This window comes from Kitasatospora sp. NPDC096077 (assembly GCF_040303245.1).
Taxonomy (GTDB): Bacteria; Actinomycetota; Actinomycetes; order Streptomycetales; family Streptomycetaceae; genus Kitasatospora.
Window position 1 is genome coordinate 1 of sequence record NZ_JBEOSV010000019.1, and the last position, 115343, is coordinate 115343.

At 73.7% G+C, this 115343-nt stretch carries 89 protein-coding genes (1 of these 89 running past the window's edge); 49 read left to right on the forward strand and 40 right to left on the reverse strand.

Annotation, left to right across the window (positions count from 1 at the left end; all coding sequences use genetic code 11):
* Positions 1 to 251: 251 nt before the first annotated feature.
* From ABTZ03_RS18325 to ABTZ03_RS18345, 5 genes are all read right to left on the reverse strand, one after another.
* The gene (locus ABTZ03_RS18325; protein WP_350514016.1) at positions 252 to 3293 is read right to left on the reverse strand and encodes an alpha-mannosidase; all 3042 of its coding nucleotides are present in this window, start codon (positions 3291 to 3293) and stop codon (positions 252 to 254) included.
* Positions 3294 to 3325: 32 nt separating this feature from the next.
* Complete coding sequence (locus ABTZ03_RS18330) at positions 3326 to 4603, reverse strand: glycoside hydrolase 5 family protein (protein ID WP_502894505.1); 1278 nt, start codon at positions 4601 to 4603, stop codon at positions 3326 to 3328.
* Positions 4604 to 4661: 58 nt separating this feature from the next.
* Entirely contained in the window at positions 4662 to 5567 is a 906-nt protein-coding gene (locus ABTZ03_RS18335) for a carbohydrate ABC transporter permease (RefSeq protein ID WP_350514017.1), read from the reverse strand.
* 4 nt (positions 5568 to 5571) lie between these two features.
* Positions 5572 to 6444 (reverse strand): carbohydrate ABC transporter permease, encoded by an 873-nt coding sequence (locus ABTZ03_RS18340; RefSeq protein ID WP_350514018.1) that lies wholly within the window; start codon positions 6442 to 6444, stop codon positions 5572 to 5574.
* A gap of 162 nt (positions 6445 to 6606) precedes the next feature.
* Positions 6607 to 7896, reverse strand: a complete 1290-nt coding sequence (locus tag ABTZ03_RS18345) for an ABC transporter substrate-binding protein (protein ID WP_350514019.1) — start codon at positions 7894 to 7896, stop codon at positions 6607 to 6609.
* Positions 7897 to 8061: 165 nt separating this feature from the next.
* Between ABTZ03_RS18345 and ABTZ03_RS18350 the strand changes: the two genes are divergently transcribed.
* From ABTZ03_RS18350 to ABTZ03_RS18370, 5 genes are all read left to right on the forward strand, one after another.
* On the forward strand, positions 8062 to 9153 hold the full coding sequence (locus tag ABTZ03_RS18350) for a LacI family DNA-binding transcriptional regulator (protein WP_350514020.1): 1092 nt from the start codon (positions 8062 to 8064) through the stop codon (positions 9151 to 9153).
* Positions 9154 to 9355: 202 nt separating this feature from the next.
* Positions 9356 to 11827 (forward strand): endo-beta-N-acetylglucosaminidase, encoded by a 2472-nt coding sequence (locus ABTZ03_RS18355; RefSeq protein ID WP_350514021.1) that lies wholly within the window; start codon positions 9356 to 9358, stop codon positions 11825 to 11827.
* 26 nt (positions 11828 to 11853) lie between these two features.
* Positions 11854 to 16101 (forward strand): glycoside hydrolase family 38 N-terminal domain-containing protein, encoded by a 4248-nt coding sequence (locus ABTZ03_RS18360; RefSeq protein ID WP_350514022.1) that lies wholly within the window; start codon positions 11854 to 11856, stop codon positions 16099 to 16101.
* Positions 16098 to 16793 (forward strand): DUF7158 domain-containing protein, encoded by a 696-nt coding sequence (locus tag ABTZ03_RS18365; protein WP_350514023.1) that lies wholly within the window; start codon positions 16098 to 16100, stop codon positions 16791 to 16793. The genes ABTZ03_RS18360 and ABTZ03_RS18365 overlap by 4 nt, the downstream gene beginning before the upstream one ends.
* Before the next feature lie 70 nt (positions 16794 to 16863).
* On the forward strand, positions 16864 to 17523 hold the full coding sequence (locus tag ABTZ03_RS18370; RefSeq protein ID WP_350514024.1) for an HAD family hydrolase: 660 nt from the start codon (positions 16864 to 16866) through the stop codon (positions 17521 to 17523).
* Here ABTZ03_RS18370 and ABTZ03_RS18375 read toward each other — a convergent pair.
* Positions 17504 to 18772 (reverse strand): NsdA family TPR-like regulatory protein, encoded by a 1269-nt coding sequence (locus tag ABTZ03_RS18375; protein ID WP_350514025.1) that lies wholly within the window; start codon positions 18770 to 18772, stop codon positions 17504 to 17506. The two genes, ABTZ03_RS18370 and ABTZ03_RS18375, sit on opposite strands and share 20 nt — an antisense overlap.
* 212 nt (positions 18773 to 18984) lie before the next feature.
* Here ABTZ03_RS18375 and ABTZ03_RS18380 point away from each other — a divergent pair, with 212 nt between their 5' ends.
* Positions 18985 to 19479: an ATP-binding protein gene (locus ABTZ03_RS18380; protein ID WP_350514122.1), complete on the forward strand. Its 495-nt coding sequence runs from the start codon at positions 18985 to 18987 to the stop codon at positions 19477 to 19479.
* 272 nt (positions 19480 to 19751) lie between these two features.
* Here ABTZ03_RS18380 and ABTZ03_RS18385 read toward each other — a convergent pair whose 3' ends face one another.
* Together ABTZ03_RS18385 and ABTZ03_RS18390 are read right to left on the reverse strand one after the other, a co-directional pair.
* On the reverse strand, positions 19752 to 20792 hold the full coding sequence (locus tag ABTZ03_RS18385) for a HEAT repeat domain-containing protein (RefSeq protein ID WP_350514026.1): 1041 nt from the start codon (positions 20790 to 20792) through the stop codon (positions 19752 to 19754).
* Positions 20786 to 21532, reverse strand: coding sequence for a HEAT repeat domain-containing protein (locus ABTZ03_RS18390; RefSeq protein WP_350514027.1), 747 nt, complete (start codon positions 21530 to 21532; stop codon positions 20786 to 20788). The genes ABTZ03_RS18385 and ABTZ03_RS18390 overlap by 7 nt, the downstream gene beginning before the upstream one ends.
* Positions 21533 to 21871: 339 nt before the next feature.
* On the opposite strand from ABTZ03_RS18390, the gene ABTZ03_RS18395 reads away from it, so the two are divergent.
* From ABTZ03_RS18395 to ABTZ03_RS18405, 3 genes are all read left to right on the forward strand, one after another.
* Positions 21872 to 22291: a hypothetical protein gene (locus tag ABTZ03_RS18395; RefSeq protein WP_350514028.1), complete on the forward strand. Its 420-nt coding sequence runs from the start codon at positions 21872 to 21874 to the stop codon at positions 22289 to 22291.
* 265 nt (positions 22292 to 22556) lie between these two features.
* Positions 22557 to 22910 carry a hypothetical protein gene (locus ABTZ03_RS18400; protein WP_350514029.1) on the forward strand — a complete coding sequence of 118 codons (354 nt, stop codon included), beginning with the start codon at positions 22557 to 22559 and terminating at the stop codon, positions 22908 to 22910.
* 154 nt (positions 22911 to 23064) lie between these two features.
* Positions 23065 to 23217 carry a hypothetical protein gene (locus tag ABTZ03_RS18405; protein WP_350514030.1) on the forward strand — a complete coding sequence of 51 codons (153 nt, stop codon included), beginning with the start codon at positions 23065 to 23067 and terminating at the stop codon, positions 23215 to 23217.
* A 108-nt stretch (positions 23218 to 23325) separates the two neighbouring features.
* Here the strand turns inward: ABTZ03_RS18405 and ABTZ03_RS18410 are convergent, their stop codons facing one another.
* The 3 genes from ABTZ03_RS18410 to ABTZ03_RS18420 all read right to left on the reverse strand — a co-directional run bounded on the left by ABTZ03_RS18410 (position 23326) and on the right by ABTZ03_RS18420 (position 29683).
* On the reverse strand, positions 23326 to 24801 hold the full coding sequence (locus tag ABTZ03_RS18410; RefSeq protein WP_350514031.1) for an alpha/beta hydrolase: 1476 nt from the start codon (positions 24799 to 24801) through the stop codon (positions 23326 to 23328).
* A gap of 128 nt (positions 24802 to 24929) precedes the next feature.
* Positions 24930 to 26198 (reverse strand): cytochrome P450, encoded by a 1269-nt coding sequence (locus ABTZ03_RS18415; RefSeq protein WP_502894511.1) that lies wholly within the window; start codon positions 26196 to 26198, stop codon positions 24930 to 24932.
* A 278-nt stretch (positions 26199 to 26476) separates the two neighbouring features.
* Entirely contained in the window at positions 26477 to 29683 is a 3207-nt protein-coding gene (locus ABTZ03_RS18420; protein ID WP_350514033.1) for a M28 family peptidase, read from the reverse strand.
* Positions 29684 to 30013: 330 nt separating this feature from the next.
* Here ABTZ03_RS18420 and ABTZ03_RS18425 point away from each other — a divergent pair, with 330 nt between their 5' ends.
* On the forward strand, positions 30014 to 31444 hold the full coding sequence (locus tag ABTZ03_RS18425; protein ID WP_350514034.1) for a helix-turn-helix domain-containing protein: 1431 nt from the start codon (positions 30014 to 30016) through the stop codon (positions 31442 to 31444).
* Between the two features lie 111 nt (positions 31445 to 31555).
* Here the strand turns inward: ABTZ03_RS18425 and ABTZ03_RS18430 are convergent, their stop codons facing one another.
* Together ABTZ03_RS18430 and ABTZ03_RS18435 are read right to left on the reverse strand one after the other, a co-directional pair.
* Positions 31556 to 32941, reverse strand: coding sequence for a hypothetical protein (locus tag ABTZ03_RS18430; protein WP_502894506.1), 1386 nt, complete (start codon positions 32939 to 32941; stop codon positions 31556 to 31558).
* Between the two features lie 170 nt (positions 32942 to 33111).
* On the reverse strand, positions 33112 to 34335 hold the full coding sequence (locus ABTZ03_RS18435) for a threonine synthase (RefSeq protein ID WP_350514035.1): 1224 nt from the start codon (positions 34333 to 34335) through the stop codon (positions 33112 to 33114).
* A gap of 115 nt (positions 34336 to 34450) precedes the next feature.
* On the opposite strand from ABTZ03_RS18435, the gene ABTZ03_RS18440 reads away from it, so the two are divergent.
* The gene (locus tag ABTZ03_RS18440) at positions 34451 to 34765 is read left to right on the forward strand and encodes a hypothetical protein (protein WP_350514036.1); all 315 of its coding nucleotides are present in this window, start codon (positions 34451 to 34453) and stop codon (positions 34763 to 34765) included.
* A 127-nt stretch (positions 34766 to 34892) separates the two neighbouring features.
* Here the strand turns inward: ABTZ03_RS18440 and ABTZ03_RS18445 are convergent, their stop codons facing one another.
* Positions 34893 to 37724: a penicillin acylase family protein gene (locus ABTZ03_RS18445; RefSeq protein WP_502894508.1), complete on the reverse strand. Its 2832-nt coding sequence runs from the start codon at positions 37722 to 37724 to the stop codon at positions 34893 to 34895.
* A gap of 220 nt (positions 37725 to 37944) precedes the next feature.
* Between ABTZ03_RS18445 and ABTZ03_RS18450 the strand changes: the two genes are divergently transcribed.
* Positions 37945 to 39114 (forward strand): SUKH-4 family immunity protein, encoded by a 1170-nt coding sequence (locus ABTZ03_RS18450; RefSeq protein ID WP_350514037.1) that lies wholly within the window; start codon positions 37945 to 37947, stop codon positions 39112 to 39114.
* Positions 39115 to 39116: 2 nt separating this feature from the next.
* A complete protein-coding gene (locus ABTZ03_RS18455) occupies positions 39117 to 39863 on the forward strand; it encodes a hypothetical protein (RefSeq protein WP_350514038.1) in 747 nt (248 codons plus the stop codon).
* Between the two features lie 106 nt (positions 39864 to 39969).
* Here the strand turns inward: ABTZ03_RS18455 and ABTZ03_RS18460 are convergent, their stop codons facing one another.
* On the reverse strand, positions 39970 to 40983 hold the full coding sequence (locus ABTZ03_RS18460; protein ID WP_350514039.1) for a zinc-binding dehydrogenase: 1014 nt from the start codon (positions 40981 to 40983) through the stop codon (positions 39970 to 39972).
* A gap of 100 nt (positions 40984 to 41083) precedes the next feature.
* Here ABTZ03_RS18460 and ABTZ03_RS18465 point away from each other — a divergent pair, with 100 nt between their 5' ends.
* Positions 41084 to 41824 carry a TetR/AcrR family transcriptional regulator gene (locus ABTZ03_RS18465; RefSeq protein WP_350514040.1) on the forward strand — a complete coding sequence of 247 codons (741 nt, stop codon included), beginning with the start codon at positions 41084 to 41086 and terminating at the stop codon, positions 41822 to 41824.
* A gap of 179 nt (positions 41825 to 42003) precedes the next feature.
* On the opposite strand, the gene ABTZ03_RS18470 is transcribed toward ABTZ03_RS18465, so the two are convergent.
* Positions 42004 to 42684: a macro domain-containing protein gene (locus ABTZ03_RS18470; protein ID WP_350514041.1), complete on the reverse strand. Its 681-nt coding sequence runs from the start codon at positions 42682 to 42684 to the stop codon at positions 42004 to 42006.
* 231 nt (positions 42685 to 42915) lie between these two features.
* Between ABTZ03_RS18470 and ABTZ03_RS18475 the strand changes: the two genes are divergently transcribed.
* From ABTZ03_RS18475 to ABTZ03_RS18490, 4 genes are all read left to right on the forward strand, one after another.
* Positions 42916 to 44541, forward strand: a complete 1626-nt coding sequence (locus ABTZ03_RS18475; RefSeq protein ID WP_350514042.1) for an ADP-ribosyltransferase domain-containing protein — start codon at positions 42916 to 42918, stop codon at positions 44539 to 44541.
* 150 nt (positions 44542 to 44691) lie between these two features.
* Positions 44692 to 45540, forward strand: coding sequence for a dimethylargininase (gene ddaH, locus ABTZ03_RS18480; RefSeq protein WP_502894509.1), 849 nt, complete (start codon positions 44692 to 44694; stop codon positions 45538 to 45540).
* A 322-nt stretch (positions 45541 to 45862) separates the two neighbouring features.
* Positions 45863 to 48280: an RICIN domain-containing protein gene (locus ABTZ03_RS18485; protein WP_350514043.1), complete on the forward strand. Its 2418-nt coding sequence runs from the start codon at positions 45863 to 45865 to the stop codon at positions 48278 to 48280.
* Positions 48281 to 48358: 78 nt separating this feature from the next.
* Positions 48359 to 50452 (forward strand): glycoside hydrolase family 27 protein, encoded by a 2094-nt coding sequence (locus tag ABTZ03_RS18490; protein WP_350514044.1) that lies wholly within the window; start codon positions 48359 to 48361, stop codon positions 50450 to 50452.
* Between the two features lie 105 nt (positions 50453 to 50557).
* Here ABTZ03_RS18490 and ABTZ03_RS18495 read toward each other — a convergent pair whose 3' ends face one another.
* Together ABTZ03_RS18495 and ABTZ03_RS18500 are read right to left on the reverse strand one after the other, a co-directional pair.
* Entirely contained in the window at positions 50558 to 51622 is a 1065-nt protein-coding gene (locus tag ABTZ03_RS18495; RefSeq protein WP_350514045.1) for an SDR family NAD(P)-dependent oxidoreductase, read from the reverse strand.
* Between the two features lie 32 nt (positions 51623 to 51654).
* Positions 51655 to 52836, reverse strand: a complete 1182-nt coding sequence (locus ABTZ03_RS18500; RefSeq protein ID WP_350514046.1) for a UDP-N-acetylglucosamine--N-acetylmuramyl-(pentapeptide) pyrophosphoryl-undecaprenol N-acetylglucosamine transferase — start codon at positions 52834 to 52836, stop codon at positions 51655 to 51657.
* Positions 52837 to 52899: 63 nt separating this feature from the next.
* On the opposite strand from ABTZ03_RS18500, the gene ABTZ03_RS18505 reads away from it, so the two are divergent.
* Together ABTZ03_RS18505 and ABTZ03_RS18510 are read left to right on the forward strand one after the other, a co-directional pair.
* Complete coding sequence (locus ABTZ03_RS18505; RefSeq protein WP_350514047.1) at positions 52900 to 53589, forward strand: response regulator transcription factor; 690 nt, start codon at positions 52900 to 52902, stop codon at positions 53587 to 53589.
* Entirely contained in the window at positions 53586 to 54971 is a 1386-nt protein-coding gene (locus ABTZ03_RS18510) for a sensor histidine kinase (RefSeq protein WP_350514048.1), read from the forward strand. Before ABTZ03_RS18505 ends, ABTZ03_RS18510 begins: the two co-directional genes overlap by 4 nt.
* Positions 54972 to 55034: 63 nt before the next feature.
* Here the strand turns inward: ABTZ03_RS18510 and ABTZ03_RS18515 are convergent, their stop codons facing one another.
* From ABTZ03_RS18515 to ABTZ03_RS18535, 5 genes are read right to left on the reverse strand one after another with little or no spacing between them, the layout of a single operon-like run.
* Complete coding sequence (locus ABTZ03_RS18515) at positions 55035 to 55730, reverse strand: formyltransferase family protein (RefSeq protein ID WP_350514049.1); 696 nt, start codon at positions 55728 to 55730, stop codon at positions 55035 to 55037.
* Between the two features lie 46 nt (positions 55731 to 55776).
* A complete protein-coding gene (locus tag ABTZ03_RS18520; RefSeq protein WP_350514126.1) occupies positions 55777 to 57021 on the reverse strand; it encodes a cytochrome P450 in 1245 nt (414 codons plus the stop codon).
* 2 nt (positions 57022 to 57023) lie between these two features.
* Positions 57024 to 58805 (reverse strand): beta-ketoacyl synthase N-terminal-like domain-containing protein, encoded by a 1782-nt coding sequence (locus ABTZ03_RS18525; protein ID WP_350514050.1) that lies wholly within the window; start codon positions 58803 to 58805, stop codon positions 57024 to 57026.
* Between the two features lie 33 nt (positions 58806 to 58838).
* The gene (locus ABTZ03_RS18530) at positions 58839 to 60656 is read right to left on the reverse strand and encodes a non-ribosomal peptide synthetase (protein ID WP_350514051.1); all 1818 of its coding nucleotides are present in this window, start codon (positions 60654 to 60656) and stop codon (positions 58839 to 58841) included.
* Positions 60653 to 66655, reverse strand: a complete 6003-nt coding sequence (locus tag ABTZ03_RS18535) for an acyltransferase domain-containing protein (protein WP_350514052.1) — start codon at positions 66653 to 66655, stop codon at positions 60653 to 60655. The genes ABTZ03_RS18530 and ABTZ03_RS18535 overlap by 4 nt, the downstream gene beginning before the upstream one ends.
* A gap of 857 nt (positions 66656 to 67512) precedes the next feature.
* Between ABTZ03_RS18535 and ABTZ03_RS18540 the strand changes: the two genes are divergently transcribed.
* Positions 67513 to 68859 (forward strand): MFS transporter, encoded by a 1347-nt coding sequence (locus tag ABTZ03_RS18540; RefSeq protein WP_350514053.1) that lies wholly within the window; start codon positions 67513 to 67515, stop codon positions 68857 to 68859.
* A gap of 25 nt (positions 68860 to 68884) precedes the next feature.
* Here ABTZ03_RS18540 and ABTZ03_RS18545 read toward each other — a convergent pair whose 3' ends face one another.
* Positions 68885 to 69307, reverse strand: coding sequence for a tautomerase family protein (locus tag ABTZ03_RS18545; protein ID WP_350514054.1), 423 nt, complete (start codon positions 69305 to 69307; stop codon positions 68885 to 68887).
* 42 nt (positions 69308 to 69349) lie between these two features.
* Positions 69350 to 70051, reverse strand: coding sequence for an SDR family oxidoreductase (locus tag ABTZ03_RS18550; protein WP_350514055.1), 702 nt, complete (start codon positions 70049 to 70051; stop codon positions 69350 to 69352).
* A 105-nt stretch (positions 70052 to 70156) separates the two neighbouring features.
* Here ABTZ03_RS18550 and ABTZ03_RS18555 point away from each other — a divergent pair, with 105 nt between their 5' ends.
* Positions 70157 to 70816, forward strand: a complete 660-nt coding sequence (locus tag ABTZ03_RS18555; RefSeq protein WP_350514056.1) for a TetR/AcrR family transcriptional regulator — start codon at positions 70157 to 70159, stop codon at positions 70814 to 70816.
* Positions 70817 to 70846: 30 nt separating this feature from the next.
* On the opposite strand, the gene ABTZ03_RS18560 is transcribed toward ABTZ03_RS18555, so the two are convergent.
* Together ABTZ03_RS18560 and ABTZ03_RS18565 are read right to left on the reverse strand one after the other, a co-directional pair.
* Complete coding sequence (locus ABTZ03_RS18560) at positions 70847 to 71521, reverse strand: NAD(P)H-binding protein (RefSeq protein WP_350514057.1); 675 nt, start codon at positions 71519 to 71521, stop codon at positions 70847 to 70849.
* A gap of 79 nt (positions 71522 to 71600) precedes the next feature.
* Positions 71601 to 72644: a zinc-dependent alcohol dehydrogenase family protein gene (locus ABTZ03_RS18565; RefSeq protein WP_350514058.1), complete on the reverse strand. Its 1044-nt coding sequence runs from the start codon at positions 72642 to 72644 to the stop codon at positions 71601 to 71603.
* 109 nt (positions 72645 to 72753) lie between these two features.
* On the opposite strand from ABTZ03_RS18565, the gene ABTZ03_RS18570 reads away from it, so the two are divergent.
* Positions 72754 to 73677, forward strand: coding sequence for a LysR family transcriptional regulator (locus tag ABTZ03_RS18570; RefSeq protein WP_350514059.1), 924 nt, complete (start codon positions 72754 to 72756; stop codon positions 73675 to 73677).
* 73 nt (positions 73678 to 73750) lie between these two features.
* On the opposite strand, the gene ABTZ03_RS18575 is transcribed toward ABTZ03_RS18570, so the two are convergent.
* Positions 73751 to 74887 carry a helix-turn-helix transcriptional regulator gene (locus ABTZ03_RS18575; protein WP_350514060.1) on the reverse strand — a complete coding sequence of 379 codons (1137 nt, stop codon included), beginning with the start codon at positions 74885 to 74887 and terminating at the stop codon, positions 73751 to 73753.
* Positions 74888 to 75424: 537 nt separating this feature from the next.
* Between ABTZ03_RS18575 and ABTZ03_RS18580 the strand changes: the two genes are divergently transcribed.
* From ABTZ03_RS18580 to ABTZ03_RS18645, 14 genes are all read left to right on the forward strand, one after another.
* Complete coding sequence (locus ABTZ03_RS18580; protein WP_350514061.1) at positions 75425 to 76414, forward strand: aspartyl/asparaginyl beta-hydroxylase domain-containing protein; 990 nt, start codon at positions 75425 to 75427, stop codon at positions 76412 to 76414.
* A gap of 56 nt (positions 76415 to 76470) precedes the next feature.
* Complete coding sequence (locus tag ABTZ03_RS18585) at positions 76471 to 77661, forward strand: GNAT family N-acetyltransferase (RefSeq protein ID WP_350514062.1); 1191 nt, start codon at positions 76471 to 76473, stop codon at positions 77659 to 77661.
* A gap of 117 nt (positions 77662 to 77778) precedes the next feature.
* A complete protein-coding gene (locus ABTZ03_RS18590) occupies positions 77779 to 79122 on the forward strand; it encodes an MFS transporter (protein WP_350514063.1) in 1344 nt (447 codons plus the stop codon).
* 242 nt (positions 79123 to 79364) lie between these two features.
* The gene (locus ABTZ03_RS18595) at positions 79365 to 80684 is read left to right on the forward strand and encodes an ATP-grasp domain-containing protein (RefSeq protein WP_350514064.1); all 1320 of its coding nucleotides are present in this window, start codon (positions 79365 to 79367) and stop codon (positions 80682 to 80684) included.
* Between the two features lie 67 nt (positions 80685 to 80751).
* Complete coding sequence (locus ABTZ03_RS18600; protein WP_350514065.1) at positions 80752 to 80943, forward strand: lysine biosynthesis protein LysW; 192 nt, start codon at positions 80752 to 80754, stop codon at positions 80941 to 80943.
* The gene (locus ABTZ03_RS18605; protein ID WP_350514066.1) at positions 80940 to 81803 is read left to right on the forward strand and encodes a RimK family alpha-L-glutamate ligase; all 864 of its coding nucleotides are present in this window, start codon (positions 80940 to 80942) and stop codon (positions 81801 to 81803) included. Before ABTZ03_RS18600 ends, ABTZ03_RS18605 begins: the two co-directional genes overlap by 4 nt.
* 69 nt (positions 81804 to 81872) lie before the next feature.
* Positions 81873 to 82514 carry a PLP-dependent aminotransferase family protein gene (locus tag ABTZ03_RS18610; RefSeq protein ID WP_350514067.1) on the forward strand — a complete coding sequence of 214 codons (642 nt, stop codon included), beginning with the start codon at positions 81873 to 81875 and terminating at the stop codon, positions 82512 to 82514.
* Positions 82511 to 83830 (forward strand): aminotransferase class I/II-fold pyridoxal phosphate-dependent enzyme, encoded by a 1320-nt coding sequence (locus tag ABTZ03_RS18615; RefSeq protein ID WP_350514068.1) that lies wholly within the window; start codon positions 82511 to 82513, stop codon positions 83828 to 83830. Before ABTZ03_RS18610 ends, ABTZ03_RS18615 begins: the two co-directional genes overlap by 4 nt.
* Entirely contained in the window at positions 83823 to 84890 is a 1068-nt protein-coding gene (argC, locus tag ABTZ03_RS18620; RefSeq protein WP_350514069.1) for an N-acetyl-gamma-glutamyl-phosphate reductase, read from the forward strand. The genes ABTZ03_RS18615 and argC overlap by 8 nt, the downstream gene beginning before the upstream one ends.
* Entirely contained in the window at positions 84887 to 86761 is a 1875-nt protein-coding gene (locus tag ABTZ03_RS18625; RefSeq protein WP_350514070.1) for a M20/M25/M40 family metallo-hydrolase, read from the forward strand. Before argC ends, ABTZ03_RS18625 begins: the two co-directional genes overlap by 4 nt.
* Positions 86758 to 87585, forward strand: coding sequence for a thiamine pyrophosphate-binding protein (locus ABTZ03_RS18630; RefSeq protein WP_350514071.1), 828 nt, complete (start codon positions 86758 to 86760; stop codon positions 87583 to 87585). The genes ABTZ03_RS18625 and ABTZ03_RS18630 overlap by 4 nt, the downstream gene beginning before the upstream one ends.
* Complete coding sequence (locus ABTZ03_RS18635) at positions 87582 to 88565, forward strand: transketolase family protein (RefSeq protein WP_350514072.1); 984 nt, start codon at positions 87582 to 87584, stop codon at positions 88563 to 88565. Before ABTZ03_RS18630 ends, ABTZ03_RS18635 begins: the two co-directional genes overlap by 4 nt.
* A 217-nt stretch (positions 88566 to 88782) precedes the next feature.
* Complete coding sequence (locus tag ABTZ03_RS18640) at positions 88783 to 90483, forward strand: ABC transporter substrate-binding protein (protein ID WP_350514073.1); 1701 nt, start codon at positions 88783 to 88785, stop codon at positions 90481 to 90483.
* A 110-nt stretch (positions 90484 to 90593) separates the two neighbouring features.
* Entirely contained in the window at positions 90594 to 91880 is a 1287-nt protein-coding gene (locus ABTZ03_RS18645; protein ID WP_350514074.1) for an MDR family MFS transporter, read from the forward strand.
* Between the two features lie 92 nt (positions 91881 to 91972).
* Here the strand turns inward: ABTZ03_RS18645 and ABTZ03_RS18650 are convergent, their stop codons facing one another.
* Positions 91973 to 92779: an exodeoxyribonuclease III gene (locus ABTZ03_RS18650; RefSeq protein ID WP_350514075.1), complete on the reverse strand. Its 807-nt coding sequence runs from the start codon at positions 92777 to 92779 to the stop codon at positions 91973 to 91975.
* Between the two features lie 309 nt (positions 92780 to 93088).
* Between ABTZ03_RS18650 and ABTZ03_RS18655 the strand changes: the two genes are divergently transcribed.
* Entirely contained in the window at positions 93089 to 93862 is a 774-nt protein-coding gene (locus tag ABTZ03_RS18655) for a GntR family transcriptional regulator (protein ID WP_350514076.1), read from the forward strand.
* Positions 93863 to 93984: 122 nt separating this feature from the next.
* Positions 93985 to 94413, forward strand: coding sequence for a hypothetical protein (locus ABTZ03_RS18660; RefSeq protein ID WP_350514077.1), 429 nt, complete (start codon positions 93985 to 93987; stop codon positions 94411 to 94413).
* A gap of 3 nt (positions 94414 to 94416) precedes the next feature.
* On the opposite strand, the gene ABTZ03_RS18665 is transcribed toward ABTZ03_RS18660, so the two are convergent.
* The 3 genes from ABTZ03_RS18665 to ABTZ03_RS18675 form a co-directional block, all read right to left on the reverse strand.
* A complete protein-coding gene (locus tag ABTZ03_RS18665) occupies positions 94417 to 95580 on the reverse strand; it encodes an ROK family transcriptional regulator (RefSeq protein ID WP_350514078.1) in 1164 nt (387 codons plus the stop codon).
* Between the two features lie 247 nt (positions 95581 to 95827).
* Entirely contained in the window at positions 95828 to 96109 is a 282-nt protein-coding gene (locus ABTZ03_RS18670; protein WP_350514079.1) for a hypothetical protein, read from the reverse strand.
* 102 nt (positions 96110 to 96211) lie between these two features.
* A complete protein-coding gene (locus ABTZ03_RS18675; RefSeq protein ID WP_350514080.1) occupies positions 96212 to 97756 on the reverse strand; it encodes a hypothetical protein in 1545 nt (514 codons plus the stop codon).
* A 277-nt stretch (positions 97757 to 98033) separates the two neighbouring features.
* Between ABTZ03_RS18675 and paaK the strand changes: the two genes are divergently transcribed.
* Positions 98034 to 99371, forward strand: a complete 1338-nt coding sequence (gene paaK / locus ABTZ03_RS18680; protein ID WP_350514081.1) for a phenylacetate--CoA ligase PaaK — start codon at positions 98034 to 98036, stop codon at positions 99369 to 99371.
* 109 nt (positions 99372 to 99480) lie between these two features.
* On the opposite strand, the gene ABTZ03_RS18685 is transcribed toward paaK, so the two are convergent.
* Together ABTZ03_RS18685 and ABTZ03_RS18690 are read right to left on the reverse strand one after the other, a co-directional pair.
* Positions 99481 to 100308: a COG4705 family protein gene (locus tag ABTZ03_RS18685; protein WP_350514082.1), complete on the reverse strand. Its 828-nt coding sequence runs from the start codon at positions 100306 to 100308 to the stop codon at positions 99481 to 99483.
* Position 100309: 1 nt separating this feature from the next.
* Entirely contained in the window at positions 100310 to 100912 is a 603-nt protein-coding gene (locus ABTZ03_RS18690; protein ID WP_350514083.1) for a hypothetical protein, read from the reverse strand.
* Between the two features lie 144 nt (positions 100913 to 101056).
* Here ABTZ03_RS18690 and ABTZ03_RS18695 point away from each other — a divergent pair, with 144 nt between their 5' ends.
* From ABTZ03_RS18695 to ABTZ03_RS18710, 4 genes are all read left to right on the forward strand, one after another.
* Positions 101057 to 101734: a response regulator transcription factor gene (locus ABTZ03_RS18695; protein ID WP_350514084.1), complete on the forward strand. Its 678-nt coding sequence runs from the start codon at positions 101057 to 101059 to the stop codon at positions 101732 to 101734.
* Between the two features lies 1 nt (position 101735).
* A complete protein-coding gene (locus ABTZ03_RS18700) occupies positions 101736 to 103139 on the forward strand; it encodes a sensor histidine kinase (RefSeq protein ID WP_350514085.1) in 1404 nt (467 codons plus the stop codon).
* A gap of 92 nt (positions 103140 to 103231) precedes the next feature.
* Complete coding sequence (locus ABTZ03_RS18705) at positions 103232 to 103906, forward strand: class I SAM-dependent methyltransferase (RefSeq protein ID WP_350514086.1); 675 nt, start codon at positions 103232 to 103234, stop codon at positions 103904 to 103906.
* A 128-nt stretch (positions 103907 to 104034) separates the two neighbouring features.
* On the forward strand, positions 104035 to 104487 hold the full coding sequence (locus ABTZ03_RS18710) for a GNAT family N-acetyltransferase (RefSeq protein WP_350514087.1): 453 nt from the start codon (positions 104035 to 104037) through the stop codon (positions 104485 to 104487).
* 92 nt (positions 104488 to 104579) lie between these two features.
* On the opposite strand, the gene ABTZ03_RS18715 is transcribed toward ABTZ03_RS18710, so the two are convergent.
* The gene (locus ABTZ03_RS18715) at positions 104580 to 106025 is read right to left on the reverse strand and encodes an aminopeptidase P family protein (protein ID WP_350514088.1); all 1446 of its coding nucleotides are present in this window, start codon (positions 106023 to 106025) and stop codon (positions 104580 to 104582) included.
* 121 nt (positions 106026 to 106146) lie between these two features.
* Here ABTZ03_RS18715 and ABTZ03_RS18720 point away from each other — a divergent pair, with 121 nt between their 5' ends.
* From ABTZ03_RS18720 to ABTZ03_RS18730, 3 genes are all read left to right on the forward strand, one after another.
* On the forward strand, positions 106147 to 106800 hold the full coding sequence (locus ABTZ03_RS18720) for a helix-turn-helix domain-containing protein (protein ID WP_350514089.1): 654 nt from the start codon (positions 106147 to 106149) through the stop codon (positions 106798 to 106800).
* A 225-nt stretch (positions 106801 to 107025) separates the two neighbouring features.
* Positions 107026 to 108057 (forward strand): ArsR/SmtB family transcription factor, encoded by a 1032-nt coding sequence (locus tag ABTZ03_RS18725; RefSeq protein WP_350514090.1) that lies wholly within the window; start codon positions 107026 to 107028, stop codon positions 108055 to 108057.
* 51 nt (positions 108058 to 108108) lie between these two features.
* On the forward strand, positions 108109 to 108762 hold the full coding sequence (locus tag ABTZ03_RS18730) for a hypothetical protein (protein WP_350514091.1): 654 nt from the start codon (positions 108109 to 108111) through the stop codon (positions 108760 to 108762).
* Positions 108763 to 109331: 569 nt separating this feature from the next.
* Here ABTZ03_RS18730 and ABTZ03_RS18735 read toward each other — a convergent pair.
* Genes ABTZ03_RS18735 through ABTZ03_RS18745 form a run of 3 tightly spaced genes read right to left on the reverse strand, consistent with a single transcriptional unit; the run spans position 109332 to position 113249 of the window.
* Complete coding sequence (locus ABTZ03_RS18735) at positions 109332 to 112133, reverse strand: AfsR/SARP family transcriptional regulator (RefSeq protein WP_350514092.1); 2802 nt, start codon at positions 112131 to 112133, stop codon at positions 109332 to 109334.
* A 58-nt stretch (positions 112134 to 112191) separates the two neighbouring features.
* Entirely contained in the window at positions 112192 to 112425 is a 234-nt protein-coding gene (locus ABTZ03_RS18740; RefSeq protein WP_350514093.1) for a DUF397 domain-containing protein, read from the reverse strand.
* Positions 112422 to 113249, reverse strand: a complete 828-nt coding sequence (locus tag ABTZ03_RS18745) for a helix-turn-helix domain-containing protein (RefSeq protein WP_350514094.1) — start codon at positions 113247 to 113249, stop codon at positions 112422 to 112424. The genes ABTZ03_RS18740 and ABTZ03_RS18745 overlap by 4 nt, the downstream gene beginning before the upstream one ends.
* Positions 113250 to 113512: 263 nt before the next feature.
* Between ABTZ03_RS18745 and ABTZ03_RS18750 the strand changes: the two genes are divergently transcribed.
* Both ABTZ03_RS18750 and ABTZ03_RS18755 read left to right on the forward strand, forming a co-directional pair.
* On the forward strand, positions 113513 to 113701 hold the full coding sequence (locus tag ABTZ03_RS18750) for a hypothetical protein (RefSeq protein ID WP_350514095.1): 189 nt from the start codon (positions 113513 to 113515) through the stop codon (positions 113699 to 113701).
* A gap of 8 nt (positions 113702 to 113709) precedes the next feature.
* The gene (locus ABTZ03_RS18755; protein ID WP_350514096.1) at positions 113710 to 113937 is read left to right on the forward strand and encodes a hypothetical protein; all 228 of its coding nucleotides are present in this window, start codon (positions 113710 to 113712) and stop codon (positions 113935 to 113937) included.
* A gap of 251 nt (positions 113938 to 114188) precedes the next feature.
* Here ABTZ03_RS18755 and ABTZ03_RS18760 read toward each other — a convergent pair whose 3' ends face one another.
* Together ABTZ03_RS18760 and ABTZ03_RS18765 are read right to left on the reverse strand one after the other, a co-directional pair.
* A complete protein-coding gene (locus ABTZ03_RS18760; RefSeq protein WP_350514097.1) occupies positions 114189 to 114428 on the reverse strand; it encodes a DUF6087 family protein in 240 nt (79 codons plus the stop codon).
* 31 nt (positions 114429 to 114459) lie between these two features.
* A protein-coding gene (locus ABTZ03_RS18765; RefSeq protein ID WP_350514098.1) for a methyltransferase domain-containing protein crosses the window boundary here: on the reverse strand, positions 114460 to 115343 show its 3' portion. The gene runs 301 nt beyond the window's last position; only the last 884 of its 1185 coding nucleotides appear in the window; its start codon lies off the right edge, out of view — the gene reads right to left on this strand; it ends in the stop codon at positions 114460 to 114462.

A 115343-nucleotide genomic window follows, 5' to 3' on the forward strand; every position in this document is an offset into this window, starting at 1 on the left:
CCCGCCGACGGGCCGCCCCCACCCCCCCCGCGGCTCTTGGGGGCCCCCGGGGGCGGGGGGGGGGGTGTGGGGGGGGGGGGGGGGGGGGGGGGGGCGCGGGGGGGGGGGGGGGGTGGCGCCCCGACCGGGAGGGTCGGGGCGCCCTTACCGTACGCGGCGGTCGGCGGGAGCGTACGGGCCGGCTGCGGGACCGTACGGTCTGTCAGCGGGCCGGCTGCGGGCCGGTCAGCGAGCCGGTCGGCGCGAAACGGTCAGCGGGTCGGGCTGAGCCGCAGGGTGACCAGTTCGAACGGCCGCAGGGCCAGTCGGACCGCGCCATCCTCGACCGTCACCTCGCCGCGGGTGCCGTCCCAGGGCCGTTCCAGCAGGTCGCAGGGGACGGCACCGGCCAGCGGGAAGGAGGTGGTGAGCCGGCCCCGGACGCGGCCGCCGCCCGCCTCGTAGACCCGGACGACCAGGTCCCCGCTGCCGTCGTCGGCGAGCTTCACCGCGCTGACCACCAGGGCCTCGTGGTCCACCTCGACCAGCGGAGCGACGTGCTCGGCGCTGCCGGTGACCCGCCGCTCGGGCAGGCCGATCCGGTAGCCCTCGCGGACGGCGTCGCCGATCGCCGCGCCCGGGACCAGCGCGTGCCGGAACCGGTGCAGGCCCTGGTCGGTCTTCGGGTCGGGGAAGCGCGGGGCGCGCAGCAGGGAGAAGCGGACCGTGGTGGTGGTGCCGCCGTCGGCCGGGCGCACCGTACGGGTGACGTCGTGGCCGTAGGTGGAGGCGGTCACCAGGGCCACGCCCCAGCCCGGCTCCTCCAGGTGGACGAAGCGGTGGTTGCAGGCCTCGAACTTGGCCGCGTCCCAGCTGGTGTTGGTGTGGGTGGGGCGGTAGAGGTGGCCGAACTGGGTCTCGGCGGCGTAGCGCTCGGTGTGGACGTCCAGCGGGAACGCGGCCTTGAGGAACTTCTCGGTCTCGTGCCAGTCGACCTCGGTGTCGATGTCGAGGCGCTGTTCGCCCGCGCGCAGGGTGAGGGTCTGGACCACGGTGGAGGAGCCGAAGGAGCGGGCGATCCGCACCGAGGCCGTGCCGTCCCCGGCCGAGGCGGTGAGCGAGTCCACGCCGGTCAGGTCGGTGACGGTGTTGCGGTAGAACTGGTCCACGTCCCAGGCGTCCCACATGTTGGGGAAGTCGGGGTGCAGCTGGAGCAGGTTGGCGCGGCCGCCGGGGGCGACGGTCTCCCGGCCGCTGGACAGGTCGACGGCCGAGCCGATCAGCCCGTCGGCGTCGACCAGCACCCTCAACAGGCCGTTGTCCAGGGTGAACCCGCCGCCCTCCAGCGGGGTGGCCGTGCAGGCCGGACCGGCCGTGACGGCCGGCGCCGCGCCGCCCGCCGGGACGGCCGAACGGGTGTGCGGCGCCGCGTTGAACGTCAACTCCCGTCCGCCGTCCGGTGATCCGGCCAGTGCCTGCTGGGCGGCGGCGATCAGCCCGTCCAGCTCCCCGGCCAGCGCGGCGTAGGTGGCCTCGGCCTCGCGGTGCACCCAGGCGATCGAGGAGCCGGGCAGGATGTCGTGGAACTGGTGCAGCAGCACGGTCTTCCAGATCCGGTCCAGCTGCTCGTACGGGTACTCGGCGTCGGTGCGCAAGGAGGCGGTGGCGCACCAGAGTTCGGCCTCGCGCAGCAGGTTCTCGCTGCGCCGGTTGCCCTGCTTGGTCTTCGCCTGGCTGGTCAGGGTGGCCCGGTGCAGCTCCAGGTAGAGTTCGCCGACCCAGACCGGCGGGTTCGGGTACTCGGCCTCGGCCTTGGTGAAGAACTCGGCCGGGTCCTCCCAGCGGACGGTGGCCGCGCCCTCCAGGTTCCGCAGCCGGGCGGCCTTGCCGACCATCTCCCGGGTCGTGCCGCCGCCGCCGTCGCCCCAGCCGGTCGGGGCGAGCGAGTGCCGGGCCACCCCCTTGTCCTTGAAGTTCCGTGCGGCGTGGGCGATCTCGCTGCCCTTCATGGAGCAGTTGTAGGTGTCCACGGGCGGGAAGTGGGTGAAGATGCGGGTCCCGTCGATGCCCTCCCAGAGGAAGGTGTGGTGCGGGAACTTGTTGATCTGGCTCCAGGAGATCTTCTGGGTCAGCAGCCACTTGGAGCCGGCGTTGCGGATGATCTGCGGCAGGCCGCCGGTGAAGCCGAAGGTGTCGGGCAGCCAGGCCTCGTGGTTCTCGACCCCGAACTCCTCCAGGAAGAACCGCTTGCCGTGCACGAACTGCCGGGCCATCGCCTCCGAGCTCGGCATGTTGGTGTCGGACTCCACCCACATGCCGCCGGCCGGGATGAACCGGCCCGCGGCCACCGCCTTGCGCACCCGGGCGTACACCTCCGGGCGGTGCTCCTTGATCCAGGCGTACTGCTGCGCCTGGGACATGGTGTAGCGGAACTCCGGTTCGTCCTCCAGCAGGGCGGTCATGTTGGCCGTGGTGCGGGCGACCTTGCGGACCGTCTCGCGCAGCGGCCACAGCCAGGCGGAGTCGATGTGGGCGTGGCCGATGGCGCTGATCCGGTGCGCGGACGGTGCGGCGGGCGCGGACAGCACCGCGGTGAGTTCCGAACGGGCGGCCGCCGCCGTGCCGTTGACGTCCTGGAGGTCGATCGCGTCCAGGCAGCGTTCGACCGCGCGCAGGATCTCCCAGCGGCGGGCGCCGTCCACCGGCAGCTCGGCCATCAGCTCGCCGAGCACCTCCAGGTCCAGCGACAGCTGCCAGACGGTGTCGTCGAAGACCGCGAGGTCCATCCGGGCCAGCTTGTACTGCGGCTGGTCGCCGGCCGTCTCCTTGTCGCCCAACTCGGTGGGCAGGAAGGGGTGGTAGTCCAGGATGACCGGGTTGGCGGCGGCCTCGACGTGCAGCAGCACCTGCTCGCCGCCGGCCGCCGGGGCGGCGATCCGCACCCACTGGTTGCGCGGGTTGAGGCCCTTCACCGGGCTGCCGTCCGGGCGGTAGACCAGGCCCTCGCACTGGAAGCCGGGCATGTTGGCGTCGAAGCCGAGGTCGATCAGCGCCTCGACCGTCCGACCGGCCCAGGCCTCGGGCACGGTGCCGGAGACGGTCAGCCAACTGGTGCCCCAGGGCGCGCCCCAGGCGTCGCCGACCGCGATCGGGGTGCGCGGCGCGGCCAGGCCCTCGGCGACCGGGACGGGCTCGCCGGGGGCGGTCCAGATGCCGACCTCCAGCGGGACGGACTCGGGGTGGACGGCGGGGAGGATGCGCTCCTCCAGGACGCGCTTGAGACGGGACTCGACGAGGGTGCGGTCATCGTGCATGTCGGCAGGCTCCGTTGCGTGCTTCGGGACGGTTACAGAGAACGTACGTCGGAGGGGTGGACCAGCTCGGTGATGCCGCGCGCGGCCAGGTGCGCCTGGTCGTCGGCGCGTTCGGCGAGCACGGCGGTCGGCCGGGCGCCGGCCTCGGCGAGGCGCATGAAGGCCTCGTACACCGGGCCGCCGGGCCCGCAGACCGCGCGCCGCGGGGAGGTGACCTCGTCGCCGGTGGCGACCACCACCGCGGTGCGGCGCGGCTCGGGCGGGCGCCAGTCGCGCCGGACCGCGGCGGCGGCCTCGGCCAGCCGGGCGCCGGCCGGTTTCACCCTCCGGTCGGTGGTCAACAGGCCGAGGCTGTACTCCAGTTCGGGGAAGTCGGCGAGCGAGCGGTCCACGTCGTGGGAGCACCACCAGGTGACCCCCCACAGCTCCGGGCAGTCCAGCACGGCCTCGACGGTGGCGCCGGTGAACCGGGCGGCGTCCTCGGCGGTGATGTGCGGGGCGGGCGCGCCGACCTCCTGCAGCCAGACCGGGCGGGCCGGGTCGTCCGCCCAGGCCTTGGACAGCTCGACCAGGTAGGCGGCGTGCTGGGCGGTGGCGGTGGAGTGGGCGCCGTAGCGTTGGGCGGTGCCGTTGAACACCCATGAGTGCACGGCGGTGGCGCCGCCCAGACGGGCCGAGTGCCAGGGGGTGAAGGGGTGTTCGTCCAGGTACCAGGCCGCGTCGTAGGAGGCGTGCAGGTGCAGCCGGCCGGGTGCGCCCTGCTCGCAGGCGGCGAGCATCCGGCGCAGCCAGGCCTCCGCCTCGGCGGGGGTGGCCCGGTCCGGGTCGGGGTGCGGGGCTCCGGAGAACTGGTTGATCTCGTTGCCGAGGGTCATCCCGAGGAAGTTCGGCCGCTCGGTCAGCGCCCCGGCCAGGGTGCGCAGGTAGGCGGCCTGGCCGTCGAGGACCTCGGGGTCGGTGAACAGGTTGCGCCGGTGCCAGGTTTGGGTCCAGGACGGCAGGAAGTCGAAGCTGGACAGATGGCCCTGGAGGCCGTCCACCGCGACGTCCAGGCCGCGTTCGCCGGCCACGTCCACCAGGGCCGTCAGCTGGTCGACGGCGCGCGGGCGGATCAGGGTGCGGTTGGGCTGGAACAGCGGCCAGAGCGGGAAGACCCGGACGTGGTCCAGACCGAGGGCGGCGATGGAGTCGAAGTCGGCGCGCACGGCGTCGAGGTCGAAGTCGAGCCAGTGGTGGAACCAGCCTGCGCTGGGGGTGTAGTTGACGCCGAAGCGCGGCGCCTGCGGGGTGGTGGGCACGGGGGCGGTCACAGATGGCGTCCTCAACTGTGGTGGGGCGTACGGGATGTGGGGTCTGGACGGACAGGCCCTAGCCCTTGACGGCTCCCTCCTCGACGCCCTTGAAGAAGAAGCGCTGGCAGACGGCGAACACCACGACGATCGGCAGGAACGCGATCATGGTGCCGGCCGCGATCAGCCGGGGGTTGGCGGAGAAGGTGCCGTTGAGGTACTGGAGCCCGACGGTCAGGGTGTACTTCTGCGGGTCGTTGAGCACGATCAGCGGCCAGAGGAAGTCGTCCCAGGCGCCGATGAAGGTGAAGATGACGATCACGCTGAGCATGCCGCGCACGTTCGGCAGGCCGATGTGCCACAGCCGCTGCCAGACGTTGGCGCCGTCCACCAGTGCGGCCTGGTCGAGTTCGACCGGGACGGCGGCGAAGGCGGTGCGCATCAGCAGCACGTTGAGCATCGCGATCGCCCCGGGCAGGGCGACGCCGAGCAGGTTGTCGGCCAGGCCGAGGCCGCGCACCAGCACGTACTGGGAGACGATGGTGACCTCGCCGGGCAGCACCAGCGTCGCCAGGAAGAGGCCGAGCACCAGCCGGGCGCCGCGGAAGCGCAGCCGGGCGAGGGCGTAGCCGGCCAGGGTGCAGCCGACCACGTTGCCGGCGATGCAGACGGCGGCGACGATCACCGAGTTGAGGGCGTACGTCCACACCGGGATGGTCTCGGCGACCTTGCCGAAGTTGCCGAGGGTGGGCTGCGTGGGCAGGAAGGCCGGGGTACGGGTGTAGACGTCCTCGGCGGGGCCCTTGAGGGAGGTGGAGAGCTGCCACAGGAACGGGCCGATCACCAGGAGCAGGACGAGCAGCAGGATCAGGTAGCGGGCGGTGGTCTGCGCCCGGGACGGGGTGTTGAAGCCGCGGGAGGGGGAGTTGAGGCTGCGGGTGGTGGTGTCGGAGCCGCGGGCGGGCTTGCTGCGGAGGGTGGTCACGGGGTCAGGCCGCCTTCCGGTTCAGCCGCATCAGGAACAGCATCGGGCCGAGGGTGATGACGAACAGCAGCAGGCTGAGCGCCGAGGCGTAGCCCAGGTGGCCGTTGAAGCCGCGGCTGTACATCTGGATCAGCATCACCACCGACATGTCGCGGCCGCCGGGGCCGCCCTGCCCGTTGGAGAGCACGTACAGCTCGGAGAAGACGCGCAGCGAACTCACCGAGATGAGCGCGGAGATCAGCACCATGGTGGGGCGTACCCCGGGCAGGGTGACGTGCCAGAAGCGGCGCAGCGGGCTGGCGCCGTCCACGGCCGCCGCCTCGTGCAGCTCGTGCGGGACGTTGGCGAGGGCGGACAGGTAGATCACCATGTAGTAGCCGAGGCCCTTCCAGACGGTCAGGGCGATCGCGCTGAACAGCAGCAGCCAGCGGTCGGTGAGGAAGGGGACCGGGGAGTCGGCCAGTCCGGTCTGCCGGAGCAGGCCGTTGGCCAGGCCGCGGTCGTCCAGCACCCAGCCCCAGATCAGCGCCACCACGACGGCGGAGGCGATCACCGGGGTGTAGAAGGCGGTGCGGAAGAAGGTGATGCCGGGGATGCGGCGCTGGACCAGCAGGGCGAGCAGCAGCGGCAGGAAGGTCAGCAGCGGGAGGCAGACCAGCATGAAGACGATGCTGTTGAGCAGGGCGTCGGCGAGCTGGGCGTCGTCGAGCAGGCGGCCGTAGTTCTCCAGGCCGGTGAAGTGGCCGCCGCCGATGGGCTTGGCGTTGGTGAAGGAGAGGATCACCGTGTTGACGGCCGGCCAGAGGTTGAAGACGGCCAGCCAGAGTATCGCGGGGCCGGCGAGCAGCCAGGGGGTGAACCAGCGCCGGTGGGTCATGCGGGTGCCTTCCTGGGGCTGGGCCCTCCGGGGGCCTGGGGGTGTGCGCCGTACTCCGGTGGGCGGCGGGTGGGGGCCCGCCGCCCTACCGGTACGGGGTGGTGAGGGTTCTCGTGAGGACAGGTGCGGGTGTAGGTGTACGTGTAGGTGCGGGTGCGTGGGTCAGCCCTTGAGTAGCTTGTCGCACTGCTCGACGGCGGTGTCCAGGGCCTGCTTGGAGCTGGTCTGGCCGCTGATGGCGAGGGCGAACTGCTGCTTGACGACGGTGCCCATCGCGTCGTCCACCTCGACCGGCTGGATCAGCTTGGCCTTGGCGAGCGAGGTGAACGCGGTCACCTTGGCGTCGCCCGCGTTGGTGCCGTCGCTCTTGCTGAAGAACGGGTCGTTCGCGGAGGCCTTGGTGGAGGGGAAGACGCTGGTCAGATGGGCGAAGGCGGCCTGGTTCTCGGGGCTGGTGACCCAGCGGGCGAGGGCGACGGCGGCGGCCGGGTTCTTGGTGTTCTTGGGGATGGACAGGCCCTGGACGTACAGCGGCGGAGTGTCCATGGCGGGGGAGGAGACGACCTTCGGCGCCAGGGTGGGGTTGTCGGTGGCGAGACTGGTGATGAAGTTGCCGCCGCCGGTGGTCCAGGCCGCGGTGCCGGCGCTGAACAGCTTGGAGTTGCCGGCGTAGGTGTCGGTGAGCACCCCGTTCGGCATCAGCCCCTCCTTGAAGGCGTCGCGGTACTTGTCGAGCAGCGCGGCGGCCTCGGGGGTGTTGAAGGTGAAGGACTTGCCGTCGTCGGCCATGATCTTCACGCCGATGTTGTAGAGGTCGCCGAGGCCGGGCTTGCGGCTCATCAGATAGGTCTGGCCGCCGGACTTCTCCTTCATCACCCGGGCCTGGGCGATCAGCTCGTCCAGGCTGGCCGGGGGCTTGGCCGGGTTCAGGCCGTTCTTCGTGAGGAGGTCGGAACTCCAGTAGTTCACATCGGTGTTGAGGTACCACGGGTAGCCGAAGGTGCCCTGGTAGCCGTGGTAGCGGTAGGCCTCGACGCCGCCGGCCACGTACTCGTCGGCGAGCTTGGGGTCGGCCTTGGCCACGTCCAGCAGGACGTCCTTCTTGGCGAGCGGGAAGGCGAAGTCCGGCGGGAGGTTGACCACGTCGGGCAGGGTGCCGGCGGCGGCCTGGCTGAGCACCTTGTCGGAGTAGCCCTCGCCGGGCTGGTCCAGCCAGTCCACCTCGACGCCGGGGTACTTCTTCTTGAAGCCGTCGATCACGCCCTGCATGTAGTCGGTGAACTTCGGCTTCAGTGACCAGGTCTGGATCGAGACCTTGCCCTTGACCTCACCGGTGGCGGCCGCACTCGCCACGCTGTCGCTGTTCTTGGTGTCGCCGGAGCCGAGTCCGCAGCCGGTGAGGGCCGCCGCGGTGAGGGCCGTGGTGGTCACTGCCGCCCAGATTCTTCGCATGAGGGTCTCCCGGTCCTGGGGGTGGGTGGGGGATCGCGCGCACGTCGGGGTGGTGTCGGGTTTCGGGGCGGGATCCGCGGTCAAAACTCGATCTACTAAACCGGTCTAGCTCTGGCAGGGACTATGCTCCCGCCTAAACTGGGATGTCAAGAGAGGAGCGCGTTCGTGGGTAGACCGACGATCGCCGACATCGCGCGCCAAGCCGGTGTGTCCAAGGGCGCGGTGTCCTTCGCGCTCAACGGCCGCCCGGGCGTCAGCGAGGCGACCCGGGACCGGATCCTGCGGGTCGCCGAGGAGATGAACTGGCGCCCGCACAGCGCCGCGCGCGCCCTCGGCGGCGCCCGGGCCGACGCCGTCGGCCTGGTGATCGCCCGCCCGGCCCGCACCATCGGCGTCGAGCCCTTCTTCAGCCAACTGCTCTCCGGCCTCCAGGCCGTGCTCTCCGCCAGCTCGGTCGCCCTGCACCTGATGGTGGTCGAGGACACCGCCGCCGAGACCGAGGTCTACCGGCGCTGGGCCTCCGAGCACCGGGTGGACGGCTTCATCGTGGTCGACCTCCAGGTCAAGGACCCGCGACTGCCCGTGCTGGACGGGCTCGGGCTGCCCGCCGTCGTGCTCGGCGGCCCCGGCAAGGGCGGCAACCAGCTGCGGATCTGGGCCGACGACCGGGAGGCGATGCTCTCCATCGTCGACTACCTGGCCGCCATCGGGCACCGCCGGATCGCCCACCTCGCCGGGCTGCCGCACTTCCAGCACACCCAGCGCCGGATCCGCGCGCTGCGCGACGCCGCGCGCCGGCTCGGGCTGGAGGAGGCCGTGTCGGTGCCCACCGACTTCAGCGACGCCGAGGGCGCGGCCGCCACCCGGACGCTGCTCTCCCGGCGCGGCCGGCCCACCGCGATCGTCTACGACAGCGACGTGATGGCGGTGGCCGGGCTCGGTGTGGCGGGGGAGATGGGCGTGGCGGTGCCCGGCGAGCTGTCCATCGTCTCCTTCGACGACTCGGTGCTCGCCCGGATCGTCCACCCGCCGCTCACCGCGCTCAGCCGGGACACCTTCGCGCTCGGCGAGCAGGTCGCCCGCAGCCTGCTGGCCGAGCTGGACGACGCCGGGCCCGGGCGGGACCTGCAGATGCCGACGCCGCGGCTGACCGTGCGGGAGTCCACCTCGCCGCCGGGGGGCGGGCCGGCCGGGGCAGGGTCCCCCGCCGGGGTGGTTGCTGCGCGGATCGTTGACAGCGGTTCTGAACCGGTTTAGCCTCGCTGCGCCGAGTGGGGCCCGGGCCGGGCGCGCACTGCGGCCCCGGCCGCCCGCTCGTTGCGTCCCCCGTCGATCCGTCCCTCGTCGATCCGTCGATCCGTCGATCCGTCCATTCGTACCGGCACGCCCGCATGCAGCCGGGCCCCCGTCCGTGACGGCGGGCCCGCCCCCACCCACTCCGCTCGATCGGAGCCACCGCATGTCACGACGCCTCCCCCTGCTGCTCAGCGCCGCGCTCGCGACGGCCGCGCTGGGCGTCCTGCCCCCGCCCGGCGCCGCCGCCACCCCCTCGACCACCCCTGCGGGCACGGCCGTTCCGGCCGCCTCGGGCACCGGAAGCCAGCCGTACGCCTCGTACTGGTACCCCAGCACGATCCTCAACTGGGACCCGGCCACCGATCCGGACGCCCGGTTCAACCGCTCCCGCGTCCCGCTCCAGCCCCGCACCAGCGATCCGGCCCTGGCCGCCAACCCCAACGCCCGGGCGGGCGAAGGGAAGATCGCCTCGCTGGTCTCCTTCGGCCCCACCTCCAACAACCCCTCCCAGGGCTCCGCCGATCCCAACTACTACGCCTTCGGCTACTGGCAGTACGTCGACAAGCTGGTGTTCTGGGGCGGCTCGGCGGGCGAGGGGCTGATCCTGGCACCGAACCCCACCGTGATCGACGCCGCCCACCGCAACGGCGTCAAGGTCTACGGGACGGTCTTCTTCCCGCCCGCCGCGTACGGCGGCCAACTCCAGTGGGTGCGGGACTTCACCCAGAAGTCCGGCGACCGCTACCCCGTCGCGGACAAGCTGGCCCAGGCCGCGCAGTACTACGGCTTCGACGGCTGGTTCATCAACCAGGAGACCGGGGGCGGCGATTCGGCCCTGGCCACCGACCTGCGCAAGCTGATGCAGTACACCAAGGCGCAGAGCGGCACCGAGTTCATGTGGTACGACGCGATGACCACCTCGGGCGCGGTGGACTGGCAGAACGCCCTGACCTCGGCCAACTCGCCCTTCCTCCAGGACGGTTCGAAGCGCACCGCCGACTCGATGTTCCTGAACTTCGGCTGGACGCCCGACGGCCTCAACTCCTCCCGCACCCTGGCCCGCCAACTCGGCCGCAGTGAGTACGAGTTGTACTCCGGCATCGACACCGAGGCGAACGGCTACAACACCTCGGTCGACTGGAACACCCTCTTCCCGCCCGGGCAGCCGCACACCACCTCGCTCGGCCTCTACCGCCCGGAGTGGACCTGGAAGTCCGCCACCGACCGGGCCGACTTCTACGCCAAGGACGCCCGGTACTGGGTCGGCGCCAACAACGACCCCTCCAACCTCGACCTCTCCGCCGGCTGGCCCGGACTGGCCGGGTACGTCGCCGAGTCCTCGCCGATCACCGCCAAGCCCTTCGTCAGCAACTTCGACACCGGCCAGGGCGACTTCTACAACGCGGCCGGCACCCGGGTCGCCACCGGCGGCTGGAACAACCTCTCGCTGCAGGACGTCCCGCCGACCTACCGCTGGGTGGTCGACTCCGCGGGCAGCAGGCTCACCCCGTCCGTCGACTTCACCGACGCCTACCAGGGCGGCTCCTCGCTGCGGCTCACCGGCACCCTGGACGCGACCAACACCGTGCGGCTCTACCAGACCAGCCTGCCGGTCGCCGCGAACACCAAGCTGGACCTGGTGGTCAAGACCCCGGCCGCCGGCCCGACCAGACTCAAAGCCGCCGTTTCCTTCACCGACTCCCCGGGCAGCTTCAGCACCGTGGACGTCGGGGACAACGACGGAACGGGCTGGGAGCGGCACACCCTCGACCTCTCCGGGTTCGCGGGGCGGACGATCTCCCAGCTCGCGCTGCAGGTCGACGGCTCCTCCGGAACGGTGCCCTCCTACGACCTGCGGGTCGGCCAAGTCGCGCTCTACGACGGCTCGGTGGAGACCCCGGCCGCGCCGAGCGGGCTGACCGTCCTGGGCGCCGGCGACCTCACGCCGGGCAGCAGCCAGTCGCTGCGGCTCTCCTGGACGGCCGCCCCCGGTGGCAACGTCCACCACTACGAGGTGTACCGGCGCAACCCGGACGGCAGCCGGACCTTCCTGGGGGCCACGCCCAACGACGCCTACTTCGTCGGGCGGCTCGACCGGGTCGGCACCGAAACCGCCACCACCCTGGACGTCGAGGCGGTGTCCACCACCTACGGGCGCTCCGATGTCGCCTCCACGGCGGTGAGTTGGAACGGCACCCCGCCGTCGGCCTCGACCGACCTGGCGCTCAACCGCCCGGCCACCGCCTCCGGCCAGTGCAACGCGAACGAAGGGCCCGCCAAGGCCGTCAACGGCAGTGTCAGCGGCGGGAACAGCGACAAGTGGTGCACCCTGACCGCCGCCAAGTGGCTTGAGGTGGACCTGGGTTCGGCGAAGAAGCTGGACCGCTTCGTGGTCAAGCACGCCCAGGCGGGCGGCGAGAGCGCCGCCCTCAACACCCGGGACTTCTCGATCCAGGTCCGCTCGAAGAGCACCGACCCGTGGACGACGGTCGCGAACGTGACCGGCAACACGGCGGGGGTGACCAGCCACCCGGTGGACACCACCGCCCGCTACGTCCGGCTGGTCGTCACCAAGCCCACCCAGAACACCGATCCGGCCGCCCGCATCTACGAGTTCGAGGCCTGGGGCCGGTAGGCCCCCGTACCGAGAGGACCAACCCCGTGCCGGTCAGCACCATCAGCGCCGTGGAGAGCACCGACCTGTTCATCGGACCCGAGGACGCCCCGCGCCAGCTGCTGCGGGTGACGGTCGAGGGCCCGGCGGCCCGGATCACCGTCCGTGGTCCCGGAGTCCGTGGCGAGGCGACCGGCACGGGACTGGTCGAAGTCCCCCTGGAGATCACCGGAGCGGCCGTCGGCGACCGGCTGCCGGTCACCGTACGGGTGGAGGGGAGCGAGGCCGAGGGGGTGGTGGAGGTCGCGGAGCCCGGCTGGACCATGTTCCTGGTCTCCCACTTCCACTACGACCCGGTCTGGTGGAACACCCAGGCCGCCTACACCTCCCCGTGGGAACTGCTCTCCGCCGACGCGACCACCCGCCCGCTCTGGGAACGCAACGGCTTCGCCCTGGTCGACGCCCACCTCGACCTCGCCCTGCGCGACCCGGTGTACAAGTTCGTGCTCGCCGAAGTCGACTACCTGAAGCCGTACTTCGACCAGCACCCGGAGCGGCGCGCGGTGCTCCGGACCCTGCTGGAGCGCGGGCAGGTCGAACTCGTCGGCGGCACCTACAACGAGCCCAACACCAACCTGACCGGCGCCGAGACGACCATCCGCAACATCGTCTACGGCATCGGCTACCAGCGCGACATCCTCGGCGGCGACCCGCAGACCGCCTGGCAGCTCGACGTGTTCGGGCACGACCCGCAGTTCCCCGGCCACCTCGCCGCGGCCGGCCTCACCGGCAGCGCCTGGGCCCGCGGGCCGTTCCACCAGTGGGGCCCGATCCAGAAGAACTTCCGCCAGGGCAAGGACGACGCCCGGGTGATGCAGTTCCCCAGCGAGTTCGAGTGGATCGCGCCCGGCGGCGACGGGGTGCTCACCCACTACATGCCGCACCACTACTCGGCGGGCTGGTGGATGGACTCCTCGCCCGACCTGGCCGCCGCCGAGCGGGCCGTGTACGAGCTGTACCGGAAGCTCAAGCCGGTCGGCGCGACGAAGAACCTGCTGCTGCCGGTGGGGACGGACTACACCCCGCCGAACAAGTGGGTCACCGAGATCCACCGCTCCTGGGGCGCCAAGTACCTCTGGCCGCGGTTCGTCTGCGCCACCCCGCGCGAGTTCCTGGACGCCGTCCGGGCCGAACTCGCCGTCACCGGGGGTCGGTTGAGTCCGCAGACCCGCGACATGAACCCGGTGTACACCGGCAAGGACGTCTCGTACATCGACACCAAGCAGGCCCAACGGGCGGGCGAGGTCGCTGCCGTGGACGCCGAGAAGCTCGCCGTGCTGGCGACGGTGAACGGACTCGGGAGCTACCCGACGGCCGCGCTCGACAAGGTGTGGCGCCAACTCGCCTACGGGGCGCACCACGACGCGATCACCGGCTCGGAGTCGGACCAGGTGTACCTGGACCTGCTGGGCGGTTGGCGCGAGGCGTACGACCTGGCCTCGGCCGTCCGGGACGCGGCGCTGGACGCGCTGGCGGCGCGGATCTCCACGGTGGGGGTCTCGACGGTGGGGGTCTCGACGGCGGAGGTCTCGACGGCGGGGCACGGTTCGGCGTCCTCGGGCCCGGTGGTGGTGGTGACCAACACGCTGTCCTTCGACCGGACGGACCTGGTGTCGGTCGAACTCCCGGACGGCGTACGGTCGGTGCGAGTGCTGAACGAGGCGGGCGCGCCGGTTCCGAGCGCCGTCGACCGGGGGGTGCTGCGGTTCCTGGCGGCGGACGTGCCCGCGCTCGGCTGGCGCACCTGGCGGCTGGTGGCGGGCGAACCCGAGCCCCTGTGGTCGGCCGCGGAGGGCTGCACGATCGAGGGCGGACGCCACCGGGTGACGGCCGACCCGGCGCGTGGCGGCGGGCTGTCCTCGGTCCACGACCTGCTGCACGAGCGGGAGTTGATCCAGGACGGCCGGATCGGCAACGAGCTGCGGGTGTACCAGGAGTACCCCCAGCACCCCGACTTCGGCGAGGGCCCGTGGCACCTGGTGCCGAGCGGGCCGGTGGTCGGCTCCGGGGACACCACGGCCTCGGTACGGCGGGAGACCGGACCGCTCGGCGAGCGGCTGGTGATCGGCGGGACGGTCGACGGCGTCCGGTACGAACAGACCGTGACGCTCTGGCACGGCCTGGACCGCGTCGACTGCCGGACCAGGGTGCTCGACTACTCCGGCGCCGACCGGCTGCTGCGGCTGCGCTTCCCGGTGGACGTCCCCGGCGGGCTGCCGGTCAGCGAGGTCGCGGGCGCGGTCATCGGGCGCGGCTTCGCGCTGCCGGACGTGGACTCGGCGGAGGCCCCGTGGACCCTGGACAACCCGGCCAACACCTGGTTCGGCGTCGGCGCCACGGCGCGGGCGGTGCTGACCTCCGCCGCGGGCGAGGTCACCGGCGTGCGGGCGCTCGGCGTCGCCGAGGTGGTGGTGCCGACGCTGGACGACGCCGCCGACACCCGGCCGCTGGTGGTCGCCCTGGCCCGGGTCGGGGTCACCGCCACCACCTCGGGTGCGGACTGGGCGCGTTACGGCTGGCTGGACGTGGACTCCAACCTGCCGGACTTCCGGATCGTCGTCGGCGGCCCGGACGTCAACGACGCGGCACGGGAACTGCTCGACCGGGCGGGTGAGGACTACGCGGCGGTGCTGAAGGCGCACGGCGCGGTGTGGGTGCCGGCGCTGACCCCGCTCGCCGAGGTGTGGCGGCCGGACGCCGACCTGCGAGACCTGCGCGCGCTGCCCGCCCTGGTGGTCTCCGACGTCGAGGCGCTGGTCGAGGACCTCGCGGACGCCCGGATCACCGCCGTCTGCCCGGTGCCGGTGGACGATCAACTGGTCGACCACACCGTGGCGTTGCTCACCTTCGGGCTGCCCGGCTTCGCGGTGGACGCGACCGGCGCGCTGCACCTGTCGCTGATGCGCTCCTGCACCGGATGGCCGTCCGGGGTCTGGATCGACCCGCCCCGGCGCACCCTGCCGGACGGAGCCTCCTTCCAACTCCAGCACTGGACCCATGAGTTCGGCTATGCGCTGGTCGGCGGCGACGGCGACTGGCGGACCCAGACCCTGCCCGCGCAGGGGCAGGAGTTCAACCACCCGCTGTACACGCGGATCGTGGCCGCCCAGGACGGCCCGCTGCCCGGCACCCTGTCCTGGCTGCGGGTCGAACCGCAGCGGGAGGTGCTGCTCGGCGCGCTCAAGCCCGCCGGGAACCCGATCGCCCACGGTTCGGCGCAGCCGGCGGGCGACGAGCTCACCGTCCGGCTGGTGGAGTCGACCGGCCTCGGACGGACGGCACGGCTCGGCGGTGCGCTCGGGCTGGACGCCGTACGGCCCGCCGACCTGCTGGAGCGGCCGCTCGGCGGGCCGGCCGACGCCCTGGACCTCGCCGGTTCGCAGATCGCCACCCTGCTCGCGGTCCCCGGGGTGACGGCGGGCCCGGGGGACCGCCGGGTGCTCGGCCCGGTCGCCGAACCCGCCCAGCCCGTCCACGCCCGCTACTGGCTGCACAACCGGGGCCCGGCCCCGCTCGGCTACCTGCCGGTGTCGGTCGGCGCCTCGCCCGGGCTGCTGCGGACGGCGGGGGAGGCGGTGACGCTGTCGGTCGCCCTGTCCTCGCAGCTGCGCGACGCGGCGGTGGAGGGCACGGCCGTGGTGCTGGCACCGGAGGGCTGGGCGGCCGGCCCGGGCAGCCGCCCGTACCGGCTGGCGCCCGACGGGCACGCGCGCTTCCCGGTCACCCTGACCCCGCCGGCCGACGTCGAACCGGGGCTGTACTTCGCGGCCGTCCGGATCGAGCACGACGGCCAGCAGATCGAGGACGTGGTGACCATCGCCGTCGGCGACCTGCCGGAGCTGCTGCCCGTCCCCGGCGACGCGCCCCAGGACTGGTCGGTCACCCAGGGCACCAAGGCCACGACCGGCCGGGACACCGGGCTCTCCGTCGAGGTGTCCGCCGAGACCCTGCGCGTCGCCCCCGGTGGCCGCACGAGCCTGGGGCTCACCCTCACCAACCGGACCCGGGGCGAGATCCGGGGGGAGCTCCAGCTGGTCTCCCCGTGGGGGACCTGGGAGGCGATCGCCGATCCCGTCCGGGGCTTCACCGTCCCGAGGGAGTCCTCGGCGACTGTTGACTTCGCCGTCACCGTGCCCGAGTCGGTCGACCCGGGCTCGTACTGGGCGTTGGCCAAGGTGATGTGGTTCGGCCGCTGCCAGTACGCGCCCACGGTGGCCCTGGTGGTGGAGGCATGACCCTCGGCCTGCTCGACGGACGGCCGCTCCCGCGCGCGGCGCTCGACGCGCGGCTCACCGCCCTGCGGACCGGGCCGCGCGACACCGCCCTTCCCCAGCCCGGCAGTTCGGAGGACCGGCAGCTCACCCGGTGGGTCGCCCAGGTGCTGTTGACCGAGGCCCTGTGCGAGACGGTCGCCGCCGAGCGCGGTCTGACCGTCGACTCCGTCGGGCCCGCCCGGCTCGACCAGCAGGCCGCCGTCGAACTCGGCTCCATCACCGCCGCCGCGTACGAGGGCAGCGCGGCCGTCCGGGCGGTGTACGAGTCCGTGACCGCCTCGGTCGAGCCCGCCCCGACCGACCTCGCCCACTACCGCACCCTGACCGCCCGCCCACCGGCCACCCGCTGGCACCTCGCCCTCCCCGACGGCTGCCTGGAGGCCGACCCCGACACCCTCCCGACGGCCCTCGCCGAAGCCCTCCGGGGCGCCGCCCCCGGTGAGTGGGTCACCGTCGGTCCTTGGAAGGCCGCCCTGCTCGCCACCCTCACCATCCCCCGCAACCCCGACCCCGCGCCCACCCTCCGCGAAGCCGCCCGTCGGGCGGAGTTCGTCCGCTGGCTCGACCACGAGCGCGCCCAACGCCTCACCCTGGTCGAGGGATTGGAGCACCCCGGCGACCCGGCCCAGCCTGACAACCACCACCGGCACTGAGAGAAGCCGGTCAGGCCCGCCGCGCTCGCCCCGAGCTCGGCGGGCCTGATGGTTTCGTTAGGCTGCGGCCATGATTCGTGCAGTGGTGTTCGACGTCGGTGAGTGCTTGGTGGACGAGACCCGGGAGTACGGCACCTGGGCGGACTGGCTGGGCGTGCCTCGGCACACCTTCGTGGCCCAGTTCGGTGCTGTGATCGCGGAGGGCCGCGACTACCGCGAGACGTTCCGGGTCTTTCGGCCGGATTTCGACCTGTACGAGGAGCGCGAGAAGCGGGCGGCGGCTGGTCAGCCCGAGGCGTTCGGCGAGGACGACCTGTATCCCGACGTCCGCCCGGCCCTCGCACGGTTGAGGGCGGACGGGCTCTGGCTCGCGATCGCGGGCAACCAGACCGTGCGGGCCGGAGAGATCCTTCGCCGGTTGTTCACGGACGATGTCGACCTGATCGGCACCTCCGACGACTGGGGCGCGAGCAAACCGGATCCGGCGTTCTTCGAGCGGGTGGCGGAAGCGGTCCCGGCTCGACCGGACGAGATCCTCTACGTCGGCGACCGCCTCGACAACGACGTACTCCCCGCCGCCCGGGCCGGGATGTGCACCGCGCTGATCCGCCGAGGGCCGTGGGGCTGGATCCAGCAGCACGACCCCGCAGCCGATCGTGCGACCTTCCGGATCGACTCGCTCGGCGAGCTGGCGGAGCTGATCGCGAAGGCTAACGCTGGAGCGAACTGAGCGTCGCCGACCAGGAGTAGAGGCGGTCGTCGACGCGCCGGACCGAGTCCGAGTCCTGCCAACTCGCGAGCGCCCTGCGGGCCTCTCGGATGCGATCCATGCCGGTGGCGTACCAGGTCGCTCCCAGCTGATCGAGTGCCTGCTCCAGCAGAGCGCACGCCGTATCAGGCCGTTGAGCGGCGGCCTCGACGGCTGCGAGGTCGCCGAGAACCACTACTCGCTGCTTGCCGGCGGTCTCGGGCAGATCGGCGAGCACCGCCTCAAGGGTGGTTCGGGCCTGGGGGATCAGGCCGGCTGCCAGTTCGGTGTTGCCCTTGAAGGCCGCGAGCCGGGTGAACGAGAACCAGGTGAACCACTCGGGGCTGCGGTGCTCGCCACCGGCGCTCATGGTCTCCTCTGCCCGGCGCAGGATCGTGAGCGCTTGCCGGTGGTCGCCGCACCGGGTCAGGCATTCCGCCTCCACAGCGTCGAGCCACGCCAGCAACTCTGCTGAGGCGGGCCCCCGCCGGGCGTACGTGCGGGCGGCTCGCATCCGCTCGGCAGTGTCCTCGCGATGTCCGGCCCATCCCGGGACGAAAGCGGAGTGCCCGAGAATGGCGGCGCCGAGCAGCGGGTCGTCGGCTGCACCTGCAGCTTGCAGGGCGCGCACGAACGTGTCGTCGGCGACCTCTGGTTGGCGGAGGTCGAAGAACTGGATCCGGCCCGCGAGAAGAAGGCTCTCCGCGAGTGCGGATGCGAGCACCCTTCGGGCGACCCCGTCGGTCTCGCCCAGCAGAGCCGCACCCAGATTGGCGTGTTCGACGACCGCCTGGTGCAACGTCGCGGGCGGAACGCTCCAGTAGAGACGTCGATGGGCTTCTGTGACCGTCGCGAAGTCCGCGCCCACAGTCGGTGGTTGCGTCGCGGATGCGACTGCCGGCCTCGGCATCGCCGGGGTGGCCGAAGGGCGACGGCCCGTGGGCGTGACCTTGTCCGGTGCCGGTCGGATGCTGTCATCCCACGGCGCGCGGAATCCGAGCTCCTCGATCGGCAGGCGCAGGACGTAGGTGAGAAGCTGCTGGTGATCATCGCGCGGCCAGGGCGAGTTGGGGGACTCCCATCGCCCGATCTGTTTGCGACTGACGACGATTTCCCCCAGGCCGAGTTGGCGGGCTGCGTCGTGCAGGGCGGCCGCGAGTGCCTGTTGGCTGGAGAGGCCGCGAGCCTGTCGGGCGGCCTTGAGAGCGGTGTTGCCGATGGACCTTGGCATGGTGTCCTCCGAGCGCCTGATGCTGCATCAAGCATACGGCTGATGGGGACTCATTCGAGACTCTCGCTCGACTTGTAAATGGTGAAAGACTCTCAGAAGTCCCACACGCGTCCCATAAAGGGGGTTCAGGGCATCCAGCCCGAGGGTCGACGATTTCCTATGTCACCGCCTGGCGCGGAACGACTACGGAATGTGGGGATCGCATGCCTGATATGGCAAATCCCGGGCTCATCATCAGCCCACTCAAGACGGCTCGATTCCCCGTTCCGTTGGAGTGGGGTGTGCCGCCGGGCGGCGCGGCGGTGCCGTCGGCGCGGAGGTTGGTCATGGAGATCGCGCGTGTCTGGGGCGTGCCGTTCTCCGCAGAAGCGCTGGAGGAACTGGAGCTCTGCGCGAGTGAGCTGATCGCGAACGCGATGGAGCACGCGAAGGCGCGGTGTACGGTGACCGTTCGCCGAGCCGGTGAACGGTTGCGAGTCGAGGTCGAGGACCCCGTCCCGACCTTTGAACGCTGTGTGGCGGACCCGGAATCGACCAGTGGGCGTGGGCTGTTGCTCGTTGAGGCGCTGGCCGACGCCTGGGGCTGGCACTCGGTCGGGGAGGGGAAGGTCGTATGGTTCGAGATCGGGGGATCGGGTGAGGCGCAGGATCCCACGCACGGTTGGGGATCGGCGCACGACCTTCTCTCGCAACGGTCGGTGGCGTGATGCCCCCACAAGCTCAGTCGGGCCTCCGCCGGCTGCTTTCGCGTCGCAGCCGATGACACCTGAACTTGCTTGCACCGTCAGTGCGATGAGAACTGTTGCCACGGTCGGCAGGCTGATGTGGTGGGTCGTCTTCGCTGTCGGCGTGGTGGCCGTATTCGCCGCGGGTCGTGATCGCTAGATGACACCAGTAGCCACGTATGGGCGATCGGGGACGGCTGTTGCCGGCCCGCCGGGCAACGTGCCTGGCGGGCCGAGTCCTCCGGGCATGCGGCTCAGTCGGGGCTTCCCTCCTCAGGGGCCTCGGGGGACCGCTCTTCGAGGACTCCGAGGAGGGCCGAGGCGACCAGGGCGACGGTGGGGTCCCCGTCCCGGGCCAGTCGGTGCAGGGCCTGCTCCGCGGCGGGCCCCGGTAGTTCGACCAGGGCCTGGGTCAGCCGGATCCGCACCGCCGGGTCCGTGGGGTGGGCGGTGAGTTCGTCGACCAGGGCGGCGGTGAGCCGCTCCGCGACCCCGGGGTCCTCGGCGAGCGCCGCGAGCACCTCCGCCGCGTCGACGTCGTGGGAGCCCGTGACCACCATGGCGAGGAGGGCCGGTACGGCCGCGGGCGCGCCGCGCCGGCCCATGGCCAGCGCGGCGTGATCGCGGACCGTCGGGTCCGGGTCGCCGAGGGCGTCGGCAAGTGCTGCGGTGGCGCCGGGGGCATCGGGCATCCCGGCGATCGCGCGGACCGCGCGGCGCCGGATGTCGGCGTCCTCCGACCGCAAGCCGGCGGCCAGTGCGGCCACGCCGTCGCCGCCGGCGCGGGCGAGGGCCCAGCGCAGGGCGCCCGCGACGTTGGGGTCGGCCTCCGAGAGCACCGCCCCGGCCAGCACCTCGGCGGGCACCGGCACGTCCTCCGGCGGGGCCAGAACGGCCTGCTGCCGGCGCGCGGCGCTGGCCGAGTCGAGCCCCTGGAGGAGCTCGACGATCCGCAGGACGTCCTGCCAGCCGGTGGGCTCCGAGGCGTCGACCGCGCGCAGCCGCCGGAGCAGTTCCCGTTCCCGCTCCAGGCGGTCCTCCGTCCACCGGATCAGGTCGCCGACCAGGTCGGACGGCGTGAACGCCGGGTCCTCCAGGGCGCGGGCGATCTGCTTGAGCGAGAGCCCGAGCGAGCGCAGGCTCTCCACGTGGAAGATCCTGCGGACGTCCTCGGCGGAGTACTCGCGGTAGCCGCCGACGGTGCGGCCGGTCGGTCGGACCAGCCCGAGGGCGTCGTAGTGCCGGAGCATCCGGGTGCTCACCCCGGAGCGGCGGGCGACCTCACCGATCAGCACTCCGCGGTCTCCACGGTTCCGGCGGTCTCATGGGCGGTCGCGCGGGCGGCCTCGGCGGCGGCCGTCCGCTCGGGGCCGAGCGCGGTGACCCGCTTCGCTTCGAACAGGGCCTCGTCGAAGCCGGTCTCCGGGTCGTGGATCAGCAGCACGGTGGCGCGGGCGTGCGCGGCCACCTCCGGGTCCGGGTGGGCCGCGGCCCGCTCCAGCACCGGCTCGCTCCCGGCACCGAGGTCGACGAAGGCCCGGCTCAGGCTCAGCTGCACGGTCCGGTCGCCGCGGCCGAGCTGGCGCACCAGCTCCTCCGCCAGCTCCGTCCGCCCGTCCTCGGGGACGAGGACGACCGCGACCCGCCACGCCGTCCGGGAGACCTCGTCGTCGGCGTCCCGCAGCAGGTCGCTGGTGATCCAGTCCCATGCGCTCCGGTCGCCGATCTTGGACAGGGTGTGCAGGGCCTGGCTGCGGGCCTGGGTGCGCCCGGAGCCGAGTTCCCGGCGGATCCGGGGCAGGGCAAGCTCCGCCGGGAGGCGGGTCAGCGCCCAGGACAGCATGTCCCGGACGAAGAAGTCGGGTTCGACCGCGCACCGCTCGACGAGCGGCTCCAGCAGTCCGGGGTCGGGGTTCGAGCCGACCGCCAGGGCTGCCTGGAGTCGGACCGAGGAGTCCTCGGCGCCCAGTGCGGCGATCACGCGGGTGTACTGCTCGGTTCCGGTTGTCGTGTTGATCGGGACCACCTCCTGCACCCAGTGGACACCTTGTCACGGTGACAAGGTCAAACCCTTTCTTCAGGCGCACCTGGAAATCCCTGGACCGCGAGCTCGCCCATCCCTTACTCTCCGCCGGGGTCATCCGTTCGTGTGCCTTCGACGGACCGAAGGGGGCGGCCCGGACGACGGCGAAGGCGTCAACCGTGCGAGAACGTCGAGGCATTCGAGGATGGTGAACCGATGGACCCTGTGCAGCTGAAGCGGCGTTCCCTCCCCGCCCGATCCCTGCTCCTCCTGCCGACGGCGGCCCTGCTCGCCGCGGGCTGTGCGGTCGGGCCGGGCCAGCAGAGCACCGCGGACCGCCGGAACCCCTCGGTGGCCCCCGCCGCCGACGCGACCGCGCCGCAGATCCGCACCGATGTCGATCCGCTGAAGCGCCGCTTCCCGGAGCTGGGCGAGCTGTCGGCGACGAAGTGGATCGGCCGGACCCTGGGGCAGTACGCCGGATCGGGACTTCCCGGGCCGACCGACGTGAGCCTGGACGGTGTCGCCCGCATCGAACCCGGGACGCTCGCGACCATCACGGGGAACGGGACGTGGCAGGAGGGGGGCATCGCCTGTCCCGTCCCGAGCGCGCTCGTCCAGGAGGTCGGCGCCACCACGTCGGCGTGGTTGCACAGCGAGTCGTTCGACCGGACGGTGACGCGGAACCGGTACTCCGGGAGCTTCTACTTCGACCGGCAGAACAGCCGGGTCTATTTCTGCACCGTGAATCCGAAGGCACGCACCGACTGACCGGCGGTCCGTCGGGATCTGGCGGACGACGAGTGGTGACGAGTGCCCCGTCCTCCTGGGCGGATTCAACAAATCGTCTACTCTCCGCCGGGGTCATCCGTTCGTGTACCTTCGACGGACCGAAGGGGGCGACCCGGACGAAGACGAAGGCGTCAACCGTACGAGAACGTCGAGGCATTCGAGGATGCGGGTGAGGGGATTGCGGCAGGGAACCAGGCGGGCTCCGGCGGCTGTGGTGTGGGGTGGCCGGTGCGTTGCGCTGGCCGTGGTGCTGCCGTTGTCGGTGTCGTGTGCCGCCGGGGAGCAGCCGCCGCCGGTGGTCGGGGCCTGGAAGTCGAGTGTCGCGTCGATCGAGTTCCTGGACGGTCGCAGGCTCGGTGAGGTGAGCCTGTTGCCGGCCATGTGTCGGGGGGACGCGTCTCCGACGGCGGTGAAGTTCACCGGGAGCTGGCGGCGGGGCAAGCTGGACGATGCGGGGCCCGGCGCCGTCGCCGAACTGGTCTCCGTGGCTGGTGACCTGAAGTGCGAGCGGTTCTTCCAGTACGGCAGCCGCGATGGTCAGGACTGGCTGCAGATGACGGGAGTGGACGCGGGGCAGGAGGCCTTCGTCCGGAAGTAGCCGGATCGGCGGGCAGGCTTCCGGGCCGATGTGACGAGTGCCCCGTCCCCTGGTGGGGGCGGGGCACTTCGTGGTCCGCAAGGTGATCGTCGGTCAGTCGGGCTGTCGCTACGGCGAGTCGGTTACCTGTGGCACAGCTTGAAAAGGATCGACGTTGTGCACCGCCTCGGCGGGGCGGTGGGTGTTCCGGTCCGGCAGGTCGGTGCACCTGCGAGGCACCTGGGGCGCCACCGCCGTCGACTGGTCGAACACCTTCAACAACCCCAGCACGCTGGCCAAGTACACCGGCGACGTCTTCGGCTTCTGAGTCCTGAACACCGAGTCCTGAGCTCTGAACCCTGAGCTGACTCCACGGCTCCAGGCGTGGCCGCCCCCGGCGTTCGGGGGCGGCCACGCCCGTTCTGCTCCGGGCCGTTCAGCGGGGCAGTCGGCCGGTGAGCAGGAAGGTGGTGAACGGGTCCCGGACGTGGGGGTCGGCGAAGTCGACGCCGTGGCCGGTGGCGTCGACCGTCACCATGGCGGCCCGGTGGCCGAAGGCGTCGAGGGTCTGGCGGGCGCCGGAGTACGGGGTCGCCGGGTCGTAGCGGTTCTGCAGCAGGAGGACGTTGCGGGGGCCGTCCGGGGTGGGGCGGACCTCGGGCTCCTTCGGGGAGTAGTGCCAGAAGGCGCAGGGCCAGACGTTGCCGCCCATGCCGTCGGTGAGCGGGTACCGGCGGGCGTCGGCGGCGGTGCGGGCGGCGTAGCCCGCCGGGTCGCGCGGCCAGGCGGCGTCGTCGCAGAGCACCGCGTCCTGGGCGGCGACGAAGTTGTCCGGGATCACCATGGGGAGCGACGGGCCGGTCGCGGGAGGCGCGGAGCGGGTGGCGGCGAGCTGGAGGGCGTGGGCGGCCAGCGGGTAGTAGCGCGGGTTGGTGAGCGAGGAGTAGACCACGGCGCGCAGGGCGACACCGTCCAGGGTCCGGCCGGAGGGCAGGACGAGGGGCGAGCGGTCGAGTTCGGCGGCCAGCCGCAGGTAGCTCGCCCGGACGTCCGCGGGGGTGGCGCCCAGGTGCAGGGTGGAGTCGAGGCCGGCGAGGTGGCGGGCAAGGGCCGGGAAGGCGTCCTCGGCGCCCTCGCTGAACAGCTGGACGCCGCGCTGTTCGCCGTCGGGGTTGACCGTGCTGTCCAGCACCACCCGGTCGGTGCGGGACGGGAACAGGGTGGCGTAGACCTGGCCGAGGTAGGTGGCGTACGAGGTGCCCAGGTAGGAGATCCGGCCTTGGCCGAGGGCGGCCCGGATGCGGTCCAGGTCGCGGGCCGAGTTGGCGGTGGTGACGTCGGCCAGGTACGGGCCGGTGGCGGCCGCGCAGGCGTCGGCGATGCGACGGGCGTGGTCGAGGTTGGCGGTGATCGAGCCGTCGGGGCCCGGGAAGGGGTAGTTGAGCTGGGCGGCGCGGTCCTCGGCGGGCAGGTCGCAGTGGACCGGGGTGCTGTTGCCGACCCCGCGCTCGTCGAAGCCGATCAGGTCGTAGGAGCGCAGCACCTCGGGCGGGAGGAAGCCGACGGCCTGGCCGGGGTAGTCCAGGCCCGAGCCGCCCGGCCCGCCGGGGACCACCACGAGGTCGCCGCGCCGGTGGGCCGGGTCGGCGGTGCGGATCCGGGAGACGGTCAGCGTGATGCTGCCGGAGCGCGGGTGCCGGTAGTCGCGGGGGACGCGCAGGGTCGCACACTGCTGGCGCGGGTCGCGCGGCCACGGGGTGCCGTCGGCGTTGGGTGTCGGCGTGGGGCAGCTGCCCCAGGAGAGGGCGGCGGGAGCGGCCTGGGCGGTGGCCGGGGCCACGGCGGTCGGCAGGAGGGCGAGGGAGAGCAGCAGGGCGCCGGTGGCGGCCGTGCGGCGCATGAGCGCGGTCATGCGCCCGACGGTAGGCCGCCGGCCGGGTGCGGGCCTCGGACGGCGGGTGGAGTCGGGGGTGGAGTCGGGGGTGGAGAGGCCGGGTGGATCGCCAACCGCCGCTCTCCACCCGGCGGTTGAGGCGACGCCTACCGGTGGAGCACCGCCGGGGTCGGCCCGTCGGGGCGGACGGTGATGCTGTAGGCCGCACCCGTCGGGCGCGAGCGGAATTCCAACCGTCCCAGCGGCAGCAGCAGTTCGAGCAGCGCGGTGGTCTCGCGCAGGGCGAACTGGGTGCCCAGGCAGGCGCGGGCGCCCAGGCCGAACGGGAGGTAGGCGCCGAGGTGGGCGGGCCGGGGGGCGCCGGGCGCGAAGCGCGCGGGGTCGAATCGCTCCGGGTCGGGCCACAACTCCGGGTCGCGGTGGGTGAGGTAGGGGCAGACCAGCACGTCGGTGCCGGCCGCGATGCGGTGGCCGGAGATCACGTCGTCCTCGACCGCGTGCCGGGGGAGCAGCCAGGCCGAGGGGTACAGCCGGAGGGTCTCGGCGACCAGCGCCTGCGGGTCGGCGTCGCGCGTGGCGGGGTCGTGCGTGGCGGGGTCGCCGTCGAGCAGCAGGAACAGCCAGGTGAGCGTGGTGGCGGTGGTCTCGTGCCCGGCGACCAGCAGGGTGACCAACTCGTCCCGGATCAACCGGTCGGTGTACTCCGGGTGTTCGGCGGCGGCGTCGAGCAGCACCCGCAGCACCCCGGGCTCCGCGGGGTCCGTCGGGTCCGTGTCGCGCGCCGTGTCGATCGCGGCCTGGGCGACGGCGTCGATCCGGGCGAGGTCCTCGGCGACGGCGTCCCGGGCGTCCGCCGCATCGGTGGGCAGGGTCGGCATCGCGGCCACCACCCGCTCCACGGACCGCAGTTCGCCGTCCGTCCGGTCGTCCAGCTCCCGCCCGGTGAGCGCCCGCCACACCGTGTCCAGGGCGAAGCCGCGCATCTCCTCGGCCACGTCGAAGGTCTCCCCGCTGCGCCGGTACCCCTCCCAGCGTTCGGCGGTGCGGCGCGCCGCGGCGGCGATCCGCTGCTCGTAGCCGCGCATCCCGGTGCCGGTGAACTGGGACTGCAGCAGTCGCCGTTGGCGCTTCCAGGCGTCCCCGGTGGCGGACAGCACGCCGTCGCCGACCAGCATCCTGGCCCGGTGCGAGCGCTTGACGTACCGGTCGGGGTGGCGGCCCAGTACGTGCTGGACGGCGGCCGGGTCCGTCACCAGCACGGTCGGCGTCGGGCCGCCGAGCCGGAAGGCGGCGATCCCGCCGATGCCGCGCTTCGCCCGGGCGAGCAGCTCGACCAGCTGGGCCTCCTCGGCCCGCCACTGCTCGACGGCCTCGGGGGCCAGCTCGGGTACGGGGACGGTGTCCGTGGTCACCAGGGGTCTCCTCGGCTCGGTTCGGCTCGGTTCGGCTCGGTTCGGCTCGACGCGGCCCGTCCCCGGCGTGCGGCGGGTGGGCTGCGAAGGGTGGGGCGCAGCGGGCCGACTCTACGGCAGTGGGGTGGCCGGACGGTCACCCGAGGTCACCGTCAGCCTGGATGGCGCCCCGGACACGGCCGCTCACCGGACACCGCCGCGCCCCGGACATGGCTGCGCCGCGGTCCGTCCCCCTCGACGGATCGCGGCGCAGCGGCTAAGGGGGTGTCAGGCGGTCACGGTCACACGGCCTCCCAGAGGGCGGGGACGATCGGCGGCTCCCAGCCGACCTGCGCGGTGTGGCCCTGGACGCAGCGGTAGCTGACGCCGTTGTAGGTGACCACGTCGCCGGCCTGGTAGGTGGTGCCGGGGGTCCAGGCGTTGCCGGGGTTGGGGTTACCGCTGCTCACGACCAGGGTGAAGCTGGTGGTGTGGGTGGCGGAGCCGGTCCCGGTGAGGGCGATGCTGTAGGTGCCGGCCGCCGTGTTGGCCGCGGTGGCGACGGTCAGGGTGGCGGAGGCGCCGGACTGGACGGAGGACGGGCTGAAGGAGACCGTCACCCCGGCGGGGGCGCCGGTGGCGGTCAGCTTGACCGTCTGGGCGCTGCCGGAGGTGGTGGCGGTGGCGACCGTCGCGGTGGCGGAGGCGCCGGCCTTGACGGTGGCGGTGGTCGGGTTCACCGAGAGGGAGAAGTCGTTGGCGGGGGTGGTGCCGCCGACGGAGGTCTTCCAGATGGTGGCGGCCACGCCGTTGGCGTTGCGCTTGAGCACGGTGGCGTCGACGTTGCTCGTGGTGTCGCAGGACTGGTGGTAGCAGGAGTCGTAGGACTGCCCGGCCGAGCCGCCCCACTTGGCGGCCTGCGCGGAGGACTTGACGGCGCTGGCGCCGGCCGCGTAGCCGGAGGTCGGGACGCCGGCCTGCTGGAAGGAGGAGTCGTCGGAGCGGCCCTGGCCCTCGACGTTCTCCTCGGGCTGGAGGTTGAGCGAGTCCCAGTAGGCCTTCAGCGGCGCGGAGGCCGCGGAGGTGAGGTTGTTGATGAAGTAGCCGGCGTTGGGCGAGCCGACCATGTCGAAGTTGTAGTAGGCCTTGATCGCCGAGCGCTGGGCGGAGCTCAGCTGGCCGACGTAGTACTGGGAGCCCTGGAGGCCCTGCTCCTCGCCGGTCCACCAGGCGAACCGGACGTGCCGGGTGAGGCTCGGGTTCTGCTGGGCGAGCGCGAGGGCGTTCTCCAGCAGGACGGCGGAGCCGGAGCCGTTGTCGTTGATGCCGGGGCCGGCCGCGACGCTGTCCAGGTGGGCGCCGAGCATGGTGACCTGGTCGGTCGGGCCGCCGGGCCAGTCGGCGATCAGGTTGTTGGACTGGTAGGTGCAGGAGGTGCAGGTCTGCTCGCTGACCTGGAAGCCGGCGGCCTGCAGCTTGCCCTTGAGGTAGGCGACGGACTGGGTGTGTCCGGCGCTGCCGGCCCGGCGGTTGCCGCCGTTCTGGGTGGCGATGGTGTTCAGCTGGGCCAGGTCGGCCTGGATCTTGGCCACGTCGATGTCCGGTGCGGGCCCGCCGGGTGTTCCGCCGCCGCCGACCGTCAGGGTGTACTGGGCGGTGTGGGTGGCCGGGCCGGCGGTGCCGGTGACGGTGATCACGTAGCTGCCGGCGGGGGCCGAGGCGGAGGCCGAGAGGGTCAGCGTCGCGGAGGAACCCGCCTGCACGGAACCGGGGTTGACCGTCGCGGTGACCCCGGTCGGGGCGCCGGTGGCGGTCAGGTTGACGGTCTGCGCGGTGCCCGAGGTGACGGCGGTGGAGATCGTCGCGGTGGTCGACGAACCGGGCTGGACGGAACCGGCGGCCGGGCCGAGCGCGAGCGAGAAGTCGTTGTTGCCGGACGGCGTGCAGGTCGGGTCGCCGCTCTGCGCGGGCACGCTGACCGCGTCCCAGGCCGCCTTGGTGCGGTTGTAGAAGGTGCAGCTCGGGTCGAGGTTCTTGGCCGCGGTCAGGGTGGTGGTGCGGTACCGCTTGTAGGTCATGCCGCTGGTCTTCAGCAGCATGCCGCCGTACCAGACCTGGCCGGCCTGCTTGACGCCGATGCCGGTGACGCTGGAGTTGTTGCAGGTCGGGCTGGTGGGCTTGCCGCCGCCCGGGTTGGAGCCGTTGGACAGCAGGTAGAACCAGTGGTTCAGCGGCCCGGCGGCGGCGTGCACCTCGGTGCTCGGGATCGAGGAGGAGTAGCAGTCCGGGTCGTTGTTGACCCGCGAGGGCTGGTAGAGGTTGCGGATCGGGCCCTGGCCGACCAGGTTGATCACGCGGCCGACCTGGTAGTCCGGGTAGTCGTAGGGTGCGGGCTCGTTGTTGTACTCCTTGGTGAGCGCGCCGAAGATGTCGCCGGTGCCCTCGCCGAGGCCGTTCTCGTTGTTGGCGCCGCCCGGGGTGTACTGGTCGATGCCGTGGCCGAACTCGTGGCCGACGACGTCCTGGGCGGCTATCCACTCGCCGGCCTGGTTGTGGCCGATCGAGACCGAGCTGCCGTCCCAGTAGGCGTTGACGTCGTTCAGGCCCATCTTGATCGGCCAGCTGCCGCCGTTGCCGTCGTGCCCGTTGCGGCCGAGCCAGTCGCGGAGCATGTCCCATTCCTTCTGGGCCGCCCACATGGCGTCGCCGCAGCCGTTCTCCCGGCTGGACGGGTCGCCGTTGCCCCAGGAGTCCGAGGACTTGGTGAACACCTGGCCGGAGTCGATGTCGGAACAGGACAGGCCGGGCCGGTTGGGGTCGCGCAGCGAGTACGAGCCGCCGGAGTTGGTGGTGCTGATGGTGAGCGGCCCGGGGCCGTTCCACTTGCTGTTGACGGTGCCGGCCTCGACGTCGTCGTAGCTGTCGACCACCTCGCCGGTGCCGGCGTCGACGAAGACGTGCAGGTGGCTGGGGGCGTGCTCGGTGCGGCCGGTGAGGACCGTCTCCCAGGCGAGCCGGCCGGCGCCGTCCTTGACCCGGACGACCAGGCGGGGGGAGTCCGCCTTGTCCACGGTCGGCAGCTCGGTCCGCGCGGTCTTCTCCGCGTCGGCCGCGCTGATCTGCGGGGTGGTGGATCCGCCGACCGGACCGGTGGCGGCCGACTGGAGGCCGCGCACCCTGCCCTGTCCGTCGGCGAGCACCACGGCGTCGCCGCCGACCACCGGGAGGCCGTGGTAACTGCGTTCGTAGGAGACGGAGTAGAGGCCGTTCAGCCAGGGGGTGACGGTGCGGCGCTCATAGCTCTCGCCGGGGCCCTTGGCCAGCGCGTCGGCGCCGGCCGCGGCGGCCGTGTCGGCCGCGTTGACGGCGGCGGCCAGGGCGCTGGGCGGCGCTGGGGAGGGTGCCGGCGCGGCGGCGGCCGCTCCGGCGGTGGCGCCGACCAGGCCGGCCAGCACGGCAAGGGTGGTCGCCGTGCTGAGCAACCGGCGTGGGGAAACTCTGCGTTGCATCGAGGCTCCTCGCGTGTGGGGGTCCTCGACCGCGGACGGCAAGGCTGGTGGCGCACCGCAGGCCGCGTCCGGGGGACGGCCGCTGCGGGCCGTCCGCGCTCGGGTGCCCGAACACTCACATGACGTCATGCTCGGGTCAATGGCTGGTGCGGGCTCGGCATAGGGTTGGCAAATTCCGTCAAGGTGCGGGTGCCGTTTCGCGTCAAGCTGGGCTTTCCCTCAAGTGGTTGAGACCACATCATGTACGGGGCGGGTGCGATCGAGTAGCGTCCTCCCCGTCGGCAATCGTCCCAGGGCCCCGGGTCGGGGCCCGCCGCCGGGGAGGCAGTCGTGCACCGTGTGGGCTCCGTCGCCACCTCGGCTCCGCCGGCCCCGCCGCCCGCCCTCGCGCCGGATCCCCATGTCTGGCGGGAGTTCGGCGCCCTGCTGCGGCACTGGCGCCGCCGGGCCGGACTCACCCAGGCCCAGCTCGGCGCCGGGATCGGCTACGACCACACGGCGGTCAGCAAGATCGAGCACGGGACCCGTCGGGTCGCCCCCCGGCTGGTCGACCGGATCGACGGACTCCTGGGCGCCGGAGGGGAGTTGGCGGCCGCCGGACTGCGCGCCGAGACGGCCGGGATGTCGCCGCTCGGGCCCTTCGCCCCCGGGGTGCTCCGGCCGCCGCTGCCGGGCGGGGGGTCCGGCGACCCGGTCGGTTCCCCCGGGGCGGCCGTCGCACCCGCCCGGCTGCCCGACTACGGGCTGCTCTGCCCGTTGCACGACGCCGAGGGCTGCGCCGTCCCCCCGCCGGACGAACTCATCGCCCGGTACACCGAGTTCTGCACCGCCGACCCGGCGACCGGCGCCCCGCTGGACGCCGACACCGCGCACGCCCTGGCCGGGCTGCTCGCCGCCCAGCTGCGCGCCGCCGAGGCCGGCGTGCACCCGGGGCTGGTCGCCGCCGTCGAGCGGACCCTGCACGTGGTGCTCGCCCGGCTGGCCGTCGCACCGGCCGCCCAGCGCCGTCCGCTCGCCCGGCTCGCCGCCGAACACGCCCACGCCGCGGGGGCGTTGCGGATGCAGGGCGGCCGGAGCGCCACCGCGATGGCCTGTTTCGACCGCGCGCTGCTCTGGGCCGAACTCGCCGGGGACCAGGCCACCCAGGTGGGCACCTTGAGCGACCTGAGCGTGCTGGCCCGGCTGGACGGCGATCCGGCGGCCGCGCTCGGCTACGCCCGGGAGATCGACCGGGTCGCCCCCGACCGTCCGTGGGCGGGGGCGATGGGCCGGGTCAGCCAGGCCCGGGCGCGCGCCCTGACCGGCGACGTGCGCGGTACCGTACGGCAGATCACTTTGGCCCGGGCCGAGTTGGAGCACATCGACGCCCGGGACGAGGCGGACGTGCCGTGGCTGTCCATCGCCTCGATGCGACTGCGGGTGGAGTCCGCCGCGGCGGCCGCCCTGCGCGACCTCGCCGCCGCCGTGGACGACCCCCGGCTGGCCCGGCGGGCGCTGGCGGCGACGGAGACCGCGCTCGGGCTGCTCGGACCGGACCAACTTCCGGCCAGCCGGCTGTTGTTCACGGTACGGGCGGCCGACTGCCATATGTGTGCGCACGATCCGCGGGCGGCCGTCGAGCTGCTCGGGCCCGCCCTGGAGACGGTCCCGGTGGGTGCGGTGCCCGCGCTGGTCGGGCACGAGCTGCGCGGGCTGTGCGAGCGGCTCGCGCCGTACGAGCCCCAGGCCGCCCGGCAGTTGGCGGAGCTGGCCGGCTCCTGAGCGGAGCGGGCCGGTTCCTGAGCGACGCGGTGGGTCCACGTGCGCCCGGTGGGCCAGGCCCCTCGCACGGGGAGACCCCTCGGCCTGGCGGAGCCGAGGGGCCGGTTCGGGTCAGCCCAGGGTGAACCAGGTGCTGCGGGACTTCTGCCACTCCGGGTGGGTGAGGTCCTTGGCGGCGGTGCCGTCGCCGTACAGGTCGGCGGAGCCGTTGTCGGTGATCAGCTGGGCGCGGGCGCCGGGGGCGTCGAGGTCCGGCACGTCCGGGACGGCCTCCCAGGCGCCGGCGTCGCCGGTCGGCAGGTCGATCAGCTTGACCGGCCTGGAGGTCGGCCGGCCGTCCCAGCGGTAGAGGGCGTACGGGGCGGAGTTGTCCTCGGCCGCCCAGGAGCCGGCCACGATCAGGTACTGGCCGAGCGCGTTGCGGCGCAGGTCGCGGACGGACAGGCCGCCGAGGTCCAGCTCGATAGGCTCGCCGATGGTCGCGTGCTTCGCCGAACCGTCGAACAGGGACGGGAAGTTGGTGACCGGCACGAGCAGCGCCCGGCCGCCGGTGACCGCCGGGGTGAGCGGCGCGCGGAAGCCGATGTACGCGGTGGTGCCGCTGCCGGGGGCGAACTCCAGCCCCTCGACGTTGAATCCGTCGATCTGCTTGGGCACCTGGCCCTCGGCGGAGCCCGCCGCGAAGCCGTAGCGGTCGCCGTGGGCGCTGTCCCAGGCGATCAGGTCGTCGCGCAGCCCGTGGTACGAACCGGCCAGTGAGAGCTGGGTGTCGGCGCCGGAGCCGGTCACCTTGGTGGCGAACAGGGTGTGCCGGTCGGGCTTGACCTTGCCGTCCTTGTTGTTGCCGAGCGAGCCGGTCCAGTAGACGGTGTCGCCGACCCGGGCGGCGGCCTCGATGTCGATCTCCTTGCTGACCCCGAGCGCCGCGCTGAAGTCCCAGGTGCGCACGGGGGCACCGGAGTTGTTGCGGTCGTAGAGCCGCAGGGTGTTGGACTCGTCGTCGCCGACGAGGATATGGCCGCCGCCCGCGTCCACGGCGGCGGAGGCGTCGCTGGAGCCGGTGAGGTAGCGGCTGGCGCCGGAGTCGTGGACGGCCGGCGAGGCGGCGTAGTGCAGGGTGCGGGTGGCGGTCTTGCCGCCCAGGCCGGTGACCTTGACGGTCAGGTCGGTGTAGCCGACGCCCTGGGCGGCGACCGCCAGGGTGCGGGTCCCGCCGCTGCCGGTCACCGTGACGTCGCCGGTCCGGGCCACGGCGGTGCGGGTGCTGGCCGAGGCGGCGACCGTCAACGCCGAGGCGGGGGAGCCGCTCTGGGCGACCGTGACGCCCACCGTCGGGTCGCCGACGGCGCCGACCGCGCCGGACAGGTAGCCGGCCGAGAAGGTGATCGTCGGGGTGCCGTAGGAGACCGCGGCGGACGGCACCGCCGGGAGGGCGAGCACGGGCACCGCCGCGACGGCGACGGCCAGCGGCAGCAGACGGCGGGGGGAACGGATCACGGTGACGGCCCTTCGACGCGGGGGAGTTGGGGCGGAGCCAGCCTGCTGTGCGTGGGCGAACGCCGACCCTACGTCAGCGAACGGTACGACGAACAGCAGGCTTCCGGAACCGGTCGTGCGCGAGCCGTCCCGGGAGTGAGCCGTCCTGGTATGAGCCGCCCCCGCCGGGGTCAGGTGCCGATCCCGGCCGCGCGCAGTCGGCGCTCGACCTCCTCCCAGGTCGGGGTGACCGGGGCGGTCGGGCGGCTGCCCATGCCCTTGTCCTTGAACCCGCTGGAGGTGGAGACGCAGACCACCGGGCCCTCGTCCGGTCGCGGCGCCCGCTCGCCGAGGCTGCGCAGGCCGGCCAGGCCGGCCGCCGCGGACAGCTCGGTCCACAGTCCGGCGCGGGCCAGTTCGGCCTGGGCGTCGGCGAGTCGGCGGTCGTCGACGGTCAGCGCCGCACCGCCGCTGCCGCGCACCGCCAGCACGCCCCGGTAGCCGCTGACCGGCGAGGCGATCGAGTACGCCGCGCTCGGGGCGACCGTCACGTGCGCGGCCGGGAGGCCCTCGGCGATCGCCCGGTGCAGCGGGCCGGAGGCCGCCGACTCGCAGGCGAAGATCCGCGGCACCCGGTCGGCCAGGCCCAGCCGCTGCAGCTCGGTGAAGCCCTTCCAGACGCCGAAGAGCAGCTCGCCGTACCCGGTGGGGACGAAGACCGCGCTCGGCAGGCCCACGTCCTGGAAGATCTCGTAGGCGACGGTCTTGTAGCCCTCCGGGCCGTACGCGTGCCCGGTGTGGGTGGGGGTCAGGTTGCTGACCGGGTGCAGTCCGAGCCGCTCGACCACCAGGCGCAGCAGCGGCCAGCGCGCCTCCCACGGCACGGGCAGCACCACGGCGCCGTAGGCGTTCAGGAAGGCGTCCACGGCGGGCGGTGCGTCCGGGCCGGTGAAGACCACGCAGGGCAGTCCGGCCCGGGCGGCGTACGCGGCAGCCGAGGCGCCGTGGTTGCCGGAGGAGGCGACCGCGATGCCGGGTGCGCCCGCGCCGACGGCGGCGCTGGTGGTGCAGCGGTTCAGCCGGTCCTTGTGGCTCCAGGTCGGGTTGCGGGACTCGTCCTTGACGTACACGCCCGGCTCGATCTCCACCAGCGGGGTGGCGCCCTCGCCGAGGCCCGGTGCGAGCAGCGGGGGCAGCAGCGGCGCCCAGCGCTCCAGGCCGCCGCGGGCCCGGACGGGGGCGAACAGGGCGGCCGGGTCGACCTTGTCGTAGGCGTAGTCGACCTCGACGGGGTAGGCGAGCTCCGCCGTGCCGGTGCGCGGGCAGCCCGAGGTCAGCGGAGGCCACAGGGGGTAGTCGAGGGTGGGGTCGCCGAGTGAGCGCTGGCCGGTTGCGAGGGAGTCGTCGGTTGCCATGTAAGCAGCCTAGGGCGGTTTCGGGTGCTACCGGGCGGGTTTTTGAATCTTGGGCGGCGGACACACTCCGGGGGATGTTCGACGACGGACAACCGGACGGGAGCTGGGGAGCGGGATGGACAGTGTGACGGACAGTGGGATCAGGGCGATGGTCGACGCGGTCGACGAGGCCCGGCGGCAGCTGCGGGAGAACGCGCTGCCGAAGGCCGAGGACCGGGGTCGGGAGCGGGTCCCGGCGGTGGAGGCCGTCGTGATGCTCGGCTCGCTCGCCGATCTGCTGGAGGTGACCGGGGAGCTGGCGGCGGCCCTGTCCGAGCGGATGGCCACCCACCAGAGCCCGGACGTCTACCACCAGGCGGGCGTCCGGCTCCGGGGCGAGGCGGGTAATCTCCGGGAGGCCGAGCGGAGGGTCGCCGAGCGGCTGAGCTGAGCGGCTGAGCTGAGCGGTTGAGCCGAGCGGTTGAGCCGAGACCCGGCGGCGTGCGCGGCCGCCGACACCCCGGGAAGGGTGCCGGCGGCCACGCCGCGTCGCAGCGCCGGTTCGGCTCGGCGCCGGTTCAGCGGTGGCCGGAGAACTGCACCACCTGCTGGTACGTCGGCCGGTTCTGCCAGGTGGTCTTGTCGTCCGTCACCCCGCCCAGCGGCCGCTGGATGATGGTGTCGGCGCACCACTGGTCGCCCGCCGCGCAGTCCCCGTCGCCCGGGTAGACCTGGGCCGGGGTCTCGGCGGCGGCCCGGACCAGGGTGTTCAGCAGGACGGTGCGGCAGGCCGTGAGGTCGCCGCCGCCGCAGAACGGACGGGCCAGCGGGCCGGCCACCCGGTCGCCGAGGACGGCGCGCAGGTCCTTGTCGAGGTAGCTCCACCAGCCGTACTGGAAGGCCGAACCCTTGTGCGGGATGGCCTCGTTGGCGCTGACCGGGCCGCCGCCCGTCGCGCCGGTCTGGCCGCCGGAGGGCGACTCGTTGATCTGCAGGGCGCCGGTCAGCGCGGTGAACAGCGGGTCGCCGAGCCCGGGGCGCATCACCCCGTCGGCGACCAGCGGCCACCAGGCGTCCAGCACCCGGATCGCGTCCGCGTCGGCGTAGCCGTGGCTGCCGGCCGAGGTCTCCTTCCGCTGGGCGCCGTCGGCCAGCCAGGCCTCCAACTGCTGGAGGGCGGTGAGCGCGGCCGGGTCGGTGACCGGGGCGCTGCGCAGCACCCGGATCAGGTCGGGCAGCACGTCCTCGGCCCGCAGGTCGGCCAGCGCGGCGCCCTCCATGGCCTGGGTGAGCGAGACCCGGCTGACCTTGCCGCCGCCGGCGATCAGCGCCTTGACCCGGTCGTCGAGCAGGTTGGCGCGGTGCACCGAGCCGTTGCCGAAGCCGGCCGAGGTGAAGCCGCTCGCCTGCTTGTTGTTCCAGGAGACGTAGTAGTCCTGGTCGACGGACTGCGGGTGCTCGGCCGGCGGGGTGTACCGGGCGGTGTTGGTGGCGGGGTCGAAGCCGGCCCACTCGTAGGCGGGCCGGGCCAGCACCGGGAGCCCGGCGTCGACCCCGGCGGCGCGCACCGGGTTGCTGCCGGAGTTGTAGTAGGCGGTGTCGCGGGAGTCGGCGTAGAACCAGTTGAAGGTGTAGTTGATGTCCTGCGCCGCCTGCTGGAAGCTCGGTGCGTCGTGCACCGCGCCGGGGTCGTTCAACTCCTGGAAGCCGATGATGGAATCGGCCTCGTGCCGGTAGGTGGAGCGCAGCGCGGTGAAGGCGACGGGTGCCCCGCCGACCGTCCCGCGGGCGGTCACCAGTCCGTAGTTCGACCGGTACATCACCAGGGTGTACGAGCCGGCCGGGGTGGCGTCGGCGGTGGTCGGGCTCCACGCGTCCTGGCGTTCCAGCCGGTCGAAGGGCAGGCACTGCCCGTGCCAGAGGTAGGAGTTGGCGGCGGTGGTGACCGGTGAGCCGTCGGTGGTGCAGAGCGGCACGGCGTAGGTGTCGGTGATGTTCTGCCCGGCGGAGGTGGCGCTCCAGGCGTAGTCCTGGCCGCGGCCGAGCTGGACGTAGAAGCTGAGGCCCGCGAAGGCCGCGCCGCGGGCGCTGATGCCCGGGCCCTGGAGCTCCTCCAGCATCAGCAACTGCGGGGCGAAGTAGCCGGTTTGCGGGCCGAACACGGCGACCGGGTGGCCGTCGTCGGTGTGCGCGCCGGAGACCACCAGGGCGTTGGACATGCCGTGCTTGGCGGTGAGCAGGTTGCCGGGCAGTACGCCCTTCGCGGCCGTCGTCGCGGTGCCCGCGGAGCCGGTGGCGTCGTAGATCATCCGCTCGGGCACCACCGAGCCCGGGTCCGGCAGCGCCTGGCCCTGCGGGTCGTCCGGCACGGTCCCGTACGGGAAGCTCTGCCCGTCGTGCAGGGTCCGTACCGCCTCCGGGTCGTCGGCCTCGCGCAGCGACGCCCACACCGCGTCCCCGGCGTCCTTGCCGTACCGGGCCTCGGCCGCCGACTTCACCTGGGCGGAGGCGAGTTGACCGCCGCCGCCGGAGCCGAACAGGGCGCCCACCACGGAGGCCAGGGCGACCAGGTCGGTCAGCTTGAACGGCTCGATGGAACCGGCGTTGGTGATCGGGTCGATGTGGCCGGTGAGGTCGTACTCGCCGGGGAAGGTCCGGCCGTTGTACGCCTGGGTGACGTACTGGTTGATGCCGTCCAGGTAGGCGTTCGCGTCGGCGAGGGCCTGGGTGGCCCGGCCGCCGCGGGCGGCCAGCGCGTCGATCTGCTGCTGCAACTCGGTCTCGGTGTACGGCGCGGCCTGCCAGAAGCTCTGCTCCAGCTGCCGGTTGGCGGCCGCGCCGCCGGCGAAGCCGGACAGTTCGCCGCGGCCGACGTGCCGGAACAGGTCCATCACCCAGAGCCGGTCCTGGGCGGCCGCGTAGCCCGCGCCGAACTCGGTGCCGTAGCGCGTCGTGCCGGTGATGTGGGGCACTCCGGTGGCCTTGTCGCGCACGATCGTCACGTCCGGGCGCGGGCTGGTGGTGCTCGCCACCTGGTCGGCGGGGACGCCGAACGAGGCGTCGTCGAAGAAGTTCCGCAGCCCGGCCTCGGTCAGGCCGGGGTAGCCGGAGGCGAGGGCGGAGTACGGGCCGAGCTGGTCGTCGGTGTGCGCGGGGCGGCTGCCGAACATCCGGTTCAGCAGGATCTCGGCGAGCGTCGCGTTGCCGTTCTCGCCGGGCGGGAGGATGTCGGTGCACCGGCCGCCGCAGTAGTCCGGTGCGGCCGCCGCCGTGGGGGAGGCGGCGGCGCTGCCGGGGGCGGTCAGGGCGGCGGTGGCGAACAGGGCCGACGCGAGGACGGCCGCGGCCGCCCTCGGGAACCGGCTGCGGGGTCTGCGGGGGCGGTGGAGGGGGTGGGGGCGTAGGCGCAAGGCGAGCTCCTCCGTCGAAGCCACGGGGAGTCGACGGTAGGGGCGCTACTGGCCGGTTGGCTAGTGGCGTGCATGCCATTTCGCCGTTGCCGTAGCGACAGTTGACCCGTCGTCAGCGGTCCTCGGGGGTGGGCCGGGACGGGTTGTCGGTGGGCTCCGCTAGGGTCGTTCGCGTCGGTGGGTGATCGGCCGTCGTGGGGCGGCGGGCAGGGGGAGCGCGATGGCGGGGACGGGTGCGGGGGCCGGGGCGGTGCGGGTGCTGCCCGAGGGGGTGACCCACGGGCCGAGCCGGGAGCTGCTCACCGCCGGGGAGTTGTGCTGGTCGCGCGCCTACCTGGACTTGGAGGCCTCGGGGGACGAACCGCTGCAGACGGCCGTGTCCTGGTACGAGCGGCAGGGGGTGCGGGGCGCCGAGGGGCTGTACGTGCTGGGGGAGGCCCGGTACGACGACTGGCAGGGGCCGGTCACGGTGCTGCTGGACGGTGCGGGCGGCGAGGTGTACCTGGCCCGGCCGGACGACGACGGGGTGCTCCGGCGGGATCTGCTGGCCAGCAGCCCGGGGTGCCTGATCGCGCTGGCGGCGGAGGTCGAGGAGCTCCGGCCGGCGGGGGCGGAGCCGTCGCACGGTCCGGCGGCCGTCGCCGAGGTCGAGCGGGCGGTGCGGCAGCGGCTGCGCGAGGCCGATCCGGAGCTCTACCGGCGGACGGAGGGCCGACCGGCCCACTGGGGAACGGTGTTGACGATCCGCTCGCTCGCCTGGGGTGCCGCCGGTGCGGCGGAGGGGCTGGCGTACGAGGTGTCCCCGGCACTGGTCGAGGACTTGGCGACGGTGGCGGGCGAGGGTGGCGTCCGCCGGTTCGCGGAGGCCGAGTTGCCCGCGAGCCTCGCCCACGGGCCGACCCGGCGGCTGCTCACCGAGGTCGGGCTGCCGGTCGCCGAGGGCTGCGTGCTGTCCGTCGACGCCGAGGGCCCGTTCCGCACCGTGGCGGAGACCTACCCGGGGAGCTGTTCGAAGGGGCCCCGCGCCTACCAGGGCGGATTCCCGGTGGTCGGCGGGTGGATGTACGACTCCGTGGTCGCCCTCGACGGCGCCACCGGGCGGGTCGAGCTGCCCGACCCGGGGGACGACGGGGAGACGGCCGCCTATCTGCACCGGGACCTCTCGGCGCTGCTGTACGTGTTGTGGACGTTCGAGCGGCTGCGGGCCGTACGGCGCGAGGCGGAGGACCCGCAGGCGCCGGTACCGTGGTCGGTGTTCGAACCGTCCGAACTCCTGGACAGCGCGGCCGAGGCGGTGCTGCGGGCCCTGGACCCGGAGGCGTTCGCCACCGACAGCCACTTCTGGCCGATCCGGGTGGACGACGGGCACATGGGCAGCCTGCTGGAGTAGTGGTGGAGATCGAGGACGTGGACGAGGGCGGGGGCGCGCGGGCGCTGGCCGGGGTGGTGTGGCGGCGGAAGGTGCTGCTGCTCCTGCCGGCGATCACGGTGGCCGTGTTCGGCGGGGTGGCCGCGCTGCTGGTCCGGGCGGAGGTGCTGCTCGGCGGGAGCCTGCTGCTGGGCGTGCTGGGGCTGCTGGTGCTCTCCTTCCTCGCCGTGTTCGGCACCTCGGCGCTGCTCGTCGCGGCCGCCGATGCGTTGCGGGGGCGGCCGGTGAGGGTCGGGGCCAGCTACCGGCGCGCCGCCGGACGGCTGGGGGTGCTCGCGAGGTGGGCGCCGCTCGGGGCGGTCCAGGTGCTCGGGGCGCTTCTGATGGTCGGTCTGGTGTGGTCGCTGGCGAGCTATCTGGTGGTGCCGGCGCTGGTGCTCGACGGGGCGGGGGTGCGCGCGGCGATGCGCGGCTCCCGGGAGGTGTACCGGCGGGACCGCGGGGAGTTCCTGCGCGGGACGACCTGGCTGTCGCTGCCGGCCGTGGTGAGCTTCGTGCCGTCGCTGGTGGTGTTGTCGATCGGGCTGATGGCGACCGACCGGGTGCTCGGAACGGCGCTGATGGTCGGCGCGGCGCTGTGCCTGGGGGCCGGTGTGACGGTGACGGCGAGTCTGTTCGGGGTGTTCCGGGCGCGGCTGTACCTGACGTCGAAGCGCGCGGCCGTGGTCGAGGCGGCCCCGCGGGGGCTGCACGTGTCGCCGGTGGAGTAGTGGCGGCCGACAGGTCGGGGGCCGACAAGTCGGGGGCCGGCGGCCGCTGTTCGGCTGCCGGCCCCCGGTGCCGTGCCCGGCTCAGTCGGGCAGGTGCGGGGAGGTCTCAGGGCTTGAGGACCAGGCGGATCGGGTTGCCCTCCTTGCGCTCCAGCGCCTCCACCGCGCGGGCGGCGTCGGCCAGCGGGAAGGTGCCGCTGACCGAGCGGGCGAAGTCCAGCCGGCCGCCGCGGACCAGGTTGACCAGGTCGATGACGTCCTGGCCCTGGGAGCCGTAGTGGCCGAGGATCTGCTGACGCAGGTAGCTGACCATGGTGCCCTTGGTGATGGTCAGCGGCTTGTCGGTGAGCCCGACCAGCACCAGGCGGCCGTGCTCGCCGAGGCTGGCCACGGCCTGCTCGCGGACCGGGGCGACGCCGGCGAAGTCGAAGGCGGCGGAGAGCGGCCGGCCGCCGGTGGCCGCGCGCAGCCGCTCGGCGAACGCGGGGTCGGCCGGGTCGAGGGCGGCGTCGGCGCCGAAGGCGAGGGCGCGCTCGCGGGCGGCCGGGAGCGGGTCGACGGCGACGATCGGGAAGGCGCCGATCGCGCGCAGCAGCTGGATGCCGTGGGCGCCCAGTCCGCCGACGCCCCAGACACCGACGGCTTCGGCCGGGCGGACGGCGCCGGTGGCGGTGATCGCGGACCAGGGGGTGGAGACCGCGTCGGGGATGAAGCAGGCCTGCTCGAAGGGGAGCTCGTCCGGGATCGGCACCAGGGTGGCGACGGTGGCGAGCGCGTACTCGGCCCAGCCGCCGTCGTAGTCCACGCCGCGGGTGAAGACCTTGCCGTCGCGGGTCTCGCCGGCCTGCAGCAGCACCCGGTCGCCGACGGCGGTACCGGTCACGCCCTCGCCGAGGGTGTGCACGGTGCCCGCGACCTCGTGGCCGAGGGTGACCTTGGAGCCCTGGAGGAGGAAGGGCTTGAGAGTGCCGTCGATCAGGTGGACGTCGGAGAGGCAGACGCCGGCGGCCTCGACCTTGATCAGCACCTGACCCGGGCCCGGCGTCGGGACGGGCACCTCTTCGACGGCGAAAGCGCCCTTGGTGACGTCGAGGCGGCCGGCGAGCATCGTGGCGGTCATCGGGACTTCCCTTCGGTCGGGGGTGGCGGGGTCGGGGGAGTGCCCCGCCGCCCCAAACTTGCTTGTTAACCAACAAGCAAGTTGAGCCTAGCATGGTGCCATGCCCACGCACGATGACCCGACGGCCCGCGCGATCGTCCCGCAGGATGCCGAGACGGCCCCGCAGGACGCCGAGACCTCCTCGCAGGAGGCCGAGACGGCCCCGCAGGACGCCAAGCCGCCCCGCGCCCAGGCCGAACGGCGGACCCAGGCGGAACGGCGCGCCCGTGCCGAGGCCGCGCTGCTCGCTGCCGCCGCCCGGCTGATCGCCGAGCACGGCAGCACCGGGGTCACCCTCGCCCGGGTCGGCGAGGAGGCGGGCTTCAGCCGGGGGCTGGCCACCCACTACTTCGGCTCCAAGGCCGCGCTGCTGGCCCGGCTCCAGGAGGAGGCGCTGGCGGAGGCGATGGCGGCGGCCGCGCCCGAGCGCAGCGGCGCCGGGGCGGCGGAGGAGCTCTGCGGCTTCGCCCGGGGGGTGCTCGACGGCGTGCGGAACCCGACCGACCTGGGCCGGGCCTTCGTGGTGCTGGGCGCCGAGGCGCTGGCCGGGGCCTCCGAACTGACGGTGGCGGTGGCCGAGCTGGACACCCGGACCCGCGACTGGGTGGCGGACGTGGTCGGCCAGGGCGTGACCGAGGGCGAGGTGCGGGCCGGGCTGGACGCCCGGGCCTTCGCGTTCGCCTTCGTGGGGCTGCTCAAGGGGCTGGTGGTGCAGGCCGCGGCCGCGCCGGAGGCCTTCGACGTGCCGACGGCGACCGCGGAGGCGGAGCGCTGGATCCGGCTGGCGCTGGCCGCCGGCTGACGGCGGCGGTCTCGGGCCCGCGCGGCCGGTAAGCCCCGCGCGGATGTGACGTCCGGCGGTCGGCGATGCCGCGCGACGCGCGGAAACGCCCCGCGCCGCGCCGAAGGGTCGGCGCGGCGCGGGGTCCGGGCGGGAGCGGGCTCAGCGGGCGGGCCGGCGTCGGCCCCCGGGTGTTCCGCTCAGCGCCGGGGCCGGCCGTCGGCCGCCGGGGCGTTGATCCGTACCCGGGTGGTGGCGGGCGCGTCCTCGATGTCCCGCAGCTGGCCCAGGACGGTGGCGCGCAGGTCGTCGTAGTCCTCGAAGTGGTGGTCGTTGAAGAGGGTGTAGCCCGTCCACATCAGGTTGGCGCAGACCCGGGCCGGGACCCGGCCCGTCCGGGCGCCCATGCCGACCAGGGCCACCGAGCGGATGCTGCCCGGCGCCAGCCGGTTCTGGCGGTGGACGGCCTGGAAGGCGGCCGCGCAGGCGAGGGCGACGTTCAGGGTCTCGCTGACGTTCTGCGAGGAGGTCTGCATCGTGGGCGCCGAGATCAGGAACCTCGGGTTGACCGCCCCGGACGGCACGCAGACCGCGCTGCCCACCGGCAGGGTGCCCGCGTACTGGTCGCGTATCGCCCGCTGCACCTTCAGCTGGATGCCCGCCCCGAGGTGCCGCTTGATCGCCGCGTCCGCCCCGCCGTCCATCAGGCCGCGGGAGTTGGTCGGGCTGACCCAGGCGTCGACCTGCTCGGTGAGGATCGAGCCCTTGCGGATCTCGATCTCGGGGGTGTCGGCGAAGGCGGCCCGCCACGACTCGACCACCGTCGCGTTGAGGTCCGTCAGCACCACCCTGAGCGGGGACTGCGCGCGGTCCGTCGTCATGCTGCAACTCCTGTCGTACGTCGAGGTGTTTCCCGCTGTCGATACCGACGCTAGCGGGCGGCACCGACAATCCGTCCGCCCATCCGTCCGCCCATCCGTCCGCGCTGTCCGGCGACCGGGACCGGCGGTCCCGGTTGTCGGTGCCGGCTGTTAGGAAGGGGGTGTCCGCCGGAGAACTGACGGACCGTCATCACCACGTCCCGCGTGGACCGACCCAGCCGGAGTACTGACATGAGCGCTGCCGACACCCCCGCCACCACCCAGCCCGACCCGAACGACCCGCTGGCCCTGGCGGAGCTGTTCCGGGGCGGTGGCGAGCCGTGGCTGCCGTTGCTGAAGCCGGTCATCGAGGCGCAGCCCGGCGCGGCCTCGTTCATCGGCCCGAGCCGCGGCCCGGAGGTCGTGCCGGTCCGCGAGCTGACCTTCCAGGCGCTCAAGCCGCACGCCCCGCACCGGTGGAAGGTCGTGGTCTTCGGTCAGAACCCGTACCCGCGGCCGGAGAGCGCCACCGGCATCGCGATGTTCGACAACGCCTTCCACGACTGGAAGGACAGCCAGTTCGGCCGGGTGATCAGCATCCGCTGCATCATCAAGGCCGCGGCGATGTGGAAGTACGGCATCCCCAAGAAGACGCCGATCGCCGACATCCGCGCGCTGCTGAAGAAGGAGGAGACGGTCCAGCCGCCGGAGTGGTTCCAGGCGATGCTGACCCAGGGCGTACTGCTGCTGAACGCGGCGCTCACCGCCAGCGCCGACGGCGCGATGGGCCCGGACCAGCACACCGGGTTCTGGCGGCCGGTGGCCGAGCGGATCGTCGAGGAGATCCTCCGGGCCAAGCAGCAGGCGGGGGAGGAGGACCGGGGCGTCGTCTTCGCCTGGTGGGGTGCGCACGCGCGCAGCCTGAAGAGCGTGGTGCGGCGGCTGGAGAAGAAGTACCCCGAGGTCGAGGTCCGGCACATCGACCACGCCAACCCGGCCGCCCAGGGCGACATCTTCTGCGACAACGACCACTTCGCCGCGGTGAACGCCGCGCTCGCCTCGCTCGGGGCGGACGGGATCGACTGGCTCCCCAGCAAGGGCTGGGACGCCGGTGCGGCCTCGGACGGCGGGGCGGACGGCGGGGTCGCCGAGCGGATGGGCGCGTTCATCGCCTCCACCATGGAGCTGCACCAGCTCTACCTGGACCGACTCGCGAGCGTCAAGGACGAGGGCCTCGAACTCCCGGCGATCAGCGGGGTGTTCGACACTCCGGTGGTGGACTTCCGGGAGGCCGTGGCCCCGGTCGCGGCGCTGCTGCGCGGTCTGGACCGGCACGTGGCGCAGTCGCACGAGTTCGGTCGGCGGCGGGCCGGGGAGGGCGCGGCCGGCGGCCTGTCCGCCGATGCGATCGCCGCGCTGTACCTCTACACCTGCGAGTCCGCGTTCTACCGGGAGATCAACGCGGTGCTGCGCTCGCCGGACCGCGCCCGGCTGGTCCCCTACCTGCCGTACCTGCGGCTGCTGTTCGCGGCGGTGGCGCAGCTGCCGGTGCGGACGGAGCCGCTCTGGCGCGGGGTGTCGCTGGACCTGCGCAAGCAGTACCCGCTGGGCCGGACGGTGACGTGGTGGGGCGTCTCCTCCTGCACGTCCGAGCTCGGCGTGGCGAAGTCCTTCCTCGGCAGCCGGGGCAAGCGGACGCTGTTCGAGGTGCGGCCGCTGCGCGCGACGGGCATCCAGCGGTACTCGGCGTTCACCGGGGAGGAGGAGTACATCCTGCTGCCGGGCACCCAGTTGGAGGTCACCGACGTCCAGGCCCAGCGGGGCGGGCTGTGCACCGTGACGCTGACCGAGATCGCGGAGGGGCCCTTGGTGTCCTGACGAGTCGCCCCGCCTCGCCCGTGGTGCGGTCGGCGAATGACGCGCGAATTTCATTCTCGACCCGTGGACGCATTCACCCGGGCGTAGTTGACTGCCGGGCGGGTGACCCCCGCAACTCCCCGGAGCACCACCATCACAGAGGAGACCCCTGTGTCCATTGGCGGTACGCAGCCCGAGCCGATACGGCCGACGGCCCGAACGGCGACCCCGCGCCGGCTGCTGATGTGTCGGCCGCAGCACTTCGAGGTGACGTACTCCATCAATCCGTGGATGCACCCGGAGAAGCCGGTCGACCGTGAACTGGCGCTGCTGCAGTGGGACCGGCTGCGCGAGGTGTACCTCTCGCTCGGGCACACCGTGGAGGTGATCGACCCGGTGCCCGGACTGCCGGACATGGTGTTCGCCGCCAACGGCGCGACGGTGGTGGACGGCAAGGTGCTCGGCGCCCGGTTCCGGCACCTGGAGCGGACCGCCGAGGGCCCGGCCTACCTCTCCTGGTTCGTGGCGCAGGGCTACCGGGACGTGCTCTGGCCGGAGTTCATCAACGAGGGGGAGGGCGACTACCTGCCGGTCGGGCGGCGCATCCTGGCCGGCACGGGCTTCCGCACCGACCAGCGCTCGCACCACGAGGCCCAGGAGTTCTTCGGGCTGCCGGTCACCTCGCTCACCCTGGTCGACCCCGAGCACTACCACCTGGACACCGCGCTGGCGGTGCTCTCCGACACCGAGATCATGTACTACCCGGCGGCCTTCAGCCCGGGCAGCCGCTCCGTGCTGCAGAACCTCTTCCCGGACGCCCTGCACGCGGACCCCCAGGACGCCGCGGTCTTCGGCCTCAACGCGTTCTCCGACGGCTACAACGTCGTCCTGCCGCAGGCGGCGGCGGGACTGATCGAGCGGCTGCGGCGGCGGGGCTTCAACCCGATCGGGGTGGATCTCACCGAACTCCTCAAGGCGGGCGGCGCCGTGAAGTGCTGCACCCTGGAGCTGCGTCCCTGACCCCCTCGGACCGCGCGCCGTCGGGACGCGCGCCGTAGGACCGTGCACCGCCCGCCGGCCCGGCCGGCGGGCGGTGCCGTCAGCCGGTCAAGTGGCGGCCGCCCGTGCGCAGTCCGTTGACGGCGCCCGGTGCGGCATGTGAAATGACACATGTCACCGATCACATGGGTCAAGGGTTCGGGGTCCAGGTTCGCGTCCGCACCGCTCGACGCGCGACTTTGAACGTTCAAATCCCGTACCCGCCCAGCCGTTGCCCGCACAGCCCGCACCCGCACAGCCCCCACCCGAGCCCCTCGTCGCGCGGATCGCCAAGGAGCCCCCGATGCCCTCGCCACGTACCGCCCGCGCCCTGCCGTCGGGCGGCCTCGCCGTCCTCGCGGCCCTGACCGTGCTCACCGCCCAGGCCGCCGTCGCCGCCCCGGCCCGGGCGGCGGGCGGCGACGCCCCGGTGAACGGCGGCAGTTACGTCCTGGGCCCGGCGGCGGGCGGCGGCTGCCTGAGTACCCGCTTCGCCGGGGCCGCGCCCGGCACCCCGGCCGTCCGGGCCGCCTGCCAGGGGCTGTTGAGCCAGCGTTGGCGACTGCTGCGGGTCACCACCACCGCCCCGGCCGGCTACGCCCTGATCAACGCCGCGACCGGCCGCTGCCTGGAACTGGACGGGCGGGCCCGCAGCGCGGTCACCGCGGACTGCGGCAGCCTCCCGGACAGCGCCCGGTTCACCATCTCCCCGGCCCCCGGCGGGGGTTACGCCCTCGCCCCGGTCGACCGCGCCCGCCAGTGCCTCACCGCACCGCCCGGCGACGCGGACGGCCGGCCGGTCCGGGCCCGCGACTGCACGGCCGGAGCGGACCAGCGCTGGACGCTGACCCGCACCGAGCCGCTGGTCCTCGCCGACCCCGGCTTCGAACAGGGCACCACCGGCTGGACGTTCACCGAGCACACCGGTGTCGCCGGCAACAACCCCCACTCCGGCGGCCGACTCGCCTACCTCGACGCCGGCCCCGGGTACCGGGTGAGTCAGCAGGTCACCGCGGTCACCGCCGGCTCGTACGACCTGTCCGCCTGGATCGCCACCGGCGCCGCCGGGGGCACCCTCTCGGTGGCCGTCAACGGCACCACCGTGCAGTCGCTGACCCTGCCCGAGCAGCCCGTCTACGCCAAGTACAGCCTGCCCCGGGTGAAGGTCGCCGCGGGCGACCGGGTCACCCTCGCGATCGGCTCCGCCCCGTCCGGCTGGGTCAACGTGGACGACGCCGCGGTGGCGCCGTCCGCGCCGAACGACCCGCGGATCAGCTCCTCCGACCCCGAGCTGGTCGCCCTGTTCGACTGGGCCAAGACCAAGGCCAACAGCTGGGTCCAGCAGGCCGGCACCACCGGCGTGCTGAACATGGACGAGAACCACACCGGCGGCGCCTCCAGCGGGACGTACGACACCACCTACTGGGCCGGTTACCCCTTCCGGTCCGCCTTCTACAGCCGCGACTTCGCCCACCAGCTGGTCGGCGCCCACCTGCTCGGACTCGACGCCCAGAACAAGACCATGCTGCGCGGCTTCGCCGCCTCCGCCACCGACCTCAACGGCCACTACCCGGTCTGGGCCCTCAACTTCGACGCCCGCAGCTACGCCGCCATCGACTACCACGGCCCGGACGCCTTCGTCCGGGAGCTGCCCGCCCCCTTCGAACTGGTCCAGAAGACCGGTGAGGCCTACCGGTGGACCGGCGACCGGGACTACGCCGCCGACCCCCTGCTGACCGACTTCGTCCGCACCACCCTCGGCCCCTTCATCGACCGGCACCCCGGCCCGGTCGACAACCACGGCCTCCCGATCCCCCAGGCGACCAGCGACAGCATCTTCGCCGGGACCGCCAGTTACGCCGAGAACGCCACCGGCGCCTACGCCGAGGCCGGCGACGCCCTGGCCGCCCAGTACCAGGCCTACCTGTCCGCCGCGACCCTGGCCGACGCCCGCGGCGACGCGGCCGGGGCGGCCGGGTACCGGCAGTCCGCCGACGCCCTGAAGGAGTACGTCAACACCAGCTGGAGCGTCGACCCGGCGCACCCCGACCAGGTCGTGCACGGCTACGACACCCAGGGTCGACCGGTCACCGGCTGGGGCTACGAGGCCGACGTGCTGATGCCGGCCAAGCAACTCCTGGACCCCGGGCCCCGGTTGGACGCGTTCCTGCGGTCCGTCGACGCCCAGGAGTCGGGCCCGCAGGCCTCCGTCAACGCCGAGGCGCTCAGCTACCTGCCCGACGCCTTCTTCGCCGCCCACGACGGCGCCACCGCCTGGAAGTGGATGCAGCGGATCCACCGGAGCGTCGACCAGGTCCACGCCAGCGGCCGGATGCTCAACGGCGACTACCCCGAGCTGCCGTTCACCCTGCTCGGCCAGACCGTCCAGGGCCTGCTCGGGGTGCAGCCCGACGCCGCCGCCCACCGCCTCGTCACCGCCTCCCAACTCCCCGCTGACATCGGCTGGTTGCAGATCGCCGACATCCCGATCGGGGCCGGCACGGTCACCCTGCGCCAGGACGGGACGACCCGCAGCACCCTCACCAACACCGGCACCGGGCCGCTGACCTGGGAGGCCCGCTTCCCCGGCGCCCACGCCGGGATCACCGTCGACGGCACGCCCCGCCCGGTCCGCACCACCACCGTCGACGGCGTGACCTACACCGTCGCCACCGTCACCCTCACCCCCGGCCGCACCGCCACCGCGGCGGTCAGCGGCTGACCCGCGGGCGCCCCGGCCGACCCCCACTCGGCCGGGGCGCCGTCACACCTCCACCCCCACACCCCCACAGGAGCGCAGATGCGCCGTCACCCACGCCGCCTCGCGGCACCCCTGCTCGCCCTCGCCCTGGCCGCCACCGGCCTCGGCGCCCTCGGCCTCGGCGCGGCCACCCCGGCCGCCGCCCTCGGCAACGGCAACGCCCTCACCCCGCCGATGGGCTGGAACTCCTGGAACTCGCTCGGCACCGAGGTCACCGAGGACCAGGTCGTCCAGACCATCGACTTCATGGCGGCCAACGGCCTGGTGAGCGCCGGCTACAACACCGTCACCGTCGACGACGGCTGGTCGCTCTGGCACCGCGACGGCCAGAGCACCGACTTCGTCCGCACCCCCAGCGGCTCGATGCAGCTCTACGACGCCGCCGGGAACCCGGTCGCGGGCACCGACGGCACCGGCAACGACCCCACCTCCGGCCACCTGATCCCGCGCCCGGACCACTTCCCCGCGCAGACCGTCGACGGCCGGACCGTCAACGGCATCCAGTACCTCACCCGGTACGCCCACAGCAAGGGCATGAAGTTCGGCCTCTACGCCACCGACAGCTACGAGACCTGCCAGATGCACCCCGGCAGCCTGGGCCACGAGTCCGTCGACGCGGCCGACTTCGTCGCCTGGGGCGTCGACTTCGTCAAGTACGACGACTGCCCGTACGGCCCGCCGATCACCGGCCCGGACGGCCACGACTACTCCACCCAGGGCGAGGGCAAGGAGCTCACCCGCTCGATCTACACCCGGGTGCAGACCTTCCAGCACGCCCTGGACGCCGCCTCGGCCGCCCAGGGACGGCCCAAGGTCACCCTCAGCGTCTCCGCCCAGCCCGCCCACACCGGCGTGCCCTACCTCCTCGACCCGGCCGACCCGGCCCGCACCGACCCGGTCGTCCAGGCCGCCGGCACCGCGCCGTTCAACGCGCCCGGCTACGCCCCGACCGGGGTGTGGTGCGGTCAGGTGGCCAACCTGTGCCGGATCGGCGGCGACCGCGACAGCGAACTCGACGGCGTGCTCTGGAACGGCCAGCTGCGCACCGCGCTGCAGTACCCGGGCAATGTGCGCCCGGGCAGCTGGAACGACCTCGACATGATGTTCACCGGCTGGAACGACGTCTACGGGCGCTACGGCACCACCGACACCTGCACCTGCCACAAGCCGTTCACCGACGACGAGTCGCGCACCGAGACCTCGGTGCTGTCGATGCTCGCCGCCCCGCTGATCTCCGGCGCCGACCTGCGCACCGCCGCCCAGTCCGGGCACAGCGCGGACGGCGCCGACTGGTCCACCGGGATCGGCGCGTCCAGCCTGGCGGTGCTCAAGAACGCGGACGTGATCGGGATCGACCAGGACGCGCTGGCCCAGCCCGCCACCCTGGTCGGGGCAGCGCCGACGAGCGGCACGGCGCCGGTGGTGCTGAAGCGGCGACTGGCGAACGGGGACACCGCCGTGCTGCTGGTCAACCAGGACCCGACCACCCCGCAGGCCATCGGCACCGGGCTCGGCGCGCTCGGGCTGACCGGCGGGTTCAGCTACAAGGAGCTGTGGACCGGCGCGACCGGCACGATCGCCGCCGGGGGCACGGTCGGCGGCGGCACGGTGGCCCCGCACGCGGTGGCGATGTACCGGCTCACCCCGCAGTCCGGCACCACCCCGGCGGCGTCCGTCGTGGGCGACGGCAGGTACCACGCCCTGAGCGCGGGCGGCACCGGCGGCCTGGTGCTGGAGGTCGCCGGCACCTGCGGCTCGCCGCTGGGCTCGGTGGCCGACGTCAACACCTGGTGGCCCACCCACACCTCGGAGCAGTGGACCTTCACCGCCAACCCCGACGGCACCGTGCGGATCAGCGACGACTGCGACACCGCCACCCATGTCCACACCGTGCTGGCGGCCGGCACCTCGCCGGGCAACAGCGCCTACCTGCTCAACTACTCGCCGGGCAACCCCTGGCAGGAGTGGCGGGTCACCCAGGACCCGACGACCGGCGCGCTCGGCATCACCAACGTCGCCACCGGCCTCGCGCTCACCGCGGGCGGAGCGGGCGGTGCGGCGGCGGGGTCGACGGTGACCACCGACGCGGTGAACGGCGCCGCCGCCGGGCAGAGTTGGACGGTCGCCTCGTAACGGGCTCACGTCGTCACGGGGTCGCCTCGTCACGGGGTCACGTCGTCACGGCGAGCGGTGCGGCCCGGGGCCTCCCAGCCCCGGGCCGCGCGCGTCGTGCCCGCGTCAGACCTGGTAGCGCAGCGGGTCGAACAGGCCGAGGTGCTCGGCGACCCAGTCGGAGGTCCGGCGCAGCCCCTCGTCCAGTCCCACCAGCGGCTGCCAGCCCGTCAGTTCGCGCGCCTTGCGGTTGTCCGAGAGCAGCCGCTCGACCTCGCTGCCGCCCGGGCGCAGCCGGCCCGGGTCGACCACGATCTCGGCGTCCCGGCCGGAGGCGACGATCAGCGCCTTGGCCAGGTCGCCGATCGACACCTCGCTGCCGGTGCCGAGGTTGACCACCTCGCCGAGCGCCCGGTCGGACCGGGCCACCGCGAGGAAGCCCTCGGCGGTGTCGGTGGCGTAGGTGAAGTCGCGCGTCGGGGTGATCGAGCCGAGCCTGATCTCCCGCGCCCCGGAGTGGAGTTGGGCGAGGATGGTGGGGATCACGGCGCGCGCCGACTGGCGCGGGCCGTAGGTGTTGAACGGGCGGACCACGGAGACCGGCAGCTCGAAGGCGTGCCAGTGGGAGAGCGCCGTCATGTCCGCGCCGATCTTCGACGCGGAGTACGGGGACTGCGGCTGCAGCGGGTGGTGCTCGTCGATCGGCGCGGTGATCGCCGTCCCGTACACCTCGCTGGTGGAGGTGTGCACCAGCCGGGCGCCGTGCTTCAGACAGGCCGCGGCGACGTTCTGGGTGCCGACCACGTTGGTCTGCACATAGGCCTCGGGGGCCTGGTAGCTGTACGGGATGCCGATCAGCGCGGCGAGGTGGAAGACGGTGTCGCAGCCGGCCACCGCGTCCAGCACCCGGTGGGCGTCCCGGACGTCGCCCGCGAGCAGCTCCACCGGGCCGTCGGGGTCGTTCAGGTAGCGGGCCAGATAGCCGCGTTCGGCGTACGGCTTGTAGTGCACCAGGGCCCGGACCCGGGCGCCGCGGGCGACCAGCAGGTCGACCAGGGTGCTGCCGATGAAGCCCTCGGCGCCGGTGACCAGGACGGTCCGGCCGCTCCAGTCCTGCTGGCCGGTGACGTCCTGCGGGCCGGTGACGTCCTGCCGGCCGGTGAAGCGCTGCTGGGTGGTGTGTTCGGTCATGGCTGTGCTCCAGTCGTTCGGGGGTCGGTCGGTCAGTGGTGGGCGGCGGCGGGCGCCCGGCCGGCCACCCGCAGCACCTTGGCGGCGAGCAGGTCGGCGGCGCGGGCGTGGTCGCCCGGGTCGGCGGCCCGGGCCATCGCGGCGAGTCGGGCCGGGTCGGCGAGCAGTGGCTCGGTCAGCTCGGCCAGCCGCTCGCCGGTGCACTCGCCGTCCGCCAGCAGCAGGCCGGCGCCGGCGTCGGAGAGCACCCGCGCGTTGTGGGTCTGGTGGTCGTGCGGCGCGTGCGGGTAGGGCACCAGGACGGACGGCATCCGGACGCTGGACAGTTCGGCGACGGTGGCCGCGCCGGCCCGGCAGACCATCAGGTCGGCGGCCGCGTAGGCCAGGTCCATCCGGTCCAGGTAGGCGACCGCGTGGGCCACCGGGTTGCCCGCGAGCGCGGCCTGCACCTGCGCCAGCGCGGCCGGGCCGGTCTTGATCAGCAGCCGCCGGTCGGTGCGGTGGCGCCAGCGTTCGGCCAGTTCGAGGGCGGCCGCGGTGAGCCGGGCGGCGCCCAGGCTGCCGCCGTTGAGGACCAGCAGCCCGGCGCCGTCCGGGACGCCGAAGTGCCGGCGGGCCTCGGCCCGCAGCGCCGCCCGGTCGAGCCGGGCGACCGCGCCGACCAGCGGCATCCCGACGGTCTGCACCGCCCGTCCGGCGGGCAGGTGCTCACGGGTGCGGTCGAAGGCGAGCGCGATGTGCGGGGTGAGCCGGGCGGCGAAGCGGTTGGCCCGTCCGGGCACCGCGTTGGACTCGTGCACCACGCTGGGCAGTCCGGCCATCCGGGCGCCGACGATGACCGGCGCGCTCGGGTAGCCGCCCATCCCGACCGCCACCTGGGCGCCCTGCTCGCGCAGGATCTCCCGGCACTGCCGGCCCGAGCGCAGCAGTGCGGCCGGCAGCAGGTAGCGGCGCGGGCCGAGCGAGGCGTCGAAGGGGATCATGTCGACGGTGTGCAGCCGGTGGCCGGCCTGGGGGATCAGGGTGGTCTCCAGTCCGCGTTCGGTGCCCACGAAGGAGATCACCGTCCGCGGGTCGGCCCGGCGCAGCGCCTCGGCCAGTGCCAGGCCCGGGTAGATGTGCCCGCCGGTGCCGCCGGCGCCGATCACCACCGACAGCGGCGGCTGGTCGTGGAAGGTGCCGGGCGTCTCGTGTTCTGTCCTCGTCGTCCGCATGCCGTCGACCCTGCCGAGGCCGTCTAAGAGACTTCTCAGAGCCGATTTGAGAGGGTTGTCCGCATGGACAACGGGCAGAAGGTGCTGGTCGTGGACGACGACCCCGAGGTGCGGGCCGCCGTCGAGGACGGCCTGGCGGTCGAGGGCTACCGGGTGCGCGGGGCCGCGGACGGCCTGGCCGCACTGACCGAGGTGGGTGCCTGGCAGCCGGACGCGATGGTGCTCGACCTGATGATGCCGGTCCTCGACGGCCTGGCGGTCTGCCGCCGGCTGCGGGCGCTCGGCGACCGGATCCCGATCCTGGTGCTGACCGCCCGCGACTCGGTGAGCGAGCGGGTGGACGGCCTGGACGCGGGCGCCGACGACTACCTGGTCAAGCCCTTCGCGCTGGACGAACTGGCCGCCCGGCTGCGCGCCCTGCTGCGCCGCAGCGCCGCCGCCCCGGAGGAGGAGCCCGGCTACCGCTTCGCCGACCTGGAGGTCGACCCGGTCACCCGCACCGGCACCCGGGCCGGGCGGCCGGTGGAGTTCTCCCGCACCGAGTTCGCCCTGCTGGAGGTGCTGCTGCGGCACCCCGGCCAGGTGCTGCCACGCGAGATGATCATGGAGCGGGTGTGGGGCGCCGACTTCGGCCCCGACTCCAACTCCCTCGCGGTGTACGTCGGTTACCTGCGCCGCAAGCTGGAGGCCGGCGGCGAGCCGCGGTTGGTGCAGACCGTGCACGGGGTCGGCTACCGGCTGGACCGGGCGTGAGGGAGCACGCCCGCTGGCGCCGCCGGCGCCCGCTGCGCACCCGGCTGGCACTGGCCTGCACGGCGGCCGTCGCGTTGGTCGCGCTCGGGGTCAGCGCGGCCGCGTTCAGCATCGTCCGCTACGAACTCGACCACCAGCTCGACCAGCACCTCACCCAGCAGGCCACCCTGGTCCAGCAGCAGCACCGCGACCAGGGGCCCCAGGTGGTCTACGGCGAGTGCAACTTCCTCGCCGCCCCGGCCTGCGCCCAGATCGTCTCCGCCGACCCGGCCAAACCGGCCAACGAGCCCTATCTGCTGCCCGTCACCGCGGCCACCCGCCAGGTCGCCGACCGGCAGCGGGCCGGCTACTTCACCGACCTCACCATCGGCGGCCACCCGGCCCGGATGCTCACCACCCCGATGACCGCGGCGCCGCCCGGCGCCCGCCAGGCCGTCCAGGTCGCGCTGCGCTCCGACAGCGTCCAGGAGGGGGTGCGCCAGGCCGGGGTGCTGATGGCCGCCGTCGCGGCCGCCGGGGTGCTGCTGGCCGCCCTGCTCGGGCTGGCCGTCGCCCGTACCTCGCTCGCCCCGGTGACCCGGCTGACCCGCACCGCCGAACGGATCGCCGCGACCCGGGACGCCGGACTGCGGATCGACCTGCCGCCCGGTCGCCGGGAGGACGAACTCACCAGGCTCGCCGACAGCTTCAACACCATGCTGGGCGAACTGGAACAGTCCGTCGCCGCTCGGCGCCGGCTGGTCGCCGACGCCTCGCACGAGCTGCGCACCCCGCTGACCGCGCTCCGCACCAACGCCGAACTGCTCTCCCGGGCCGACCGCCTGACGAACGGTCAGCGCGAACGGGCGGCGTCCGCGCTGCGCCGTCAACTGCGCGAGGTGACCGGCATGGTGAACGACCTGATCGAACTCGCCCGGGACGAGGAGCCGCAGCCGCTGCTCGAACAGGTCGCCCTCGGCCCGCTGGTCGAGCACTGCGTGGACACCGCGCGCGGCCACTGGCCGGCCGTCGCCTTCACCCTGGAGGTCACCGGGCCCGGACGGCCGGTGGCCGGCGTGCCCGCCCGGCTCGCCCGGCTGGTCACCAACCTGCTGGACAACGCGGCCAAGTTCAGCCCGCCCGGCGGCGCCGTCGAGGTCCGCCTCACCGGCTCCCCGGACCGGCTGGAGCTGACCGTGCGCGACCACGGCCCCGGCATCGCCCCCGAGGACCTCCCGTACGTCTTCGACCGCTTCTACCGGGCCTCGGCCGCGCGCGCCCTGCCCGGCTCCGGCCTCGGCCTGGCGATGGCCCGCCAGATCGCCCAGGCGCACGGCGCCACCCTCACCGCCGAGGCAGCCCCCGGCGGCGGGGCGCTGTTCCGCCTCCGGCTGCCGCTCTGACCCCGCGTACGGCACGGCAGGTGGCCCGCACAGCGTCTGTGCGGGCCACCGCCGTACCGGGGGTCAGTCCTCGTGCAGCGCCCACCTGCTGCCGTCGACCGGCATCGATCCGGGCAGCGCGATCAGCTCGGGCTTGAACAGCGGCTTGGTGTCCATCGCCGGCTCCCAGGTCGCCAACGACTCGTCCTGGGGCACCTCGATCCGGCGGTCCGCCGCGAGGTCGGCGACCACCTTGAGCAGCAGCCGCACCCCGAGCGGGGCCAGGTGGTCGCGCCACAGGCTCTGCGCGGTCGAGCCCGGGGGCACGAACAGGTGCTCCTGGGCGGCGATCGGGCCGCCGTCGGTGCGCTCGGTGAGGTGGTAGACGCTGCCGCCGGTCACCTTGTCGCCGTCCCGGACGGTCCAGCGGATCGCGTCCCGGCCCCGGTGCAGCGGCAGCAGGCTGGGGTGGTAGCCGATGGTGGCGACGGCGGCCCGGGCCCGGGTCCGCCGGCCGAGGAAGGCGTGCGAGTGGGCGGCGAGGATGACGTCCACCCCGTCCGGGACGTGGTGCGCGCGCAGCTCGGCCGAGTCGGTCCACGGGATGTCCCGGGGGTACGCCCAGGAGCGCAGCCGGTCCCAGCACATCGCGTTGGCCTCGTCGGACTGCCCCTTGCGCAGCCGGGGGGCGGCCGCCCCGACGATCTTGTGCCCTCTGTCCAGCAGGGCTTCCGCGACCTGCACCGCGAACGCCCCTTGTCCCGATAGGTAGATGTTCATCCGTACTCCTGCGCTCACTGGTCGGGTCTCGGGCCGGGTCAGGTCGTCATTCGGCCCCTTCCCGGGCCAGGCCCCCGGCGTCCGGCTCGAACCGGACCGGCAGGGTGGAGAACCCGGTCAGGAAGTTGGAGCGGATCCGCAGCGGCTCCGCGGTCTGCTCGAATCCGGTGGTGAAGTCCCGTAGCGCCGTGAGCAGTTCGGCGATCTCCACCTTGGCCAGGTAGGAGCCGACGCAGAAGTGCGGTCCGTAGCCGAAGGCCAGGTGCCGGTTGGGGGTGCGGCCGAGGTCGAACTCCCCGGGCCGGTCGAAGACCCGCTCGTCCCGGTTGCCGGAGGCGTGCCAGAGGGTGACGATCTCGCCCGGGCGCAGCCGGACCCCGTGCAGTTCGGTCTCCCGGACGACGCTGCGCCCGAAGTGCAGGGTGGGGGAGGCCCAGCGCAGCACCTCGTCCACCGCGGTGTCCACGGCGACCTCGCCCCGCTTGAGCCGGCCCCACTCGCCGGGCCGGGCCGCCAGGGTGCGGACGCAGTCGATCATCGTCAGCCGGCTGGTCTCGTCGCCGCCGATGATCAGGCTGTAGCAGTTGAGCACCACGTCCTCGTCGGTCAGCGGCACGCCGTCCACGGAACTGGCGATCAGCATGCTGATCACGTCGTCCCCCGGGGCCTCGCGGCGCTCGTCGACCAGGTCGGCGAAGTACATCAGGATCTCGTTGCGGGCCATCTCGGAGTCGACCTCGTCGACGTCCTCGTCGTCCGCGGACAGCGCCGCCCTGGTCAGGCTGAGCAGGTAGTCCTGGTCCTGCTCGGGCACGCCCAGCAGGTTGGCGACGGTGGTCATCGGGATCCGGGCGGCGATCCGCTCCGCGAAGTCGCAGCCGCCGGACTCGACGGCCTCGCGGATCCACCGCCGGGTGTTCACCCGGACGGTCGCCGCGACCTGGTCCAACACCCGGGGCGAGAGCACCCGTTGGAGGATCTTGCGCAATTCGTGGTGGCGGTGCCCGTCGGTGACGGCCAGCATCCGGCCGGCCCCGGCGTCGCCGCCCTCCAGCAGGGTGACCAGGACGTTGCCGCGCTCGGAGGTGAAGTGCGCGTCGTCCCGGTAGACGGCCAGGATGGACTCGTGCCGGGAGACCACCCAGAAGCCGCGGCGGCCGTCCGCCGGCGGGTTCCAGTGGACCGGGGCGGTGTCCCGCAGGGTGCGCCAGTGGCCGTCCAGGTCGTGGCCGGCGAAGGTGGCCGGGTCGCCCAGGTCCACGGCGGCCGGCGCCGGGGCCGGCGGGTGCACGGTCACCAGTCCGTCCGCCAGAACCGGCGCGGCTGGAACGGGTAGGTGGGCAGCGGCACCCGGTGGCTGGCCTCGCCGCGGTGCAGGGCGTCGAAGTCCACCTGCTGCCCGCTCACCCAGGCGTCGGCCAGCGCGGCCAGCGCGTCGGCGTCGCGGCCGGCCGGGACGATCCCCTGGTCGGTGCGGGTGAAGGCGCCGGCGTCGCCGCGCGGCGCGGCGGCGGTGCTGACGGCCGGTACGCCGCCCTCCCCGGCCAGCGCCGCGATCAGCTCGGCGCGGCTGCGCACCACGGCCGCCCAGCGGCGGGGCAGCACCTTGCGGCCGAGGTTGAGGCTGAAGCAGACGTCGTCCAGCCGCAGGTCCGGGTCGGCCTCCAGCCGCTCCCGGAGCCGGGCGCGCTGCCGGTCCAGGGCCTCGTCGTCCAGCGCGGACAGGGTGGCCAGCCGCGGCCGGCCCGTCTCCTCGGCGGCCCGCCCGGCCGGGGCCGGCGGCTCCTCCAGCAGCAGGTGGGCGTTGTACCCGCCGCCGCCGATCGAGGTGATGCCGGCCCGGCGGATGCCGGACTCCGGCTCCCAGTCGGCCCCTTCGAGCTGCGGCACGAACGGGGTGGCGGGGAAGTCGAGGTCCGGGTTGACCTCGGTGAGGTTGACGGTCGCCGGGAGCTTGCGGTGGTACAGCGCCAGCGCGGCCTTGACCGCCCCGAACCCGCCGGAGACCACGCCGCCGTGGCCGACGTTGCCCTTGACACCGCCGATCGAGGTGGTCGCGGTCTGCTTGCCGAAGGCCATGCTGGCGGCGTGCACCTCCAGTTCGTCGGTCATCGGCAGGCCCAGGCCGTTGGCCTCGTACAGGCCGACGGTGTCGGGGGCGACCCCGCCGACCTCCATGGCGGCGGCGATGCAGGCGCTCAGCCGCTCGGGCTGGGCCAGGCCGTAGGCCATCGCGCTGACCCCGTTGTTGTTCACGGCCGAGCCCTTGACCACGGCGTAGACGTGGTCGCGGTCGGCGACGGCGTGGCTCAGCGGCTTGAGCAGCACGGTGACCACGCCGCTGGACAGCGCGGTGCCGGTGCCGTGGGCGTCGAACGGGCGGCAGTGGCCGTCCTTGGACAGCACCCGGTTCTCCTCCCACAGGTGGCCGCGCGGGTGCGGCAGCCGGACCATCGCGCCGCCCGCGACCGCCAGGTCGGTCTGGCCCAGCAGCAGGGACTGACAGGCCAGGTGCACCGCGTAGTGGAAGCCCGCGCAGACCGCGGCCAGGGTGACGGCCTCGCCGGTGAGCCCCAGGTAGTACAGCGCGTTGGAGGTCATGGTGTCCGGCGACCAGGCCAGGCTGGCCTCGATCGCCTCGGGCCCGACCGACACCCGGTCCGGCGGCGAGCTGTAGAGCGCGGCGGTCTGCGGGTTGTTGGCGCCGTACATCCCGACCTCGGCCTTGAGCCGGTCCGGGTCGTAGCCGCCGTCCTCCAGCGACTCCCAGGCGCTCTCCAGGAACAGCCGGTTCTCCGGGGTCATCGCGGCGGCCATCCGGTCGCTGATGCCGAACACCGAGGGGTCGAACCGGTCGTAGCCGTCGAGCACCCCGCAGGCCCGGACGTAGAACGGGCTGTGGATCAGGGTCTCGTCGACGTGGATGTCGTCCTTGGCCAGGAAGCTGATGGACTCCCGGCCGTGCACCAGGTTGTCCCAGAACTCCTCCTTGGTCCGGGCGCCGGGGGCGCGCAGCGACATGCCGATGACGGCCACGTCGCCCGGGTCGTACTCCTGCTCGGGGTTGTCGGTCATGTGAGGGCTCCTGCTTCGGGTCGTGGAGGGAGGTCAGCGGTCGTCGGCGCCGCGGCCGCGCAGCACGGCGCGCCGGGCGCCGGCCCGCCGTCGGGCGGACTGGACCACCTCGGGCGCGGCGCCGCTGTCGTCGTCGAGCCACCGGGCGAGCGAGGCGATGTCGCGGAAGCTGAACAGGTCGGGCACCCGGACCCGCCGGTCGAAGCGCCGGGTCATCAGCCGGGCCAGCCGGATCAGCAGCAGCGAGTCGCCGCCGAGGTCGTAGAAGGCGGACTGGACGTCGAGCTCAGACGGTTCCAGGCCGAGCAGTTGGCCCCAGATCTCGGCCAGGGCGATCTCGGTCGGGGTGCCGGGGGCGGTGCGCGGCCCGCCGGGGCCGGCCGCCGGGGGCTCGGGCAGCGCGGCGCGGTCGAGCTTGCCGCCCGGGCCGAGCGGGAGGGCGGGCAGCACGACCAGGGTGGCGGGCACCAGGTGGTCGGGCAGTTCGGCGGCGAGCCGGGCGGTGACGGCGTGCTGCAGCGCGGCGTCCACCGTGGGTTCGTCGGGGGCGGTGCCGTGGGCGGGGACGACGTAGCCGACCAGCCGGTTGCCCCGGACGGCGGCGGCGGCCTCGCGGACCTCGGGGCAGCCGGTCAGCCGGGCCTCGACCTCCTCCAGCTCGATCCGGTAGCCGCGCAGCTTGACCTGGTGGTCGGTGCGGCCGAGGAAGCGCAGCTCGCCGCCCTCGGTCACCTCGACCAGGTCGCCGGTGCGGTACATCCGCTCGCCGTCCCGGAACGGGTCCGGCACGAAGCGCTCGGCGGTGGTGCCCGGCCGGGCGACGTAGCCGTGGGCGAGGCCGGCGCCGCCGAGGTGGAGCTCGCCGGTCGGCGCCGGCCGCAGCCGCTCGTCGAGCACGTAGACCCGGGCGCCCTCGGTCGGCGGGCCGATGGTCGGCTCCTCGGCGGAGTCCTCGGGGACCGGTCCGAAGGTGCAGAACACGGTGCCCTCGGTGGGGCCGTAGGCGTTGAACACCCGGGTCGCGCCGGTCTCCCGGTACGTCCGGTCGACCAGCTTGCGGCGCAGCGCCTCGCCGCCGAACACCACGGTCCGCACGGTGGGCGGCAGCGCCCCGGCGTCCAGCAGGCTGTTCATCACGGACGGGACCACGTTGAGATGGGTGATCCGGTCCGCGTACCGGCTCTCCGGCAGGTGCACGGCGCTCTCCACCAGCACGACGGCGCCGCCGCGGCACAGCGCGTTGAAGATCTCCATCACCGACATGTCGAAGCAGACCGAGCTGGCCGCCGACACCCCGCTCAGGTCGCAGCCCTCCAGGACGCGGTCCATCGCGGCGAGCATCGCCACGCAGCCGGAGTGCCGCACCGCCACGCCCTTGGGCCGGCCGGTGGTGCCCGAGGTGTAGATGACGTACGCGGTGTCCCCGGGTACCACGGCGGCGGGTGCGGCGCCGGGTTCGGTGGCCACGGTGTCGCCCGCGCCGAGGACCAGCACGGTCGGGCCGGGCGGGCAGCCGGTCCGGGAGGCCGGGGTGGTGAGCAGCAGCCGGGTGCCGCTGTCCCGGACCATGAACGCCAGCCGGTCGGCGGGGTAGCCGGGGTCCAGCGGCAGGTAGCAGGAGCCGCTGCGCAGGGCGGCCAGGATGCCGACCAGCAGCTCGGGGGTGCGCTCGACGCAGATCCCGACCGGGACGCCGGGACCGGCGCCGGCGGCGGTCAGCCGTTCGGCCAACTCCCGTGAGCGCCGGTCGAGTTCGCCGTAGCTCAGGACGCCGGCCTCGGAGTAGACGGCGGTCGCGTCGGGGTTCTTGGCGGCCAGCTCGACGAACGCGGAGTGCAGGGTGTCGGTCACCGGTCCGTCCCCTCGGGCAGGCCGGCCGGCGCGACGGCGCCGAGCGGCAGGTCGGGGCGGGCGATCGAGGCGAAGAGCACGCTGCGGTACAGCGCGAGCAGGGCGGTCACGGTGTGCCTTTCCAGGTAGCTCGGTTTGAACTGGACGTGGCCGGCCACCTCGCCGTCGATGTCGGCCATCGAGATCTCCAGGTCGAACTTGGCGAGGTGGCGGCGGACCTGGACCGGTTCGAGGGGCAGGCCGCCGTCGGGGGCGATGGTGGAGCCGACGCCGTGGAAGAGCTTGACGGAGCGCGGGAAGGCGTCCGAGGACAGCCAGTTCACCACCACGTCGAACCACGGGGAGCGGCCCTCGGCGCGCGGCGGCTTCAGCTGGGCGGCCAGCAGGTCCAGGGGGTAGTTCATGTGCTCCAGCAGCCCGAGCGAGAACGCGTGGACCTCCCGGAGCAGCTCGCGGAAGCTGCGGTCGGCGGCCGGTTCGGCCCGGACCAGCACGGTGTTGAGGTAGTAGCCGATCGCGGACTCCCAACCGGGTTCGGCGCGTTGGGCGATCGCGGTGGCCAGCAGGGCGTCCTCGGTGCCGACCGCCCGGTTGAGGGTGGCGAAGAACCCGGCCAGTACGACGGTGCTGATCGACACGCCCTCGCGCACCGCGAACTCCCGCAGCAGCCGGGTCTCCTCGGCATTCCAGCGGAAGGCGAGGTCGCGGCCCTCGTAGGTGACGCCCGGCGGCCGCTCCTTGGCGGACAGGTCGAGGTGGGCGGGCGGGTCGGCCAGCTTCGCCGACCACCAGTCCAGCGCCGCCGCGGCGGCCGGCCCGGCCAGCCACTGGCGCTCCCACTCGACGAACTCGGTGTACGGGGCGACCGGCGCGCCGGCGGTGGGGTCGCCGCCCTGGTAGAAGTCCTGGAGTTCGCGGATCATCACGTCGGCGGAGGCCGCGTCGGAGGCGATGTGGTGGACCAGCACCAGCAGGTGGTGGTCGGCCGGGCCGCGGCTCAGCAGGACGACCCGCACCAGCGGCCCGTGGTCCAGGTCGAGCGGCCGGTGCCCGTGCCGGGCCAGTTCCTCGCGGGCCCGCTCGTCGTCCAGCCCGGCGCCGTCCACCACCAGGAACTCGTACACCGGCTCGTCCAGGACGACCTGGTACGGCCGGCCGCCCGCCTCCACGAACAGGGTGCGCAGCGCCGGGTGCCGGGCCAGCACGGCCTGGAGGGCGCGCTCCAGCGCCTTCTCGTCGACGGCGGTCCGGATCCGGGCGGCCACCATGAAGTTGTACGGCACGGCGTCCGGCGAGACCATCTGCATGAACCAGAGCGAGGCCTGGCCGTGCGAGGCCGGGGCCAGCTCCAACCCGAGGCCGCCGGCGCGGAGTTGGTCCAGGGCGGGGTCGTCGGTGGCGGCCAGCAGGCCGCGGGCGTCCAGTTCGTCGAGCAGCTCCTCGGCGTCCAGCTCGGACAGTTCGTCGAGGAGGGACGGCCGCGGATCCGGCTCCGGATCCGGCGTGGGTACGGCTGCGATGACGGGCGAGGGTACGGCCGGTGCGCCGCCGGTCAGTTCGACGAAGTGATCGACCACCGCGGCGATCGGCCGCCCGTCCAGGAACACCACCGGCGAGACCCGGTGCCCGAACAGCGCCTGCATCCGGTTGACCAGCCGGATCCCGACCATCGAGTCCAGGCCGAAGTCGCGCGGACAGGCGTTGGTGTCGAAGCCGTCGGCCGGTACGCCCAGCGCGTCGGCCAGCTCGGCGAGGACGATCTCGGCCACCGGCCGGTCCGCCGCGACCGGCGGCCGCTCCACCGGCTGCTCCACCGGGTGCGCCTCGGGCCGCGCCACCGCGGCGGCGGGCTGCCCGGCCGGGGCCGGCCGGGGCTCGGTGTCGATCCAGTGCCGCTCCTTCTGCCACTGCACCAGCGGCGTCTCCACCAGCTCGACGTCGTCGCCGAACAGCGGGTCGAAGGTCAGCGGCAGCCCCCGGACGTACAGCGAGGCGGCGGCGCCCAGCAGGCAGCGCAGGTCGCTCTCCTCCCGCCGCAGCGAGTTGACGGCGTGCACCTGGGCGCCCCGGCTCAGGGCGGTCTCCTCGACCGCGCCGCGCAGCGTCTCGTGCGGGCCGATCTCGATGAAGGTGGTGACGCCCCGGTCGACCAGCGCGCCGATGGTCTCGGCGAAGCGGACCCGGTTGCGCAGGTTGTGCACCCAGTACTCGACGTCGGTGGCCGGGTTGACGGTGTCGGCCAGGGCGGTGGAGTGGAAGTCGATGCCGGGGGAGAGCGGGGTGATCCCCTCGATGCCCTCGCGCAGCGGCTGGAGCAGCGGGTCCATGCCGGGGCTGTGCACCGGGCGTTCGACCCGGATCAGGCGGACGGAGACGCCGTCCCGTTCGAGTTCGGCCCGCAGCGCGGCGACGGCCTCGGGCGAGCCGGAGACGGCCGCGCTGGTGGGGCTGTTGACCACGGCGACGGCCGCGTGCGCGGCGTACGGCGCGAGCCGGGGGAGCAGTTCGGCCTCCGGCAGGTCGACGGCGATCATCGCGCCCGCGGCGGCCTTGTGTTCGAGCAGGTGCGAGCGGGTGACCACGACCCGGGCGGCGTCGGCCAGCGACAGGGCGCCGGCCACGTGGGCGGCGGCGACCTCGCCGAGGCTGTGTCCGACCACGGCGGTCGGCTCGATGCCGAGCTCCAGCCAGACCCGGGCCAGCGAGACCTGGAGGGCGAACAGCACCGGCTGCTGGACGTCCATCTCGTGGTACCCGGCCTCCTCGGCGGGGGCCGCCAGCCGGTCGAGCACCGAGCAGCCGCCGGCCGCGCGCACGGCGGCGTCGCAGGCGTGCATCGACTCCCGGAACCCGGCGTGCGAGCGCAGCAGTTCGCGCCCCATGCCGACCCACTGGGTGCCGCCGCCGGAGAACACCAGCGCCACCCGGCCGTCGACGCCGCCGGAGACCGTGCCGGTGAGGACCTCGGGGTGCGGGCGGCCGGCGGCGACCCGGGCCAGCCCGTCCAGGACGTCCTGCCGGTTGCGGGCGAACAGCGCGACCCGGTGGTTGTGGTGGGTGCGCCGGGCGCCCAGGGTGTAGGCGAGGTCGGCGACCCGCAGACCGGGGTCGCGTTCGACGTGGTTGGACAGCTCGCGGCAGGTGTCGGCCAGCGCGCCCGCCGTCCGGGCGGAGACCGGGACGAGGTACGGCGGCCCGTCCGGGGCGGCGTCGGCGTGCACCGGGGTGGTGTGCCGCCCCCGGTCGCCGGCCAGGAACGGGTGCGCCGGGGCGGGCAGTCCGGCGGCGTACAGCGCGCCGAGCGAGCCCAACAGGGTGGCGGCCTCGTCGGCGCCGCGCCGCAGCGAGGGCAGGGTGGTCGCCGGGAGCAGCTCGGACACCGACTTGAGCAGCAGCGGGTGGGGGCTGAGTTCGACCACCGCGTCGACGTCGTGGGCGCGCAGCCCGGTCAGGGCGTCGACCATCCGGATCTCCCGGCGCAGGTTCTCCGCCCAGTAGTCCGGCCCGAGTTCGGCGCCGTCGACGGCCTCGCCGGTGACCGAGGAGATCATCGGGATGCGGGCGGTCCGGGGCCGGATGCCGTCGAGTTCGAGCTTCAGCGGGGCGAGCACGTGGTCGACCAGCGGGGAGTGCGGGGCGTGGCCCATCCGGACCCGGTGGTTGGTGACGTCGGCCTCGGTCAGCCGCCGGACCAGCTCGTCGATCTCCTGCGGGGTGCCGGTGACCAGGGTGGAGCCGAGGCCGTTGCGGCCGGAGAGGGTGAGGCCGCCGGTCAGGTACGGCCGGACCTCCTCGGCGGGGGTCATCACCACGATGCCCTCGCCGCGGCCGACCGCCAGCAGCTGGAGCAGCCGGCCGTGCTGGGCGGCCAGCCGGGAGGCGTCCGCGAAGTCCAGCGCGCCGGCCACGTGGGCGGCGGCGAACTCGCCGACGCTCTGCCCGACCACGACGTCCGGTTCGACGCCGAGCGAGCGCCAGGCGTCGGCCAGCGCGACCTGGAGCGAGAACAGCAGCGGCTGGAAGACGTCCATGTCGTCCAGTCGGCCGTCCGGCGCCAGCAGCTGGTCGATCAGGGAGAAGCCCAGCAGCTCCCGCATCCGCCGGTCGGAGCGCAGCATCGAGCGGCGGAACACCGGCAGGCCGGCCAGCAGTTGGCGGCCCATGCCGACCCACTGGGAGCCGTTGCCGGAGAACAGGAAGGCCACCCGCGGCCGGCGCCCGTCGGTCTCGCCGACGCTCAGCCCCGGGGCCGCCTCGCCGCTGCCGAAGGCGTCCAGCTGGGGGCGGAGTTCGGCCATGTCGTGGGCGGCGGCCGCCAGCCGGAAGGCGCCCTCGCCGGGGGTGCGGGCGCACAGCGCGCGCAGGTCGCTCTCGTCCCGCAGCGCCCGGGCCCGCTCGGCCAGCGCCTCCCGGGAGTCCGCGGCCAGCAGCAGCAACGAGGCCTCCGGGCGCGGGAGTTCCTCGACCGCGAGGTGGCAGATCGCGCCGCCGAAGCCGAAGGAGCTGACCCCGCCCCGGCGGGCGTCGGAGCGCCGCGGCCAGGGGGTCAGCCGGTCCTGGACGGTCATCCGGTACTCGTCGAACATGATCTGCGGGTTGGGCGCGCTGTAGTGCAGGCTCGGCGGCAGGACGCCGTTGCGCAGCGACAGGGCGAGCTTGACCAGGCCGACGATCCCGGCGGCCGCCTCCAGGTGCCCGACGTTGGACTTGACCGAGCCGAGCCGCAGCGGTTCGGTCCGGTCGCCGCCCAGGACGGCGCCGATCGCGTTGGCCTCGATCGGGTCGCCGAGCGGGGTCGCGGAGCCGTGGCACTCGATGTAGTCCACCAGGTGCGGCGCGATGCCGGCCCGCCGGTACGCGGTGCGCAGCATCTTCTCCTGCGCCTGGGGGTTGGGCGCGGTCATGCCGTTGCTCAGGCCGTCGTTGTTCGAGGAGCTGCCCTTGATCAGGCAGTACACCGGCAGGTCGCGTTCCAGGGCGACGCTCAGCGGGGCGAGCACCACGACGCCGGCGCCCTCGCCGCGGACGTAGCCGTTCGCGCGGGCGTCGAAGGACTTGCAGCGGCCGTCCGGGGCGAGCGCGCCCATCCGGTCCATCGCGGTGTAGTAGTCGGGGACGAAGCTCAGGTTCACCCCGCCGGCCAGCACCAGGTCGCTCTCGCCGAGCCAGATCGACTGGCAGCCCACGTGCACCGAGACCAGCGAGCCGGCGCAGGCGGCGTCGATGGCCATGCTCGGGCCCTGGAGGCCGAGGAGGTAGGAGACCCGGTTGGCGATGATGCCGTCGTGCATCCCGGTCGCGGTGTGCGGGGTGATCTGGCTGTCCGGGCCGCGGTAGTGGGCGAGGGCGGCGTAGTCGCCCCAACAGGAGGCCATGAACACGCCGGTGTCGCTGCCGAGCAGGGTGGACGGGGCGATGCCCGCGTCCTCCAGGGCCTCCCAGGACAGCTCCAGGATCAGCCGCTGCTGCGGGTCCATCTGGACGGCCTCGCGGGGCGAGATGCCGAAGAACAGCGGGTCGAAGCGGTCGATGCCGTCGATGAACCCGCCCCAGCGGACCGCGTCGTTCATCAGCGCCCGGCGGTCGGCGGGCACCGGGCCGACGGCGTCGCGGCCCTCGGTGAGCAGCCGCCAGAACGCGGACGGGTCCGGCCCGCCGGGGAAGCGGCAGCCGATGCCGACGACGGCGACCGGTTCCCGGGAGGGCGTGCGGCGTTCGGCGACCGGGTCGGGCTCGGCGGTGGGCGGGCCCTCGACGAGCGCCCGGGCCAGATCCGCCACGGTCGGGTACTGCCAGATCCAGGTGGCCGGGACCGGTCGGCCGGTGAACTCGGCCAGCGCGGCCGCCAGGGCCACCGACTTGGCGGAGTCCAGTCCGTACCGGTGCAGCGGGGCCCGGCGGTCCAGGGCGGCCGGGGCCACGGCCAACAGTTCGGCCGCGCGGGAATGGAGGAAGTCCGTGACGGCGGACAGGTCTAGCGCTGCGCGTTCTTGGGGCATGGCGACTCCCTCGGCAGGCCGGGTGGAATGGGGCGGTCGGGGGTGGCGGCGGGCATGGGCGAAGCCGTTATTCGTTGAGGGTCGAATGAAAGTGCGCCTCGGGCCGGCGGCGGCTCGGCGGCGGCCCGGCGGCAGGATTCCGTGGCGCTGATCTCTTCATCCGCCCTGGACAGGGCAGGGCGGGAACGCACGGTCGCGGAAAGCGCGTGCAAGGAGTATGCGGGTTTAAAGGGGGCCGGATTGTCCGGGGCTTTCCTGACGGCGCACATCAGAGTGCCACCGTGTGATTGGTGAGACAAGCGCCTCTTGAGGGCCGGTTGGGGCAGCGGCGTGATAGTGGCGTGATCTGATCTCGAACCTGTCCGATTCGGTCTCTTCAGGCGCGAAAAATGCCCAGAATCTTTCGGAATCTTTCGGATCACTCGACCGAAACCAGGCAGTCACGGCCGGAGCGGGCCACCGGGCGAGCCGCCCGGACCCACCCCGCCCGACCGCCCGCCGGCCCCGTCACCCCAGGTCAACGGCGTCCCGCCCGGGCCGGAGCGGACACCCGGAGGGGGAACGGAGGATAGCGGTCGGCGGGTTCACCCGTACCGCTCCGAATCAGCCGCCCGCGAACCGCCGACCCCGCCCCCGGCCCGGCAGCGGGCCGCCGCCACCGCTCAACAGGGGTGGAGCCAGAGACAGTTCGAGCCCGGGCGGGGTGGACAGCAGTTGAGTGACCACTGCAATCTGATCGGCATGGCAGTTGAGACTATTGATGCGACCGCGGCCCCGGCCGACGGCTTAGGTCCTGTCCGCCCGCTCCCCGCACCTCGCGCCGCGCGCACCGGCCCCGACGTCCAGGGCGGCACGGCATGACCGACACCACCGTGGGGGCGCTGCGCCGACCGGGGCTGGCGCTCGGCGTGCTGGCCGGGGCACTCGCCCTGGACGTCAGCGGACTCGGAGTGCTCAACGCCGCCCTGCCGTCCGTCGGGGACCGCTTCGACCTGGGCGACACCACCCTCCAGTGGGTGATGACCGCCTACGCCGTCACCTTCGCCGGCTTCCTGCTGATCGGCGGCCGACTCGCCGATGTGCTCGGCCGGCGGCGGGTGTTCGAGGCCGGCATCGCCCTGTTCACCCTCTCCGCGCTGGTCGGCGCGGTGGCCCCGAGCATCGGGGTGCTGCTGGGAGCGCGCGCCGTCCAGGGGATCGGCGCCGCGCTGTCCGGGCCGGCCGCGCTGGCGCTGCTCACCGAGACCTTCCCGGCCGGTCCGGCCCGCAACCGGGCCTTCGGCGTCTACGCGGCCGTCGGCGCCGCCAGCTTCAGCGGCGGGGTGCTGCTGGGCGGCGTGCTCACCCAGTTCCTCGGCTGGCGTTCGGTGTTGTGGTTCTCCGTCCTGCTCGGTGTCGCGGTGCTCGCGGTGACCCGGATCGGCCTGCCCGACGGCGCCGGGCACAGCGGCCGGCTCGACCTGCCCGGCGCGGTGACCGGCACCCTCGGCCTCACCCTGCTGGTGGTCGGGGCGAGCAGCGGGGGTGCGGCCCGGTGGGCCGGACTCGCCGCCGCGGTCGTCCTGCTGGTCGCCTTCGTCCTGCGCGAACGCGCCACCGCCGACCCGGTGCTCCCGCTCGGCCTGTTCCGGCTCGCCCCGGTGCGGGCCGCCAGCCTGGCGGCCTTCCTCCAGTACATGGCCTCGGTCGGGATGCTGTTCTTCGCGCCGCTGTACCTCCAGGGGATGCTGGGCTACTCGCCGTTCGAGTCCGGCATCGCGCTGGTGCCGATGTCCGCCGCGGTCTTCCTGACCGCCAACTTCGCCACCGGCAAGCTGCTGGCCCGGTACACCCCGCACACCCTGATGGCCGTCGGCCTGGTCCTGATCGGCGTCGGCACCGGCCTGTGGCTGGGCACCCCGCACGACGGGAACTACCTGCTGCAGGTGGCCCCCGGCCTGGTGCTCAGCGGCATCGGCCAGGGGCTGAACTTCCCCTCGATGACCTCCGCCGCCCTGGCCGGCGTCCAGCCCGAGCAGCACGGCGTGGCCGGCGCGGTCAACGTGGTGACCCAGCAGATCGGCGCCAGCGTGGGCGTCGCGGTGATGGTCCTGGTCGCGGCCGGCCGCAGCGACCAGCTGGCCGGCTACCACCTCGCCTATGTGGTCGCCGCCGTCGCCTGCGTCCTCGGCGCGGCCGTCATCGCCCTCCGCCGCCGGGCCTGACCGGCCCGGCGGCGGTGCGCGCTGCTCAGTACGGGCTCGGGCGGTTCTCCCGGGCCCAGCGCTGCTCGGCCTCGCTCTGCGGCGGGGGCGGGGTCAGGCCGTCGATCATCCAGAGGTCCTGCGGGGTCTCGTCGATGTGGAACTCGCAGTACAGGCCGCGCTCCACGGTGTGCGGTGCGAGCAGTTCGGCGAGCCGCTCCCGGGTGCGCCGGCGCAGCTCCGGGTCCTCGGTGTGCCGGGCGATGTGCTCGACGACGATGCGCACGGCGTCCGGGGCGGGATCGCCGCCGATCAGGAAGGAGTCGGCGGCGACCTCGTGGAAGAGCACCACGACGTAGAACCGGGGGAGTCCGAACCGGGTGTAGAACCCGGTGACGTCGTCGGCGAGTTGCTTCTTCTGCGGCGGGGTGTACGTGCCGGGCGGGTGGTAGACGTGCCAGAGCGGCATGGCTCTCCTCGGGGGCTGACGGGGCTGACGGGCGGGCGGGTCTCAGCGGCGGAGGGCGACGGCGAGGCCCTCGACCGGTCCGGACAGTGCGGCCTTGACCGCGCGGGTGGCGTCGTCGACGAGCACCTCGGTGTCCCCGCGCTCGACGCCGTCCAGGACGGCCCGGGCGACGTCGGCGACCGCGAGCTTCGCGACCGGGACGGCCGCGACCATCTCGGTGTCCGCGAAGCCGAGGTGGACGCCGACCACCTGGGTGCCCTGGGCGGCGAGTTCGATCCGCAGGGAGTTCGTCAGCGACCACAGGGCCGCCTTGGACGCGCCGTACGCGCCGGCGCCGGAACCCCAGGACAGCAGCGAGTGGATGTCGATCAGCGCGCCCCCGCCGCGGGCGGCGAGCACCGGCGCGAACGCCCGGGCGATCCGCAGCGGGCCGAGCACATTGGTCTCGAACGTGTCCCGGACGAGTGCCAGGTCGGTGGTGAGCAGCGGCGCCGGGTGCAGCACGCCGGCGTTGTTGAAGACGAGGTCGACGTCGCGGGCGTGCCGGGCCAGGGCGGCGACGGAGGCGTCGTCGGTGACGTCCAGGGGGAGGACCTCGATCCGCCCGTCGGTGTCGGTGTCGGGGGTGCGGGCGGTGGCGTAGACCTTCCGCGCGCCGCGCCGCAGCAGTTCCTCGACGAATGCCCGGCCGATGCCGCGTCGGCCTCCGGTGACCAGCGCGACAGAGCCTTCGATCACGGTCATGTGCGTTCCCTTCGCTCCAGGATGGCGTTTAGATTACTACCATCATCTAAAGCGGATGCGGAAGTAGGATCCTCGGGAGCTTTCCGTGAGAAGGGACCGCCGACCATGCCCCGTGTGTCACGAGCCGAGGCCCAGCAGCACCGGCAGCAGGTGATCGACCACACCGCCCGGCTGATCCGGGAGAAGGGCGCCGACCAGGTCAGCGTCCCCGAGGCGATGGCCGCCGCCGGACTCACCCACGGCGGCTTCTACCGGCACTTCTCCTCGAAGGACGACCTGATCGTCCAGGCCCTCCGGGCCGCCTTCACCGAGCGCCGGGAGGCCATGGACCGGCTCGCCGACGAGGCCTCCGCCCACCGGTCCTCGGACGGGTCCGGCCCCGAAGTCCGGTCCGGCCGGGCCGAGTTCCTGACCCGCTACCTCTCCGACCTCCACCGCGACCACCCCGGCGCCGGCTGCGCCGCCGCCACCCTGGCCGCCGACGCCGCCCGGGCCGAACCGGGCGCCCCGATCCGCACGGCCTTCACGGCCGGCCTGAGCGACCTCGTCGACGGCTACCGGCGGCTCGACGCCCGGGCCGCCGGAACGGACGGCACGGGCGCAACGGACGGCACGGCCGGAACGGACGAGGGCGACCGCGGCACCGCCCTCGCCGAACTCTCCACCCTGGTCGGCGCCATCCTGCTCGCCCGCGCCAGCGAGGACCCGGAGCTCTCCCGGGAGGTCCTCGCCGCCGCCCGCCGGCACCTGGACGCCCCGGCCTGATCCGGCCGCCGGGCGTTCGGACGGCGGCGACTACCGCGCGCCGGTGCGCTCCCGCACCGCGCGCGCCACCGCGTCGGGGACCGGGTCCGGTCCCGCCGCCAGCTCCAGTACGAGCCCCGCGGCGGCGGGCGTGTCCAGCAGCGCGAGCAGCACCCGGGCGACGTCGTCGCGGGTGACCTCGCCGACGCTCCGCCCGGCGGTGAGCCGGACGAGGCCGGTGCCCGGCGCGTCGGTGAGCGCGGCCGGCCGCAGGACGGTCCAGTCCAGGTCCTGGGCCATCAGGTGCTCGTCGGCGGCGGTCTTGGCCCGGACGTACGCCGCCCAGACCTCGTCCGCGTCGGCCGGGGGAGGGCTGCCCGCGCCGCGGGTGGAGACCATCAGGTACCGCCGGATCCCCGCCCGCAGCGCCGCGTCGGCGAGCAGGGCGGCGGCCCGGTGGTCCACGGTGTGCTTGCGCGCCGCACCGCTGCCCGGCCCGGCCCCGGCGGCGAACACCACGGCGTCCGCCCCGGCCACGGCCGCGACGACCTCCTCGACGGAGGCGCTCTCCAGGCCGCAGACCACCGGCCGCACGCCGTCGGCGAGCAGGTCGTCGCGGTGGGCGGGATTGCGGACGATGCCGACGGGCTCGTCACCCCGGGCGGCCAGCAGCCGGCCCAGCCGCCGGGCGATCTGGCCGTGGCCGCCGGCGATCGCGATCTTCATGCAACTCCCCTTCCGGAACGGACGATCGGCGGTCCGACGCGGACCGCGGACACTCGGTGGACGTTCGTCGGCCGCCGTTTCAGAGGGTGATCCGGACCTTGAGCGCCGTACGCTCGTCCATCGCCCGGTAGCCGTCCGGCACGCCGTCCAGGTCCACGGTACGGTCGAAGACCAGGCCCGGCTCGATGGCGCCGGAGAGCACGTCGGCCAGCAGCTCCGGGATGTAGGCGCGGGCCGGGGCGACGCCGCCGACCAGGGCCACGTTCCGGTCGAACATCCGGCCGATCTCCACGCCCGCGGAGCCGCCGTGCGGCACGCCGACGTAGCCGACCGCGCCGCCGTCCCGGGTGATCGAGATCGCCGTCCGCATCGACTCCTCGGTGCCGACCGCCTCCAGCACGGCGTGTGCGCCCAGCCCGCCGGTCAGCTCCCGGACGGCCTCGACCGCGGCCTCGCCGCGCTCCGCGACCACGTCCGTCGCTCCGAAGTCGCGGGCGATCGCGGTGCGCCGCTCGTGCCGGCCGAGGGCGATGATCCGCCCGGCGCCGAGCCGGTGCGCGGCGAGCACGCCGCACAGGCCCACTGCGCCGTCGCCGACCACCGCGACCGTCGCACCGGGCCGGACCCGGGCGGAGACCGCCGCGTGGTGCCCGGTGCTCATCACGTCGGACAGCGCGAGCAGGCTCGGCAGCAGCTTCTCCTCGCCGGCCGTCTCCTTGGGCAGCTTCACCAGCGTGGCGTCGGCGAACGGCACCCGGACCGCCTCGCCCTGGCCGCCGTCGGAGCCGACCTGGCCCCAGATGCCGCCCTCGGGGCAGGAGGTGTGGAGGCCCTCGCGGCAGAACTCGCAGCTGCCGTCCGACCAGACGAACGGGGCGACGACGAAGTCACCCGGGGCGAACCCGGACACCCCGGAGCCGACCTCCTCGACGATGCCGAGGAACTCGTGGCCGATCCGCTGCCCGGGGACCCGGGACGCCACGCCGCGGTACGCCCACAGGTCGCTGCCGCAGATGCAGGACTCGACCACCCGCACCACCGCATCGGTCGCCCGGCTGATCACCGGGTCGGGGACCTCCTCGATCCGGATGTCGTCGGGGCCGTGGATCACGGTGGCGCGCACGGAAAGCTCCTGCACTGTTCGGGGACTCGGGTTTGCGGTGACCAGCCTCGCCGGACGGGCATTCGAGTGTCCAGCTACATCTCCTACAGCACATCCTTAAGATGGGCTAATGCTTGATGTCCGACGACTCGTCCTGCTCCGCGACCTGGCCGCGCACGGCACGGTCACCGCCGTGGCCGAACTCCACGGCGTCACCCCGTCCGCCGTCTCCCAGCAGCTCCGGCTGCTGGAGGAGGAGACCCGGGCCGAGCTGTTGGAACGCTCCGGGCGCTCGGTCTACCTCACCGCCGCCGGCCACCGGCTGGCCGAGGACACCGAGCAGGTGCTCGCCGCGCTCGAACAGGCCCGGGCCCGGCTGCGGGCCGGCAGCGGCGAACCGGCCGGCCCGCTGCACCTGGCCTGCTTCCCGAGCGCCCTCGCCTCGCTGGCCGTCCCCCTCGGCGCGGCCCTCGAAGGCACCCACCGCGGCCTCGAACTGCACATCACCGAGGCCGAACCCGAGGCCGCCGCACGGCTGTTGCTCCAGCGCCGGGTCGACGTCGCGCTGGTCTACCGCTACACCAACCTCGCCGCGCCCCGGCCCGCGGGCATCGAGACCCGGCTGCTGCAGACCGATCCGCTGGTCGCCGTCCTGCGCGACGACCACCCGGCCGCCGACCCCGCCGGCGCCCCGGTCGACCTGAGGGAGCTCGCCGACACCGGCTGGATCACCGCTCCGCCCCGGACGGCCTGCGGTGACGCCGTCCTCCAGGCCTGCCGGTCGGCCGGCTTCACCCCCCGGGTGCGGCACACCTGCACCGACTTCTCCGCCATGGTCGCCCTCGCCGCCGGCGGCGGACACACCGCCCTGATCCCCCGGCTGGCCACCCGCGGCCTGCCCCCGAACCTCACCGCGCGACCGGTCACCGACCGCGGGCTGGCCCGCACCATCGAGACCGCGGTCCGCCAGGGCACCGCTCACCAACCCGCCGTCGCCGCCTGTCTGGCGGCCGCGGCCCTGCTGCCGGAGGCGTCCGGCCCGCCGCGCTCCTGATGTTCCGCGCGTGCGGCGCCCCTGCGGTCAGCCCCGGGTGCGGTCGGCTCCGGGTGTGGTCAGCCCCGTGCGGTCAGCCCCGGACGCGGTCGAGTCCGGCTGCCGCCCGGCTGCCCGGGTCCTGCTCGTCCGCCGCGGCGGCCGGGTCGCTGCCGTCGGGCAGCAGGTAGCCGTCCGGGGTGACGCTCAGCGGTCCGCTGTCGATCAGGCCCCGCTGCATCGCGCGGCAGCCCGCCTGGAACCGGCTGCCGGCGTCCAACTCCTGCATGATCTCGGCGATGTGCTTGCGGCAGGTGCGGACGGACATGCCCAGGCAGCGCGCGATGACCTCGTCCTTCAGGCCGTCGGCCATCAGCCGGAGCACGGTGCGCTTGGCGCTGCTCATGCCCCCGGCGGGTTCCCGGGTGATGCGCTGCGGCGCGGCGAGGAACGGGTTGCTCCAGCGCCAGAGCCGCTCGAAGTCGTCGGCCAGGAAGCCGACCAGGGTGGGTTCGCGGATCACCAGGGCGAGGTTGGGGCGGGTGCGGTCGCCGACGAAGGCCACCTGGCGGTCGAAGATGATCATCCGGGTGAAGTCCTCGCCGAAGATCCGGACCTCCGCGCCCTTGCGGGTGACCTCGTGCACATAGTCCCGGGTCGGTCCGCTGAAGACCGCCGTGTGCTGGTAGATGGTGCGCATCCGCAGCCCGCGCTGGAGCATCGCCAGGGCCCGCGGGGTGGCTTCGGCCAGCATCTCCTGCTGGCGGCCGCCGCCCGGCTGGGCCGTCAGGGTCTCCTCCCGGCACTGGGCGCTGGCGGCGTCGAGGGCCGAGCGCACCGATTCGAGGTTGTCCAGGACCTCGATCGTGGTGGCCGGCAACTCCCTTGCGGCGCTGTGCTCCTCGTAGAGCGGCAGGAGTGCGGCGACTTCCTCGCGGACCCGGGCCACGTCCAATTCGCGCATGCGGATTTCGATTTCGACCGGTGCCAGCAGGGTGGCGAGGGCCGTGGACGGATGAGTCGGAACCCAGCCGTCCTGGTGCGGATGGAGCAGGCGCATGGCGAGCAGGCCGGAGAGGGTCGCCTCGGCCTCCGCAGGGTCGGCGCCGGTCAGGACGGCGACCGATTCGACGGTCAGTTCACCGAGCTCAAGCGCGTGTTTGTAGATCGCGATGCTGGTGTCGTCGAGTGAAGGCAGGAGTTCGGGAATTCCGGGCTTCGGCAATATCACCCGGCCAACTCTAGGTGATCCGGGTCGAACCGGCTATCGGTCCTCATCCGTTTCTCACCAGGGGGGATGCAGAGGGGGGACGCGCCTCAGTGTCCGTCGGGCGTGGTGTGCCGTAAAGGTTCCGGGGAATTCTTTACAGGGCGTTCATAATGGCCGGGCGAATAGCGGGAAACATCCGATTTGTCATGTCCTGGACTTTTGTTCTGGGTTATCCGCCTTCCCGAGCTCACCTTGTTGCACTGCAACTTCATGCGCATCGAAGGGTCTCCCGCAGCACCCCCTCGGACCCGCAGGCTTACTCACGTCCCAACCGGCGACCTTCGAAAGCGAGTCCAGGATGCGTTCCACCCTCTACCTCCTGCTGCGTGTCTCCGCGGCGGTCGCGTTCGCGGTCGGCACCATGACCGCCCTGATGCCCGGTGACCCGGGCTGGGGCTGACGGTCCACCGCGGACGCCGGGTCGAACCGACGGACCGCCGGGACGGGCACCGCACCTCCCGCACGATCAGCAATCAAGGCCAGAGGAGAAAGCACGAGATGACCGAGGCGACCCAAGCGCACGTGGTACCCGGACTGCCCGCGGCGGCACGACTGGCACTCGACTTCGACGTCGAGCGACTGGTCGCCGACGTCGCGGAACTGCGCCGGCAGGCCTGGAAGTTGCAGGCCACCTACGGCGCCGACGGCGTGATCGGCGAGGCGCCGATCGACTGGCGGGTCCTCCCGCTGCGCAGCCCCGGCGGCGCCCTCGACCGCACCGACCCGGGCGGCCCGGCGCTGGAGGACTTCGAGCCCACCGAGTGGCTGGCGAAGGCGCCGTACCTGGCGGAGGTGCTCGACACCATCCCCGCCGAGCTGCGCAGCGCCCGCCTGATGGCGCTCGGCCCGGGCGCCCGCTCGGCCGACCACTTCGACAACAAGTACGGCGTCGCGTGGGGCACCGCGCGGGTGCACGTCCCGATCCTGACCCACGCCGAGGCGCGGATGTACATCGCGGACGAGCTCCAGCAGTGGCAGCCGGGCACCTTCTGGTTCGGCGACTTCAGCCGGGTCCACCGGGTGGAGAACACGGGCACCGAGACCCGGGTCCACCTGGTGATCGACACCCTGCCGAGCAAGGAGCTCTTCGAGCTGTTCCCCGCCGAGGTGCGGGACCAGGTCGACGGCGCCGAGATCGTGTTCAGCCGGGGCCGGCAGCCGCTGACGGCGGAGGCCGCCGCGGCCTCCCTGGTGGCCTTCGACCTCCCCGAGTCCTTCGCCAACTGGGAGGAGACCGAGGGCGAGTTCCTCCAGCCGCAGAAGCAGCTGGCGGCCGTCATCGAGCGCGACGGCGAGCACCTGGTGCTCAGCCTGGACGGCCGGCCGGAGTTCCGCCTGGTGCACGTCGGCGACCAGGAGTTCCGCTTCGCCGGCTGGACCGAGGAGCGCACCGTCCAGGTCCTCCCCGGCGACGCGCCGCGCGTGGTCCTGCGCACCCGGGTCGGCAGCCGGGTCCAGCAGCTGGAGCTCGCCGCCCGGCGCGGCTGACCGGTCGCCCTCAGCAGAGCCGACCGGTCACCCTCTTCAGACAGGACCCCATACGCATGACACACACCTCGCCCTTCGCGGACGTCCTCGGCGGACTCGCGCCCGAGGCCTGGGACGCCCTGACCGGGAACCGCCTCTACTCCTCCCACGACTGGTTGCGGTTCTGCGCGACGGACATCGGCGGGACCACCACCACCGGCGGTCTGCACGTACCCGTGGGGGACGGGGGAACGGCGGCGGTGGCGGTCACCGCGGTCGAGCACGAGCCCAACTCCTTCTACCAGTGGCAGTCCCACCTCTCCGCGCTGGGACTGCCCGGCGCGGGGGAGGCCGGCCTGCTGCTCGGGCAGCGCCGCGGCTACCAGACCCACCTGCTCGCGTCGCCGGGTGTCGGGCGCGAGCAGGCGGCCGCCGCCGTGTTCGACGCGGTGGGCAAGCTGCGGCTGGAGCTGGCCGGTTCCGACCTGCTGCCCTCCACCCCGGCCTCGCAGCCGGTGCCCGCCTTCGGCCTCTTCCTGAGCACCGACGACGTGCTGGCGCTGCGTGCGGCCGGAGCCGCCGGCCCGCCGCTGCTGCTGGCCGCCGACGCCTGGATCCCGATCCCGGACGGCGGCTGGACCGAGTGGATGCACGGACTGCCGTCCAAGCGCCGGGTCGACATGGTCCGACGGGACGTCAAGCGCTTCGAGGACGCCGGCTACCGGATCACCCGGTCCACGCTCGGCGAGTGCTACCAGGAGGCGGCCGAGCTGCTGGTCGGCACCCAGGCCCGGTACGGGCACGCCTCGGACCCGGCGGTGCTCGCGGAGTCCTTCCGCCGCCAGGCCGCGGCGATGGGCGATGCCGCCCAGGTGGCGTTCTGCGGCGTCGAGGGGGAGCCCCCGGTGGGGTTCTGCCTCTACTACGCCTGGGGCGACACCCTGTACCTGCGCGCGGCGGGCTTCGACTACGCCCGTCTCAAGGACGCCTGCGAGTACTTCAACACCGTGTACTACGAGCCCATCCGGGCCGCCGCCGAGGCGGGCTGTCGCTGGGTCCACGCCGGCATCGAGGCCGCCGACGCCAAGGCGCTGCGCGGCGCGGAACTGCGGCCGCTGTGGCTGCTCGACCTCGCCGAGGACAGCGCCCTGGCGGGCCACGCGGAGTCCATCCGCACGCACAACGCCGCGGAGCTGCAGAAGCTCGTCGCGTCCTCCGGCGCGGTCGCCAAGGCCGTCGTCGCCGACGCCTTCGCCCCGTACTGCTGACGTACTGCCGAGGCATCCGCCGACGCATCCGCTGGCGCATCCGCTGACCACCGGACCGCCCCTCCTCACCGACCGACCGGCCGGCGCGCACCGCCCGCGCCGCCCGAAGGGACCGTCATGCCTTCCGACCTCAGACGCCGTACCGCGGCACTGGTCGTCACCCCGGACTTCGCCAAGTTCTGGCTGGGTCAGGCGCTCGCCAACCTGGCGGGCAAGAGCATCACCCTGCTCATCCCGCTGGTGGCCGTGGTCGCGCTGAACGCGGGGCCGACCGAGGTCGGTCTGATCAACTCGGCGCAGTTCCTGCCGCTGCTGATCTTCACCCTGTTCGCGGGGGCCTGGTTGAGCGGGCGGGCCCACCGGCCCACGATGATCACCGCCAACGCCGTCAACGCGGTGCTGCTGGCACTCGTGCCACTGGCGATGGCGTTCCACCGGCTGGACATCTACCTGCTGTACGTGGTGGTCTTCTCGATCGGCGCGATCACCTGCTTCGCCGACGTGTGCGCACTCGCCTACGCGCCGGTCCTGGTGGTCGGCGACCGGCTCGTGACGGCGAACAGCAGGCTGGAGACCACCTACGCGCTGGCCACCGTCGCGGCGCCCGGGCTGGGCGGCATCCTGCTCGGCACGCTCGGCGGATCGACCTCGCTGGCCCTCGGTGTTGCGGCCTACCTGCTCGCCGTGGGAGCGTTTCTGACGATCCGTCACCGCGCATTCCCGGCCGCTCCGGCGGCCGGGACGAGCCAGGGGCCGGGCATCTTCCAACTGATCGGCCAGGGGCTGAAGTTCTCCTGGCGGGTGCCGCTGCTGCGTCGGCTCACCCTCCAGGCGGCCTGGTTCAACCTGTTCGAACAGGCCGTCCTCACCCTCTACCTGGTCTACGCGGTGCGGGACCTGGACTTCTCGCCCGGCCTGCTGGGCCTGACGATGACCATCGGCGGCGCCGGCTCCGTCCTCGGTTCGCTGTTCGCCACCCGGCTGGGCACGTCCTTCGGGGCGGCCCGGACGCTGATCATCGGCATGGGACTGGCCTCGGTCGCCCCGCTCGTGATCCCGTTGGTGTCCGGTCCCAAGTCGCTCACCGCCACGGTGTGCACCGCGGCCTTCGTGCTGTACGGTCTCGGCCTCACCGTGTTCAACATCTTCAGCCTGACGGCCCGGCAGCGGACCACGCCGGACGACCTGCTGGCACCGGCCTCCGCCACCAACCGCTTCGTGGCCTTCGGCACCATCGGCATCGGCGCCGCGCTCGGCGGCTGGGCCGGCACCTGGCTCGGCCTCCGGACCGCCCTGGTGCTCGCCACCGTCGGCCTGGTCGCGGGCTGGCTGGTCTTCGCGGTCAGCCTGGTCCGGTCGGGCTCGGACGGTGAGGGCGGCCGGCACGAGGACCCCGCCGCGGTCCCGGACGAGCCCTGGCCCGTCGTCGCCGCCGCGGTCGCGGCCGCCGACGGAGCCTGACCCCGGCGCGGCCGCCGACGGAGCCTGACCCCGGCGCGGCCGACCGCCACCACCGCGAAACCGCCGCCACCAGCGGCGCCCCTCCCCGGGGCGAAACCGATCCGCCCCGGGCGGGCCGACCGTGCCCGCCTCCGGGCCCGGACGCCCCCGAGAGCCGCCCGGACCCCGCCGTACGACCCGGCGGCCCGCCCCGGGCCGGCCGAACCCCCTACCCCAGGAAGTGATGATCCACCGTGCCTTCCGTGCCCCCGTCCCAATCCGATCCGCAGAACCGGCCCGACGCCCTGCTCCTGATGGGTGACCTGGTGGTCCTGGCCCGCCAGGGCCGGCTGATCACCGAGGCCCGCCGCCGCGGCCTGGCCCCGCTCGCCGTGGTCAGCCTGGACACCGACCTGGACCGGCTCGCCGAGCTGCGCGCCGACGCCTCCCACCCGCTGTCCGGCCTCGCCGAGGTCGTCCAGGTCGCCGACGCCCAGGTGGCCACCGTGGCCCCCGCCGTGCAGCCGCTGCTGCGCCGCTACCACGTCCGCGGCGTCATCTCGGTCGGCGAGGTGTTCGTCGAGCCGGTGGGCGTCCTCGCCGACACCCTCGGACTGCCCGGCACCGGTTCCAAGGCCGCGCTGATCTGCCGCAACAAGCTGCTCCAGCGCACCGCCGCCCCCGCCTACGCACCGTCCTGGCAGACGGTCCCGGCCGACGAGCGGGCCGGCTTCACGCTCCCGGCGGAGCGGCTGCCCGCGGTGGTCAAGCCGGCCGGCCGCTTCTACAGCTCCGGCGTGCGCATGGTGCACGACCAGGAGGAGCTGACGGCGGCCCTGGCGGCGCTGGCCCCGCACGAGATCGCCCTCGTGGAGAGCCGCGTGGTCGGCCCCGAGTTCTCGGTGGAGGCCCTGGTCCAGGGCGGCGAGGTGCTCTGGTCCGGCGTCACCGGCAAGGAGAGCAACGAGTCCGGCGGGTCGTTCTTCACCGAGGTGGAGCACACCTCCCCGGCCGAGCTGGACGAGGCCTCCCGCACCGCGCTGGTCGAGGCCAACCGCGAGGTGCTGCGCAGCGTCGGGGTGCGCGACGGCATCACCCACGCCGAGTACCGGCTCACCGAGGACGGCGTGGTGCTGATGGAGGTGGCCGCCCGGCTGCCCGGCGACGCCATCACCTTCCTGTGGGAGCTGGCCACCGGCGAGGGCGTGGAGCCCGCCATGATCGACCTGGCCACCGGGGTCCCGACCAGCCACCCCCAGCCCCGCCGCCGGGCCCGCCAGCACTTCGTCGACCACCCGCACGGGCGGCTGGTGGACGTCACCGCCGAGGACGCCGAGGTCTCCTGGATCGTCCGGGACGACCGCTGGCCCGTCCTCACCCCGCTCGACCCGCAGGCGCCCGCGGCGCTGCGCGGCGTCCTGGTCGGCCGCCGCGTCGGCGACCTGCTCGACGCCCAGGTCGACTCGGGCCACCGCTCCGCCTCGCTGATCGTCGACGTCCCGCTCGACGAGTCCATCGAGGGGGCCACCAAGACCTTCACCGACCAGGTGCGCGTCATCGTCGACCCGCACCCCACCGGCTGACCGATCCCGGCAGCCGGCGACCAACCGCCCGGCACCAGCCGACGCAAGAAACCCCTGGAGAGGAAACATGTCCGCACCCGTTGCACCCGCCATCGCCTGCCTGGTCTGCGACAGCACCGTGGAGATCCAGACCGACTGGGAGGTGGGCGAGATCGTCGCCTGCGACTCCTGCGGTCAGGAGCACGAGGTCGTCGAGAAGTCCGACGCCACCGTCAAGGTCGAGCTCGCCCCCGAGGTCGAGGAGGACTGGGGCGAATGAGTTCGGAGGCAGTCGACGTCCTGCTGTCCCTCACCATGCTCCGCCCGGAGGAGCGGCAACTCCTGGACGCCCTGCGCGCCCAGGGGCTGACCGCCCGCACCGCGCTGGTGCCGGACCTGGCCGGAGTCCTCTCCGGCCGGGTCCCGGCCCCCCGGCTGGCGGTGCTCCGGAACCTCTCGCACCGGGAGGCCATCGGCGCCGCCCGGCGGCTGGAGCAGGCCGGTGTGGTGACCTTCAACACCGCCGCCGCGATCGAGATCTGCAACGACAAGGGCCTCCAGGCCCTGATGCTGGCCCGGCACGGGATCTCCCACCCGCGCTCGCTGCACGCCTTCACCCACGACCAGGTCCGCGAGGCCGTCACGGAGCTCGGCTGGCCCTCGGTGGTCAAGCCGGTGAGCGGCTCCTGGGGCCGCGGCGTGGTCCGGCTCTCCGACGTGGAGTGCCTGGAGAGCTGGGTCGGAGCGCGTGAGTCGGTCGACGCGGCCGGCAAGCTCTTCCCGGTGCTCGTCCAGGAGTACGTGGACAAGCCCGGTCACGACCTGCGGGTCGTGGTCGTCGGCCGGGAGCCGGTGGTCGCCTTCCGGCGGGTCTCGGCGGACTGGCGGACCAACACCCACCTCGGGGCCGAGGTCGAACGGACCGAGATCACCGACGAGATGGCCAAGCTCTGCCTGGCCACCGTCGACCTGCTCGGCGAGGGCTTCTACGGCGTCGACCTGATCGAGGACCGCGCCACCGGCGAGCTCGGCGTCCTGGAGATCAACGCCAACCCCGAGTTCGCCCGCTCGTCGGGCCAGCACGGTGTCGACGTGGCCGGCCGGCTCGCGTCCTACCTCGCCGCCTCGCTGCCCGGCTGACCGGGCCCGTACCCGCCCCGCTGCCCGGCTGACCGGGCCCGTACCCGCCCCACCGAAGAAGAAGGTGCAATGGAACTGTTCGACACGGCGGTCGTGCTGACCCGGGTCATGACCTCGGGGACCGTGATGAGCATCGAGAAGAGTGACCGCGAACTCCCCGGGCTGGAGCGGCTGTTGGCCAAGGCCACCGGCCGGGCCAAGGTGGTCCTGGTGAACAGCCGCACCGCGGCCGTGCACGCCGCGCTGGCCGGTCAGGGCATCGGCCACGGCGACACCGCCGACCTCCCGGGCCTCGACCCGCGGACGGCGGCGTTCGTCTCCTGGCTGGGCGTCACCGTCCGTGCGGAGGAGGGCGCCCGCCCGGCCTTCGACCAGATCTCGCTGGACCAGCAGAACGCCGACCGGCTGCGCGAACTCGCCCGGCCGGTCGGCGTCGAGCCGGCCCCCGTCCTGGTCGTGGACCTCACCGGCCTCGGCTTCGGCCCGGCCGCCGCCGTCCTGACCGACGACCCCAAGGTCTGGGCCCGGGCGGAGCGCCTGAAGATCTTCGGCGCCTACGACCTGCGCACCATGTGGACCCAGGAGGAGGCCGACGCCGACCTCGTCCCCGGCGTCCAGTTCAACTACCGTCTGAGCCCGCTGGTGGCCGCCTGCGTCCGCATGGCCGTCCAGCAGGCCTCCTCGTCGGCCCCGTCAGGAGCGTCCGCGTGATCAGCGATTTCCCCTCGGCCCCCCTGCCACTGCCCACCGCCGAAGAACTCGACGCCCAGCTGGCCGAGTTCGGCGGCGAGGCGATCATCCCCAAGGAGCTGCGCCGGACGATCTTCCCGGTCATCACCAAGGAAGACATCTTCACGATGCTGCTGTCCCAGCGCAGCAGCCCCGAGAAGGTCGTCGACACCTTCGCGGAGGCCTACCGCTCGTACGTCGGGGCCCACCGGGCCCTGCCGACCGCGAGCGGCACCTCCAGCCTGCACATGGCCCTGATCGGCGCCGGCGTCCAGCCGGGCGACGAGGTGATCGTCCCGGCCTTCACCTTCATCGCCACCGCCCAGGCCGTCGTCGCCGCCAAGGCCGTCCCGGTCTTCGTCGACATCGACCCGCTCACCTACTGCATGGACCCGCAGGCCGCCGCGGCCGCGATCACCGAGCGCACCAGGGCGCTCATGCCGGTCCACGTGCACGGCCTGCCCGCCGACGTCCCCGCCCTGCGGGCGCTGGCCGACCGGCACGGCCTGGCCCTGGTCGAGGACGCCTCGCACGCCCACTCCGCCACCCTCGGCGGCAAGGTGGCCGGCTCGCTCGGCGACACCGCCGGACAGAGCCTGATGGCCGACAAGAACTTCCCGCTCGGCGGCGAGGGCGGCATCGCCTTCTTCGCCACCGACGAGGCCCACCAGCGCGCCGTGGACTACCTGGAGCGCCACGCCATCGACTACCGGATGTCCTGGATCGCGGCCGCCTTCGGCAGCAGCCAGCTCCGCCGACTGCCCTACTACGACGCGGTCCGCGCCCGTAACTCCACGCTGCTGGCCGAGTCCCTGGCGCAGACCGGGCTGTTCCGCCCGCCGCACGTCCCCGAGGGCAGCACCCACGCCTACAACATGTACCGGATCACCCTGGTCCCGGAGGCCGTCGGCCTGGAGGACCTGCCGGTGCACGCCGTCAAGGAGGCGGTCCACCAGCTCCTGGTGGCCGAGGGCGTGCCGGCCCGCGAGTGGCAGAACACCCCGATCCCCTGCCACCTGCCGTTCCGGCAGCGCGACGGCTTCGGCGGCGGCTACCCGTTCACGCTGAACCCGCAGGCCGTCCGCGACCACCGCCCGGAGGACTTCCCGAACGTCGTCGCGATGCTGGAGAGCACCCTGGTGCTCTGCCGCGAGCTGCGCTCGCCGGTCGAGTACGAGCGGGCCCTGCGCTACGCGGACGCGTTCACCAAGGTCGCCCGGCGGCCCGACGCCATCCGCAAGCTGGCCACCGAGCGCGAGTACCCGCGCCCGCAGGAGCGGGCGGCCCGCCTTGGCTGAGCAGACCGCCCCCGCGGGGGCGCAGCAGGAGCGTCCGTTCACCGTCGCCGTGCTCGGCGGCACCGGCTACACCGGTGCGGAGCTGATCCGGCTGCTGGCCGAGCACCCGAACGCCGAACTCACCTTCCTCTCCTCGGAGCGCAGCGCCGGCCAGTCGGTGGCCTCCGTCCTGCCCTGGCTGCGCAACCACCCGGCCGCCGGCAAGCTCAAGTACCGCCCGCTGGACGAACTGACCGAGGTCGACGTCGCGTTCGGCTGCCTGCCGGGCGGCCAACTGCCCGGCAAGATGGGCCTGGTGGCCGAGCGCGCCAAGCGGGTGCTGAACCTGGCCGGCGACTTCCGGCTGCGCGACCCCGAGCAGGCCGCGGCCCACTACCCGGCCTCGGCCGCCTGGCCGGAGCCCTTCGCCTACCACGTCCCGGAGTTCGACGACGTCCCGGAGAACCGGTTCGTCAACCTGCCCGGCTGCATGGCCGTCTCCACGATCTACGCCCTGCGCCCGCTGCTCGCCGCGGGCCTGGTCGAGGACGACGTGGTGGTGGACGCCAAGACCGGCTCCAGCGGTTCGGGTCGGACCTCGAACGAGCACCCGGCCGACCGGGCGGGCAACTTCCGGGTCCACAAGCTGTTCGGCCACCGGCACGGGCCGGAGATCGCCCAGGCCCTGGCGGACTACGCGGGCGGCGCCGCACCGCGGCTGCAGTTCTCCACGTACAGCCTGGACACCCCGCGCGGCATCGTGATCACCGCCTACAGCCGGCTGCGCCCCGGCGTCACCGGGCTGGACGTCCGGCGGGCCTACGCCGCCTCGTACGCCCGCACGCCGTTCGTCCGGCTGCGGCAGTCGCCGAAGTCCCCGCAGGACTTCCCGATGCTGAAGTCGGTGGTCGGCTCCAACGTGGCCGAGGTGGCGGTCTCCGTGCGCGACGGCCGCTGCGTCACCGTGGCCGCGCTGGACAACCTGCTCAAGGGCGCCGCCGGCCAGGCCGTGCAGGTCTTCAACCGGCTGCACGGCCTGCCCGAGGCGACCGGCCTCCCGTTCACCGCGGTGGCGCCGTGACCAGGCCGCTGTACGTCCTCAAGCTCGGCAGCAGCACCCTGGAGCACCCGGAGATCTTCGACGAGGTCGCCGAGCTGTCCCGCCGCGGCGCCCGGGTCCTCCTGGTGTCCGGCGGCGCGGCCGGCATCGAGCGCCACTACCGGGCCGCCGAGCGGCCCATCCCGTGGCTCGACCTGCCCAACGGCGACCGGGTCCGGCACATGTCGCCGGACGAGGTCCCGCACGTGATCGCCGCCTACGAGCAGTACACCCTCCCGCTGGTGGAGGCCGGACTGACCGCGCGGGGCCTGCGGGTCTTCACCGGCGTCGCGGCCCGCACCGGCCTGGTGTCCGGCCGCGCCAACCGCCCGCTCAAGGTGGTCTCCGACGGCCGGACCCGGATCGTCCGCGACCACCGGGCCGGCGTGGTCACGGAGGTCGACGCCGAGCGCCTGACCACCCTGCTCGACGCCTTCGACGTGGTCTGCGTCAGCCCGCCCGTCCTCGCCGTGGACGGGGGAGCCGCGATCAACGTGGACGCCGACGTGCTGGCCGCCGAGGTGTCCAACGCCGTGGCCGCCGACCACCTGCGGCTGGTCACCGGGTCCGCCGGGCTGCTCACCGACCCGGCCGACCCCGGCTCCACGCTGCGGCACGCCCACGAGGGCGAGGCTGCGGGGTACGCCGCCGGGCGGATGCGCCAGAAGGTCCGGGCCGCGGAGCTGGCCCTGGCCGGCGCCGCCGACGTCGCGATCACCGGGCCGCACACCCTGGCCCGGCCGGACGGCTGGACCCGGTTCTGGCGCACCCGGGAACCGGCCGCCGACCTCGAACTGCTCAGCCGCGCGGTGCAGATCCCCTCGGTCTCCGAGGACGAGCGCGAGCTCGCCGCCCACCTGGTGCAGTGGTGCACCGAACGGGGCATCGACGCCCGGATCGACGAGGCCGGGAACCTGGTCGCGGTCCGCGGCGACGGCCCCCGCCGGCTGCTGCTGCTCGGCCACCTCGACACCGTGCCGTTCCACTGGCCGGCCCACTGGGACGGCGAGACCCTGCACGGCCGGGGCAGCGTCGACGCCAAGGCCTCGTTGGTCGCCTTCCTGGAGGTGCTGGCCGAGGCCGACGTCCCGGCGGACGGGCAGCTGCGGGTGGTCGGCGCCGTCGAGGAGGAGATCTCCTCCTCCAAGGGCGCCTTCCACGTCCGCGACCACTACCCGGCGGACGGCGTGGTGGTCGGTGAGCCCAGCGGCGCCGGCGCCCTCACCATCGGCTACTTCGGCCTGTTCAAGCTGCGGGTCACCGCGACGGTGAGCAGCGGGCACTCGGCCGGGTACGACGCCCTGTCGGCCCCCGACGCCCTGCTGCGCGCCCTGGAGCGGATCCGGACCGCGGTGCTGAAGGAGGCGCCGGCCGCGCTGGACGCGGTGATCGGCATCGAGAACGGCGCCGACCGGGGCGTCCAGCACGCGACCGGCGTGCTGAACTTCCGGGTGCCGCCGGAGGCCGACCTCGCCGCGCTCCGGGCCGCCGCCCGGGAACAGGCCGGCGACGGCGTGGAGGTGACCGAGCTGCGGGCCACGCCCGGTGTCAGCGGCGGCCGCACCAGCCCGCTGGCCAAGGCCTTCGGTCGGGCCTTCGCCAAGGCCGGCGTCCGTCCCAGGTTCCTGGTGAAGAAGGGCACCTCGGACATGAACACCCTGGCCACCACCTGGCAGGGCGTGCCGATGGTCGCCTACGGCGCCGGCGACGCCGCGCTGGACCACACCGACCGTGAGCACGTGACGGCCGAGGAGTACCGGGCGGCCCGCGGCGTGCTGGCGGGCGCGGTGGCCGGGTGGTTCGCGGCCCGGCCGGCCGGAACGGATCCGATCGAACAGGGGGAGCGGTCATGAGTGTCCTGCTGGACGGCGCGGCGCCGGCCGCCGGTACCGACGAGGTGCTGGACCGGCTCGCCGAACGCGCCCGCGAGGCACGCCGGTTGATCATCGACATGGCCGCCGGTCCGCGCGGCTGCCACCTCGGCGGCAGCCTCTCGGTGACGGACGTCCTGATCGCCGCCCTGCACCGGGCCGGGCAGGACGAGGGCACCCGGGTGGTGCTCAGCAAGGGGCACGCGGCCGCCGCGCTCTACGCGGCGCTGCACGTCAGCGGTGTCCTGCCGGAGAACCCGGCGCCGCTGTACGCCGACCCCGGGCACCACTTCACCGGCCACCCCAACCACGCCGTCCCCGGGGTGCTCTTCCCGACCGGCAGCCTGGGCCACGGCCTGCCCTACGCGGCGGGCTGGGCACTGGCCCGGCGGCTGTCCGGCGGGTCCGGGCTCGGGGTGGCCGTGGTCGGCGACGGCGAGCTCCAGGAGGGGCTGATCTGGGAGACCTGCCAGGTCGCGGCCGCCCAGCGGCTCGGCAACCTGGTCCTGGTGGTGGACCGCAACGGCGGCCAGAACGACGGGCTGGTCGAGGACATCTCGCCGCTGCCCGACCTGGCGGAGCGGTTCGCGGCCTTCGGCTTCGACACCCTGGAGGTGGACGGCCACGACCTGGCGCAGCTGCACGCGGTGTTCACCGCCGACCGCCCCGCGGACGGGCGCCCGCTCGCGGTGATCGCCGCGACCGTCAAGGGCAAGGGCGTCCCCGCGGTCGAGGGCAAGGCCGGGTCCCACTATGTGACCATCGATGCCGCCCGGGCGGCCAAGTGGAAGCGGTTCGTGAAATGACTGCCACTCAGGTGCTCCCCGTCCGGGCGGAGGCGCAGGCCGGGCCCGCCGACGAGCCCGCGGTGCTCTCCGGCCGGGACGCCTACCGGGCCGAACTGACCCTGCTGGCCCGGACGGACCCGCGGATCCTGTGCCTGGAGGCCGACCTCGGCGGGCGCCGCCACCCCTTCGCCGAGGAGCACCCCGACCGGTTCTTCAACCTGGGGATCGCCGAGGGCGCGATGATCGACATGGCCGCCGGCCTGGCGATGGCGGGCTTCCGGCCCTTCGTCAGCACCTTCGCGCCGTTCGCGGCCCTGCGGGCGGCGGAGAGCCTCAAGCTCGGGCTCGGCTACCTCGGCGCCGGCGTCAGCGTGGTGGCCCCGTACGCGGGCGTCTCCGGCGGCTGGTTCGGCACCACCCACCACTGCCTGGAGGACCTGGCCGTCCTGTCGAGCGTCCCGGGCGTGGTGATCGCGGCCCCCTACGGGGAGGCCGAGATGCGGGCCGTCATCCGCTCCGCCGCGGCCACCGGCCGTCCGCACTACATCCGCACCGGCCGCAACGCCAACCCGGTCGGACTGCACCCCGCCGGGCAGGAGGTGCCGACGGTCCGCTGGGACGGCCCGGCCGGCGGGACCGGTGCGGACGTCTGCCTGGTCTCGGTCGGCGAGGTCGGCACCGACCTGTCCGTCCGGGCCCGGCGGCAGCGGCCCGAACTGGCCCACGCCCACCTCTGCTACCTCGACCAGCAGCACCTGGCCGAGGCGGCCGGCGAACTGGCCCGGCAGTACTCCCGGTTCGTGGTCGTCGAGGAGCACCGCCCGGCCGGCGGCGTCGCCTCGGCGCTCGCCCTGCTGCTGCCGCAGTGCTCGGTGCGCGGCGTCAACGCGGGCCAGGACTGGCCGTCCCACGGCGGCGACCACGAGCACGTGCTCGCCGAACTGGGCCTCGACACGGCCGCCGTGCTGTCCGCGGCCGACGCCGCGGCGCGGGACTGAGCCGCGGCCCGAGGCCACGGTCCGACACCACGGCCCGACACCACGGCCCGGGACCGAGCCGCGTCCCGACGCCACCGGCCGGGGCACCCGCCGAGGAGGGCGCACCGGGATCCGCCGGCCGCCCTCCCGGCCGGCCGGCCCCGGAGCTCCTTCCCCACCCCGTTCACCCCATCTCACCGTCGGCAGCACGCCGACCAGAACGAAGGACCGATCGACCGTGACCAACCAGGGTGACTCCCCGGAACTGCGCGGACCGGCGTTGGACGCCGAGCGCACCTCCCTCCCGGTGGGCCAGCGCCTCGTGATCGACCACCAGGGCGCCGCGACCGCACCCGCCTCCGAGGTGCCCGGCGCCCGGCGCGGCGGGTCCGTCACCCTGCTCGCGGACGCCCCGCCCGAGCACATGGACCCGGCGCAGACCTACATCGGCACCACCCTCGCCGTGGCGACGGCGTTCTTCCACCGCGCCCTGACCGGCTACGTGGAGGACCCGGACAACGGTGTGCTCACCCTGGTCGGCGACCTGGCGACCGACGCGGGCCGCACCCTCGACGGCGGTCTGACCTGGACCTACACCCTGCGCGACGGCCTGGCCTTCGAGGACGGCACCCCGATCAGCTCGGCCGACGTCGCCCACGCGGTCGCCCGCTCCTTCTCCGAACTCGGCGACTACGGGCCGCAGTTCATCCAGCGCGCACTCGACCCCGAGCGCACCTACCGGGGCCCGGGCCAGGACGGCCGGCCCGCCCCCGGGGTGACCACCCCCGACGCCCGCACCATCGTCTTCCGGCTCAGCGAGCCGTACCCCGACTTCCCGTTCTTCGCGGCGACCACCACCACCACGCCGGTGCCCGCCGACCGGGCCCCCGGCGCGGAGTACGAGACGACCTGGCTGTCCACCGGCCCCTACCGGCGCAAGGAGGAGCAGCCCGGCGAGTACATCCTGCTGGAGCGCAACCCGCACTGGTCGCCCGCGAGCGACCCGATCCGCCGGCAGTACGTCGACGAGGTCCGCTGGGAGTTCGGCGTCGACCGCACCGCCCAGACCGAGCGCCTGGCCGAGCCCACCGAGGCCGACGCCACCTCGATCGCGACCACCGACGTGGCCCCGGCGGACATCCTCGCCATCCAGGTCGACCCGCGGAAGCTGGAGCGGGTGCTCGACGGCCCGACCGCCTACGCGATGTACGTCTACATCAACACCCAGCGGGTCCCCGACCCCGACGTGCGCCGGGCGCTGATCTACGCCTTCGACCGGGACTCCTACGTCGAGGCGGCCGGCGGCCCGGCCGCGGCCGAGCCCGCGACCACCATCCTGGCCCCGCTGCTGCCCGGCTACCGCCCGTACGACGCCTACCCGACCGGCCCGAACGGCGACCCGGAGAAGGCCAAGCAGCTGCTGGCCGGCAAGGAGGTGCCGAAGCTGCGGTACGCCTTCCAGGACATCGCCCCGCTGCGCAAGCTCGCGCCGGTGGTCAAGACCGGGCTGGAGCGGGCCGGCTTCGAGATCGAACTCGTCCCGGTCGACCGGGCCGCCTACTACAGCACGGTCGGCCGCCGGGACACCGATGTCGACCTGATCTGGGGCGTGTGGGGCCCGGACTTCCCGGACCCGGCCGGCGTGATGGACGTGCTCTTCCGCGGCGACCGGCTCGCCGAGACGGGCAACATGAACCTCTCCTACTTCGACGACCCGGAGATCAGCCGGCGCCTCGCCGCACTGGGCAAGGAGACCGACCGGTCCGCCGCGGCCCAGGGCTACGCCGAGCTGGACCGAGAGATCATGACCGAGCACGCGCCGCTGATCCCGGTCTTCTACAAGCGCCAGTTCTCCCTGGTCGGCCCGCAGGTCGGCGGCCTGTTCATCAGCTCGCTGTACTCCTTCCCCAACCTGACCCGGGTGCACGTCAAGTCCTGACGCGCCCGATCACTGACGCATCGTCAGATTCCACTCCGGGGCCCGCGGGGCGGTCCGCCGCCCGCGGCCCCGGGGTTGCCCGTCGTTCGTGAACTGAGGAGGATGACCAGGTGCTGACACGGCTGTTGACCTGGATCCCGACATCCGCTGCGCCCCGGCTGAAGGCCGGCCTGAGCGGGATGCCGAGAGCCTTCTGGGCCCTGTGGGTCGGCACCCTGGTCAACCGCATCGGCACCATGGTGCAGCCCTTCTTCGCGCTGTACCTGACGAGCGGCCGCGGCTTCTCCACCGCCGTGGCCGGCACCCTGCTGACCGTCTTCGCGGTCGGCATGCTGTTCTCCCAGCTCATCGCGGGCTGGCTGGCCGACCGCTTCGGCCGGCGCGCGACCCTGCTCGGCGGGATGCTCACCAGCGCGGCCCTGATGGTCACGATCGCCCTCAGCAGCAGCCTGTACGCCTTCGCCGTCGAACTGTTCCTGCTCGGCCTGGCGATCGACGTCTACCGCCCCGCCTCCACCGCACTGGTCGCCGACCTCATCCCGGAACGGGACCGCACCCGCGCGTACGGCCTGCTGTTCTGGGCGGTCAACCTCGGCTACACGGCCGGCGTGCTGATCGGCGGGGCGCTGGTCGCCCTTGGCTTCAGCACGCTGTTCTGGGTCAACTCGGCCACCTGCGCCGCCTTCGGGCTGCTGGTCTGGTTCGCCGTCGACGACCGCGCCGCCCCGCCCGCCCCGGCCCCGACCGGGCCGGACGGCTCCACCGCCGGCTCCGGCTTCGGCGCGGTGCTGCGCGACCGGGTGATGTGCGCCTTCATCCTGATCACCGGCGGCTACGCCTTCGTCTACATGCAGACCATGTCCACTCTCCCGCTGGCGATGCGGGCCGACGGCCTGTCACCCGCCGCCTTCGGTACGGCGATGGCGGTCAACGGCGTGGTGATCAGCGTCGTCCAGCCGCTGGCCGTCGGACGGTTGAGCCGGGCCAACCCCAACCGGGTGCTGACCGTCGGCATGGTGCTGGTCGGCCTGGGCTTCGGCCTCAACGCCCTGGCCTCCTCGGTCTTCGGCTACAGCCTCACCACCGTGCTCTGGTCGCTCGGCGAGATCGCCTTCACCGGCGCCAGCGCGGCCACCGCCGTCGCCCTCGCACCGCCCCACCTGCGCGGCCGCTACAGCGGCGCCTACGGCTTCGCCTGGTCCCTCGGCGGCCTGCCCGCCCCGGTCGTCGGCGCCTGGCTGCTCGACCACGGCTCCGCCGCGCTCTGGCTCACCTGCGCCGCCATCGGCCTGCTCGCCGCCGTCGCCCAACTCCTCCTCGGCCCGGCCGTCGCCCGCCGCATCACCACCGCCGACCCGGCCCCGACCACCACCCCGACTCCGGCCGCGGTGGACTGACCCCGTCCGCCGGAAACCCGGACGATGAAGCGGGAACGGCGCTGTGCGGAGCGAGGGCTCCGCACAGCGCCGTTCCCTGTTGCGCTCGTGGGTCAGTCGTTGCCGATGTCGAACACGGCCGTCACCGGTGCGTGGTCGGACCAGCGCTCGGCGTGGGTCTCGGCCCGCTCGACGTAGGCCTCGACCGCCTTGGCGGCCAGGCCGGGGGTCGCGACCTGGAGATCGATCCTCCACCCGGAGTCGTTGTCGAAGGCGCGGCCGCGGTAGGACCACCAGGAGTATGGGCCGGTGCGGTCGGGGTGGAGGGCGCGGACGACGTCGACGTAGCCGGCCTCGTCGTAGACGCGGGAGAGCCAGGCGCGTTCCTCGGGGAGGAAGCCGGCGGACTTCTGGTTGGCCTTCCAGTTCTTGAGGTCCTCGGGCCGGTGGGCGATGTTCCAGTCGCCGCAGACCACGACCTCGCGGCCGCCGGCGGCGGCGCGGGCCCGCAGGGCGGTGAGGTGGACCAGGAACTCCGCCATGAAGCGTTCCTTCTCCTCCTGGCGCTCGGTGCCGACCTCGCCGGAGGGGAGGTAGAGGCTGGCGACGGTCAGCCCCGGCAGGTCGATCTCGACGTACCTGCCGGTGTCGTCGAACTCCTCCGAGCCGAAGCCGATGACGCTGCGCTGCGGCTCCCGGCGGGAGAGGATCGCGACGCCGGCCCGGCCCTTGGCGACCGACGGGGCCCAGAGCGCGTGCCAGCCGTCCAGGTCGCGCAGCTCGACGGGCAGTTGCCCGGGCTCCGAGCGCACCTCCTGGAGGCAGATCACGTCAGCCTCGGTGCCGGCCAGCCATTCGACGAAGCCCTTCCTGGCCGCCGCCCGGATTCCGTTCACGTTCACACTCGTCACCACGATCACCCGGGCAGCCTACCCACTGGCCCGGCCCGCCCCGAAGTCCGGCGCGCGGTGCCGGGCTGTCGTGAGCTGCTCCGGGAGGCCCGGGAAGAGCTGTCGTGAACGTGGCATTAATGTTCGCGACGGCCCCGTCAAGCCGTGCCATTGGTCTTGACCATCTCCGGACGGAGCACCTAGGGTCACTTACTGCAAGGACCTTTAATAAAGAAGGACGGATAAAGGCCCGCTCTCCCACCTGCCGCAACAGCGGGCAGCGGGCCGGGGATCCGCCCTCCTTGTCGTAGGGCGGACAACAGCAGGGTGGAGGACACGGTGGGGACGACAGGACAGCTCTCGGCGGTGCCGGAGCCGAAGTACTGGCACCTGCGCACGGTGTTGCTGCGGGCCATCGACACGGAGTTCTCCACCGGCCAGGTCCTGCCGAACGAGCGCGAGCTCTCCGCCCGCTTCGGGGTCGCCCGGGCCACGCTGCGGCAGGCCCTGGACCAGCTGGAGCTGGAGGGCCGACTGGTCCGCCGCCGGGGCATCGGCACCCTGATCGCCGCGCCGCGGGTCGGCGTCCCGGTCAACCGGCAGGAGGAGGGCTGGCCCGGCGTCGGCCGCAGCCAGGCCTGGCGCACGGTGGACTGCACCTCCGCCCCCGCCTCCGCGCAGCTGGCCAAGGGCCTCGGCATCACCGAGGGCGCCACCGTGCACACCGTCCGCCGGGTCCGCCTGGTCGAGGGCCGGGTGATGGCCTCGGAGTCCCTGCACGTCCCGGCCGCCGCCCTGCCGCACCTGCCCGGCTTCCGCGCCGAGAGCGACCGCGCCCGTTCGGTGCTGCGCCAGCTGGAGCGCCTGGACGTCGACGGCGAGTCCCGCTCCGTCGAGCTCGGCGTCGCCGAGGCCGACGAGGCCGTGCTGCTGGAGCGCCCCCCGGGCACCCCGGTGCTGGTCATGACCACCCAGTACGCCGCCGCCGGCCGCCTGGTGGCGCTCGCCGTCGCCACCTACCGGGCGGACACCTGCAAGCTGACCTTCGGCGGGACCGGCCTGGTCGAGGTCACCCCGGTCGGTGCGACCCCCGAGGTCCGCACCGCCTCCTGAACCACTTCCCGACACCCTCAGACATCGGCCCGGACGCCCAACTGGCGTCCGGGCCGGTGTCGTTGACCGCCACCCCGATGGCTGGTTACCGTGCGGGAGACGGACTCAGGAGGGGGTGGCCGGTGAACCCGGTGCTGGAGTGGTGGGCAAGGGGCGAGGTGCTGGCGTTCGACTGCCTGTTCCGGGCGGACGGCACGGCCCGGGAGGCGGAGTTCGACGGGCCGGAACATCTCCGGCTGGAGCTGGGCGACCCGGTGGATGTGGCGGAGCTGGCAGCCGAGCCACCGTCGGGAGAGCCTGATCTCGACCTCAACAGCGAGACCGAACTGCCGGATGGCCGAGGCTACTTGCAGTGCGGCGACGGCGGCCTGGGGCACCTCGGCTTCATCGCCCGACTCGGCCCGGACCGTGAGCTGGTGTGGCTGCTGACCACCTCGACCGGCAACCCGTTCCTGCGGGCCACCGTGGAATGGCCGTCGGCGCACTTCGTCAACGACTGGGGTAGCACCCTCACCCTCGACCTGACCGACCCCGAGTACGCCGCCCCGTAGCCCTCACACCCGGGGCGGGTCGACGGCGAAGAGCTGGTCCTCGACGTGGTCCAGGGCGACCCGCAGGGCGCCCATCGAGACGACCTCCGAGCCCAGCGCCGTGAGGGCCACCTCCGGTGCCCGCAGGGTGAATTGGGCGAGGCGTTCGCGCAGCGGCTCCAGGACGCCGTCCAGGCCGGCGGCCCAGCCGCCGATCACCACCAGCTGGGGGTCGATGGCCAGGACCAGGGCGGCGACGCCCTGGACGAGGCGGGTGAGGAAGCGGTCCATGGCGACCTTGGCGACCTCGTCGCCCTCCCGGGCCAGTCGCAGGACGCGGGCGACGGCGGCTTCGTCCAGGGGGTTGAGCGGCTTGCCGGTGGTGGAGAGCAGCCGCTCCGGGGTGACCTCCTGGCCGAGCAGGTGCAGGGCGCCGATCTCGCCGGCCGCGCCGCCGTAGCCGCGGTGCAGCCGGCCGTTGATGAGCGAGCCGGCGCCGGGGCTGAGGCCGGCCATCACGAAGACCACGTCGTCGGCGCCGACCGCGGAACCCTGCCAGTGTTCGGCGATGGCGGCGAGGTTGGCGTCGTTCTCGATCAGGACCGGGCAGCGGAAGGAGCGGCGCAGCCGGGCGCCGAGGTCGAGGCCGGTCCAGCCGGGCATCGCGGTGCCGAGCCGGACGGTGCCCTCGCGGTCGACGATGCCGGGGGTGCCGATGCCGACGGCCCACAGGTTGTCCCGGGAGATGCCGGCCTTGCGCAGCACCTCGGCGACGGCGGTGCGGACGGCGGAGAGCCGGTCCTCGGCCTCCAGGGTCTCGTCGACGGGCTTGAAGTGACTGCCCACCACCTCGCCGGTGAGGTCGGCGAGGATGACCCGGATGTCGTGCACGCCGATCTCGATGCCGAGGATGTGTCCGGCCTCGGCCCGGAAGCGGAACCAGCGGGCCGGGCGGCCGCGGCGGCCGGTGCCCGGCTGGCCGTCCTCCCGGGGCTGTTCGACCTCGGCCACGAGCCCGGTCTCGACCAGGCCCTCGATCACGCCCTCGACGGTCGGCCGGGAGAGCCCGGTCTCGCCGACGAGCTGAGTGAGGGTCACCGAGTGGCCGGTCCGCAGCGCCCGAAGCGTGACCGCCGCGTTGATCCGCCGCAGCAGCGAGGAGTCTCCTCCGGTGAGCCGATCCGCCAAAGCGATGCCCTTCGCCGTTCGCGCGACTGCACTGGCGCGCGGTGTCGAGTGCGCGGGGCCCACCGAGTGGCCCGCGGGGGTCCGCCCCCGGAGACACGGCACGGGCGGCGCGCCGCCGCCCGTACGAGGGCCCGGAGGACTGTCCGGAGCCTACCCGGGGACCGCCCCGCGCGGCGAGGATTCCCGCAGCTCACCCGGGCTTCGGTATCGAAATGGTACGGATCGGGTGGTGGTACGTGACCCGGCTTCACCGGTCGGCCACGGACGGCCCCCGCTCCGGGCGCCGGCCCCGGAGGGACCAGCGCGAGCGCACCGACAGCAGCGAGCCGACGCTGAGCCAGGAGCACGCCGAGAAGGCGCTGACCACCGAGCCGGCCGAGCCGATGGACAGCACGCTGCCGACCGATCCGATCGACAGCACGGATCCGATCGAGCCGATGGACAGCAGGGAGCCGATGGACCCGAGGGAGGCGACGGAACCGAGCGAGGCCCGGGAGCGGATCGAGCGCGAGGAGGCGGGAGCGGCCATGCGCCCGATGGTAGCCGCGACCCGGCCGACGCACCCGCCCCTCGGCCCGGCCGGGTTCGGCCCGGCCGGTCCTCAGTCCACCCGCGTTCAGTCCACCCGGGCTCAGTCCACCCGCGCCACGAACAGCCCCTGCCCCAGCAGCCCCATCGGGTGCCCGTCCTCCGGCAGGGTGAGCACGGTCGGGCAGCCCGCGGCGGTGAGGGCGGCCCGCCAGTCGTCGGCCGGGTGGGCGGTGAGACCCCGGGGGTCGCCGGTGATCAGCAGGTCGAGCTGTTCGGTGACGGGCGCGAGCAGCAGCAGGCGCCCGCCGGGGGCGAGCAGGCCGACCAGTGCCGGGACCTCCTCCGCCGGGCTGCCGACGGCGGTGGCGACCACCACGTCGTAGCGCCCGCCGTCCGGGGCGAGGTGGTGGTCGACGTTCTGCCGGGGCCGGGCGGCGAGGGCCCGGGTGATCGCCGTCTCGGCGCCGTCGCGGTCGAGTTCGAGCACCCGCAGCGGCTGCGGCCCGCGGTGGGCCTCGCCGGTGGCGCGGACCAGGGCGCCGAGGGCGGTGCCGAGGTAGCCGCGGGCGGCGGTCCAGCGGACCGGGGCGGCGGCCGCGCGGGGCGCCTCCTCGCCGCTGAGCAGCCTGGGCAGGCGCAGCGCGCCGCGGCGGACCCGGTCGAGGACGGCGCCGGTGCCGAGGCCGTCGGCCCAGGCCTCGGTGGCGGGCCGCCAGGCGTCCCGGACCTCGGCGGAGCTCAGTTCGGGCGCACCGGAGTAGACCGGGCCCTGGGCGCCGCCGTCCCGGCGGGTGACCAGGCCGTGCCGGGCGAGCGCGTCGAGCCAGCGGCCGACCCGGGGGCGCTGGGCGGGGGTGACCTGGGCGGTGGCGAGGAGCTCGGCCTCGGAGCAGCCGTGCTGGGGGTCGGTGAGCACCCCGGCCTGCTGGAGGGCGTGCAGCAGGGCGGTGAGTACGGCCCGGTCGAGGTGGGCGCCGAAGCCGGTGATCTGTTCGGCGGTGAGGCCGATGCTGTGCTTCCAGGCGGCGGCGGTGGCGGCCTCGGTGTCGGCGCGCAGCCGGCGGTCGGCGGCCTCGGCCTGGCTGTCGGGGGCGCGGACGTGGGCGAGCACGGCGCCGAGCGCGTCGACGGCGGCGTAGACGTCGTCCTGGCGGGGTTCGGGCCCGACGTGCAGGACGAGCCGCAGGTCGCCGAGGTCGTGGTCGGTCAGGCCGGGCTGCCGGCTGAGCCGCCAGAGCAGGGCGGAGGGCAGGCTGAGGTGGGTGGTGCCGTTGGCGGCGAGGGCGCTGAGCTGGTCCTCGGGCCGCAGTTCGGGGTCGGCGCAGTGCACGGTGCCGCCGGCCAGCAGGGTGGCCAGGGCGAGTTCGACGGCGAGGTCGGTGGCCGGGTGCAGCACGGTGTGCCGGATCGGCGGTGGGCCGAGGACGCCGGCCCAGTGCCGCAGCCGTTCCTCGGCGGCGCGGGCGGTGGAGGGCGGCAGGGCGGCGTGTTCGGCGACGCGTTCGGCGAGGGCCCGGGGCAGGCCGCCCGGCGGGGAGACGCCGAGCAGCAGGCCGATGCCGCTGATCGCGCGTCCGTCGGCGACGACGGCGGGCCGGTCGCCGAGCTCACGCAGCGCGCTGACCAGCGCAGGGGTCGAGGCCAAGGTGATCACTCCGGGGTGCAGGGGAGAAGCCGCACTACTGAACCATGCGTCCGGGCCGGTGGAGGCCGCCGCAGAGTCAAACTTCCGTAATGATTTTCATATCGGACAGCCAAGCGGTGGGCACGGCCCCGCCACGAACGCGTCGGAAGTTCACATTCCGGAACCGTTGCGGCATCCCTTGACAGGTGGTTCGGGTGCTGGATTACTTGGCCTGGGCTTGGCCTGACCGAACGATCGGTAGGCCCTTCGGCCCCGGCCGACCAGCGGAGGAGCGACGATGACCGGCAGCGCACCCCACCCGGACCGACGCCTGGGGGAGCCCATTCCGCCCGCCCTGCTGGACGCCGGCGAGCGGATGGGCGTCGACGAACTGCGGGCCCACCAGCTCGACCGGCTCCGGGCCACCCTGCGGCACGCCTACGACCACGTCGAGCTCTACCGCCGCAAGTTCGACGCCGCCGGGGTGCGCCCCGAGGACTGCCGGACGCTGGACGACCTCGCCCGCTTCCCCTTCACCACCAAGGCCGACCTGCGCGAGGGCTACCCCTTCGGCATGTTCGCCGTCCCGATGGAGCGGGTCCGCCGGATCCACGCCTCCAGCGGCACCACCGGGCGCCCGACCGTGGTCGGCTACACCGAGAACGACCTCTCCATGTGGGCCGACGTGGTCGCCCGCTCGATCCGCGCGGCCGGCGGCCGGCCCGGCCACAAGGTGCACATCGCGTACGGCTACGGACTGTTCACCGGCGGCCTGGGCGCCCACTACGGCGCCGAGCGGGCCGGCTGCACGGTCATCCCGGCCTCCGGCGGCATGACCGCCCGCCAGGTGCAGCTGATCCAGGACTTCCGGCCGGAGGTCATCATGGTCACCCCGTCCTACCTGCTCACCCTGCTGGACGAGTTCGAGAAGCAGGGCCTGGACCCGCGCGCCAGCTCGCTGCGGATCGGCATCTTCGGCGCCGAGCCCTGGACGGAGGAGATGCGGCGGGAGATCGAGGAACGGCTCGACCTGCACGCCGTCGACATCTACGGCCTCTCCGAGGTGGTCGGCCCCGGCATCGCCCAGGAGTGCGTGGAGACCAAGGACGGGCTGCACATCTGGGAGGACCACTTCTACCCGGAGGTGGTGGACCCCTTCACCGACGAGGTGCTGCCCGAGGGGGAGAGCGGCGAGCTGGTCTTCACCTCGCTCACCAAGGAGGCGCTGCCGGTCATCCGTTACCGCACCCGCGACCTCAGCCGACTGCTGCCCGGCACCGCGCGGCCGGCCTTCCGGCGGATGGAGAAGGTCACCGGGCGCAGCGACGACATGATCATCCTGCGTGGGGTGAACCTGTTCCCGACCCAGATCGAGGAGATCCTGCTGCGCACCCCGGGGGTGGCCCCGCACTTCCAGCTGAGGCTGACCCGGCAGGGGCGGCTGGACCACCTGACCGTACGGGTGGAGGCCCGGCCGGAGGCGCCCGCCGACCTGCGCGAGGCGGCCCGGGAGGCGGTCGTCCGGGCGGTCAAGGACGGGGTGGGCGTGACGGTCGCGGTCGAGGTGGTGGACCCGTACACGCTGGAGCGCTCGGTCGGGAAGATCAAGCGGGTGGTCGACGAGCGGCCCCGCTGAGCGGGCCGGCTGAGCGGGTCGCCGGCCCGCCGGAACGACGAGGTCGGAGGCGTACGGCTGTCCGGGGGGTGATGCCGTGCACCTCCGACGTCTACAGAAATGTAGACGGTCAGTGGGCGGAGAGTCCAGCCGCCGACCGGCGGTCGGCCCGTGCGGACAGCGCCAGCGCCAGCGCCATCAGCACGGCCAGGCCCAGGCTGACCGGGCCGGTGCCCAGCGCCAGACCGCCGCGGTCGGCCCCGACGCCCAGCCAGTCCGCGAACGAGGCGCCCAGCGGGCGGGTCAGCACGTACGCCCACCAGAAGCCCGCCACCGGGCCCACCCAGCGGGCCCCGGCGGCCACCGCCGGGATCGCGATCAGCACCGCGAAGCCCAGGCCCGCGACCAGGTAGCCGAGCTGGAGGGTGGCCGCCGTCAGGTCGCCGAGCGCGGTGCCCAGCGCGAAGGTCAGCAGCACGGCCGCCCAGTAGAACAGCTCCCGGCGCAGCCCGGTCACCCGGTCGATCGCCAGCGAGCCCTCCACCCGGTGCCAGAGCACGAACAGCGCCGCCAGCGCCACCGCCAGCGAGCCCGCCGACAGCGCGTACGGGACGCCGAGCGCGACGTGCGCCACATCGGCCACCATCGTGCCGAACACGCTGACCAGCACCACCACCGCCCAGTACAGCCCGGGCCGGCAGCGGCCGGTCCGCAGCTGCACCAGCAGCACCACGGCCAGCAGCAGCCCGGCCGCGGCCACCGCGGGGACCGGGCCAACGGTGTGGGCGAGGAAGTCCGAGAGGGTCTCGCCCATGCCGGTGGTGAGCACCTTCACCACCCAGAACCAGCCGTCCACGGCGGGGACCTTGCTGGCGCCGGTGGTGGCCCGGGTGTCACCGGGAAGGGTGTCACCGGGAGCTGCGGTGCGGGGCGTCGTCGGTACGGACGAGTGCGCCATCTCAGCCCTCCGAGTCGTCGAAGGCGGTGTCGGAGACGGCCGTGCCGGAGTCGGATGTGCCGGAGACGACGGTGTTCGAGGTGAGCTGCCCGCCGGAGCCGTCCACCGTCACCAGGTGGCGCACGCCGTCCGGGCCGACCACGGTCACCGCCCAGGCCGTGCCGCCGCCCTGCTCGCCCACCCGGCGCAGCGAGTCGACCCGGCCGCCGGGCACGGCCGCCTGGGCCTTCTCCAGCGCGGCGGAGGCCGCGACCGCGGGCAGCGCGGCGGGCGCCCCGCCGTCCCCGGGCCCGTTCCCGTGTCCGCGCCCGTGCCCCTGCCGATGGCCGTGCCCGGCCCCGTACCCGGCGCCGTCCCCGGCCAGGGCGGCCGCCTCGCGGTGCCCGCGCTCCCCGTATCCCTCGTGCGCCGCCACCGCGACCGCCAGCCCGCCCGCGCCCAGCAGCGCCACCGTCACCAGCCCGGCGGTCACCCGCCGCTCCCGCCCGCCCGTCCAGGCACGCAGCCGCTGGACGCGGCGGCGCCGGGGTTCGAGCGGCGGCACGTCGGGAATCTCCGGCTCCTCCCCGGCGGGCGGGACGGGGGACGACAGCGGATCGGTCATCGGGCGTGCTCCTTGCCTCGGGGGCTGCGATCGGCTCCCGGCCCGGTTCCGCCCGGGCCGCGCCCGGTGATCATGGCGGACCGTACCTGAACCCCCGCTTAAGCCCGCTCGGACGTTCCCGGACGCACCTGGCACCCTGAACGGATGCACATACTCGTCGTGGAGGACGAACAGCGGATGGCCACCGCGCTGCGGCGCGGACTGGAGGCCGACGGCCACACCGTCGACACCGCCCACAACGGCCCCGAGGGCCTCGCCCTCGCCGAGCGCCACCCCTACGACGTGATCGTCCTGGACATCATGCTGCCCGGCCTCAACGGCTACCGGGTCTGCGCCCGGCTGCGGGCCGGCGGCTGCCGGGCCGGCATCCTGATGCTCACCGCCAAGGACGGCGAGTGGGACGAGGCCGAGGCGCTGGACACCGGCGCCGACGACTACCTCGCCAAACCCTTCTCCTTCGTGGTGCTGCTCGCCCGGCTGCGCGCCCTGCACCGCCGGATCGACCAGCAGCGCCCCCGGCTGCACACCCTCGGCGACCTGGTCCTGGACGCCAACGCCCGCACCTGCACCCGGGCCGGCACCCCCACCCACCTGACCGCCCGCGAGTTCGCGATCCTGGAGCACCTGGCCGCCCGGGCCGGCACGGTGGTCTCCAAGCGCGAGATCCTCGACCACGTCTGGGACGCCGACCACGACGCCGACCCGAGCATCGTCGAGGTGCACGTGCACGCCCTGCGGCGCAAGATCGACGCGCCCTTCGGCCGGGCCGCCCTGCAGACCATGCGCGGCGCCGGCTACCGGCTCGACCCGGCCGGCGGCTGAGGTGCCCCGACTCCCGCGCCGGGCCGGCCGGTTCGTCCCCCGCTGGGCCGACCGGTTCGTCCCGCGCACGGTGCGCGCCCGGGCCACCGCCGCGGCCGGTACGGTGCTGGCCGCCGCGCTCGCCCTGGCCGGGGCCGGACTGCTCGCCGCCGTGCACGCCGACCTGGTCGCCTCGGCCGCCTCGGCGACCCGCCAGCAGGCCGAGTCGGTCGCCCAACTCGCCGTCCAGGGGCGGCTGCCGGCCGTCCTGCACACCGCCCACGGCGCCGACTTCCTCCAGGTCGTCGACGCCCGCGGGGCCGTGCTCGCGGCCAGCCCCAACCTGGCCGGCCGCCCCGCGCTGGCCACCGAGCGGCACACCGGCTCGCGCACCACCGACGCGGTCGACCCGCTCTACGACCACCACCCCCAGCGGCTCACCGCCGTCACCGCCGACACCGCGACCGGCCCGGTCACCGTCTACGCGGGCGCCTCGCTGCGCGCCGCCGACGAGGCCATGGACATCACCCAGGCCGGACTGGCCGTCACCTGCCCGCTGCTGCTGCTCACCGGGGTGGTGGTCACCTGGAAGGTCACCGGGCAGGCGCTGCGCCCGGTGGAGGCGATCCGCGCCGAGGTCGACGCCATCACCGGCCAGGATCTGCACCGCCGGGTCCCCGAACCGGGCACCGCCGACGAGATCGCCCGGCTCGCCGCCACCATGAACGCGATGCTCGACCGGCTGGAGGCCTCCGGCCGCCGCCAGCGCCAGTTCATCGCCGACGCCTCGCACGAACTGCGCAGCCCGCTCGCGGTGTTGCGCACCCAGCTGGAGGTCGCCGACACCCACCCGGACCCGGCCGTCCGGGCCGAGCTGGTGCACGGCGCCCTCGCGGACACCGACCGGCTGCAGAACCTCGCCACCGACCTGCTGCTGGCCCGGCTCGACGCGGGCGGTGCCGAGGACCGGCCCCGCCAGCGGATCGACCTCACCGACCTGGTCGCCGGCACCGTCCTGGCCCGCCCCTCCGGCCCGCACCGGCGCACCACCGACCTGGCCCCCGGGGTCGCCGTCGACGGCATCCCGCTCTGGCTCGGCCGGCTGCTCACCAACCTGCTGGACAACGCCGAGCGGCACGCGGCCACCGCCGTGCACGTCCGGCTGGCCACCGACCCCGGGCGCGGCCTCGCCCTGCTCGACGTCGAGGACGACGGCCCCGGCATCCCGCCCGCCGACCACGAGCGGGTCTTCGAGCGCTTCACCCGGCTCGACGACGCCCGCTCCCGCGACCACGGCGGCACCGGGCTCGGCCTGCCGATCGCCCGTGACATCGCCCGCCACCACCACGGCACCCTCACCGTCACCCCGACCCCGGCCGGCGCCCGGCTCACCGCCGCGATCCCGCTGGCGGCCGGGCCGGTGTGAGCGGGCGGCGTCGGCGTGGCGTGAGCGGCCGGCGCGGCCGGGGCGTCGGCGACCGGTGTGACCGGGCGCCGGCTGGCCCTATGCTGCGGGGCATGCCGAGTGAGCTGCGAGTTCATCAAGCGGACACCGACCGGGCGTTCATCCTGCGGGAGACCGCACTGACGCCCGTGCCCTTCGTGCCCGAGATCCACCTGCACATGGCGCCGGACGCCATCGCGCTCTGGGAGACCACCGAACGCGAGCGCGGCGAGGCCGGACTGCCGCCGCCGTTCTGGGCGTTCGCCTGGGCCGGCGGGGTCGCGGTCGCCCGCTACGTGCTGGACCACCCCGAACTGGTCGACGGCAAGGCGGTGTTGGACATCGCGGCCGGATCCGGCCTGGTCGGGGTGGCGGCCGCGCTGCGCGGCGCACGGGACGTCCGGGCGGCCGAGATCGACGCCTACGCGGTGGCCGCCGTCGGACTCAACGCCGAGGCCAACGGCGTCCGGGTGGCGGGCGCGCTGGTCGACCTGGTGGACGGCGACGGCGGCCCGGCCGACGTGGTGCTGGCCGGCGACGTGTTCTACGAACGGGCCATGGCCGCCCGCTTCCTGCCGTTCCTGGAACGCGCCGCCGCCCGCGGCGCCACGGTGATCGTCGGCGACCCGGGCCGCGCCTACCTGCCCCGGGACCGCTTCACCGCGGTGGCCGCCTACCAGGTGCCGGTGGTCGCGGACCTGGAGGACGCCTCGGTCAAGACCACCACGGTGTGGCGCCTGCTTGCCTGACCCGAGAGGTTCGTGACCCGAGAGTCCGTGACCCGAGCGGTCCATGGCCCGAGAAGTCCGTGATCCGAGACTGTCCATGATCCGAAAAGCCGGGCGGCCCGGCCGAACACCCTGCTAGACAGGCCGACATGACCCCACAGATCGTGCTGCGCCCCGCCGCGCCCGAGGAGATCCCCGCCCTGCTTGCCCTCTGGGCCCGGGCCGCCAAGGGCACCAGCATCACCGACGACGAGGCGGGCGTGGCAGCTCTGCTCGCCCGGGACCCGGAGTGCCTGATCGTCGCCGCCGCGGCCGACGACCCGGGCACCCCGCTCGGCACCCCGCTCGGCACCGTGATCGCCGGCTGGGACGGCTGGCGCTGCCACCTCTACCGCCTGGCCGTCGACCCCGCCCACCGCCGCCAGGGCATCGGCGCCGCTCTGCTGGCCGCCGCCGAACAGCGCTTCACCGCCCTCGGCGGCCGCCGCGCCGACGCCATGGTGCTCGACGAGAACGCCGTCGGCCACCGCACCTGGCAGGCGGCCGGCTACCACCCCGAACCCCAGTGGAGCCGCTGGGTCAAGCCGCTGGCGGACGGCTGAGTCGCCGAGGCCCCCGGTTCACCCGATGACGGGGAGCCGGGGGCCGCGCGTCGGCCGTCGGCCGTCAGCCGTCAGCCGTCGTTTGTCAGCTGTCAGCCGCGCAGGTGGGCGAGCCAGGCCTCGACCTCGTCGGAGCGGCGGGGGAGGGCGGCGGAGAGGTTCTCGTTGCCGTCCTCGGTGACCAGGATGTCGTCCTCGATCCGGACGCCGATGCCGCGGTACTCCTCCGGCACGGTCAGGTCGTTCAGCTGGAAGTACAGGCCGGGCTCGACGGTGAGCACCATGCCCGGCAGCAGCTGCCCGTCGAGGTGCTCCTCGGTGCGGGAGTGGGCGCAGTCGTGGACGTCGATGCCGAGCATGTGGCCCGTCCCGGCGAGGCTGAACCGGCGGTGCAGGCCCAGCTCGTACACCTTGTCGGCGGTGAGGTCGCCGAACAGGCCCCAGGCGGTGAGGTGTTCGGCCAGCTCGCGCTGGGCCGCGTGGTGGAAGTCGCGGAAGTCGGCGCCGGGCCCGACCGCCGCGATGCCGGCCTCCTGGGCGGCGTACACCGCGTCGTAGACCTTCCGCTGGATCTCGGTGAAGCGGCCGGACACCGGCAGGGTGCGGGTCACGTCGGCGGTGTAGAGCTCGTTGGTCTCCACGCCCGCGTCGAGCAGCAGCAGGTCGCCGGGGCGGGCCTGGCCGGTGTTGCGGACCCAGTGCAGGGTGGTGGCGTGCGGACCGGCGGCGGCGATGCTGCTGTAGCCGACGTCGTTGCCCTCCAGCCGGGCCCGGACGAAGAACGTCCCCTCGATCAGCCGCTCCGGCGTCGCGGTGTCGGTGCCGAGGACGCGCACCACGTCCTCGAAGCCGCGGGCGGTCGCGTCGCAGGCGAGGCGCAGCTCGGCGATCTCGAACTCGTCCTTGACCAGGCGCATCCCGGACAGGAAGACCTCGAACTCGGCGTCCCGCTCGTCGACCGCCACCTCCCGGAGGGCCGCCTCCACCCCGGCGTCGTGCCGGCGCAGCACCCGGGCCGGTGCGGTGGCCGCGGCCAGGTCGGCGCGCACGGTGCGGACGTCCCGGCAGGGCAGGCCGAACAGCTTCTCGCTCTCGGTCAGGCTGTTGCGGCGGCCGTCCCACAGCTCGCCGTGGTTGTCCAGCCAGAACTCGCCGTTGTCGGTGCGGGAGCGGTCGCGCAGGTAGAGCACGGCGTGGTGGCCGGTCTCCCCGGCGGGCTCCAGGACCAGCACGGCGTCCTGGGACTGGTCGCCGGTCAGGTAGACGTAGTCGGACGAGGGACGGAAGGGGTAGTCGGTGTCGTTGGCCCGCACCTTGGGGTTGCCGGACGGGACCACCAGCAGCTCGCCGGGGAAGGCGGCCGAGAGCGCGGCCCGGCGGCGCTCGGTGTGCGCGGCCTGGGCGATCGGCTCCAGGGCGTGGCGCTCGGTGTCGGCCCAGCCCTGGGTCATGTTCTGGGCGAGTTCCTCGGTGACCCCGCGGGTCAGGCCGTTCTTGCGGTACTTGATGGGCTCGGTGGGCCCGGTCGGCTCGGTCACTGGGGACTCTCCAGAGGGGGGGAGGGGGAGACGGTGCGCGCTTCGCTACGCTGTCCTGCCGAGTGCGCAACAAGCGTTTTGTACGGTATATCGAACGGCGTCCGGAGAGAAGAGGCTGAGGATGAACGACTCCGAGGGATCGGTGCGGGGGGTCCTCGCCGCCAACCTGAAGCGGATCCGGGCCCAGCGCGGACTCTCGCTGTCCGAGCTCTCCCGACGGGCCGGGATCGGCAAGGCGACGCTCTCCCAACTGGAGTCCGGCGCCGGGAACCCCACCCTGGAGACCGTCCTCGGGCTCTCCCGGGTGCTCGGCGTGCCGATCTCCGACCTGGTCGAGGGGCAGCCGTCCGGCGAGGTGACGGTGGTCCGGGCGGCCGACGCCGAGGTGCTCAGCGGACGCGGCGTCGACCTGCGCCCGCTGCGCCGGATCGAGGCCGGTGACGTGGTGTTCGAGGTCTACGACCAGCAGGTGCGCACCGACGGCACCCAGATCTCCGGCGGCCACACCGGTACCGAGCACACCATCGTGCAGTCCGGCCGGCTGCGGGTCCGGGCGGGCCGCTGCGAGGTGGAGCTCGACCCGGGCGACTACATCGGCTTCGACGCCTCGCTCCCGCACTCCTACACCGCGCTCAGCGGGGAGCCGGTGCGCTCGGTGCTCCTGCTGCAGTACCGGGCCGAGCGGCGGCTGCACCTGGCCGGACCGGGGGAGACGGGTGCGGCGGGCGAGGCCGGGGAGGCCGGGGAGGCGGCTCCGCCCTGCGTGGGGCGGTGAGGTCCGCCCAGGGCGGGTGAGGTTCGCCCGGCCGCCGGATCGTTCGGTTCGACGAACGATCCGTAGCCGTATCAGGGGTCGTGACGGATCGACGCGCCCGTTCCCCCGCTCCCCTGTGGCGGGGGACCGGACGCCGACCAGGGAAGGATGCCAAGGCCCACGGCGCATCGGCCATGCATTAGCCTCTGGGCCTAATGGTCAAGGGAGCGCCAGGTCAGGAGGGGTGTGCTCAGCATCAGGTTCGGGGTCGCCGACCTCGCCAGGACCCGCTTCGCCGTCTCCCCGCTGGACCACCTGATGACCGGTGGCGCCAGTCGGCGGGACGCGCCGTCCGGCTGCCTGGGAATGCGCCGCGACCGTTGGTGGCGCGAGGTGCGCCGGCACGTCCCGCACCGTGCGGCCCCCTTCCTCGACCTGGTCAACGCCAGTACGGCGGGCGTCCCGGCGTTCATGGGCGCCGACATCGACGGCGTCCGCCGCGACCTCGCCGACGAACTCGACGAAGTCCTCGCCGTCGCCTCGCCGACCTTCGCGCAGGACCTCGCCGTGTACGGCGACCCGGCCGAACTGCCCGTCGCCCTGGCCCGGTTGCGTGACGACGGCCCCGACGGGCTGCGCCGGGTCGCGGACGGCGCCTGGGCGCTGTACCGGTCCTGCCTGGCCCCCGACTGGCCAGAACTCCGCCGACTGCTGGAGGCCGACGTGGCCGAGCGGGCCCGCACCGCGGCCCGGTCCGGCGTCGGCGCGATGCTCGACTCGCTGCACCCGCACACCCGTTGGCACGACGACGGGGTGCTGGAGTACGCGACCGGCGGGCCGACCGGCGGCCCCACCGGCGAGTTCGCGTTGGGCGGCCACGGGCTGGAGCTGCGCCCCAACTACTTCGTGCAGAACGGCATCGGCATGCTGCTCGCCGAGGACCGGCAGAGCCTGCTGATCCATCCGCTCGCGGCCCGGTCCCCCGCTCGTGGCTCCACCCCGGCGAAGGCGGCGCCCGCGGTCGCCGACGGCCTGGCCGCCGTCCTCGGGCCGGCCCGGGCCCGCGCCCTGCGGGCCGTCGAGGGCGGCCCGTGCTCCACCACCGAACTCGCCCGGCTGCTCGGCATCAGCCCGCCCTCCGCCTCCGCCCACGCGGCCGCCCTGCGCGCCGCCGGACTGATCACCACCCAGCGCCAGGGCAAGCAGGTCCGGCACGCGCTCAGCGCGGTCGGGCACGACCTGCTGCTCGACAACCCGGAGGTCGCGCGGGCGGGGTAGCGCCTGCGGTCAGGGGCACTGTCAGGGGCTCTGTCAGTGGGATCGAGCAGGATGATCACCATGACGGACATGCTCGGCTGGCTCGCCCAGCCCTATTCGATCGCCTACGGCGGGTACAGCGTCGTGCTGGCCCGGGGCCTGGCCCCGGAGGAAGTGGTGGCCCGGATCGCGGCGGAAGCGCTCCCGGGGCACACGGTGCGGCCGCTCGGCCCGTACACCGGCGAGGACCTGATCGACGACCACGACCTCGACTTCGCGGGCGACTTCGAGGCGATCGCACTGCGCCACGGGCAGGCCGACGGCCTCTCCTACGCGGTCGCGTACGGCTACTGGCAGGGCGAGCTGCACCTCCCGGAGAGCGTCTCGCGCGGCGACGGCGTCGAGGTGCACCACCTGGAGTACGAGGAGGAGAACGGCAAGCCGGTGCCGCCGTTCTACCGGGCGTCGCGGGACGGGCAGCCGCTCTGCGGCTTCAACCTCCACCTGGACGGCAGCTGGGGCTTCGCCGGGGTCGACGGCGAGCCGGCGGTCGCGGCCGCCGTCACCGCGGACCTGGCCGCCCTCGGGCTGCCCGACCCGGAGCGCGCGAACCGCGAGGTCCACCGGCTCTGCCTGGAGGTGCTCGGGCGCCGCTTCGGCCTGACCCTGCCGCGCGGCCCGGTGCTGGAGGGCGAACTGCCCGCGGTGCTGCTGGAAACCGCCTGAAGGGGGCGGCGGGGGCGGCGAAGGCGGGCGGGAACGCCGCCGAGGCGCCAGGACGGGGAAGGCCCGGCGCCTCGGACGGACCCCGCACCGGGTCCGTGCCCAGGACGCCCGGAGGTGGTGCGGGGGTCTGACGAGGGTGGAAGTTCCCCGTCAGACGGTGCTCGGCACCGGACCCGATGGAACGGGGTGCTCGGATCGCGGCGCCGGGCCCAACGTTCACCGACGGCGGTAGACGGCCTGCCAACGATCATCGGGGTAGCGGCCGTTGATCGTCCGTCTACCGGGCCCTGAGAACGTGCGGGCGCTTGAGTAGGGCCGAGTACGGCACGTGAGCAGGGAGATATCGGAAGTGTTGCGAACGGTTGTGGTCCGTACGGCGGTTGCCGGTGCGGCGGTCATGGCGGTGGGCGCGGGGGTCTTCGCCGTGGCGGCGGGGGATCCGGTACGGCACGGCTCGCCGACGGCGCCGCCGGCGCAGGCCTGCGGGGGGTCTGCGGAGGTGCGGTGCGTGGCGAGCACGATCGCCTGGAACAGCACCGGGCTGGTGATCCGGATCCGGTGACGGGTTCCTAGGAGCCGTCGGCGGTGGCCAGCGCGGTCAGCAGGGACTTGGCGTCGGCGGACTCCGGGGCGCCGAGGCCGCTGAGCAGTCGGTGCGCCTCCGTCGCGTGGTCCCGGGCGGTGCGGTGATCGCCGAGTGCCGTCATCGCATTGGCCAACACCAGGTGGGCGAGAGCGCGTTCGCGCTGTCGCCCACCTTGCGTTGCCAGGCGCAGCGCCTGTTCCGCCTCCCGTACGGCCTCGTCGACCCGCCCGAGCAGCCGCAGCACGTCGGCCAGGCGGCTGCGGGCCGCCGACTCGCGGTCCAGGTCCCCGGCGCGGCCCGCGCAGTCGACGCAGCACTGCAACTGCACGGCGGCGTCGTCGAGTCGGCCCAGCTCCTGGTAGGCGAGGCCGAGGACGTAGTGCACGTAGGCGGTCATCGCGGCGTCGCCGGGTTCGGTCAGCAGTCCTCGGCAGGTCCCCACCGCGGCCTCCGCCCGACCGCTGCGGATCCGGGACAGCGCCGCGTTCGCGGTGCTCGCCACCTCGCCGGAACGGTGGCCGAGCCGCCGGGCGAGGTCCGCCGCCTGGTCGAAGGCGGTGATCGCCTCCTGGTGCCGGCCCTGGGCTTGGGCGATCACGCCAAGGTCGTTGAGGGCCTGCCGGTGGACGGCCGGGTCGTTCGCCTCCTGACAGGCCAGGGCTGCCCGGCGGGCCTGCTCGGCGGCCTGGTCCAGCCGGGCCTGGCCCAGCAGGACGGTGCCGAGCAGGAAGCGGGCGCGGCCTTCGGCGGCGCGGTCCCGGGCCCTCATGGCGGTGGCGATCAGGAGCCGGGCGGTCTCCTCGGCCCGGCCGGCGAAGGCACCCAGGCCGAGCGGGCTGAGGGCGATCAGCAGGTCGACGGCCTCCCGGAGGAGGGCGGGGGAGACCGTCGCGACGGCGGCGGCGAGGGCGATGGCGCCGGGGGTCTCGGTCCGGGCCCAGCGACGGGCCTGCGGCAGGTCGGCGAAGAACGGTCGGGTGACCGGCTCGCCGAAGACATCGGCCACCGGGTCGCCGGGGACGGCGAGGGAGAAGGCCGTGCGGGCATTGCCGAGGAGGAGGGTGAGCAACCGGCGGTGGGCGGTGGCGCGTTCGTCGGTGCCTGCGCGGAGCGACGTCCGGCGGGCGAAGGCGCGCACGAGGTCGTGGAAGCGGTAGCGGCCGGCGCCGATCGACTCCAGCAGGGCCTGGTCGACGAGCGCTTCGGCGAGGTGCTCCGCCTGGTGCTCGGGCAGGTCGAGGACGGCGGCGGCCGCAGCTGTGCCGATGTCCGGCTCCACCCAGGAGAGTTGGCGGAAGGCCGTGGCCAGGGGCGGTGGGAGGAGACGGTAACTGAGGTCGAAGACCTGCTCGACGGCGAGGTCGCGGGTGCGGAGGACGGAGATGCCCTCGCGGTCGTCGGCGAGGCGGGCGAGGAGGTCGGCGATCGGCTGGTCGGGGGTGGCGGCGAGCCGGGCGGCGGCGATCCGGACGGCGAGGGGGAGGAAACCGCAGGCCTCGACCAGGAGTTCGGCGTCGTCGGGTTGCGTGGACCGGCGCGTTGTACCGATGACGGAGTCGAGCAGGGCGAGTGCTTCCCGGGTGTCGAAGACGTCCAACGGGACGTGCAGGACGGAGGAGACGCCGGTGAGCATCGCGCGGCTGGTGACGATGACGGCGCAGTCGGAGGAGCCGGGCAGCAGCGGCTGGATCTGGGCGTCGTCGCGGGCGTTGTCGAGGAGGACGAGGAGACGCTTCCCGGCGCTGGCCGTCCGGAACAGCGCGGCCCGGCCCGCGAGGTCCCGGGGGATGGACGGCGGGGTCACGCCCAGCGCGGTGAGGAAGTCGGCCAGGATGTCGGAGGCGCTCGCGGGCACCAGGTCGGCGCCGCGCAGGTCGGCGTGCAGCCGGCCGTCGGGGAAGTCGGGGCGCAGGGTGTGGGCGGTGCGGAGCGCGAGGGCCGTCTTGCCGACGCCGGCCATGCCGGTGATCGTCACCAGGCGCAGCCCGGGCGTGGCGCGGTCGGTGAGGGCTTGCGCGACGGCGGTGACGTGCTGCTGCCGGCCGGTGAAGTGAGCCGGATCCGACGGGAGTTGGTCCGGATCCAACTCGTCGCGGAGGGCGGAGAGTTCGGGACCGGGCTCGATCCCGAGGTGCTCGACCAGCCGGGAGTGCAGCGCGTCGTAGGTGGCCCGGGCCTCGGTGGTGCGCCCGGTGTCCCGGAGAGCGCGGATGAGCAGCGCCTGCAGCTGTTCGCGGAACGGGTGTTCGGCGGCGAGGGCCTGTAACTCGGTGAGGCAGTCGGCGGGTTCGTCGAGGCCGAGGCGCTCTTCGAGGAGGGTGAGCCGCAGCTCGGCGAGCCGCTGCCGCTCACGCTCCATGAGGGGGCCGGGCAGGCCGAGGAGCGGTTCCCCGCGCCAGAGTTGAAGGGCGGCGTGGAGGTGGGTCCGGGCCTGTTCGGGGGCGCAGCTCCGGGCGCGTTCCTGCAGTCGTTTGACCTGCCCCAGGTCGATCCGGTCCGGTTCGACCGCGAGCCGGTAGCCGCCCGCCTGCGAGAGTAGGACGGTGGGAGTCCGGCGCACCGGCTCCAGCAGTTTCCGCAACTGTGAGATGTAGGACCGGATGGCGACGACCGGCGAACCGGGCGGCTCCTCGCCCCAGACGTCCGCGATGAGTTGATCCATGGAGACGACCGAGTCGGGCCGGAGGAGGAGAGACACCAGCACCGCCCGCTGCCGGGGCGCCCCCAGCTCGATGGTGCTCTCGGCGCGCTGCACCCGCAGCGCGCCGAGTAACGCGAAGCTCATCGGGCCCGGATGGCTGATTGGTTGCAACGTTCCCCCAGGTCCGATGTATGACGACTGGTCAAACCGTGTCGAACTCGCCAGAAGAGGTCGCGGAGATGAAATCGGCGAAGGCCTCTGGCGTGACGGTGAGGTAGGTCCCGGGCGTCTTGGTGTCGCCGATGAGGACAAGGTCATGGGAGACGAGGAAGTCGGCGGCTACCTGGACGCAATCGCCCTCGCCCTGAGGGTCGCTGTAAGTCGACTTGAACCAGTGGGCGGTGGAGGGGTCCGGGGCAGAAGTTTGTGGGGTCATTCTGGGTGCTCCTCCGATGCTCTGTGCAGCCACGCCAGTGACTCATCAGGCGTAAGGGCCACTGCTCGGAGCGTATCGTAGATCAGTGCCATATCGGTCACCTGCTGTGGTGCCTCGATGAGTTGGCCGGACTTCACTCCCTCCAGGTAGGCGACCCGAGGGGCGTCATCGAAGTGGAGGAGAGTGAGTGAGCCGCCCATCGCGCCGTGCGGACGATCAATGGGCAGGATCTGCACAACGGCGTTCGTGCCCTGCGCGATATTGATCACGTGCCTGATCTGCTCACGGGTGATAACCGGGTCGCCGACGATCCGGCGAATAGCTGTTTCGTCCAGCACTACCCACATGAACGGGGGTGTGGGGCCGAGCAGGATTTGCTGTCGGGCCTGACGGCGGTTCCAGTGTTCCTGGATCTCCTGCTCGGATGCGCGAGGTCGACCTAGCCGAAGGAAGGCGCGGCCGTAGTTTTCGGTTTGCCACAAGCCCGGAATCGAGAGCGAGTACTTCAGGTGGGTATTCGCGAGCGGTTCGAGCGTCATATAGCGCCGCGACCAGTCCGGAAACGAGTCATTGCTCACAAGCGGGTAGAACCGGGTGAAGAAGCCGGCGGCGGCGGGGAGTGCGGTGTCGAGCAGGGGCGGGAGGTCCGGCGGCGGAGTCCGGTGTGCAGCCTCGATGTTGGCCATATGGGACTTGCTGTAGCGAACCTGTTCGCCCAGATCGGCGATGGACAAACCGGCGCAGGTTCGATGGTGACGGATCTCCGACCCGAAGAAGTGCCGGGGGGACTGGTAGGGAGTCAGGTCGCGAGGCTGCGCGGGCATTTGAGACCTCCGGATGTCTTCAAGAGGGGTGGGGACGTGCCGCTTCTTCACAAGGCTAACCCCGAGGAGTGACGCTAGAAGCACGAACGGTGATGGCCAGCCCCGGCGAACACCTCATCAGAGAAGCAAATATGACGAACAATCAATCTGGCGAAAGTCGGATCCTGCGGCGGGACTTTCCGCCGTGCCGCTGCCCCCGGTGCGGCGACTCCGTCCCCGAATCGCGACGCGATTCCGCCGTCGCCCCCTCCCCGGCGCCGCCCGTGCGACGGGCGGCGCCGCCCTCCGAGCCCTACCACCCCTCCACCCCCGGCGAGCGGGTCTTCGACGCCCGCTCCGGGCGGTGGGCCGCCTTCATGGGCTGGCAGCACGGGCGTGCCTTCCTCCGGCCCCCGGGCGGCGGCATCGAGTGGGACACCGAAGCGCGTTGGATCACGAACACCGAACAGTGAGATGCCCCATGAGCAGCAGGATCGACAAGATCACGGCCGAGGACCGTCGCAACGCGGCCGACATCCTCGACGACCTCCAAACCGTCCTGCACGCCGCCGAGGTGAAGCTCCCCTCCCTCGGCATCGACTGGCGCCTGGTCAAGGACACCGGCGTCATCCTGATCGACCTCGGCGCGGCCAGGCCGGACGTCATCGAGCGGCTGGTCCTCATCCTCCGCAGGGGCATGCGACCGTAGTCGCCGCGACGGCCATCACCGTCGGGAGTCTCCTGCTCGCGGGCGTCGTCGCCCTCCTGCTGCCCGACGACGTCCCTCCCACGGCGAGCGTGCTGGTGTTCGTCCTCACCTTCCTCGTCACCTCCACCGGCGGGTTCGCGCTCGTCGCGGGGTGGTCGGGGACCGACTAGCGAAGGCGCGGGCTTCGAGGATCCTCGAAGCCCGCGCCACATGACAGAACGGTGGCGCCTTGAACCAGTTGCCCGTCCGAGTCAGAACGAGCCGTCGCCTCGGATGCCGTGGACGAGCCTTTGGGCGGCCGCGAAGTCGGTGGCGATCGTTTCGGGCACCCACTGCACGCCATCCCACCGCTCGATGAGCCGAGGCGCTGCCGGGTTCACATGGGCGGGGCGGTCGATCTCGTCGAGGTGTACGGCTCGCAGTTCTCCAGCAGGGCGTTGGAAGGCTGACCGGCACTCGGCCCACAGCTCCAGCGGTTCGTCCTCGTCCACGCCACTCCTCTCCACGGCGGGAGCGTACTCCTTACTCCAGCGGCCAGCTGTCCGCTGGAGTGTCGAGCCATGCCCGGTGCCCGCCGTCGGGTGCGACGGTCAGACCGAGCCTGCCCGGACCGGGCTGGTGGTTCTCCAGCCACCAGTGGTGGGCGGCTTCGACCTCGCTCCAGAGGCGGCGCGGGCCGTGCTGCCACACCGTGAACCGGGCGGAGTTCTCGGCGCCGTCCCAGTCGACGGCTGCCCAGGAACCACCGTCGGTCGTGGCCGTCCACAGCCGGGTGACCACGCCGGCCACGCCCGGATCGTGATCCCAGGCGTACCAGAGGTCGCCGAGGCGGTGGCCGAGAGCGAACCGGGTCTCGAACGCGGAGTCGGCGACAGCCCAGGGGGCGAGGGCGGTCGTGGACTCGGTCGGGAGGTGGTCCTCCATGACCACGTCCCGGAACAGCTGGAGGTCCCGGCGCTGGGTCCGCATCAGCATGAACGCGCTGTCCGGGGTGTACCTGCCGGTGGCGCTGCCGTCGCCGTCGACCGTCAGTCGGAGGAGACCGCCGCAGGCCCAGGGGTTGTCCCACGGGGTGAGGATGATGCCACCGGATCGGGTCTGCGTAATCCATGCCGACGGCACCCGCCGTACGGAGCAGGTCGCCAGAACCCGGTCGTAGACCGCCCCGGGAGGCCAGCCGCGGAGCCCGTCGCCGCACACAACGGCAGGAGCGTAGCCGAGGTTGCCGAGCGAGCTTCTGGCGCGGGCGACCAGGCCGGAGTCGACCTCGATTGTGGTCACGTTGGCGTCGCCCAGCCGGTGTGCCAGCAGCGCGGCGTTCCAGCCGGTGCCTGTGCCGATTTCCAGTACCCGGGTGCCCGGGGTGGGGTCGAGGGCGTCGAGCATCGTGAAGACGATCGATGGCG

Excerpts from the sequence above, each read along its gene's own strand:
- ABTZ03_RS18325 (WP_350514016.1), bottom strand. The coding sequence starts at position 3,293 with ATGCACGATGACCGCACCCTCGTCGAGTCCCGTCTCAAGCGCGTCCTG.
- ABTZ03_RS18340 (WP_350514018.1), bottom strand. The coding sequence starts at position 6,444 with ATGACCCACCGGCGCTGGTTCACCCCCTGGCTGCTCGCCGGCCCCGCG.
- ABTZ03_RS18345 (WP_350514019.1), bottom strand. The coding sequence starts at position 7,896 with ATGCGAAGAATCTGGGCGGCAGTGACCACCACGGCCCTCACCGCGGCG.
- ABTZ03_RS18355 (WP_350514021.1), top strand. The coding sequence starts at position 9,356 with ATGTCACGACGCCTCCCCCTGCTGCTCAGCGCCGCGCTCGCGACGGCC.
- ABTZ03_RS18365 (WP_350514023.1), top strand. The coding sequence starts at position 16,098 with ATGACCCTCGGCCTGCTCGACGGACGGCCGCTCCCGCGCGCGGCGCTC.
- ABTZ03_RS18370 (WP_350514024.1), top strand. The coding sequence starts at position 16,864 with ATGATTCGTGCAGTGGTGTTCGACGTCGGTGAGTGCTTGGTGGACGAG.
- ABTZ03_RS18375 (WP_350514025.1), bottom strand. The coding sequence starts at position 18,772 with ATGCCAAGGTCCATCGGCAACACCGCTCTCAAGGCCGCCCGACAGGCT.
- ABTZ03_RS18380 (WP_350514122.1), top strand. The coding sequence starts at position 18,985 with ATGGCAAATCCCGGGCTCATCATCAGCCCACTCAAGACGGCTCGATTC.
- ABTZ03_RS18410 (WP_350514031.1), bottom strand. The coding sequence starts at position 24,801 with ATGACCGCGCTCATGCGCCGCACGGCCGCCACCGGCGCCCTGCTGCTC.
- ABTZ03_RS18420 (WP_350514033.1), bottom strand. The coding sequence starts at position 29,683 with ATGCAACGCAGAGTTTCCCCACGCCGGTTGCTCAGCACGGCGACCACC.
- ABTZ03_RS18435 (WP_350514035.1), bottom strand. The coding sequence starts at position 34,335 with ATGGCAACCGACGACTCCCTCGCAACCGGCCAGCGCTCACTCGGCGAC.
- ABTZ03_RS18440 (WP_350514036.1), top strand. The coding sequence starts at position 34,451 with ATGGACAGTGTGACGGACAGTGGGATCAGGGCGATGGTCGACGCGGTC.
- ABTZ03_RS18450 (WP_350514037.1), top strand. The coding sequence starts at position 37,945 with ATGGCGGGGACGGGTGCGGGGGCCGGGGCGGTGCGGGTGCTGCCCGAG.
- ABTZ03_RS18460 (WP_350514039.1), bottom strand. The coding sequence starts at position 40,983 with ATGACCGCCACGATGCTCGCCGGCCGCCTCGACGTCACCAAGGGCGCT.
- ABTZ03_RS18465 (WP_350514040.1), top strand. The coding sequence starts at position 41,084 with ATGCCCACGCACGATGACCCGACGGCCCGCGCGATCGTCCCGCAGGAT.
- ABTZ03_RS18470 (WP_350514041.1), bottom strand. The coding sequence starts at position 42,684 with ATGACGACGGACCGCGCGCAGTCCCCGCTCAGGGTGGTGCTGACGGAC.
- ABTZ03_RS18475 (WP_350514042.1), top strand. The coding sequence starts at position 42,916 with ATGAGCGCTGCCGACACCCCCGCCACCACCCAGCCCGACCCGAACGAC.
- ABTZ03_RS18485 (WP_350514043.1), top strand. The coding sequence starts at position 45,863 with ATGCCCTCGCCACGTACCGCCCGCGCCCTGCCGTCGGGCGGCCTCGCC.
- ABTZ03_RS18490 (WP_350514044.1), top strand. The coding sequence starts at position 48,359 with ATGCGCCGTCACCCACGCCGCCTCGCGGCACCCCTGCTCGCCCTCGCC.
- ABTZ03_RS18495 (WP_350514045.1), bottom strand. The coding sequence starts at position 51,622 with ATGACCGAACACACCACCCAGCAGCGCTTCACCGGCCGGCAGGACGTC.
- ABTZ03_RS18500 (WP_350514046.1), bottom strand. The coding sequence starts at position 52,836 with ATGCGGACGACGAGGACAGAACACGAGACGCCCGGCACCTTCCACGAC.
- ABTZ03_RS18505 (WP_350514047.1), top strand. The coding sequence starts at position 52,900 with ATGGACAACGGGCAGAAGGTGCTGGTCGTGGACGACGACCCCGAGGTG.
- ABTZ03_RS18515 (WP_350514049.1), bottom strand. The coding sequence starts at position 55,730 with ATGAACATCTACCTATCGGGACAAGGGGCGTTCGCGGTGCAGGTCGCG.
- ABTZ03_RS18525 (WP_350514050.1), bottom strand. The coding sequence starts at position 58,805 with ATGACCGACAACCCCGAGCAGGAGTACGACCCGGGCGACGTGGCCGTC.
- ABTZ03_RS18535 (WP_350514052.1), bottom strand. The coding sequence starts at position 66,655 with ATGCCCCAAGAACGCGCAGCGCTAGACCTGTCCGCCGTCACGGACTTC.
- ABTZ03_RS18540 (WP_350514053.1), top strand. The coding sequence starts at position 67,513 with ATGACCGACACCACCGTGGGGGCGCTGCGCCGACCGGGGCTGGCGCTC.
- ABTZ03_RS18545 (WP_350514054.1), bottom strand. The coding sequence starts at position 69,307 with ATGCCGCTCTGGCACGTCTACCACCCGCCCGGCACGTACACCCCGCCG.
- ABTZ03_RS18550 (WP_350514055.1), bottom strand. The coding sequence starts at position 70,051 with ATGACCGTGATCGAAGGCTCTGTCGCGCTGGTCACCGGAGGCCGACGC.
- ABTZ03_RS18555 (WP_350514056.1), top strand. The coding sequence starts at position 70,157 with ATGCCCCGTGTGTCACGAGCCGAGGCCCAGCAGCACCGGCAGCAGGTG.
- ABTZ03_RS18560 (WP_350514057.1), bottom strand. The coding sequence starts at position 71,521 with ATGAAGATCGCGATCGCCGGCGGCCACGGCCAGATCGCCCGGCGGCTG.
- ABTZ03_RS18570 (WP_350514059.1), top strand. The coding sequence starts at position 72,754 with ATGCTTGATGTCCGACGACTCGTCCTGCTCCGCGACCTGGCCGCGCAC.
- ABTZ03_RS18580 (WP_350514061.1), top strand. The coding sequence starts at position 75,425 with ATGACCGAGGCGACCCAAGCGCACGTGGTACCCGGACTGCCCGCGGCG.
- ABTZ03_RS18585 (WP_350514062.1), top strand. The coding sequence starts at position 76,471 with ATGACACACACCTCGCCCTTCGCGGACGTCCTCGGCGGACTCGCGCCC.
- ABTZ03_RS18590 (WP_350514063.1), top strand. The coding sequence starts at position 77,779 with ATGCCTTCCGACCTCAGACGCCGTACCGCGGCACTGGTCGTCACCCCG.
- ABTZ03_RS18600 (WP_350514065.1), top strand. The coding sequence starts at position 80,752 with ATGTCCGCACCCGTTGCACCCGCCATCGCCTGCCTGGTCTGCGACAGC.
- ABTZ03_RS18605 (WP_350514066.1), top strand. The coding sequence starts at position 80,940 with ATGAGTTCGGAGGCAGTCGACGTCCTGCTGTCCCTCACCATGCTCCGC.
- ABTZ03_RS18610 (WP_350514067.1), top strand. The coding sequence starts at position 81,873 with ATGGAACTGTTCGACACGGCGGTCGTGCTGACCCGGGTCATGACCTCG.
- ABTZ03_RS18630 (WP_350514071.1), top strand. The coding sequence starts at position 86,758 with ATGAGTGTCCTGCTGGACGGCGCGGCGCCGGCCGCCGGTACCGACGAG.
- ABTZ03_RS18635 (WP_350514072.1), top strand. The coding sequence starts at position 87,582 with ATGACTGCCACTCAGGTGCTCCCCGTCCGGGCGGAGGCGCAGGCCGGG.
- ABTZ03_RS18670 (WP_350514079.1), bottom strand. The coding sequence starts at position 96,109 with ATGGCCGCTCCCGCCTCCTCGCGCTCGATCCGCTCCCGGGCCTCGCTC.
- paaK (WP_350514081.1), top strand. The coding sequence starts at position 98,034 with ATGACCGGCAGCGCACCCCACCCGGACCGACGCCTGGGGGAGCCCATT.
- ABTZ03_RS18685 (WP_350514082.1), bottom strand. The coding sequence starts at position 100,308 with ATGGCGCACTCGTCCGTACCGACGACGCCCCGCACCGCAGCTCCCGGT.
- ABTZ03_RS18690 (WP_350514083.1), bottom strand. The coding sequence starts at position 100,912 with ATGACCGATCCGCTGTCGTCCCCCGTCCCGCCCGCCGGGGAGGAGCCG.
- ABTZ03_RS18695 (WP_350514084.1), top strand. The coding sequence starts at position 101,057 with ATGCACATACTCGTCGTGGAGGACGAACAGCGGATGGCCACCGCGCTG.
- ABTZ03_RS18705 (WP_350514086.1), top strand. The coding sequence starts at position 103,232 with ATGCCGAGTGAGCTGCGAGTTCATCAAGCGGACACCGACCGGGCGTTC.
- ABTZ03_RS18710 (WP_350514087.1), top strand. The coding sequence starts at position 104,035 with ATGACCCCACAGATCGTGCTGCGCCCCGCCGCGCCCGAGGAGATCCCC.
- ABTZ03_RS18720 (WP_350514089.1), top strand. The coding sequence starts at position 106,147 with ATGAACGACTCCGAGGGATCGGTGCGGGGGGTCCTCGCCGCCAACCTG.
- ABTZ03_RS18730 (WP_350514091.1), top strand. The coding sequence starts at position 108,109 with ATGATCACCATGACGGACATGCTCGGCTGGCTCGCCCAGCCCTATTCG.
- ABTZ03_RS18735 (WP_350514092.1), bottom strand. The coding sequence starts at position 112,133 with ATGAGCTTCGCGTTACTCGGCGCGCTGCGGGTGCAGCGCGCCGAGAGC.
- ABTZ03_RS18740 (WP_350514093.1), bottom strand. The coding sequence starts at position 112,425 with ATGACCCCACAAACTTCTGCCCCGGACCCCTCCACCGCCCACTGGTTC.
- ABTZ03_RS18745 (WP_350514094.1), bottom strand. The coding sequence starts at position 113,249 with ATGCCCGCGCAGCCTCGCGACCTGACTCCCTACCAGTCCCCCCGGCAC.
- ABTZ03_RS18755 (WP_350514096.1), top strand. The coding sequence starts at position 113,710 with ATGAGCAGCAGGATCGACAAGATCACGGCCGAGGACCGTCGCAACGCG.